We start from the raw sequence: 113,647 nt of genomic DNA, 5'->3' as shown, positions 1-113,647 counted from the left end.
CACATCCACTCGCGGAGCTTGTCCCGCTCGTGGGTGAGGTCACGGATGTCCGTCTCCGAGTACTCGAACTCCGGCGACCAGAAGAGAGCGTCGAAAGGACAGACCTCGATGCAGATACCGCAGTACATGCAGAGCGCGAAGTCGATGGCGAACCGGTCGAGGACGTTACGGCTGCGCTCGCGGCCACCGGGGGCGGCGGCCGGGACCGTCTCCTTGTGGGAGTCGATATAGATGCACCAGTCGGGGCACTCACGGGCGCAGAGCATGCAGACCGTGCAGTTCTCCTCGAACAGTCCGATCACCCCGCGGGTACGCGGCGGCAGTTCGGGCTGTGCTTCCGGATACTGCCGGGTGACGGTTTTCCTGGTCATCGTCCGCAGGGTGACGGCCAGGCCCTTGGCCAGGCCGGAGCCGGGAAACGAGGGGGCCACTAGTTGATCGCCACCTTCACGATGCCGGTGAGCGCGATCTGCGCGAGAGCGAGGGGGATGAGAACGGTCCAGGCGAGCTTCTGCAACTGGTCCTCACGCAGCCGCGGGTAGCTCACGCGCAACCAGATGACGATGAACGCGAGCACGGCCGTCTTGAGGAGCGTCCAGACCCAGCCGAGTCCGTCGGCGCCGAGCGGGCCGTGCCAGCCGCCGAGGAAGAGGACGGTGGTCAGTCCGCAGAGGACGACGATGCCCGCGTACTCGGCGAGCAGGAAGAGCGCGAAGCGCAGGCCCGTGTATTCGGTGTAGGCGCCGAAGATGATCTCGGAGTCGGCGACCGGCATGTCGAAGGGCGGGCGCTGGAGTTCCGCGAGACCCGCGACGAAGAAGACCAGGGCACCGACGATCTGCCAGGGCAGCCACCACCACTCGAAGGCGTTGAGGATGCCGGGCAGGGAGACGGTGCCGGCCGCCATCGCGACGGAGGCGGCGGCGAGCAGCATCGGCAGCTCGTACGCGAGCAGTTGTGCGGCGGTACGCAGCCCGCCGAGAAGGGAGAACTTGTTGGCGGAGGCCCAGCCCGCCATGAGCGAGCCGAGCACCCCGATGCCCATCACGGCGAGCACGAAGAAGATGCCCGCGTCGACGACCTGGCCGACCGCGCCCTCGCTCGGACCGATGGGGATGGCGACCAGCACCAGGAGGTACGGGAGAAGGGCGACGGCCGGGGCGAGTTGGAAGATACGGCGGTCGGCGTTGGCCGGGACCACATCCTCCTTCTGCGCGAACTTCACCCCGTCCGCGACGAGTTGGGCCCAGCCGTGGAAACCGCCCGCGTGCATGGGGCCGAGACGGCCCTGCATATGGGCCATCACCTTGTGCTCGGTCTGACCGACGACGAGGGGAACGACCAGGAACACGGCGAAGACGACGACCAGCCGGAGGGCGACGTCGAGTACGTCGTTCACGCGTCTCCTCCGGGGCGGCGGTCGCTCTCGGGGCTCTCGTTCTCGGGGCTCTCGTTCTCGGGGCTCTCGTTCTCGGGGCTCTCGTTCTGACGGCCTTCGCTCTGAGGACCGTCGCTCTGGGGACCCTTGTTCTCAGGGCGTTCGGTGGCGCTTCCGTTGTCCTCCGTCGCCGGAGGGGGTTTGCGCCAGGGCGCGTCCGGGGTCGGGCCCTCCGGCTGCTGGCTCGCCGAACCCTGTGTGACGCTGCGCGCGCGGCGGACCGGGCGGTCGCCCGTCGCGCCTCCGGCACCCGCGCCGCCCGCACCCGCAGCGCGGGTGCGGGCGGCGCGGGCCGGGGCCGGGGGCAACTGGCCCTTGAGCGGGCCCCACTCGTTCGGGTCGGGGACACCGGGCGGGAGCATCTGGCGCCGCTTGGGGCCGCCGTGCTCGGACTCCCCCGGCTCCTTCGCACCCGGCCAGGCCTTGACGACGCGGGCCGCCAGGACGAAGTCCTTGCGCAGCGGGTACCCCTCGAACTCCTCGGGCAGCAGGAGGGGAACGAGATGGGGGTGGCCGGAGAAGGAGACGCCGAACATCTCGTGCGTCTCCCGCTCGTGCCAGCCCGCGCCCGCGTAGACCCCGACGGCCGTGGGCAGGACGGCCGTGTCGTGCGGGACGGTCGTACGGACCAGCAGCCGGCGGACCGTACCGCCCTCCAGGGCAACGACATGGGCACAGACACGGAAGCCCGTGCCCGGCTCGTCGACCGCGCTCAGCCAGTCGAAGTAGGTGCAGCCCAGCTGGTCGCGGGCCGTTTCGAGGGCGGGGATCCAGGACTCGGCGGGGACATCGACCGTCAGCAGGTCGTACGTCCGCTCGGCCGTGGCCCCCTCGCCGAAGATCTCGGCGGCGGCGTCCGGCAGCCGGTCGTATGCGTTCACGAAGCGCCCTCCCCCGGCGTCGGGGCCGGCGGCGGTGGCGGGGTGACCAGTCCGCTGCGCAGTGCGGCGGCCGAGGGCCGGCCGGCCGAGGCGTAGCGCTCGCCGAGCGATTCGCGGGCGATCTTCTCCTGGAGCTTCAGAATGCCCTGGAGCAGCGCCTCGGGGCGGGGCGGGCAGCCCGGTACGTATACATCGACCGGGATGACCTGGTCGACGCCCTTCGTGACGGAGTAGGAGTCCCAGTACGGCCCGCCGCAGTTGGAGCAGGCGCCGAAGGAGATCACGTACTTGGGCTCGGGCATCTGCTCGTACAGCCGCTTCACGGCGGGCGCCATCTTGTCCGTGACGGTGCCGGAGACGACCATCAGGTCGGCCTGGCGCGGTCCCGGGGCGAACGGGATCACTCCGAGCCGGATGAAGTCGTGCCGGGCCATGGAGGCGGCGATGAACTCGATCGCGCAGCAGGCGAGCCCGAAGTTGAAGACCCAGAGGCTGTAGCGGCGGCCCCAGTTGAGGACCACCTTCATGGGCTGCGGGGCCAGCCGGGAGAGCACACCGAGCCGCTTTCCGCTTCCGGTCGCGTCTCCGGTCGCGTCTCCGCTTCCGGCGGGACCGACGGCGGACACGGTCGGCAGGAGTTCGGGTACGGGAGTGGGGGTCACGTCCATTCCAGGACGCCCTTCTTCCATGCGTAGAGCAGTCCTACGGCCAGGAAGCCGAGGAAGATGAACATCTCGACCAGCGTCGTGGCACCGTATCCGGGGGCGGCGAAGACGGTCGCCCAGGGGAACAGGAAGATCGAGTCGACGGCGAAGACCACATAGAGGAACGCGTAGACGTAGTAACGGACCTGGGTGTGTGCCCAGCCTTCGCCCACGGGGTCCACACCGCATTCATAGGTGAGCAGTTTCTCCGGCGTCGGCACCACCGGCCGCAGCAGTCGGCCCGCCCCGAAGGCGACGGCGACGAACAGCACGCCGACGACCGCGAGCAGTCCGACCACCGAATAGCTCTGGAAGTAGTCCGACGCGAGAACGGCCGGTTGCGACACGTCCGCCCCTCGCTCCCTGACCTCGTAGCAGCTTCTCCGACGATCTGTACGGACGGGAGTCTAGGCCCTGTTAAAGGTTCGGTAAGCAGCCGCGTCCCGCATAGTGGGGTTATCCCTACTTCCGGCTGGCCCAGCTACCCCATGGCGCGCGCGATTCGCTGCGTGCAGGCTTGGTCCTTATGACCGTGCGCAGCAGCCTCCCCGACGATGACCGTCCGCCACCCGCGCGCTTCGCGTTCGGCCGGCACACCTGGAAGGAGATCGCGCATCTCCTGGTGAACCTTCCGGCTTCCCTGGTCGGTTTTGTCTATGTGGTGATCACGGTCGCGATCGGCGCGGGCCTTTCGGTGACGGTGATCGGGCTGCCGTGGCTGGTCTGCGGGCTCGCGGGGGCGCGGCTGCTCGGCCGGGCGGAGCGGGCGCGGGCGCGCGCGCTGCTCGGGGTGCGGATCGACGAGCCGAGTCCGCTGTACGGTCCGGGCCGGCGTCCCGACGGGCTTCTCGGCCGGATATGGGCCGGGCTGAAGGATCCGGTGGCCTGGCGGACCGTGCTGTACGAGTTCATCCGGCTGCCCTGGGGCGTGCTGACGTTCGCCGTCACCCTGACCGGTCTCGTCGCGTTCTGGCCGGTCCTTCCTTATGTGGTGCGCGGGCTCACCAATGTCGACCGGGCGATGGTGCGGGCGCTGCTCTCGCCCTCCGACGAGCTGGAGCGGCGGATCGCGGAGCTGGAGTCGGACCGGGGGGTGGTGGTCGACACGGCCGCCGCCGATCTGCGGCGTATCGAGCGAGATCTGCACGACGGCGCGCAGGCCCGGCTGGTGGCCCTGGCCATGGGGCTCGGCCTTGCCAAGGAGAAGCTGCTGGAGGACCCGGAGACGGCGGCGAGCATGGTGGACGAGGCACACGGCGAGGTGAAGCTCGCGCTGCAGGAGCTGCGCGATCTGGCGCGCGGCATCCATCCGGCCGTCCTCACCGACCGGGGACTGGACGCGGCGCTCTCCGCCATCGCCTCGCGCTGCACGGTCCCGGTGAAGGTGACCGTCGATCTGGACGAGCGGCCCGCCGAGGCGATCGAGGGCATCGCGTATTTCACGGTCTCCGAACTGCTCCAGAACGTCAGCAAGCACAGCGCGGCACGGATGGCGTCGGTGGATGTGTGGCGGCGGGACGACAGGCTGCTGATCCAGGTGCAGGACGACGGGCGCGGTGGCGCGCGGCTGGACGGCGGTACGGGCATGTCCGGGCTGTCCGAGCGGCTCGGCGCGGTCGACGGCCTGTTCGTCCTGGAATCCCCGGCCGGCGGGCCGACGATCGTCACGGCGGAGCTGCCGTGGCGGCGGCGCGGAAAGGGCTGAGCGGGGCTTGGGGCGGGCGCAGCCACACCTCGGGGGTGGGGAAAACCCCAGGGTGAAGACTGAGACCGGCCTCATGGTGCGGGTGCTCCGGCCCCGGGAGCATGGAGGACATGGCAGCACACAGCCCGCTCTCCCTCAGCCCGCTCCCAGAACGGACCACACCCATGGCCTTGGATTACGGATCGCAGACGCGGCCCCACTTCCTTCCGCCGGCCCTGCGTGCCCCGTTCGAAGGACGCACCTGGCGCGAGTTCGGCTATCTGCTGCTCAGCCTGCCGATCAGCGCCGTGCTGTTCGGCTACGCGATGGCGACCATCGCGCTCGGGGCGGGGCTGCTGGTCACCTTCCTCGGGGTGCCCGTGCTGGCGGTGGGGCTGGCCGGCTGCCGCGGCTTCGGGATGATGGAGCGGGCGCGGGCGCGGGGGTTGCTGGGGCTCGATGTGCCGGATCCGGCGCCGGCCCGTGGTGCGAAGAGCGGGCTGATGTCCTGGGTCGGCGCGGTGCTGAAGAGCGGGGTGTCCTGGCGCCATCTGCTCTACGCGATCCTGCATTTCCCGTGGGCGCTGTTCGCGTTCGTGGTGTCCCTGACGTTCTGGAGCGTGGGCTGGGGGCTGTTCTCGTATCCGCTGTGGCACTGGGTGTTTCCCAGCCATCTCGACCAGTCGGGTATCGCGATCTACAGCGACGGCGCGGGGGACGGCTTCTTTCTGGACACCCCGTTCGAGATAGCCGCCACCTCCGTGGTGGGGCTGGTGCTGGTGCTCTTCTCGCCCTGGCTGATACGGGCCCTGGCGACCGTGGACCGGCTGCTGGTGGTCGGGCTGCTCGGCCCGTCCCGGCTGGCCACCCGGGTCTCGGAGCTGGAGTCGGACCGGGGGGTGGTGGTCGACACGGCCGCCGCCGATCTGCGCCGTATCGAGCGGGATCTGCACGACGGCGCGCAGGCCCGGCTGGTGGCCCTGGCCATGGATCTGGGGCTGGCGAAGGAGAAGCTGGCGGAGGACCCGGAGGCCGCGGCGCGCATGGTCGATGAGGCGCACGGCGAGGTGAAGACGGCGCTCCAGGAGCTGCGCGATCTGGCGCGCGGCATCCATCCGGCCGTCCTCACCGACCGGGGACTGGACGCGGCGCTCTCCGCCGTCGCCTCGCGCTGCACGGTCCCGGTGAAGGTGGAGGTGGATCTTCCGTACCGGCCGGCCGCCGCGATCGAGGGGATCGCCTACTTCACTGTCTCCGAGCTGCTCCAGAACATCAGCAAGCACTCCAGGGCGAGCCGGGCGGCGGTGGAGGTGTGGCAGACGCAGGACCGACTGATGCTTCAGGTCACGGATGACGGCAGGGGCGGGGCGGACGCGACGGCGGGCAGCGGTCTGGCCGGGCTGGCGGAGCGGCTGGACGCGGTGGACGGGATCCTGGTCATCGACTCCCCGGCCGGCGGTCCGACGACGGTGACGGCGGAGCTGCCCTGGCGGGGCTGACGCCCATGGAGCGACATCGTGCGGAGTGATGTCGTGCGAAGTGATGTCTCCCGGGTGCCCCCACCCGGGAGGCTCTCGCGAGGCAGGCTCTCGCGAGGCGGTGGTCCCATTTCCTTGCGGGTAGGCGCGGAGCGGTCCGAATACTGGGATGCTGGAGGGCACAGGGGACAGATCTCATCTATGGGGGCTACAGCATCGTGGAGGACAGAGTGCGGGTCGTCATCGCCGAGGACTCAGTACTGCTTCGGGAGGGCCTGACCCGGCTGCTGACCGACCGCGGACACGATGTCGTCGCCGGTGTCGGGGACGGGGAAGCGCTCATCAAGACCGTGGGCGATCTGGCGGCCCAGGGCGCGCTGCCGGATGTGGTGGTCGCGGACGTAAGGATGCCGCCGACCCACACCGACGAGGGGGTACGAGCCGCCGTACGGCTGCGCCGGGACCATCCGGAGGTCGGGGTGCTGGTGCTCTCCCAGTACGTCGAGGAGCAGTACGCCACGGAGCTGCTGGCCGGCAGCAGCCGGGGCGTGGGGTATCTGCTCAAGGACCGGGTGGCCGAGGTCAGGGAGTTCGTGGACGCCGTCGTACGGGTGGCCAGGGGCGGGACCGCGCTGGACCCCGAGGTCGTCGCCCAGCTGCTGGGCCGGAGCCGGAAGCAGGACGTGCTGGCGGGGCTGACGCCCCGCGAGCGTGAGGTCCTCGGGCTGATGGCCGAGGGGCGGACGAACTCGGCGGTCGCCAAGCAGCTGGTCGTGAGCGATGGCGCGGTCGAGAAACATGTCAGCAATATCTTTCTGAAGCTTGGGCTTTCCCCTAGTGACGGGGATCACCGCCGGGTGCTGGCCGTTCTGACCTATCTGAGGTCCTGAGCGGGGAACGTCCTGCCTGTCGCCCCGTCAGCCGCACATGCGAGGTCTCTGGCGGGACGAAAGCCCTGGGGCCTGTCTTCAAAGTCCCGCCTGCCCTTCGGGCGGACGGCGCCACTTTGAAGACAGGTCCTAGAACCAAAGGATGAGAGCGGAACGACCTTCACGAATCCCATCGAGGGTGGGCAAATAGTGACAGATTTCCACTAGAGAACGTCTCAAAGTGGCGTCCACCATTCGATCGGCCAAGGGGAAGGCGACCCTTACCGACGTAGGGTGGCTTCCGGGACTGCCGGGCGGCCGGCCGGTCCCGAGCCGCCGCCCGAGGGAGGTCCAGTTCAGTGACCAGCCAGGTCAGTAGCGCAGCCGAGCAGGTCGATGGGGCCGGCGACGCGAGCGAGAGCGATCGCGCCGTCGGTGACCAGCGTGCACCCGCGTCCGAACCCGGACAGGAGGGCGCAGGCGAGAAGGAGGTCCGTCGTCTGGACCGGGTCATCATCCGTTTCGCGGGTGACTCGGGTGACGGGATGCAGCTGACGGGTGACCGGTTCACCTCGGAGACGGCGTCGTTCGGGAACGACCTGTCGACGCTGCCGAACTTCCCGGCCGAGATCCGGGCTCCTGCCGGGACGCTGCCGGGCGTCTCCTCGTTCCAGCTGCACTTCGCGGACCACGACATCCTCACCCCGGGCGACGCACCCAATGTGCTCGTGGCGATGAACCCGGCCGCGCTGAAGGCGAATATCGGCGATGTGCCGCGCGGCGCGGAAGTCATCGTGAACACCGATGAGTTCACCAAGCGCCCGATGGCCAAGGTCGGTTATCTGACCTCACCGCTGGAGGACGGCTCGCTCGACGGCTACCAGGTGCACCCGGTGCCGCTGACGACGCTGACGATCGAGGCGCTCAAGGAGTTCGGCCTCTCCCGCAAGGAGGCCGAGCGCTCCAAGAACATGTTCGCGCTGGGCCTGCTGAGCTGGATGTACCACCGGCCGACAGAGGGCACCGAGAAGTTCCTGCGGGCCAAGTTCGCGAAGAAGCCGCAGATCGCGGAGGCGAATGTCGCCGCGTTCCGGGCGGGGTGGAACTTCGGCGAGACCACCGAGGACTTCGCGGTCTCCTACGAGGTGGCCCCGGCCGCCCAGGCGTTCCCGGCCGGCACGTACCGCAACATCTCCGGGAACCTGGCGCTGGCGTACGGCCTGATCGCCGCCGGCCACCAGGCGGAGCTGCCGCTCTACCTCGGCTCGTACCCGATCACCCCGGCCTCGGACATCCTCCACGAGCTGTCGAGGCACAAGAACTTCGGCGTGCGGACCTTCCAGGCCGAGGACGAGATCGCGGCCATCGGCGCGGCGCTGGGCGCTGCCTTCGGCGGGTCCCTGGCCGTCACCACCACCTCGGGCCCCGGCGTGGCGCTCAAGTCGGAGACCATCGGTCTGGCGGTCTCGCTGGAGCTGCCGCTGCTGGTCGTCGCCATCCAGCGCGGCGGTCCGTCCACCGGTCTGCCGACGAAGACCGAGCAGGCGGATCTGCTCCAGGCGATGTACGGGCGCAACGGCGAGGCCCCCGTCCCGGTGGTCGCGCCGCAGACCCCGGCGGACTGCTTCGACGCCGCCCTGGAGGCCGCGCGGATCGCGGTGACCTACCGCACCCCGGTCTTCCTGCTCTCCGACGGGTATCTCGCCAACGGCTCCGAGCCGTGGCGGATCCCGGAGACGGACGAACTGCCCGATCTGCGCGTACCGTTCGCCCAGGGCCCGAATCACACGCTGGCCGACGGCACCGAGGTGTTCTGGCCGTACAAGCGCGACCCGCAGACCCTGGCCCGCCCCTGGGCAGTGCCCGGCACGCCGGGCCTGGAACACCGCATCGGCGGCATCGAGAAGCAGGACGGCACGGGCAACATCTCCTACGACCCGGCCAACCACGACTTCATGGTGCGCACCCGCCAAGCCAAGATCGACGGAATCCAGGTCCCCGATCTGACCGTCGACGACCCGGACGGCGCCCGCACGCTGGTTCTGGGCTGGGGCTCCACCTACGGCCCGATCACCGCCGCGGTGCGCCGGCTGCGCAGGGCGGGCACGCCCATCGCCCAGGCGCATCTGCGTCATATCAACCCCTTCCCGCGCAACCTCGGGGAGGTCCTTGGCCGTTATGACAAGGTCGTCGTGCCGGAGATGAACCTCGGCCAGCTCGCCACGCTGCTGCGGGCGAAGTATCTCGTCGACGCCCACTCGTACAACCAGGTCAACGGCATGCCCTTCAAGGCCGAGCAGCTGGCCACGGCCCTCAAGGAGGCCATCGATGTCTGATGCGAACGAGTTGCTGACGCTGGTCCCCAAGGCCCAGGCCAAGCAGTCCATGAAGGACTTCAAGTCGGACCAGGAAGTCCGCTGGTGCCCCGGCTGCGGCGACTACGCGGTGCTGGCCGCGGTCCAGGGCTTCATGCCCGAACTGGGCCTCGCCAAGGAAAACATCGTCTTCGTCTCCGGCATCGGCTGCTCCTCGCGCTTCCCGTACTACATGAACACCTACGGGATGCACTCCATCCACGGCCGCGCCCCCGCCATCGCCACCGGGCTGGCGACCTCCCGCCGCGATCTGTCGGTCTGGGTGGTCACCGGTGACGGCGACGCCCTCTCCATCGGCGGCAATCACCTCATCCACGCACTGCGGCGGAACGTCAACCTCAAGATCCTGCTGTTCAACAACCGGATCTACGGGCTGACGAAAGGCCAGTACTCACCCACCTCCGAACTCGGGAAGATCACCAAGTCGACCCCGATGGGTTCGCTGGACGCGCCCTTCAACCCGGTGTCGCTCGCGATCGGCGCGGAGGCCTCCTTCGTGGCCCGTACGGTCGACTCCGACCGCAAACACCTCACCGAAGTACTGCGCCAGGCCGCCGACCACCCCGGCACCGCACTGGTGGAGATCTACCAGAACTGCAACATCTTCAACGACGGCGCCTTCGAGGTCCTCAAGGACAAGGAGAAGGCCGAGGAAGCCGTGATCCGGCTGGAGCACGGGCAGCCGATCCGCTTCGGCGTGGACGGCGGGAAGGGCGTAGTCCGCGACCCGGCCACCGGCGACCTGGAGGTGGTGGCCGTCACGCCGGAGAACGAGTCACGGATCCTCGTCCACGACGCGCACGCGACGAGCCCCACCACCGCGTTCGCCCTGTCCCGCCTCGCCGACCCGGACACCCTGCACCACACCCCCATCGGAGTACTGCGCAGCGTCGAGCGGCCCGTCTACGACACCCTGATGTCGGACCAGCTGGACGCGGCCGTCGAGCGGCAGGGCCGGGGCGATCTGGCCACGATGCTCGCCGGTGGCGACACCTGGACGGTCGTCGGGTAGCCGATCTTCGTGGGCCCGGATCTCTTATGAGGTCCGGGCCTCGTCGTATGCCCGACGGGCCTTGAACACCTCGTCCAGCCGCCGTTCCGTCCAGCGCGCCAGCCCCCAGACCTGCTCGGCGGCCTCCCGCCCCAGCTCGGTCAGCGTGTAGTCCACCCGCGGCGGGATCACGGGCTTGGCGTCACGATGGACGAAGCCGTCACGTTCCAGGGTCTGAAGCGTCTGGGCGAGCATCTTCTCGCTGACCCCGCCGACCTCGCGCCGCAGTTCGCTGAAGCGGTAGGAGCGCTCCAGCAGCGCGGCGAGCACCAGCACGCCCCAGCGGCTGGTGACGTGCTCAAGGACGAGCCGGGAGGGACACATGGACCGGTTGACGTCCGGCTCCTCCATCTTCTCCGGCTTCGTCGCCGTCTTCGTCTTCTCCGTCATATTGCTTACGGCCATGCCAGTACCTTACTTCAAGGTGGGTACTTTCGCTTGGTTAGTACTGCCCCTAGGGTGAGTGACAGAGAGTATTGATCCCGGCATATCCACCTGAACTGGAGCCTCCCCATGAACATCGTTGTCACCGGAGCCACCGGACACCTCGGCCGACTGGTCGTCGAGTCCCTGCTGGCCGACGGCGTCCCGGCCGACAGGATCGCCGTCGTCGTGCGGAACAGGGAGAAGGCCGCGGGTCTGGTGGCGCGCGGTGTCGAGCCGCGGATCGCCGACTACAGCCACCCCGAGACGCTGACGGACGCGTTCCGGGCCGGTGACCGTGTGCTGCTGATCTCCGGCAGCGAGGTCGGGCAGCGCGTGGCGCAGCACACCGCCGTCATCGACGCGGCGCGGGCGGCCGGAGTGGCCCAGCTCGCGTATACCGGCGTGCTGGGCGGGCCCGACGCCGACTTCCAGTTGGCCGCCGAGCACAAGGCGACCGAGCAGCTGATCCTCGATTCCGGGCTTCCTGCGCAACGGCTGGTACACCGAGAACTACACCGGGAACCTCGCGCCCGTACTGGAGCACGACGCCGTCGTCGCCGCCGCGGGCGAGGGCCTGATCGCCACCGCCGCCCGCGCGGACTACGCCGCCGCGGCGGCGGCCGTTCTGACCGGCGAGGGACATCTGAACAAGGCCTACGAGCTGAGCGGCGACACGGCGTGGTCGCTGGGCGAGTACGCGGCGGAGCTGTCGCGGCAGACCGGCAGGACCATCGCGTACAACAACGTGCCGGCCGAGACACTGCTCGGGATCCTCACCGGCGCGGGGGTGCCCGAGCCGATGGCCGCGATCCTGGTGGACGTGGACCACGCGATCGAGCGCGGGCTGCTGGCCGGTACGACGGGGGATCTGGCCCGGCTGGCCGGCCGCCCCACCACCCCGCTCGCCGACACGATCGCCGAGGCCCTCAAGGGCTGACCCATGCATGCGGCTGACCCGCGCACGCGGCTGCCCCACGCACACTGACGCGTCATGACCGTATGACGATACGGACATGACATCGCGGCCCGCGCGGCGCTACTTTGTGGGGGCGCCGTGCCGGGACGGCGCGTATGTGGCGGGGAGGGTCAGTGAAGGCGAACGGCGACCAGCGGGCGGGACTGCCGGTCCAGCGGGCGGGGCTGCTGTACGGGATCGGCGCCTACGGGATGTGGGGGCTGGTCCCGCTCTACTGGCCGCTGCTCGAACCGGCCGGGGCGATGGAGATCCTGGCCCACCGGATGGTCTGGTCACTCGTGTTCGTCGCCATCGGGCTGCTGGTGCTGCGCCGCTGGGGCTGGATACCGGAGCTGATACGGCAGCCCCGCAAGCTGGGGCTCATCGCCGTGGCCGCCATCACGATCTCCCTCAACTGGGGTTTCTACATCTGGGCGGTCAACACCGGCCGTGTCGTCGAAGCCTCTCTGGGCTACTTCATCAACCCGCTGGTGACGATCGCCATGGGTGTTCTGCTGCTCAAGGAACGGCTGCGGCCCGCCCAGTGGACGGCGGTCTTCATCGCCCTGGCCGCCGTGCTGGTCCTCGCCGTCGGGTACGGGCAGCCGCCCTGGATCTCGCTCGTACTGGCCTTCTCGTTCGCGACCTACGGCCTGGTCAAGAAGAAGATCAACATCGGCGGCCTGGAGTCGCTGGCAGCCGAGACCGCGGTCCTTTTCCTGCCCGCGCTCGGCTATCTGGTGTGGCTGGGCACGTCCGGGTCGGCCACCTTCGGCTCGGAGGGTACGGGTCAGATGGCCCTGCTCGCCGCGACGGGCGTGGTCACCGCGCTGCCGCTGGTCTGCTTCGGCGCTGCGGCGATACGGGTACCGCTGTCGACGCTGGGGCTACTCCAGTATCTGGCCCCGGTCTTCCAATTCATCCTGGGGATCACGTACTTCCACGAGGCGATGCCGCCGGAGCGGTGGGCGGGCTTCTCGCTGGTCTGGCTGGCCCTGGCGATCCTGACCTGGGACGCGCTGCGGAACGCTCGCCGTACGCGGTCGGAGGCGCTGCGCCTGACGGCGGAGGCAGCAGCGACAGCGACAGCGACGGCAACGGCGGCAACGGCGGCAACGATGGAGGCGGCCTCGGCACAGGCGGACGGGACATGTCCGGTCAGCGAACACCAGTGACCGGTTTCCGCTCTTGACGGCGAGTCAAGCTCTCCCCGAGCATTCAGCACGCACGGCGCACCAACAGCTTCAGCACCACGGTCAGCTTCTCGATCGGTTTCACGATCGGTCTCACGATCAGCTTTCGATCGGCACCAACAGCGCCACCAGCTCCAACGCCCCGCGTCACCGTCGTCGTGGGGCGTCTCGCACGTTCCGTCCTGTCCCCGTACGGAATCCGGAGCCCCCACATGAAACTCTCCGTTCCCGGAGCGCACCGCATACCCGGCCGGCCCGTCCGACCCGGCCGAATATCCACCCGCGGTGGCACGGCCGCGGTCACCGCACTCGCCGTCGCCGGGCTGCTCGCCGCCGCGGCGCCCGCCGTGTCAGCGGCGCCCGCCGCGCCTCCGGTCTCCACGAGACCGGCGCAGTCCGCGCCCGCCGCGCTCGCTGCCCCCGACATACCGCTCGCCAATGTCAAGACGCATCTCACCCAGTTCTCGTCCATCGCCGCCGCCAACGGCGGCAACCGCGCCCATGGCCGCGCCGGCTATCTGGCCTCCGTCAACTACGTCAAGGGCAAGCTGGACGCGGCCGGGTTCACCACCTCCGTACAGCAGTTCACCTCCGGCGGCGCCACCGGCTACAACCTGATTGCCGACTGGCCGGGCGGCGATCCGAACCAGGTCGTGATGTCCGGTTCGCATCTCGACTCGGTCACCTCGGGCGCCGGGATCAACGACAACGGATCGGGCTCCGCCGCCATCCTGGAGACCGCGCTCGCCGTCTCCCGGGCCCAGCTCCAGCCGGCGAAGCATCTGCGGTTCGCCTGGTGGGGCGCGGAGGAGCTGGGTCTGGTCGGTTCGCGGTACTACGTCAACAACCTGCCGACCGCCGAGCGGGCGAAGATCAGCGGCTATCTGAACTTCGACATGATCGGCAGTCCGAACGCCGGTTACTTCGTCTATGACGACGACCCGACCATCGAGCAGACCTTCAAGGACTACTACGCGGGTCTCGGCATCGCGACGGAGATCGAGACCGAGGGCGACGGCCGCTCGGACCACGCTCCGTTCAAGAACGTGGGCGTCCCGGTCGGCGGACTCTTCAGCGGCGCCGACTACATCAAGACCGCCGCGCAGGCACAGAAGTGGGGCGGCACCTCGGGGCAGTCCTTCGACCGCTGCTACCACTCCTCCTGCGACACCACGGCGAACATCAACGACACCGCGCTCGACCGCAACAGCGACGCCGTCGCCCACGCGGTGTGGACGCTGTCGGCGAACTCGTCCGTCCCGTCGGGCGAGGTCTTCGAGACCCTCGACGATGTCACCATCCCGGACAACGGCCCCACCATCACCTCGGCGGTGACCGTCTCCGGCCGTACGGGCAACGCCCCCGCCGCGCTCAAGGTGGGTGTGGACATCAAGCACACCTGGCGGGGTGACGTGGTCGTCGACCTGATCGGCCCGAGCGGGACGGTCTACCGGCTGAAGAACTCCAGCGGCAGCGACTCCGCGGACAACGTGATCGCCACCTACACGGTGAACACGTCCGGCGAGACCGCGAACGGCGTCTGGAGGCTCCGGGTCCAGGACGTGGCCGCCCAGGACACCGGCTATATCGACAGCTGGCGCCTCACCTTCTGAACAACCCCCTGACCCCTCACCCCTCACCCCTCGCACCCCTCTGACCGCGACTGCCCGCGTGCTGCAATCGATGCGCACGCGGGCAGCCGCATGTGCTCCCGAGCGGGGCGGGCGTCGCGACTCAGGCGTTGATGTCCTTCGCCGTGAAGCGCGCCCAGGCCGCCGAGCCGAACACCGCCGCGTACAGCGCCTGGAGCCCCAGGTTCCTGCCGATGTCGTCCCAGTAGAACGGCTCGCGCAGCAGATCGGCGAAGGACAGCCAGTAGTGCGAGAAGAGATACGGCTGCATCGCGTGCAGCTGCGGGATCGTGTCCAGGATCTGCACGGTGATCAGCAGCCCGACGGTCGCCGCCATCGCCGCGATCCCGCTGCTGGTCAGGGTGGAGATGAACAGACCCAGCGCCGCCAGCCCCACCAGCGAGGCGGCGACGACCACCGCGATCAGCAGGGCCCGCAGCAGCCCGTCGCCGAAGGAGATCCGGGTGCCCGAGATCGTGGTGACATCACCGAGCGGGAAGAGCAGCGCGCCGACGGCCAGCGCCGAGACCGCCACGACGAGCGTCGCGAGCAGACAGAAGGCCAGCGTGGACGCGTACTTGGCGAGCAGCAGTCTCGTACGCCCGGTCGGCGCGACCAGCAGATAGCGCAGCGTCCCGCCGCCGGCCTCGCCCGCGATCGCGTCGCCCGCGATGACCCCCACCGCCATCGGCAGGAACACGGGCAGCGTCGCGGCGAGCGCGGCGAAGACCAGGAACAGTCCGTTGTTGGTGATCTGCGTCAGGAACGCGGGTCCGTTCGCCCCGCCACCCGGGCCCACTCCCCCGCCGTCGCTCGTCTCGATCTTCACGGCGATCCCGATGAGGACGGGTACGGCGGCGAGCACACCCAGCAGCGCGAGGGTCCGCCAGCGCCGGAAGGTGGTGGTCACCTCGGAGCGCAGCAGCCCGAACGTCCACCACAGTCGGCGCTCCCTCTCCCGGGCCACGGGCTCCACCGGTCCCGCGCCCGCCGTCTCCAGCGCCCCCGCCTCGGAGCCCAACTCAGCCCCCGCCTCGGGACCCGCCTCGGCCCGCGCCTCAGCCCGCGACATCGAAGCCCTCCCCCGTCAGCGCGACAAAGGCGTCCTCCAGCGAGGCGCGCTCCTGGCCGAAGGCCCGTACGCGTACCCCGGCCCGTACGAGCGCCGCGTTGAGGTCGGCCGGGTCCACCGGCTCCGCCCCGCCCGTGGGCAGCTCCCCGCTCACCCCGTCCTCCGCCACGACCACATCGGTGACCCCCAGCTTCTTCAGCACGCGGGCGGCCTCGGCGGGATCGGGGGTGGTGACGGCCAGCCTGCCCAGGGTCCCGGCCGCCAGCTCGGCGACCGGACCCTGGGTGATCAGCCGTCCCTGGGCCATCACGGCGGCGTGCGTGCACACCTGCTCGATCTCGTCGAGGAGATGCGAGGAGAGGAAGACGGTCGTGCCGTCCGCCGCCAGCTCCCGTATCAGGGTTCTGATCTCCCGCATGCCCTGCGGGTCCAGACCGTTCGTGGGCTCGTCGAGCACCAGCAGCCGGCGCGGTCGCAGCAGCGCCGACGCGAGCCCGAGCCGCTGCTTCATCCCGAGGGAGTACGCCTTCGCCCGCTTGCCCGCCGCGGCGGTGAGCCCGACCCGGTCCAGGGCGTCGGTCACCCGGGCGCGGCGGGTACGGGGGTCGGCGGTCGGGTCGGCGAAGTCGTACCGTACGAGGTTCTCCCGGCCCGACAGGTACCCGTACAGCGCGGGCCCCTCGATCAGGGCGCCGACCTCGGGGAGTACGGCGCGGGCCGCGCGGGGCATGGGGCGGCCGAGGAGCGAGGCCGAGCCCGCGGTCGGCTCGATCAGCCCCATCAGCATCCGGATCGTGGTCGTCTTGCCCGATCCATTGGGTCCGAGGAAGCCGAAGACGCTGCCGGCGGGGACGGCGAGGTCGAGCCGGTCCACGGCGAGCTGCCCGCCGCGATACCGCTTGGTGAGCCCACGCGTCTCGATCACATCGCGCACGTCGGTCTCATCGAGCTCATCGAGCACGGCTGTCATCTCCCTCCCCCGTTCTCGTCTTCCCGTCGGCGGTCACATTCCCGTCAGCGGTGGGACATTCCCGTCGGCGGTCACACACCGGCAGTACGAGAACGGACCGGCCCCGGTCAGCGTTCCGCCCCGCCGTACGGAGCGTACGACGGGGCGGAACAGACCGGACCGGCCGGATCGTTACTTCGCCTCGTTGGCGGCCTTGACCAGCGCGTCCTGCGTCACCGCGCCGACGTACACCTTGCCGTCGTCCGTCATCAGGGCGTTGATCAGACGGGTCTTGAAGACCGTGCCCGAGCCGAACTTCCCGGTGACCTTGTCACCCAGCGCGTCCAGGAACTGCTGCGCCTGGGCCGGGACGTCGCCCGACTTCGCCGCGTCCGCGCCCGCCGCGCCCGCGATGCCCTCGCCGGCGCCGGTGTTCAGCTCGTAGACGGCGTTCCAGCCCTCGCCGATGACCTTCGGGCCGCCCTGCTCCTTCGGCCCCTTGGCGCTGTCCTCGTGCTTGGGCAGCTCCGGGGACCCGCTCTTGTCGCCCTCCCCCTGCGTCACCTTCGCGCCCTTGGGCGGCGTGAAGTCGAACGTGGAGGCGGCGGGCTTGGCGAAGTCGACCTCGGTGAAACCGACATCGACCACGGCCTTGCCACCGCTGCTCGGCGAGAGCGTGAACTTCAGCGGCGTACCGGTCTTCGCGTCGACCGCGACCTTGATCGAGCCGACCGTCGAACCGCTCTGCTTGGGCTTGATGAGCAGCTGGTACGCATCGCGCCCGGCGACCCTCGCCGTGCCGTCGACGCTCACGGATGTCGTGTCGCCCGCGGCCTTCAGCGCCTGCTCGGCGAACTCCTTGGGGGTCGCCGGGACGTCCTTCAGCCCTTCCTTGGGGGCGTCCTTCTCGCCGCCCTTGGCCGCGCCGCCCTCGGCCCCGTCCTTCGGGGCGCTCGCGTGGTACGCCTCGTTGGAGGCGCTGTCGTACGCCCAGACCTCGCCGCCGTTGTGGAGCAGGCTGTACTCGGCGGCGGTGTCACGGATCGACAGCCGCTGCTTGTCGGGACCGTCCACCGCGACACGCAGCGTGTGCGTGCCCGAGCTGAGCTCCATCAGCTTGGCGTTCGGGTCCGCGGACGAGCCGTCGGAGGCGCCCGATCCGCTCGGCCCGCCCTTGCCACCGGCGAGCGCGCCGCCCGCCATGTCGCCGAGGCCGGCCAGCGACGGGAGCCCCAGATCCGTGGTGATCTTCACGGAGCCCGAGAGCTGCTCGGTCTCCGACGCGGCGATCTTCTCGATGAGTTGCTGCGCGCTGATCTTCGGCAGATCGGGGTCGCCGGTCGCGGCGAGTGCCGGGACGAGCCCGATGGTCGCCGCAGCCACCCCCGCCACCGCGACGGGGAGCGCGTAGCGCGCCGCCTTGCGGCGGCCCGCGCCGGGCTCCCGGTCCTCCTCGGTGATCTGTGCGCTGTCGTTCGGTGCCATGTGTGCCCTACCTCCGTGGTCGGCGGCCTTCGGTTTCGTGCACTCGTCCACTCCGCGCCGCCAGTCTCACCCGAATTGGTGAGGAGTGGTGTTAACCATCTGACCAAACGGCCCCGCGATAAGCGTCAGACCCAGGGCGCAACTTCCCGTACTGCTCTGGGATGACCCACCGACGAGATACTTCCCGCATCCACTAGGGCCTGTCTTCAAAGTAGCGCCGTCCGCCCGAAGGGCGGGCCCGGCGGCGTCCGGTGCACTGCACTCGCTTCGCTCGCTCCGTCTCGGCACAGGGAACTGTCCTGCGGATGCCGAGCGCGATCGCAGGGCGGAGGGTCACCCCCGTACTGGACGTACTGGGGAGACCCCGACAACGCGGCGAACGTGCGTGCCGGACGCCGCCGGGCAGGCGGGACTTTGACGACAGGCCCCAGGGGAAGACAGGGTTCCGCCGACCGACCCGTCCCGCCGTCCCGCGCCGGCCCGTATCGGACGAACGCTCCGTCAGCCCGCTCGGTGGACCACGGCGTCGCACAGCTCGATCAGCGCGGACTTCGCGTATCCCTCGGGCAGCGGCGTGAGCGTCGCCCGCGCCTCCTGCGCGTACCGCACCGTGTCCCTGCGCGCCTGCTCCAGGGCCGGATGCGCGCGCAGCAGCCGCAGCGCCTCCGCGAGCCGCTCGTCGTCCGCCAGATCGCCGTCCAGCAGCTCGACCAGCGCGAGGTCGTCGGGGCTGCCGTGCGCCTCGGCCTGGGCGCGCAGCAGCAGCACCGGCAGCGTGGGGATGCCCTCGCGCAGATCCGTGCCGGGCACCTTGCCCGACTCGTGCGAGTCGCTGGCGATGTCGAGGACGTCGTCCGCGAGCTGGAAGGCGACGCCGAGCCGCTCCCCGTACTGGGTGAGGATGTCGACGACCGACTCGTCCGCGCCGGAGGTCATCGCGCCGAAGCGGCAGGAGACGGCGACCAGCGAAGCGGTCTTGCCGCCCACGACATCGAGGTAGTGCGCGACCGGGTCGCGTCCGTCGCGTGGTCCCGCGGTCTCCAGGATCTGGCCCGTCACCAGCCGCTCGAACGCCTCGGCTTGGACCCGTACCGCGTCGGGCCCGAGGTCGGCCAGGATGTGCGAGGCGCGCGCGAAGAGGAAGTCACCCGTGAGGACGGCGACCGAATTGCCCCAGCGGGCGTTGGCGCTGGCCACGCCCCGGCGGACCTCCGCCTCGTCCATCACGTCGTCGTGGTAGAGCGTCGCGAGATGGGTCAGCTCGACGACCACCGCCGCGGGGACGACACCGGGCGCGTACGGGTCACCGAATTGTGACGCGAGCATGACCAACAACGGCCTGAACCGTTTGCCGCCGGCCCGTACCAGATGCTGCGCCGCTTCCGTGATGAAGGGCACGTCACTCTTGGTGGCATCGAGCAGTCCCGCCTCGACAGCCGCCAACCCGGTCTGGACATCGGCCTCAAGAGCCTGGTCCCGCACGCTCAGCCCGAACGGCCCGACGACGGTCACGAGAGGTACTCCTGTCTGCTGACGATCACACGGATTGTCGATGTGTCGCTGTCACCACTCAAGTCAGCCTATCCGGTCGCCTTTCGATCACCGTGGGCGCCTTCCCGGACCCGCCGGTATGTTCGGGATCAGCCATACGACCAGGAGTAGCGCTTTTGTCACGAACAACGGCCGAACCGCGAGCGAACGCGGAGCAGCCACCGCGGTGATCACGCTTTCCCCGGCCCGCTCGTCACCGGCCGCTCGTCACCGGACGGCCCGGCGACCACGCCCCGATGGACCCCGCCCCCGAGTCCGCCCCCCGAGGTGACCGCGAGGCGACCGGTATGCCCCCCGCCGTCCACACCGACTTTCCGTGCGGGACGACCCATACGGACGTACGCATCCCCCTCGCCGAACATCACCCTCGTCCCGTACGCCTTCCGGGGCGAGCCGGTGGTCGCCCCCGCCGGGACACCGCATCCGGCTCGCGGTCTCGTCCGCCGGCGACCCGGGACGTGGCGCGGGGGCCGTGGCGGCTGGAGGTCGATCCGGGCCCGGAGCCGACGCGGGACGCGGCGGGCTGATCGCGCACAGACCGCCCGCCCGGTGATCGCGCGCGGACCGCCCGGCGGGCCGGAACCGGCGATCTGACGGTGGAACAGATCCGACGCGGGGGCTACCGCGGGTACGGTCCGCGAACTACTCGCCAAATGCCGCCCTTTTGGGTCAATCGGGACTTTTTACCACTGCCGCGGCTGGGCAACAGCGACGTAACGTGTCCTGCATCGATCCGGAAAGCGAGGCAGCACCAATGCCCGAGCAGAGCCCGCTCGAACCGGCCGAGGGAGACCCCTTCGGCCCGCACAACCTCCCGTACGGAGTCTTCTCCACCGCCGACGAGCCCGACCGCCGCCGGCTCGGGGTCCGTATCGGCGACCACGTGCTCGACGCGGGAGCGGCGGCGCAGGCCCTGGGCTCCCCGTACGCCGCACTGCTGGCCAGGTCGAGCCTCAACCCCCTGATGGCGGCAGGCCGTACGGCCTGGCGCGATGTCCGCCGGGCCCTCACCGCATGGGTCACGGTACCCGCGCACCGCGCGGACATAGAGCCCCTGCTCCATCCGCTCGGCTCGGTCACGCTGCATCTGCCGTACGAGATCGCGGACTATGTCGACTTCTACGCGAGCGAGCACCACGCCACCAACGTCAGCCGGATCTTCCGCCCCGACGGAGACGCGCTGCCCGCCAACTGGAAGCATCTCCCGATCGGTTACCACGGCAGGGCAGGCACGATCGTCGTATCCGGTACGGACGTGACGCGTCCGTCGGGCCAGCGCAAGGCGCCCTCCGACCCGGTGCCGGTCTTCGGCCCCTCCGTCAAGCTCGACATCGAGGCGGAGGTCGGCTTTGTCGTCGGGACCCCCTCGCGGCAGGGCGGTCCGGTGGATCAGGCGTCCTTCCGCGACCATGTCTTCGGGCTGTCGCTCCTCAACGACTGGTCGGCGCGTGACATCCAGGCGTGGGAGTACGTACCGCTCGGCCCGTTCCTCGGGAAGTCCTTCGCCACGTCCGTCTCGGCGTGGGTGACCCCGCTGGAGGCCCTGGACGCGGCCCGGGTGACACCCCCGGCCCGTACGGCCGAACTGCTCCCCTATCTGGACGACGCGGACGACGAGGAGCCGGGCGGCTTCGACCTGCGGATCTCCGTCTCGCTCAATGGACAGGTCATCTCGGAGCCGCCGTTCTCCACCATGTACTGGACGGCGGCCCAGCAGCTGACCCATATGACGGTCAACGGGGCCTCGCTCCGTACGGGCGACCTCTTCGCGTCCGGCACGGTCAGCGGCGCCGAGCGCGAGCAGCGCGGCTCCCTGCTCGAACTCACCTGGAACGGCACCGAGCCCCTCGAACTCCCCGGCGGCAAGCGGACGTTCCTGGAGGACGGCGACGAGGTCACCCTGACCGCCTGGGCCCCGGGCCCGGACGGCACCCGCGTCGGCCTCGGCGAGGTCACGGGCCGTATCGTGCCCGCCTGAACCGGACCGCCCGGCACCCGCGACGGGTGCCGGGCAGCCGGCTCGAATCCAACGGCACGCGCGGCTACCGCGCTACCGCACGAACCCGCCCGCCTGGCCCGCCAGGTCCAGGAAGTACTGCGGGGCCACGCCCAGGACCAGCGTGACCGCTACGCCCACCGCGATCGCCGTCGTCGTCAGCGCCGACGGCACCGCGACCGTCGGACCCTCCGGCTTCGGCTCGCTGAAGAACATCAGCACGATGACCCGGATGTAGAAGAACGCGGCGATCGCCGAGGCGATCACACCGACCACCACCAGCACACCCGCGCCGCCGTCCGCAGCCGCCTTGAAGACCGCGAACTTCCCGGAGAAGCCCGAGGTCAGCGGGATACCGGCGAAGGCGAGCAGGAAGACCGCGAAGACCGCGGCCACCAGGGGCGAACGCCGCCCGAGCCCGGCCCACTTGGACAGATGGGTCGCCTCGCCGCCCGCGTCGCGCACCAGCGTGACGACCGCGAACGCGCCGATCGTGACGAAGGAGTACGCCGCCAGATAGAAGAGGACGGACGAGATGCCGTCGCTCGTCCCCGCGATCACACCGGCCAGGATGAAGCCCGCGTGCGCGATCGAGGAGTACGCCAGGAGGCGCTTGATATCGGTCTGGGTGATGGCGACGATCGCGCCGCCCAGCATCGTGACGATGACGACGCCCCACATCACCGGCCGCCAGTCCCAGCGCAGCCCCGGCAGCACGACGTACAGCAGCCGCAGCAGCGCGCCGAAGGCGGCCACCTTGGTCGCCGCGGCCATGAAGCCGGTGACCGGTGTGGGCGCGCCCTGGTAGACATCCGGGGTCCACATGTGGAACGGCACCGCGCCGACCTTGAAGAGCAGCCCCATCAGCACCATCGCGCCGCCGATCAGCAGCAGCGCGTCATTGCCCATGGTGTCGGCGAGGGCCGGGCTGACGTTCTGGGCGGTGCCGCTGACGACCTCCTCGATCCGCGCGTACGAGACGGAGCCCGCGTAGCCGTAGAGCAGGGCGATCCCGAAGAGCAGGAACGCCGACGAGAAGGCGCCCAGCAGGAAGTACTTGACCGCCGCCTCCTGCGACATCAGCCGCTTGCGGCGGGCGAGGGCACAGAGGAGGTAGAGCGGGAGCGAGAAGACTTCCAGCGCGATGAAGAGCGTCAGCAGATCGTTGGCCGCCGGGAAGACCAGCATGCCCGCGACGGCGAACAGGGCCAGCGGGAACACCTCGGTGGTGGTGAACCCGGCCTTGACCGCCGCTTTCTCGTTGTCGCTGCCCGGTACGGCCGCGGCCTGCGCCACGAAGGAGTCGACGCGGTTGCCGTGGGCCTCCGGGTCGAGCTTGCGCTCGGCGAAGGTGAACACGGCGACGATCGAGGCCAGCAGGATCGTGCCCTGGAGGAAGAGCGCCGGGCCGTCGACGGCGATGGCGCCCATGGCCGCGATGTGCTTCTTGGTCGTGCCGTATCCACCGGCCGCGAGGCCGATCACCGCCGCGAAGGCGGCGGCCAGGGCGACCACGGAGAGGAACAGCTGGGTGTGGTACCTGCCCCGGCGCGGGACGAACGCCTCGGCCAGGATGCCGAGGACCGCCGCTCCCAGCACGATCAGTACGGGTGACAGCTGCGCGTACTCGATGTTCGGGGCCGGGATCTTGGTGATCCCGTCGGCCGCCGTCGTTGTCCACAGGCTGTGGACGACAGTCGCACTCATGGAGCGGCCTCCACCTCGGGCTTGGGATCGGTCTGCTGTACGTCGGAGAGCGTGTGCTCCACCGCGGGGTTGACGATCTCGGTCAGCGGCTTCGGATAGACACCCAGGAAGAGGAGCAGCGCGATCAGCGGAGTGATGACCACCAGCTCCCGGACGCGCAGATCCGGCATCGTCCTGATCTCGGCCTTCACCGGCCCGGTCATCGTGCGCTGATAGAGCACGAGGACATAGAGCGCGGCGAGCACGATGCCGATGGTGGCGATGATGCCGATCACCGGATACCGGCTGAACGTGCCGACCAGGACCAGGAATTCACTCACGAACGGGGAGAGCCCCGGCAGCGAGAGCGTCGCGAGCCCGCCGATCAGGAACGTCCCCGCGAGAACCGGCGCGACCTTCTGCACCCCGCCGTAGTCCGCGATGAGCCGCGAGCCGCGCCGGGTGATCAGGAAGCCGGCCACCAGCATTAGCGCGGCCGTCGAGATCCCGTGGTTGACCATGTAGAGCGTGGCGCCCGACTGGCCCTGGCTGGTCATCGCGAAGATGCCCATGATGATGAAGCCGAAGTGCGAGATCGACGCGTACGCGATCAGCCGCTTCATGTCCCGCTGGCCGACCGCGAGCAGCGCACCGTAGACGATGCTGATCAGCGCCAGCACCAGGATCACCGGGGTGGCCCACTTGGACGCCTCCGGGAAGAGCTGGAGGCAGAAGCGCAGCATCGCGAACGTGCCGACCTTGTCGACCACGGCGGTGATCAGTACGGCGACGGGCGCGGTGGCCTCGCCCATGGCGTTGGGCAGCCAGGTGTGCAGCGGCCACAGAGGCGCCTTCACCGCGAAGGCGAAGAAGAAGCCGAGGAAGAGCCACCGCTCGGTGTCGGTCGCGATGGACAGCGAGCCGTTGGCCCGCGCCTCGGCGATCTCGGAGAGCGAGAAGCTGCCCGCGACGACATAGAGCCCGATGACGGCGGCCAGCATGATCAGGCCGCCGACCAGGTTGTAGAGGAGGAACTTGACGGCCGCGTACGAGCGTTGGGTCGCCGCCGCCTCGTCCCCGCCCGCATGGGCGCGGTCGCCGAAGCCGCCGATGAGGAAGTACATCGGGATGAGCATGGCTTCGAAGAGGATGTAGAAGAGGAAGACGTCGGTGGCCTCGAAGGAGAGGATCACCATGGCCTCGACCATCAGGATCAGCGCGAAGAAGCCCTGGGTCGGCCGCCAGCGGCGGTTCGGGTTCACTTCTTCCAGCGGGTCGGCGTCATGCCAGCCGGCCAGGATCACGAACGGGATCAGCAGCGCGGTCAGCGCGAGGAGCGCCACCCCGATGCCGTCCACGCCCAGTTCGTAACGGACTCCGAAGTCCGAGATCCAGGCGTGCGATTCGGTGAGCTGATAGCGGTCACCGCCGGGCTCGAAGCGGACCACCACGAGGGCCGCCAGCACGAGCGTGGCGAGCGAGAAGATCAGCGCCAGCCACTTGGCGGCGGTGCGCCGGGCGGCCGGGACGGCCGCCGTGACGATCGCGCCGACCGCGGGCAGCGCGGCCGTCGCCGTCAGGAGCGGGAACGACATGTCCGTTACACCGCCCTCATCAGCAGGGTCGCGGCGATGAGCACTGCCGTACCTCCGAACATCGAGACCGCATAGGTGCGGGCGTAGCCGTTCTGCAGCTTGCGCAGCCGGCCGGAGAGCCCGCCGAACGACGCCGCGGTGCCGTTGACCACGCCGTCGACCAGGGTGTGGTCGACATAGACCAGGGAGCGGGTGAGGTGCTCGCCGCCGCGGACCAGGACCACATGGTTGAAGTCGTCCTGAAGGAGATCGCGGCGGGCGGCGCGGGTGAGCAGCGAGCCGCGCGGGGCGGCCACCGGCACGGGCTTGCGTCCGTACATGAACCAGGCGAGGGCCACCCCGAGAACCATGACGACCACGGTGGCGGTGGTGACGGTGGCCGCACTGACCGGCGGGTTACCGTGCGAGTGTCCGGTGACGGGCTCCAGCCAGTGCAGGAAGCGGTCACCGATGGAGAAGAACCCGCCGGCGAGGACCGAGCCGAAGGCCAGGATGATCATGGGGATGGTCATGGACTTCGGGGACTCGTGCGGATGCGGCTCGTGTCCCTTCTCGTCCGGCTGCCAGCGCTTCTCGCCGAAGAACGTCATCACCATCACGCGCGTCATGTAGAACGCGGTGATCGCGGCGCCCAGCAGCGTGACGGCGCCGAGGATCCAGCCCTCCGTACCTCCCTTGGCGAAGGCGGCCTCGATGATCTTGTCCTTGGAGAAGAAGCCGGACAGACCGGGGAAGCCGATGATCGCCAGATAGCCGAGCCCGAACGTGACGAACGTGATCGGCATGTACTTCCGCAGGCCGCCGTACTTCCGCATGTCGACCTCGTCGTTCATGCCGTGCATGACCGAGCCGGCGCCGAGGAAGAGCCCGGCCTTGAAGAAGCCGTGCGTCACCAGGTGCATGATCGCGAAGACATAGCCGATCGGTCCGAGGCCCGCCGCCAGGATCATGTAGCCGATCTGCGACATCGTCGAGCCCGCGAGGGCCTTCTTGATGTCGTCCTTGGCGCAACCGACGATCGCACCGAAGAGGAGCGTCACCGCGCCGACCACCACGACCGCCAGCTGTGCGTCCGGCGCCGCGTTGAAGATCGCGCCGGAGCGGGTGATCAGATACACGCCCGCCGTCACCATCGTCGCCGCGTGGATCAGGGCCGAGACCGGGGTCGGGCCCTCCATCGCGTCACCGAGCCAGGACTGCAGCGGCACCTGCGCCGACTTGCCGCACGCGGCCAGCAGCAGCATGAGGCCGATCGCCGTCAGCTTGCCCTCCGTCGCGTCACCCGTGGACGACAGGACGGGACCGAAGGCGAAGGTCCCGAAGGTGGTGAACATCAGCATGATCGCGATCGACAGACCCATGTCGCCGACGCGGTTGACCAGGAACGCCTTCTTGGCGGCCGTGGCCGCGCTGGGCTTGTGCTGCCAGAACCCGATGAGCAGGTACGAGGCGAGCCCGACACCCTCCCAGCCCATGTACAGCAGCAGGTAGTTGTCGGCGAGGACCAGCAGCAGCATCGCCGCCAGGAACAGGTTCAGATAGCCGAAGAAGCGGCGGCGCCGCTCATCGTGCTCCATGTACCCGATCGAGTAGATATGGATGAGCGTGCCCACGCCGGTGATCAGCAGGACGAAGGTCATCGACAGCTGGTCGAGCTGGAAGGCGACGTCCGCCTGGAACCCCTCGACGGGGATCCAGCTGAACAGATGCTGGTGCAGGGAGCGTCCTTCGCCGCTCTTGCCGAGCATGTCGCTGAAGAGCACGACACCGATCACGAAGGACGCGGCGGCCAGCAGTGTGCCGAGCCAGTGGCCCACGCGGTCGAGCCGACGCCCGCCGCACAGCAGGACCGCCGCTCCGAGCAGAGGCGCCGCGACGAGCAGCGCAATCAAGTTCTCCACGATTCAGCGACCCCTCAGAGCTTCATCAGGCTGGCGTCGTCGACCGAGGCCGAGTGGCGGGAACGGAACAGCGACACGATGATCGCGAGCCCGACCACGACCTCCGCGGCGGCGACGACCATCGTGAAGAAGGCGATGATCTGGCCGTCGAGATTGCCGTGCATCCGGGAGAAGGCGACGAACGCGAGGTTGCAGGCGTTCAGCATCAGCTCGACGCACATGAACACCACGATCGCGTTCCGCCGGATCAGCACCCCGGCGGCGCCGATGGTGAACAGCACCGAGGCGAGATAGAGGTAGTTGACCGGATTCATCGCTTGACCTCCTCATCCTCGCGGCCCAGCCGCTCCGACGACCGCTGCTCCAGCGCCTTGAGGTCCGCGATGGCCTCGTTCGACACATCGCGGATCTGCCCGCGGTCCTTGAGCGTCTTGTTGACCGTCAGCTCGGACGGGGTGCCGTCCGGCAGCAGCCCGGCGATGTCCACCGCGTTGTGCCGGGCGTAGACACCGGGGGCGGGCAGCGGCGGCAGTTGCGTGCCCTTGCGTACGCGCTCCTCGGCCAGCTCCCGCTGGGTCTTGGCCCGTTCGATGCGCTCGCGGTGCGTGAGTACCATGGCGCCGACCGACGCGGTGATCAGCAGCGCGCCGGTGATCTCGAAGGCGAAGACGTACCGCGTGAAGATCAGGGCGGCCAGTCCCTCGACATTGCCGCCGGCGTTGGCCTGGCCGAGCCCGGTGAAGGAGCTCAGCGAGGCGTTGCCGATCCCGGCGATGAGCAGGACGCCGAAGCCGAGCCCGCAGGCGGCGGCCCACCAACGCTGGCCCTTCAACGTCTCCTTGAGGGAGTCGGCGGCGGTGACACCGACCAGCATGACCACGAAGAGGAACAGCATCATGATCGCGCCGGTGTAGACGACGATCTGCACCACGCCCAGGAAATAAGCCCCGTTGGCGAGATAGAAGACCGCGAGGACGATCATCGTCGCGGCCAGACACAGCGCGCTGTGCACGGCCTTCTTCATCAGGATCGTGCAGAGCGCGCCGATGACGGCGACGGTGCCGAGGATCCAGAACTGGACGGCCTCGCCGGTCGAGGTCGTCGTGGCGGCGGAGGTGAAGGACGTGACGGAGCTGACGGACGAGAGGGAGGATGCGGCGAGCAGGCTCATGCACCGACCTCCTCGTCCGTCGGCTTCTCGCCCTTGCTCACCGCGACCTGCCGGACCGTACCCGGCGCGGCCTCGGTGACCAGCCCCCGGTAGTAGTCCTGTTCGTCGGTGCCCGGGAAGATCGAGTGCGGGGAGTCGACCATGCCTTCCTCAAGGCCCGCGAGAAGCTGCTCCTTCGTATAGATCAGGTTCTCGCGGGAGCTGTCGGCCAGCTCGAAGTCATTGGTCATCGTGAGCGCCCTGGTCGGGCACGCCTCGATGCACAGACCGCACAGGATGCAGCGCGCGTAGTTGATCTGGTAGACGCGGCCGTAGCGCTCCCCCGGGGAGTAGCGCTCCTCGTCCGTGTTGTCAGCGCCCTCCACGTAGATCGCGTCCGCCGGGCACGCCCAGGCGCACAACTCGCAGCCGATGCACTTCTCCAGCCCGTCCGGATGCCGGTTCAGCTGATGCCGGCCGTGGAAGCGCGGCGCCGTCACCTTCTGCTGTTCCGGGTACTGCTCGGTCAGCCGCTTCTTGAACATGGCCTTGAAGGTCACGCCGAAGCCGGCCACCGGATTCCGGGGGGGACGCGGGATGTCCCCCGGCGAAGAGTCAGACACTGTCAGCCTCCTTTCCGTCACTCTCGGTACCGTCACTCACAGTATTGCCCCCGCCACTGACAATCAGCTCGCGGTCACGTCGTGGCCGCCTGCGCGGTACGGGCGGCAACTCCTGTCCCGGCAGCGGCGGTACGGGGAATCCGCCCGCCATCGGGTCGAAGGCCGGGGGTTCCGGTTCGTTCGCCGCCGCGGCCTTCTCCTTCCTGTCGCGGAAGATGTCCGCGACGAAGGAGAGCAGCAGGATCGCGATGACCGCCCCGAGGACGTACAGCACGATCGACTGGAAGCCGTAGTTCTCGTTGCGCAGGGCCCGTACGGTCGCGACGACCATCAGCCAGACCACCGAGACCGGGATCAGGACCTTCCAGCCGAGCTTCATCAGCTGGTCGTAGCGCACGCGCGGCAGCGTGCCACGCAGCCAGATGAAGAAGAACAGCAGCAGCTGGATCTTGACGACGAACCAGAGCAGCGGCCACCAGCCGTGGTTCGCGCCCTCCCAGAAGGTGGAGATCGGCCACGGAGCGCGCCAGCCGCCGAGGAAGAGGGTGGTCGCGACGGCCGAGACGGTGACCATGTTGATGTACTCGGCGAGCATGAACATCGCGAACTTGATCGATGAGTACTCGGTGTTGAAGCCGCCGACGAGGTCGCCCTCGGACTCCGGCATGTCGAAGGGGGCGCGGTTGGTCTCGCCCACCATCGTGACGATGTAGATGATGAAGGAGACCGGCAGCAGGATGATGTACCAGCGGTCGGCCTGGGCCTCGACGATCGCCGAGGTCGACATCGACCCCGAGTACAGGAACACCGACGCGAACGCGGCGCCCATGGCGATCTCGTACGAGATCATCTGCGCGCACGAGCGCAACCCGCCGAGCAGCGGATACGTCGACCCCGAGGACCAGCCCGCGAGGACGATGCCGTAGATCCCGACGGAGGCGACCGCGAGGATGTAGAGCATCGCGATCGGCAGGTCGGTCAGCTGCATCGTGGTGCGGTGGCCGAAGATCGACACCTCGTTGCCGGCCGGGCCGAACGGGATCACGGCGATCGCCATGAACGCCGGCACCGCCGCGATGATCGGCGCGAGGACGTAGACCACCTTGTCCGCGCGCTTGACGATGATGTCTTCCTTGAACATCAGCTTGGCGCCGTCGGCGAGGGACTGGAGCATGCCCCAGGGGCCGTGCCGGTTGGGGCCGATGCGCAGCTGCATCCAGGCGACGACCTTGCGCTCCCACACGATGGCGAAGAGCACGGTCAGCAGCAGGAACGCGAAGCAGAACACGGCCTTGACGACCACGAGCCACCACGGGTCGCGGCCGAACATCGACAGGTCCTCGGCGGCGAGGACGGTCCCCGGGGCCGCCGCGAGCTGGGCGAGGGCGGTCATGCGCGCACCTCCGGTGCTTCCGTGGCCGCGTCCCTTGCCTCGGCCGGGCCGATACGGACGAGCGTGCCGGGGCGGGAGCCGGTGTCCGCGAGGACCCCACCGCCCGTCGAGTTGAGCGGCAGCCAGACCACCCGGTCCGGCATCTCCGTGACCTGGAGCGGGAGCGTGACCGTGCCCAACGGGCCGGTGACGGACAGCTCGTCGCCGTTCTTGACGCCCGTCTCGGCGGCCGTCGTGGCGGAGAGCCGGGCGACCGCCGCGTGCCGGGTGCCCGCCAGCGCGTCGTCGCCCTCCTGGAGACGGCCGAGGTCGAGCAGGAGCCGGTGGCCCGCGAGGACGGCCTCGCCGTCACCGGGCCTGGGCACCGGACGGGACGACTCCAGCGGCTCGGTGGCGCGCGGTCCCTCCCAGCGGCCGAGCCGGTCCAGCTCGGTGCGCACGGCCCTCAGGTCCGGCAGTCCGAAGTCGCCGAGCCCGTCGGCGTCCTCGGTGGCGGCGAGCGTGTCGGCCAGCATGTGCAGCACACGCGCGTCGGCCGGGGCCAGGCGCCGCGTCATCTGCTCCGGCTTCAGCGCGGCCTCGAACAGCCGCGCCCTGCCCTCCCAGTTGAGGAACGTGCCGGACTTCTCCGCGACGGCGGCCACCGGGAAGACCACATCCGCCCGCTCGGTGACCTCGCTCGGCCGCAGCTCCAGCGAGACGAGGAAGCCGACGGCGTCCAGCGCGGCCCGCGCGCCCGCCGGGTCGGGCAGATCCGCGACCTCGACACCCGCGACGACCAGGGCGGCCAGCTCGCCGGTGGCGGCGGCCTCGATGATCTGGCCGGTGTCGCGGCCGTAGTGGTGCGGCAGTTCGCGTACGCCCCAGACCGCCGCGGTCTCCTCACGGGCCCGTGGGTCGGTGGCGGGACGGCCGCCGGGCAGCAGTGACGGGAGCGCGCCCGCCTCCACGGCGCCGCGCTCGCCGGCCCGCCGGGGGATCCACACCAGCTTCGCGCCGGTCGCGGTGGCGGCCCGCGCGGCGGCGGTGAGCCCGCCGGGTACGGCCGCGAGCCGCTCGCCGACGACGATCACGGCGCCCGGCTCGCGCAGCGCCTGGGAGGCCCGTTCGCCGTCCCCTTCGAGTCCGGCGCTGACCGGGTTGGCCGCCAGCGCGTCCAGCCACTCGGTCTCGGTGCCGGGCGCGGCCGGCAGCAGCGTGCCGCCGGCCTTCTCCAGACCGCGGGTGGCGTACGTGGCGATCGAGAAGGTGCGCTGGCCGTGGTTGCGGTGCGCCTTGCGCAGCCGCAGGAAGACGCCGGGCGCCTCCTCCTCGGACTCGAAGCCCGCGAGCAGCACGGCCGGAGCCTTCTCCAGCGTGGTGTACGTGAGCCCCGTACCGTCCAGGTCGCGGCCGTGACCCGCGACATGGGCGGCCAGGAAGTCGGCTTCCTCCACGCTGTGCACGCGCGCGCGGAAGTCGATGTCGTTGGTGTCGAGGACGACCCGGGCGAACTTGGCGTAGGCGTAGGCGTCCTCAACCGTGAGCCGGCCGCCCGCGAGCACCCCGGCCCGGCCGCGCGCTGCGCTCAGACCGCGGGCCGCGGCCTCCAGCGCCTCGGGCCAGCTCGCCGGTTCGAGGACGCCGTCCTCGTTGCGTACGAGCGGGGTGGTGAGCCGGTCGGGCTTCTGCGCGTAGCGGAAGCCGAACCGCCCCTTGTCGCACAGCCATTCCTCGTTGACCTCGGGGTCGTTGGCGGCCAGCCGCCGCATGACCTTGCCGCGCCGGTGGTCGGTCCGGGTGGCGCAGCCGCCCGCGCAGTGCTCGCAGACGCTCGGCGAGGACACCAGGTCGAACGGGCGGGAGCGGAAGCGGTACGCGGCCGAGGTCAGCGCCCCGACCGGGCAGATCTGGATGGTGTTCCCGGAGAAGTACGACTCGAAGGGGTCGCCCTCGCCGGTACCGACCTGCTGGAGCGCGCCCCGCTCGAGCAGCTCGATCATCGGGTCGCCCGCGATCTGGTTGGAGAACCGCGTACAGCGCGCGCACAGCACACACCGCTCGCGGTCCAGCAGCACCTGCGTGGAGATCGGGACGGGCTTCTGGAACGTGCGCTTCTTGCCCTCGAAGCGGGTGTCGGGGTCGCCGACCTGCATGGCCTGGTTCTGGAGCGGGCACTCACCGCCCTTGTCGCAGACCGGGCAGTCCAGCGGGTGGTTGATGAGCAGCAGCTCCATCACCCCGCGCTGGGCCTTCTCGGCGACCGGCGAGGTCAGCTGCGACTTGACGACCATGCCGTCGGTGCAGGTGATGGTGCAGGAGGCCATCGGCTTGCGCTGGCCCTCCACCTCGACGATGCACTGGCGGCAGGCGCCGGCCGGGTCGAGGAGCGGATGGTCGCAGAAGCGCGGGATCTCGATGCCGAGGAGTTCGGCGGCGCGGATCACCAGGGTCCCCTTGGGGACGGAGATCTCGATGCCGTCGATGGTCAGCGAGACAAGATCCTCGGGCGGGACCGCCGCCTCGCCGCCGCCGGAGGGAGCGCTCGTCGTCACGGTCATGCGTTCACCTCCAGGTGCGGGTTCCGGTCTGCCCAGACGGTGGACTTCGCGGGGTCGAAGGGGCAGCCCTTGCCCGTGATGTGCTGCTCGTACTCCTCGCGGAAGTACTGGAGCGAGGAGAAGATCGGGGCCGCGGCGCCGTCGCCGAGCGCGCAGAAGGACTTGCCGTTGATGTTGTCGGCGATGTCGTTGAGCTTGTCGAGGTCGGACAGCTGTCCCTTGCCCTCTTCGATGTCGCGGAGCAGCTGCACCAGCCAGTACGTCCCCTCGCGGCACGGCGTGCACTTGCCGCAGGACTCATGGGCGTAGAACTCGGTCCAGCGGGTGACGGCCCGGACGACGCAGGTGGTCTCGTCGAAGCACTGGAGCGCCTTCGTGCCGAGCATGGAGCCGGCGGCCCCCACGCCCTCGTAGTCCAGCGGGACATCGAGGTGCTCGTCGGTGAACATCGGGGTCGAGGAGCCGCCCGGTGTCCAGAACTTGAGCCGGTGGCCCGCCCGCATGCCGCCGCTCATGTCGAGCAGCTGGCGCAGGGTGACGCCGAGCGGCGCCTCGTACTGGCCGGGGCCGGTGACATGGCCGCTGAGCGAGTAGAGCGTGAAGCCCGGGGACTTCTCGCTTCCCATCGACTTGAACCAGTCCTTGCCGCGGTTGAGGATCGCGGGAACGGACGCGATGGACTCGACGTTGTTCACCACAGTGGGGCAGGCGTAGAGGCCCGCCACCGCCGGGAAGGGAGGACGCAGCCGGGGCTGTCCGCGACGGCCCTCCAGGGAGTCGAGCAGCGCGGTCTCCTCGCCGCAGATGTACGCGCCCGCGCCCGCGTGCACGATGACATCGAGATCGAGCCCGCTGCCCAGGATGTTCTTGCCGAGGTACCCCGCCGCGTAGGCCTCGCGCACCGCTTCGTGCACCCTGCGCAGTACGGGGACGACCTCGCCGCGCAGATAGATGAACGCGTGCTGCGAGCGGATCGCGTAGCAGGCGATCACGATCCCCTCGATGAGGGAGTGCGGATTGGCGAAGAGGAGCGGGATGTCCTTGCAGGTGCCCGGTTCCGACTCGTCCGCGTTGACGACGAGGTAGTGCGGCTTGCCGTCGCCCTGCGGAATGAACTGCCACTTCATCCCGGTGGGGAAGCCCGCGCCGCCGCGGCCGCGCAGGCCCGAGTCCTTGACGTACGCGATGACCTCGTCGGGCGGCATGGCGAGGGCCTTCTTCAGCCCCTCGTACCCTTCGTGCCGCTCGTAGGTCTCCAGCGTCCAGGACTCCGGCTGGTCCCAGAAGGCGGACAGGACGGGTGCGAGGAGCTTCTCGGGGCTGGTCCCGTTCTCGTTGAGCGCGGCGGCCATCGTCATCACTTCCCCTCCTCGGCTGCGCCGGGCTGCGGATCGTCCTGCGGATGCGCGCCGTCCCGGGGCCGTACCACCCGCTGGGGTACCTCGCCCTTGGCCAGCCGCAGGCCGGTCAGCGACGCGGGCCCGGCGCCGCCGGTGGCCTCGACGGCGCCGGGGCGCTCGTCGGGGAAGCCGGCGAGGATGCGCGCGGTCTCCTTGTAGGTGCACAGCGGGGCGCCGCGGGTGGGCCGGACGGTCTGCCCTTCGCGCAGGTCGTCGACGAGCCGCCTGGCGCTGTCCGGCGTCTGGTTGTCGAAGAACTCCCAGTTCACCATCACGACGGGCGCGAAGTCGCAGGCCGCGTTGCACTCGATGTGTTCGAGGGTGACCTTGCCGTCCTCGGTCGTCTCGTTGTTGCCGACGCCGAGGTGCTCCTTCAGCGCGTCGAAGATGGCGTCGCCGCCCATCACCGCGCAGAGCGTGTTGGTGCAGACGCCGACCTGGTAGTCGCCGCCCTGCTTGCGGCGGTACATGGAGTAGAAGGTCGCGACGGCCGTGACCTCGGCGGTGGTCAGTTCGAGCAGTTCCGCGCAGAAGGCCATCCCCGTACGGGAGACGAACCCCTCCTCGGACTGCACGAGGTGCAGCAGTGGAAGCAGCGCGGACCGGGAGCCGGGGTAGCGGCCGATGATCTCCTTGGCGTCCGCTTCCAGCCTGGCACGTACATCGGCCGGGTAGTCGGGAGCGGGGAGCTGTGGCATCCCCAGGCTCACTTCCGCGTTGGGCGGTGTGGTGGTCACCGGTCGACGCCTCCCATCACGGGGTCGATGGACGCGACGGCGACGATGACGTCGGCGACCTGGCCGCCCTCGCACATCGCCGCCATGGCCTGGAGATTGGTGAAGGACGGGTCACGGAAGTGGACCCGGTACGGGCGGGTGCCGCCGTCGGAGACGGCATGTACGCCGAGTTCGCCCTTGGGCGACTCCACGGCGGCGTACACCTGGCCCGGTGGGACCCGGAAGCCCTCCGTCACCAGTTTGAAGTGATGGATCAGAGCCTCCATGGACGTGCCCATGATGTTCTTGATGTGGTCGAGCGAGTTGCCCAGACCGTCGGGGCCGAGCGCGAGCTGCGCGGGCCAGGCGATCTTCTTGTCGGCGACCATCACCGGGCCCGGCTCCAGCCGGTCCAGGCACTGTTCGACGATCCGCAGCGACTGGCGCATCTCCTCCAGACGGATGAGGAAACGGCCGTACGCGTCGCAGGTGTCGGCGGTCGGGACCTCGAAGTCGAAGGTCTCGTAACCGCAGTACGGGTCGCTCCTGCGCAGATCGTGCGGGAGCCCTGCGGCGCGCAGGATCGGCCCGGTGGCGCCCAGCGCCATGCAGCCGGTCAGATCGAGATAGCCGACGTCCTGCATACGGGCTTTGAAGATCGGGTTGCCGGTGGCGAGCTTGTCGTACTCCGGCAGGTTCTTCCGCAGCGTCTTCAGCAGTTCGCGCAGGTAGTCGATGGCGCCGGGGGGCAGGTCCTGGGCGAGTCCGCCGGGGCGGATGAACGCGTGGTTCATGCGCAGGCCGGTGATCAGCTCGTAGGCATCGAGAATCAGTTCACGATCACGGAACCCGTAGATCATGATCGTGGTCGCGCCCAGCTCCATACCGCCGGTGGCGATACAGACGAGATGCGAGGAGAGCCGGTTCAGCTCCATCAGCAGGACGCGGATGAGCGTGGCCCGGTCCGGGATGTCGTCCTCGATGCCGAGCAGCTTCTCCACGCCCAGGCAGTACGCCGTCTCGTTGAAGAACGACGTCAGGTAATCCATGCGCGTGACGAAGGTGGTGCCCTGCGTCCAGTTGCGGAATTCGAGGTTCTTCTCGATGCCGGTGTGCAGATAGCCGATGCCGCAGCGGGCCTCGGTGACGGTCTCGCCCTCGATCTCCAGGATCAGCCGCAGTACCCCGTGGGTGGAGGGGTGCTGGGGACCCATGTTGACGACGATCCGCTCGTCGTTGGCCTTGGCCGCGGTCTGGACGACCTCGTCCCAGTCGCCGCCGGTGACCGTATATACGGTGCCCTCGGTGGTCGCGCGGGGCGTGGCGTGGGGGGCCTGGGGTGCGTGGGGTGCAGACATCAGGAGTACGACCTCCGCTGGTCCGGAGCCGGGATCTGGGCGCCCTTGTATTCGATGGCGATACCGCCGAGCGGATAGTCCTTGCGCTGCGGGAAGCCCTGCCAGTCGTCCGGCATCATGATCCGGGTCAGGGCGGGGTGGCCGTCGAAGATCAGCCCGAAGAAGTCGTACGTCTCGCGCTCGTGCCAGTCGTTGGTCGGATAGAGCTCGACCAGGGACGGCACATGCGGGTCGGCGTCCGGCGCGGAGACCTCAAGACGGATCAGCCGGCCGTGGGTGAGCGAGCGCAGGTGGTAGACGGCGTGCAGCTCGCGGCCCTTGTCGCTGGGGAAGTGCACGCCCGACACCCCGGTGCAGAGCTCGAAGCGCAGCGCCGGGTCGTCGCGCAGGGTGCGCGCCACCCGGACGAGATGCTCGCGGGCGATGTGGAAGGTGAGTTCGCCGCGGTCGACGACCGTCTTCTCGATGGCGTTCTCCGGGACGAGCCCCTGCTCCTCCAGCGCGCCTTCGAGTTCGTCGGCGATCTCGTCGAAGGACCCGCCGGGACCGCCGTACGGCCGGGCGGAGGCGCCCGGCAGCATCACGGTCCTGACGAGCCCGCCGTATCCGGAGGTGTCGCCGCCGTTGTTGGCGCCGAACATGCCCTTCTGTACGCGGATGGGCTCGCCGGTGTCCTCGCGTGCGGACGGAACGTTGTTTCCGGAGGGCCGCTCTCCGGATCCCTGGTCGCCGGTCACTGCAGCAACCCCTTCATCTCGATCGTTGGGAGCGCCTTGAGGGCCGCCTCCTCCGCCTCGCGGGCCGCTTCCTCCGCGTTGACCCCGAGCTTGGAGCTCTGGATCTTCTGGTGGAGCTTGAGAATGGCGTCCATCAGCATCTCGGGGCGTGGTGGGCAGCCGGGCAAATAGATGTCGACAGGGACAATGTGATCCACACCCTGGACAATCGCGTAGTTATTGAACATTCCGCCCGATGATGCACAAACCCCCATGGAAATCACCCACTTGGGGTTGGGCATCTGGTCATAGACCTGCCGCAGAACCGGCGCCATCTTCTGGCTCACCCGCCCGGCCACGATCATCAGATCGGCCTGGCGCGGCGAACCGCGGAAGACCTCCATGCCGAACCGCGCCAGGTCGTACCGCCCGGCACCGGTCGTCATCATCTCGATGGCGCAGCAGGCGAGGCCGAAGGTCGCGGGGAAGACGGATGACTTCCGCACCCAGCCCGAGGCCTGTTCGACGGTGGTCAGCAGAAAGCCGCTCGGCAGCTTCTCTTCGAGTCCCATTGGTGGCCCCTCAGCCCCTTTAGTCCCATTCCAGACCGCCGCGCCGCCACACATACGCGTAGGCGACGAAGACGGTGAGCACGAAGAGCAGCATCTCCACGAGCCCGAAAATCCCCAGGGAGTCGAAGGTGACAGCCCAGGGGTAAAGGAAGACGACCTCGATATCGAAGATGATGAAGAGCATCGCCGTCAGGTAGTACTTGATGGGAAAACGGCCGCCTCCGGCCGGCGTCGGCGTGGGCTCGATGCCACACTCGTACGCTTCAATTTTGGCCCGGTTGTAGCGCTTTGGGCCGATAAGCGTGGCCATGACCACGGAGAAGATCGCAAACCCAGCCCCGAGGGCGCCGAGCACGAGGATGGGTGCGTAGGAATTCACGCCCCTCAGCTCCTTCCAGTCGTCCTTGACCGATGGATCGCACCGGGCGGTTCGCCTCGCCGCCCCGGCCACGATCCCCGAAGATCGCGTACATGTGAGGCAGTTCACAAGCCCGACTGCCCCGCATCTTATGCCCGGTGGTCTGTGATCTGCGACACGGGGTACAGCAACAGCTTTGTGATCTCCACCACCCGACGAAGGATCATGAAGTCGGATGAGCGGTGATCTTCATACGTGAAGCGGCCGGGTGGTCACCAGATGTGACAACCGAGCCCGTTTCCCCTGGTCGGGGCCGCGTTGCCCTATCAAGCGATGCACCGTACAAGCAAATTTGCAATAAAACAGTATACCGTGATAAGGGCCCGACGGTCACTCGCGCGAGGGGGAAGTTCGGACCGACGTGGACACGTGCACGCATTCACGAGCAACCGGGACAGCTCCGCGAGCGTCTTCAGCGAGGCGTGCGAGCGTGTCGGAGGACCCCGAGATCACCCGGCGCGGACTCCGTGATCGTTCCGACCGCCGAGCGGTGACCACTCTGTGACCTCCACCACCTCACTCAACCGTCAGGACAAGAAGGCTTGGCCACGAGTGTGAAGGGGTGGTAAGTGGCAGGCAATTCGGACGTTTATCTGAAAGGCCGTGATCACAGCCATGATCACGCATGCCCGGTTTGCCCGTTACGGCGTCAATAAGACCCGAAGCTAAGCGGATTCAAATATTCCGAACGTAACTGTGGCGCAACACACCTTGCTTGACGGGAACCAGGTCTCACCTGATAGCCGTAGGTCTCATGTCCCACACCGCTCACATACCCAGCCACCGGAAGCCCCGCCGCAGCGCGTCGAAAGTCGTCCTCCGTAGCGGAGTTGCCGGTGGCGTCCTCAGCACCATCGCGGTCGCAGGTGCCGCCGGACCGGCGAACGCCGAGCCGGTGACCACCCAGACCATAGAAATGCCCACGCTCACCTCCGGGCTCGTCAGCGACTTCACGCGGTCCGCCGAGGCCACGCAGCGCGTCGCGAACTTCCTTGACCTGCGCGCCCAGCAGGACACCGCGGCGACCACCGCCGCGCAGACCGCCAAGAAGTTCAGGGCCGAGGCCGATCGCAAGGCCGAGGCGAAGAAGAAGGCCGAAGCGGCCAAGAAGGCCGAAGCGGCCGCCCGCGCCAAGGCCGCCGCCGCCGAGCGCGCGTCCCGCGCCGCGGAGCGCACGACGCTGTCGTCCTCCTCGTCCTCGAACTCCGACTCGGGCTCCTCCTCAGGCTCGACCACCTCCACGGTTTCGAAGACGACCTCGCAAGCGACCGGCTCCGCCGCCACCGTCCTCGCGTTCGCCCAGGCACAGCTCGGCGACGCGTACATCATGGGCGCGACAGGCCCGAACGCCTGGGACTGCTCCGGCCTCGTCCAGGCCGCGTACCGCCAGGCCGGCGTCGACCTCCCGCGCGTCTCGCAGGACCAGTCGACGGCCGGCACCCAGGTCTCCCTGAGCAACCTCCAGCCGGGCGACATCCTTTACTGGGGTGGCGCGGGCAGCGCGTACCACACGGCGATCTACGCTGGCGACGGCGAGTTCATCGGGGCGCAGAACCCCGGCTCCGGTGTGGTGAAGAGGACCCTGGACTGGGACCCGCCGAGCGGCGCGGTTCGCGTCCTCTGACATATCGGCACGAATACGCATACGACACATACCCGCACCCCGGCTCGGGGGATGCGGGTACGTGTCGTGCGTGACGGACTGTCTCCGCGCGCCCGGCCCGTGCCCCGACCGTGGCACGCCCGCGCCTCGCCCGCGCCTCGTCCTAGGGGACGACGGTCACCGGGCATGGGCGGCGTCGTACGGTACGTACCGCTTTGGACCCGAAGAACCGGTGACCGAACGACCGGCTGGCTCCGATGATGACGGCGTCCGCGCGCTGTTCGGCGGCGACTTCGCTGAGGGTGAGTACCGGGTCGCCCGTGAGGCACATGAAGTGGGCTGTGACGTGGTACTCGTCGGCCAGGGCCTTGACCGCGTGTCCGAGTTCGGCGCCCAGTTCGATGCCGCCCTGGTAGGAGAGCATCGGGGTGCCGTCGAATGCGACCGCCGTGGTGACGACGAAGACGGCGATGACGGTGCTGTGTTGCCGGCGGGCCAGTCCGAACGCGTAGTACATCGCGCGCCACGAGGTGTCCGAGCCGTCGATGCCGACGACGAGCACCGACGGTCCGTCACAGCCGAGTTCGAAGCCCCTGGTTTCCACGACCGGGCCGGCTCAGGGGTGCCGACGGTCGGGTGCGGCGCGGGTGCCCGGAATGCCGTCGCCGAGGGTGCGGTCTTCGATCAGCGCCGCCTCGGCGAGGACGGCCTCTTCGGGCAATCCTGGCATTTCACCGACCGCCTGTTCGGCGTCGGTCCGCTCGTGTGACGTCCCCACATGGGCTTCGTCCCTGTCGGCGTCGCTCAACGCGCCATGCACCGTGCTCAGCACCACGGCGCCCGCGAGGACCGCCACCGCCCCCAGGATGAAGGGGACGTGCGTGTTGTAGTGCTCGACCAGTTTGCCCGCTGCGAACGGGGCGAGTCCGCCGCCGATGAACCGTACGAATCCGTAGGTGGCTGCCGCGACGGGCCGCGGTACCGGAGCGATGCTCATGACCGCGGTGGTGACCAGGGTGTTGTTGACGCCGATGAAGATGCCGGACGCGATGGTCGCGCCGATGACGGCTGCCGGGTGCCCCGGAAACACGCCGATCACCAGGGAGTCGACGGCCATCAGCACCATGGACGCGTACAGGGTTCGGGCGGTGCCGAAGCGGGACTTGAGCATGGGGGCGCCGAAGACCGCGAAGATCGCGACCAATATGCCCCAGGCGCAGAAGACACCCCCGAGCTTCAGCGGGGACAGGTGCATCAGGAACGGCGCGTAGCCGAGGACGGTGAAGAAGGCCCAGTTGTAGAGCAGACCGGTGACGCTGGTGGTGGTCAGGCTGCGGTGCCGCAGCGCCTTGATCGGTTCGCTGAGGGAGGAGCGCTGTTCCGGTCGCGGGGTCGGGGGGACCAGGATCGCGGTGGCCACCAGGGCGATGAGCATCAGGACGGCGACGCCGAAGAACGGTCCGCGCCAGCTGATGTTCCCCAGCAGTCCGCCCAGCAGCGGGCCGCAGGCGATACCGACGCCGAGCGCCGCCTCGTAGAGCACGATCGCGCCGCTGAACCCGCCGCTCGCCGAACCGACGATCACCGCCAGCGAGGTCGCGATGAACAGGGCGTTGCCCAGGCCCCAACCGGCCCGGAAGCCGACGATCTCCCCGATGCTCCCGCTGGTGCCCGCGATCGCGGCGAACACCACGATCAGCACCAGGCCGACGACCAACGTCCGTTTGGCGCCAAGACGGCTGGACACCCAGCCGGTGACCAGCATCGCCAGCGCGGTGACCACGAGATAGCTGGTGAACAGCAACGACACCTGGCTCGGGCTGGCCTGCAGCTGGTCGGCCAGCGACGGCAGGATCGGGTCGACCAGACCAATGCCCATGAACGAGATCACGCAGGCGAACGCCACCGCCCAGACGGCCTTCGGCTGGCGGAAGGGGCTCTGGACGCCCGGTGCCTCCGCCGCCGCGGGGCCGGCGTGTGCAGGGGCGCCGTGGGAGCTGCTCATGCGGTTCCTTCTTCGGCGTTGCCGCGGCAGCACTGCGGAGAGTCGCTGTGGGTCATAGGTCTTCCTCTCGGCTGGGGCGTCCGCGCCGACGGTTCCGCTGTCACCTAACTGTATTGAGAATCTATATAGACTGTCAATGTAGTGCCGGGGGTTGGCTATGCTTCTGCGTATGAGTCGATCCATCTCCGGGAGCGAGACGGGGAGCGCCGACGGCTCGACCCGCTCGGCCGACGCCGTGCAGGGGCTGCTCTCATCGCTGCTGCGACACGCGCCTCGGGACATGAGCCTGACCTCGCTGGCAGCCCTGTCCACCCTGAACCGCACGGGTCCCCGCCGTATCACCGACCTGGCCATGGTCGAAGGAATCACCCAGCCGTCCGCGACCACCCTCGTCACCACCCTGGAGCGGGCCGGTTTCGTCGAGCGCCGCAGCGACCCGGACGACAGGCGCGTCGTGCTGGTCGCCATCACCGCATCGGGTTCGGACTACCTCCGCGCCCGGCGGCGGGTCAGCACCGAGGTGTTCGCGCGGCTCGTCGACGAGCTGACGGCGGACGAGCGGTCGGCACTGGCCGCCGCCATCCCGGCCCTGCGGCGCCTGCGCGAGCTCGACGAGGAACAGCGCGACCCCGGCCCCAACCGGACCGGCGTCTAGGGGCAGCGAAACCCCGGCCCACGGCCCGCGCCGAGGAAGTCACTCGTCGGCACGCGCGGCCGGCCGCGTGACACCGGCCGTACGGCCCGGCGCCCGCGCGTCCGCGAGCGCGCGACGGTGGTGGGCGACCACGGTGGAGCTGCCGATCAACAAGCCACGTGGGGTGTATGCGGGCGTGCCGATGCCGCGTTCCAGGCCGGGCAGATAGTTCCAGCGCACGGCCGGGTGAACCGAGTGGGCATAGTGGAACAAATCTCCATACGGGAGCCAGGTGCCACGAGCCAGCAGAGCCAGGACACGATTGCGCGGATACAGACGCAGACAGCGGGCGGCCTCGACAACGGCGGGGCCGCCCGTAGCCCGCTCGGCGTCGAACCAGCGGTGTTCAACCAACAGGGACATCCAGGCCAGTTGGGGGTAGAACAGGAATCGCGGGACGAGGAAGCCGAACACGGCGGCGGGCCAGCCGAGGAGAACCCCCAGAGCGAGGGGGACGGCCGTGAAGAGGCACAGCCGCAACCAACAGGCGCGGCGCGGATCCAGATTGGCGGCCAGGCCGCGGCAGGTGTGAGCCAGTCCGCCAAGGGTCAAGGGGAAGACCACGGCCAAGGCGAATCGACCAGAGCCGACCTCGGGGCACAGACCCGCCCGGTGAAGCTCGGCGAGGTTGGGGTCGACCCCGGCGACCGTAGCGTTGGGGTGATGCTGCCGGACGTGTTTCTCGCGCCGTACCGGCACGGGTACGAAGCCGAGCGGAGCGTGCACCATCGCCTCGGTCAACGCGGTGCCCAGGGCACCGTCACGGGTGAGCACTCCGTGCACCGTGAAGTGGCTGACCTCCTGCAAATGCCGGAACTTCACCGCCGTGACCAGAGCGACGACGCCCCATCCGACAGGGCCCGTGCGCGCGGCCAGTTGCCACCAGCCGACAAGTTCCAGCCAATGCCCGACGAGCAGGAGCACCGGCGTGAGGTTATTGGCCCTGCTGCGCTGCAAGGCCATGACGGCCCGCACTGATCCTGAGAACTGACGCCCCCGCGCCGGGCTGAACCACCATCGGTCGAACTGCCGCAAGGCGAATCCGGCCGCGATGATCCCTAAAGGTGTGAGCATGCCCCATCCTCATGGCCCCGCACCCGCCCCATGATCACCAGGGGCGACAGTCCGACGCGATCCCCGCGCAATGAGCGCTGGTGCGGGGGCCAGGACTTCTCCAACACGCCCTAGATCATGGTCAGGTTGACTCCGGCTGCGTGCAACGCCTTGAGATTATCGTCGAACAGCGCTGTGAAGGCGTTGATCTCCGGAAGATACGTCTCGCCGGTGAACTCCAGCGGAGTGCCACCCAAGAGATCGGCGGGGTCGAGCTCGGTGCGGTAGACCACGGTGGCGTTGCCTTCCAGGACAGGCTGCCACCGGCCTCCGCTCTCCTGCAACCAGGTTCGCGCAGGACCGCCGGGGTTACGGACACGCAGCCGGACGTCGGGATCGACCAGGCCCAGCTTGGAGGACACCGCCCGCGACGCCGCCACACCGGAGCCGCAGGAAGGGGTCAGCCCGGCACCGCGCTCGAACGTGTGGACGAAGACTTCTGAGTCGTCCAAGGGCAGGACGAAGGAGACGTTCGCACCGATCGGAAACGAACCAGGGGCGTCGGCAACCCTGCGTCCGGTCTCCACCAGCTCCGCTTCGTCGTAGGCGCCGACGATACTGACCAGGTGCGAGTTGGGCACCGCCAGAGCTGACACGGTGCGGGTGGCGTGGAACGCCGGGAGGACCTGGCCCACGAATGGCCACTGAACGCCGGCCACGACGGGATCGGCAGGGGTGAAGTCGACGGGAGGCATCTCAACCGAGACCTGACGCACCCCCTGCGCGGTGTCGTCAGCCCTGCGGACGGTGAAACTGTACGGTCCGGTGTGCACGACAGCGGATTCGGCGTCGTACCGGTCGAGCAGCAGCCGGCCGGCGCAGCGCATCCCGTTACCGCACAGCAGAGCGGGCGAACCGTCCGGATTGAAGAACCACGCCTTGCCGGACCCGTCACCGCTGTCAGCGAGGAAGTACACACCGTCACTGCCCAGGCCCGTCCGTCGGTCACACAGCTGTTGCACCGCACGGGGGACGTCGGCGGAGGCGAAGTGATCATCTGGGGAGCCGTCGATCACGAAGATGTCGTTGCGTGACCCGTGGGTCTTGGCGATCGAGAGATGTGGCATGGCTGACGAGGACCGCTTTCCGACTCGCACCGGCCCCGCAGACCGGCTGGTGGAGGCCATTCTACTGACGTCGCGCCCACCTGCCCGGGACCGCCGTTCTCACAGCTCGTTCACGGCCGTCCGCACCCGGTCGGCATCCCAGGTCCCGGCATCGATCATCGGACGGACCACGGCTTCGTAGGACTGAAGCGTGAACGGGGCCGACAGCACGCCATGTCCCCAGATCGACTCGAAGCGGCCGGTCCAGCGGTCGACCTGTTTGAAGTACACCGAGGAGCGGCCACGCGTGTAATCGGCGTCGCCCTGGTCCTCCTCCACGAGCACCGCCGCTCCGGAGACCACGACGAAGTCGATGGCTTGATCCGCACGGAACCGGTCACGCACCGCGATGCCGCACTGCACGCCGAGCGACCGGTGGTGATTGATCAGCGGAAGCAGCGCCTTCGCGAAATCCTCACGGGCCAGGTCGGTGGCCCAGGCGATGAAGAGCCGCTGAATCGTGCCACCCGCCTCGATGAGCCGGCGATTCACGGCGAGGTACTCCCGCCGCTGGGTGAGCAGGTTCGGATTCGTGGTCAGGTCGGCCGCGAGAACCCGCTTGGGCTCGGACCCGCCCTCGATGAGGACCCTGTACAACAACACGGAAAGCCGGGGCACCTCCGACGCGTACACCTGAAGATGCCCGTCTGCCATCTCCCCGAAATCCGCGATGAGTTCGCGCTCCAGCTGAGAGCGCACAAGGTCGAAGTACTGGCTGTCGGCCATCTCACGACTGTTGGCTCTCCGCAGCGTGACGTATGCACTGCGCAACCACATGTGGTTGGCCACCAGGAGAAGTACCAGCACGGTCTCCACTGCGAAGAGGATGTCCTTCGCCCTCGCGGTGTCGTTGACCCAAGCCGCCACCGGCACCGCGACTCCTATGACCCCGATCATCGCATTCAGCAACGGTGAGGAAAGCCCCTCAACCACGCGAGTGGCCAAGTCCCGGCGCGCGGATAAAGCAGGCATGAGCGGGTCCCCCCAGTCCGGCGGCCACGGTCCGCCACCGCATGATCCCGGACCGTAGACGTCTCAGGCAACCACGCCTCCATCCAGATCCTCCCCCACAACGCTCTCGGCTCCAGGCCCCGCGGCCGCGGGGCGCGCCGCCGTCTGCCGTGTCAGGCCGCGGGGGCCGGGAGCGTGATTCCGGTGAGGCGCTCGGACTCGGCCCAGAGACGGGCGTTGGCGGCGGGGTCGAGGGCACGGCGGGTCGTGCCGGCGGTGGTGGTGGGGCCGACCAGGCCGAACCGCTTGCCCGGACCGTAGTAGCCGCCCGCCACGGCACCGGGATCGGCCGCCGCGTACAGCAGTGGTTCCGTGCCCTGTTGGACGTCCTGCGAGGGCAGGACGTCGAGGAACGAGAGCAGGGAGAGCCGGCGCGACGGCTTGCCGGTGCCGAGACTGGCCCCCGCCGTCTGGAGGTTCGTGCGGGTGTAGCCGGGGTGCGCGCCGGTGCTCAGCAGGTGCCAGCCCCGCTCGGCGGCGAGGGCCGCGAGGTGCCGGGTCATCATGAGGTTGGCGAGCTTGGACTGCGCGTAGGAGAGGGTGGGGCTGTAGCGACGGCGCTCCCACTGGAGGTCCTCGAAATGGATACGGCCGTAGTTGGCCGTACCGCTGCTCATCGTCGCCACCCGCGGCGCGGTGGCGGAGAGCAGCAGCGGAAGCAGCCGGACGGTCAGCGCGAAGGGGCCGAGGTAGTTGCTGCCCATCTGGAGCTCGAAGCCGTCGGCCGTGGTCAGCCGGGTGGGCGGGGACATCACGCCGGCGTTGTTGACCAGCAGATCAAGTGGGGTGCCATCGGCGACGAGCCCGTCGGCGAACTCCTGGACGGAGGCCAGATCGGCCAGATCGATCCGGCGCACCTCCAGTCGGGCGTCCGGGTGCTGGGCCAGGATCTCGGCGCGGGCCTGCTCGCCCTTGGCGACCGTACGGACGGCCATCACGACGCGTGCCCCCGCCCCGGCGAGCCGACGGGCCGCTTCCTTGCCGGTCCCGCTGTTGGCGCCGGTGACGACGGCGAGCTTCCCGCTCTGGTCGGGGACGGTGTACATGGCGACTCCTTTTGTAGTAGACCGCCGGTCTGTTGTTGTCGAAGCTAGCAGACCACCGGTCTACTAACAACAGACCGGGGGTCTGTAGTCTGGGGCCATGACAACGCCCTTCCAGCGCGCCCGCAGCGAGGAGCAGCGCGCCGTACGTCGGCAAGCGATCCTGGACACCGCGGCGGCGATGCTGGCCGAGATGCCCGTGGCGCAGGTGAGCCTCAACGAGCTGAGCCGACGGGTCGGGCTGGCGAAGTCGAACGTGCTGCGCTACTTCGAGTCCCGCGAGGCCGTCCTGCTCGAACTGCTGGACACCGCGATGCGGGAGTGGCTGGACCTGCTGGACGTCGCCCTCGCCAGGGCGGTCGACGGGACCGCCGGACCGTACGAACGCGGCGACCAGCTCGCCGGCGCGCTCGCGGACACACTCGCGGACCGCCCGGTGCTCTGCGATCTGGTCGGCGCACAGGCCGCGGTACTGGAACGGAACGTCTCCCCGCAGATCGCCGCGGAGTACAAGCGCGCCACCATGGCCAACGCCACCGCCATGGCCCGGCTGATCCACACCTACGTACCCGAGCTGGACGAACACGACGCGATGCGGTGCGCCGCCGCCGCCTTCTTGTCGGCCGGCGCGATCTGGACCCACGCGCAGCCCTCGGCCGCGATGCTGGCCGCGTACGAGGCCGATCCCACGCTGGCGGCCATGCGGCTGGACTTCACCGCGACGCTCCGGGAGTTGCTGGAGCTGCTGGTCACGGGACTGCTGACCCGCGCCCAGCGCTGAGGCGCGCGGCGGCTGATACGCCGAGGGGCCACGCCGAGGGGCCCGGTACGGTCACCGCCCACGGTCAGCGACGACTTCCACGACGCCTTCCTCGCCGTCGCGAGCGCGGTCCGCGCGCCGGTCGGCCTGTTGTCCGTCGCGATGTCTGCCGCGACGTTCCGCGGTGGGGAACTGACGAGTTGAACACAGCCCGCGCCGAGAGCGGACCAAGGCCGGCCGAATTTATCGTCCCCACCCCCTCACGCACTCACTTTGAGTGGCATGTCGGTCACAAAAACCGCACCTCATGTGAACGAAGGGGCCCTCGTATGCGGGACTTCATGCCTCCCCCACCACGATGTCAGACCTTCGAGAGGCTGTTCACCACCAAAGCAGTCCGCCGCGTTCAAGGGCCGACGGAAACCCACGAGTACAAGAAGGAGCAAGGATCCTCCGACGGCGGGCACACCTACGACACGACCAAAATCTGACCGGTCTTCCGCTGCTTCACAGGCCTGGCCTTGCTCGGGGCGGGGCCGGATTCCGGAGGGATTGTGCTCAAGCTGCGCCTTACCCCGTACACGGACACCACGTGGCGGTGGTCGGACGGTCGGTACGTCACTCACGACCACCGGAGCGAGATCACCCCGTACCGGCATCCAATGGTCGAGCACTTGGCGATGACCGACGGGCAGCGCACCCTGCTGGTCGTACGTGAACGCGCCGCCGACCGCCCCCGCTGCGAGCCCACCGTGCGGCGGGCTTCCGCGCGTGAGTACGACCACGCCCGCGAACTGGCTGAGCAATGGCCTGCGGACTATGTCGTGGCGGAGACAACCCCGGACGAGCCAGTGCGGGTCACCGCGGGCACCTGCCGAACGACTCCCCTCTATCTCGCCCACGATGCCGACGCTCTGAACGGCTCGTGGGACATGGCGGACCTCCGGTCGCACGTAGGCAGCATCAACGTGCGGGAGGCGACTCGGTTGCTGCTGTACCGGCCCCGTTACGGCAGTGACACGCTGTTCACCGGAGTCCACAGGCTCACCGAGCGGGCATGCGCCCACTTCGGGGGCCATCTCTTCCTGCGGTACCCATCCCCGGCTCTGCATACCGGGCCCCGAGAACTCGCTCCGGACGCCGACGTGCTCAGGGCCTTCGTACAGGCGCTGGACGACGCGTTGGACGTTCGCCCTCTGGACCCGGATCGGACGCTGTTCCACCTCACCGGCCTCCACTGCACTACCCCTTCACTCGTATGACAGAAGGGATCGCCGCCTCCCGTGCGCAAACCGTGGTCACGGGGCTTGGCGGTGACGAGATGGTGGCGCTGTCCCAGGAGGAGTACCCCCACCGCGCGTCCGGGTCGATGCAGGACGCCGAATCCCTGCCGTGGATCGGCCAACGCGTTGGTGAAGTCGCGGACGGCGGATACGACGGGACGGACCGCGGGAAACGAGATGATCGGCTTCCTGCCGGGCGGGGAGCGCTGTCGGATCGGCGGACGCGGCGCCGTTGGTCGGTGGAGCTTGAGCCGTACCTGATCGCGGCGTTTCCAGTGACCCAGGCGCTGTACGGAACGATCATCGGCCGGCGGCCGAGCACCGCTCGTGGGGACCGGTTGCCTGTAGGTGTCCTGGTGGGGTTCCGGGGCATCCCAGCGGTGGACCTTGTCCCCGGCGTGTGGAACCGTCGTCCGGGATGGGCTGTCGCGTCCGACAGACCTGTCCCGCCCGGACGCACCCCGGCCCCCCGCGGTGAACCCGCGGGGGGCCGGTAAGAAGACGGCGTCACTTGTCGCCGAAGATCACGACCGTGTTGAAGCTCTCCTTGATCCAGGTGTCGATGTCGACGTCATGGGACCGGCGCTCACCACCCCATCCGTCGTGCCCCGTGCCCGCGGCTGCGGCGGCACCCGCGCCGCCCAGGACGGCCAGAGCGGCGAGAGCGGCGGCGGCGACTGCTGTACGAATACGCATGAGTTTTCTCCTTGTGAAGAAACGTTCGGACGCTTCACAAGTTCACGGTGGACGGCCGCCGAAAACCGAGCGGGAAGGGAGACCACTCCGATGCGGAGAAAAAACAGCACCCCGGGCCGAGGGACGCCAAAGGTTCGGCTCCGGTCCCGCGGTCGGGCCGGCGAGACTCCGAGGCGCGGTTTCGATTGACGGACCGGTATCGCTCTGACGAGGTGGCGCCCGAGCTGCGCGCCCCCGTACGTGGCGGGGTGCGCGGCAGGGCTCCGTCGTTCTCGCGTCGGCCGGGAATGATCACGTGAGTCCGAGGGTCGCCGGCGGCCGGAGCATGCCCCTCCCGCGAGGGCACGGGCCCTCGGCGATGTTGTCCCGCCCCGCCAGGTGGAGCGCGCCGACGGCCAGGTTCCGCGGGGAGGCCATCGTCCGCGGCGCGCTGAAGGTCCCATACCCGTGAGGCATCCTCGTGGGCTGGAGGCGCGTGGACCCACCCCGACTACCTCTCGGCCCTGACCTGACGTCGACCACCGGCCGCGCGCCCCACCACGTGGACCTGCGGCGCACGGACCGTCACACGCACCGGGTCGGGGCAGCAGTAGCAGGTGTACGTGAACCCCTCCTCCGCGTCGAGCGGTACCGGCGGAAACGCACTCTCCGGGCTCGGCATCACCGCGTACAGCACCCACACCACCAACACGACCGTGCTCAAGGCGATCGACACAACACCCCACAGGGCGGGGTCCGTTACTGGTTCCATCGACCGACCACCTCGCCCCTGGCCTCGGACAACGTGAACCAGACCGCCTTCAGCCTGGGCGAGCGGCCACCGTAGATCGTGAATCCCCACGCACGGGCCAGGCTGTCCACGAGCATCAACCCCCGCCCGCCTTCCTGTTCGCGCCCCATGCACACGGCACCCGGCTCGGTCGGCACGGGAAAGGCCCAGGGCTTGTCGTCGGCCACGGAGACCGTCGCCTGTTCGTGGTTGACCGTCACATGCACGCGGATCAGCGACGTATGGGTATGACGGTGAGCGTTGGTGACCACCTCGGTCACACAGAGGCGCGCGTCATCGACGAGGTCGCGGTGCCGGTTCACCCCCAGCAGCGACGTGACGAAGTCACGCGCGACCTTGGCCGCGCTCGCGGTGTTAGGCAGGGCGAGCCGGTAGGTCTCGCCGCCTTGAGGTGGTGGGGGTAAGGGAGTTGCGGTGGCGGTCACGGTGGTCATGTCGGTCTCCCAACGCGGTGCGGTCTGAACTGGCGCGTGGCCCGCCATGCGTGGCGATGGCCGCGGGGGCGCGCCTCAAAGCGCGCCGAAGCGGCTGCACTTCGGTCTTACTGACGTGCGACGCGGTGCTGTGAGTACATTAGCGCCACGGCTAATACTTTGGACGCAGTCGCGTAAAATCATGAACGAGTGGACCCCTGTTAGGTCACGGGCCACACTGAGACCCGACAAGAGGAGAGACTGATGCCGTCGAGGAAGGCGCCCACTGGACGCCAGTGCCGGCTGGGTACGGAGCTGCGTAAGATTCGGGAGCGCACAGGCCTGTCACTCACCCTGGCCGCACCCAAGCTGGGCACGGATCGCACCACCATCAGCAACATCGAATCGGGACGATTTGGCGTGAGCCCTGAGCGGGTGCGCACGTGGGCCGGCCACTACGAGTGCCCCGACGCCGCCTACATCGAAGCGCTCGCCAAAATGGCTGCGGAGCGCATAAACGGATGGTGGGAGGACTACCGGGGCCACCTCTCCAGCGGCGCCCTCGACCTGGCCGAACTTGAGCACCACGCCGTCGGCATCCGGTCAGTGGAGATCATGCATATGCCGGGCTTGCTCCAGACCGAGGACTACGCACGTGCCGTATTCACGGAGACCGTGCCGCGGCCAAGCGCCACATACCTACGGCGGTTGCTTTCGCACCGACTGAAGCGGCGCGATGTGCTCGACCGCGCAGAAGCACCCGCTTGTACGTTCCTGATCCACGAGGCCGCACTACGGATGACGTATGGCAGCTCCAAGATCGCTGACCGACAGCTCGACCACCTACTCAAGGAGTCGGAACGCGACAACGTCACCGTCCAAGTAATTCCGTTCTCGGCGGGCGGGTTCCCGTATGCCAGCAGTTCGGCACACTATGTGTACGGGCCCGTTCCGCAGCTCGATACCGTGCAGACGGATACAGCGACGGGAGCGGGATTCCTGGATGCCGAGACGAGCCTTGAGAACTGGCGAGTCGCACTGGATCGGACCGAAGAGAAATCCCTCGATCCGGAGAGTTCGCGAGACTTCATCCGCAAGATCGCTCAACAAGTATGAAGGCGTGAAAAAAATGGAAATTCAGTGGCGTAAGTCATCGAAGTCTTCGAATGCCGATGGCAACAACTGTCTCGAACTCGCCCAACGCGACGGCGAGATCCTCGTGCGCGAGAGCGACAACCCCGACGTCGTCATCCACACCACCCCGGCCAAGCTGCGCGCCTTCCTCGACGGCGCAAAGGAAGGCGAGTTCGACGACCTCGCCTGAGCAACCGCCACACCCCGGCAACGGGCGGCCCCACCGGCGCAGGTGGAGGCCGCCCGTTTCTTTCGCGAAACGCCACGGCAGACATACAGGTATGGATATTCAGTGGCGTAAGTCCTCAAAGTCTTCGGACGCCGAGGGCAGCAACTGCCTCGAACTCGCTCAACACGACGGTCAGATCCTTATGCGTGAGAGCGACAACCCCGACGTGGTCATCCGCATGACCCGCACCCAACTGCGCGCCCTTCTCGACGGCGCCAAGCAAGGCAAGTTCGACAACCTCGCCCGAGCCCCCAACGAGGCCGCCCGCGTCGGCGCATACAACCCGTCGACATATGTCACCTCACTCGTTAGACGTCAAACACTTGATACGTGCCCGCAGCAAACGCTAACGTCTCCCCGTGCCGCCGCCATGGGCAGAACCCTCGGCCCTGCCGTGCCCGTCGCGTCGCACAACTCCCCCCACTTCTGCGCCAGTTGGGGGGCTTCAGAAAGGTTGCCCCCTGCCCGCCGCTCGTCACGCCGGCCAAAGGCAGGGGGGCAACCCCCGCCCACCATCTGCCCATCCCGCCCGCCAGGAGGCCCCACCATGCCCAACTCCGGCACAGAGCAAGCGTTCTGGTGCGAGCGGGTCACCTACAGCCCGCTCTCCATCGACGGCATCGCCGACGCATCGCACCACGTAGCCCCCACTCCCGCCGAGGCGATCCGCAGCATCCGCAGGGCTGTTCGCGACCTCGCTGCCACCCTTCCGCCCGTCGAGCGCAAGCGCGCCCTGAGTTGGGTGGACGGCGGCGGATGCATCGGCGCGGTCGGGGCGCTGCACCGGGGCGAGCCGTGCGGATTCTCGCTCAGCCACCGTGGCCTCTGGACGGAGTGGACCGTACGGCCCGTCCCGCTCCCCCTCAGGACCCGGCATGCCGACGGCCCTGTGTGGTGGACCGGCGGTCAACACACAGGGCCGTACGCACGGCTCGCACCGCCTGATCACGCCATGCCGGAACATGGCCCACCGGGCCGTGGAATCCCACGACTGGGTGGTGAGCGGTAGCCGGTGCCGCGCGCGGCTGCGGCTGCGGCTGTCAGTCTCGCTCCTCCGGCGGCTCGTACCACTTTTCATTCGGTATGTACTTGCCCAAACTACCGTCCGGGTTGATCTCCCAGGCGCCCTTGATGTACCTCGAATCGATACCGCCGGGGAAGGAGATCTCCTCTTCGCTTGCCCAGCGACTGTTGTCCCCGAAGGTCTTGTTGACGTCGATTCCACCCGGCGGATCGATGTCGTAGCGGTACTTGGTGTTCTCGTAGAGCAGATCCGGTTGCTCGTTCTTCGTTGTCGAGACGTACGCCGAGGGCGTGTTCTGCGTGACGTAGTCGTACAGATCCCCGTTGTCCGGATTCCTCGGCTCAAAGCCGTTCAGGAAGATGTCCTCCGGGGGACGGTCGTCGAAGCGGTACAGAGGATCGTCATCATCACGCCACTTGATGTCCTTCGGGTCGACACCCGTGATCTTGATGTCAAGGTCGGGGTCGGCCATCACCTCTGGATGAGGGTTGGGGTTTGTCTTGGGGAGCGGGCAGTCCTCCGGCCCCGGCTCGGGCTCCGGCTTCGGCTCGGGCTCCGGCTCCGGCTCGGGGTCATCCTTGATCGGCGGGGGCGGCGGGTCCGTGAGGCCGATCGCGATGGTGAACCGGTTCTTCACGTCATCGAACGTGTCGACACCAGCGATGGCGGACCCGGAGACCGTGGACATCAGGTTCAGAGTGGAGAATCCGGAGCCGGCCGCGAGCACGCTGCCACTGAAGGCAACAGGCGTACGAGTACCAGCCGAGGCGAGCGTGTAGCGCCCGTCGCCGGCTGCGCCGGTGGTCACCGGGCCGAAGAAGGCCACCTTGGTGCCGTCCGGGCACTTGTCGTCGTTGCCGTCGTCATCCGGCTCGTCCGGCTTATCTACCTCAGTGCAGTGCTGGGTGATACCCGCAGGACCCATGACCGGATTGCAAATGGTCTCAGTGTCGTCGTCCTTGTCGTCCTTATCCGGCTCGTCCGGCTCATCCGGTTCGTCGCAGTGCGTGATGAGACCCGCAGGGCCATACGTCGACGTGCAGTTCTCACCGCCGCCCGAACCGCCGTTCGTTCCACCGCCGCTGGAACCACCACTGCTGGAACCACCACCGCTCGAACCACCACCACTGGAACCACCACCGCTCGAACCACCACCACTGGAACCACCACCGCTCGAACCACCACCACTGCTGGAACCGCCGCTACTCGAACCACCACCGTTAGAGCCACCACCGCTGCTGGAACCACCACCACTGGAACCGCCGCCGCTGGAACCGCCACTGCTCGAACCACCACCGTTGGAGCCACCACCGCTGCTCGAACCACCACCGCTCGAACCACCACCGCTGCTCGAACCACCACCGCTGCTCGAACCACCACCGTCCGAACCGCCATCAGAGCCGCCACCGTCCGAACCACCGCCGTCAGACCCACCGCCGTCTGAACCGCCACCGTCGGACCCACCGTCGGAACCGCCGCCGTCCGAACCACCATCAGAGCCGCCACCGTCCGAACCACCGCCGTCAGACCCACCGCCGTCCGAACCGCCACCGTCCGAACCGCCACCGTCGGACCCACCGTCGGAACCGCCACCGTCCGAACCGCCGCTGTCGGACCCACCGTCCGAACCGCCACCGTCCGAACCACCATCAGAGCCGCCACCATCAGAGCCGCCACCGTCCGAACCACCACCGTTCGAACCACCGCCGTCTGAACCGCCACCGTTCGAACCACCACCGTCAGAGCCGCCGTCCGAACCACCACCGGAGTCACCGCCCCCGTTGTTCCCACCACCGGAGTCACCGCCCCCGCCCGACTCTCCCCCGCCCGACTCGCCGCCGCCCCCGGCGACCGTGTCGCTCTCGCAGTCGCCGCCGAGGATGGTGCAGACCGCTGTCTGGAGACCGCCGGCGAGCTGGGTTCCCACGCCACTGAGCACAAGCGTGCCGATGATCAGGGCGACCAGACCGACCATGCCCACGTACTCGACCGTCGACTGACCGCGGTTCCGGCGCCACCCGATCACATGCGGAATCGACGGGACCGCGACCCGACGCAACCGCTCGCGCGTCCAACGCGGCCTCACAGCCCGCTGCTCCGCAGGCCGTTCGAACCAGGCACGACTGGCACCCGCACTGAGCAGCCCCACCAGCGCACCCGGCAGCAACAGCTGGCTGAGCCCCCGCTCCGACCCCCCGTACAGATTGACGATGCTGCCGACCAGCAGCCACGCCTGGAGAGCGATCAACGCGAACCAGACGACTTTCCCACCAGTCCACAAACGCCGCGCGAGAATCACGGCGGCGATCCCCGGCGCCACCGCGTACAACGCCAGCAGAGTCAGCGTCGGCGTGATATGTCTACCCAGCTCCAGCAACGAGTCCACCACGCTGACGCCGCCCAGCAGCGTGAGAGCGAACATCAGATGGAGCAGAACCCGCGTCGCGACGAGTGATCTCGGCAACTCCCAACGTTGCGCGGGTATGCGGGCCTGCAAAGCCAGGCCCTGTGAGTCCGACACAGGGAAACCCTTCCAGCAAACTGCTAATAACTCCGGCCGAGGCGTCCAGCCGTGGCGCGTATCTCCGTACATTACGTACGTACAAGACCCATTCCGAAGGGCCCACGGACCCACCTCGGGCCCACGCCGGGCCCACGCCGCGTCTCAGCGGCCGGCTCTCCCCTTCCAAGAGTGCCGAGGCCGGGCGCGAGTTCCCTCAGCTGCGGGATTTCACTCGTAAAGATGTCGTCGCTGTCGCCGATACGCCAGCGCGATCCGTACGAACCCCGGTTGGGTAAGGAGGAGTTGTCACACTTGAACCACCGCGCAGGAGGCCTTCCCCCCATGACCACCAAAGGCATCGACGTCTCGTCACATCAGAGTTCCAGCTACAGCACGGCCGGCCTCGACTTCGTCTTCGTCAAGGCCACCGAAGGCACGTCGTACATCAATCCCAAGATGAACGCGCAGGCTGCGCGCGCCCGGGGCGCCGGTCTGGTGGTCGGGTTCTATCACTTCCTGCGGCCCGGTGACATGAAGGCGCAGGCGCGGTACTTCGTCGAGGAGTGCGCCAGCGTCGAGTACGACCCGCTGTTCGCCGACTGGGAGGACGACGGGGTTTCCTGCGCCGAGAAGGACGCGTTCCTCGCCGAGGTGAGGCGGTTGCGCGGGTCCAATCACCGGGTGGGGCTGTACTGCGGGCAGTACTACTGGCTGCACCGCGACACCACCAGCAACGCGGGTGACGCGCTGTGGATCGCCGACTATGTGACCGCCGGAAAGCCCCGGATCAAGGCCGCGTGGAAGTTCCACCAGTACACGGACACCCCGGTCGACACGAACGTGGGGAAGTTCACCGATCGGGCCGCCCTGAAGAAGTGGACCCGGGGCTGACACGGATTCCAGGGCCGAGGCGGACCCCGCGCCTTGCGCCCTGCGCCCCGCGCCTTGCACCCTGAGCCTTACGCCCTGCGCCTTACGCCTTGGGGGCCACCTTCGACAGCCCATTGATAATGCGGTCCATCGCGTCGCCGCCCGTCGGGTCCGTCAGGTTCGCCAGCATCTTCAGGGTGAACTTCATCAGCAGCGGATGCGTCAGCCCGCGCTGCGTCGCGATCTTCATGATCTTCGGGTTGCCGATGAGCTTCACGAAGGCGCGGCCGAGCGTGTAGTAGCCGCCGTAGGTCTCCTTGAGGACCTTCGGGTAGTGGAGCAGTGCCATCTCGCGCTGTGCGGGGGTCGCGCGGGCATGGGCCTGGACGATGACGTCGGCGGCGATCTGGCCGGACTCCATGGCGTACGCGATGCCCTCGCCGTTGAACGGGTTGACCATGCCGCCCGCGTCACCGACCAGCAGCAGGCCCTTGGTGTAGTGCGGCTGGCGGTTGAAGGCCATGGGCAGCGCGGCGCCGCGGATCGGCATCGTCATGTTGTCCGGGGTGTAGCCCCAGTCCTCCGGCATCGAGGCGCACCACGCCTTGAGTACCTCGCGCCAGTCCAACTCCTTGTAGGCGGAGGAGGAGTTGAGGATGCCGAGGCCGACATTGGATGTGCCGTCGCCCATGCCGAAGATCCAGCCGTAGCCGGGCAGCAGCCGGTCCTCGCCGGGGCCGCGCCGGTCCCACAGTTCGAGCCACGACTCCAGGTAGTCGTCCTCGTGGCGGGGGGAGGTGAAGTACGTACGGACCGCGACGCCCATCGGCCGGTCCTCGCGGCGGTGCAGGCCCATGCCCAGGGACAGCCTCGTCGAGTTGCCGTCGGCGGCGACGACGAGCGGCGCGTGGAAGGTGACCGGGGTCTTCTCCTCGCCCAGCTTGGCGTGTACGCCGGTGATGCGGCCGGTGCGGTCGTCGGTGATCGGGGCACCGACGTTGCACCGCTCGTGCAGCCGCGCGCCGGCCTTCTGCGCCTGCCGGGCGAGCTGCTCGTCGAAGTCGTCGCGCTTGCGGACCAGGCCGTAGTCCGGGTACGCGGCCAGATCCGGCCAGTCCAGCTGGAGCCGTACGCCGCCGCCGATGATCCGGAGCCCCTTGTTGCGCAGCCAGCCGGCCTCTTCGGAGATGTCGATGCCCATCGAGACGAGCTGCTTCGTGGCGCGCGGTGTGAGCCCGTCGCCGCAGACCTTCTCGCGCGGGAACGCGGTCTTCTCCAGCAACAGGACGTCCAGGCCAGCCTTGGCGAGGTAGTACGCGGTGGTGGAACCGGCCGGGCCTGCGCCCACGACGATCACATCCGCGCTGTTTTCGGAGAGGGGCTCGGTCACAGCGGGTTCTCCCGAAGACTCGATTTTGGGTACCTGGCGGCACGGGGTATGTGCAGTCTATGGGGGTGCATCGTTACCTCCACTGAAGGGTTGCCCTCGTGAACAACATGACCCAACCGCTCCCTGTGGTGCAGCTCACCGTGCCCACGGAAGAGGACGCCCTCCACTGGCACCGGGTCTTCAACGACCCCGAGGTGATGGAGTTCCACGGCGGCGTCTCGGCGGAGATGTCGGTGTACGAGGAGTTGACCGCCCGGCAGCGCAGGCACGACGCCGAGCGCGGCTACTGCTTCTGGACGATGACGGACGACGGGGGCGAGGTGATCGGCTTCACCGGCGCCCAGCCCTGGCCGCACGAGACGTTCGGTCCGGTCGGCGAGATCGAGATCGGCTGGCGGCTGGGGCGGGCCCACTGGGGGCGCGGTTACGCGACGGCCGCCGCGCGCGCCACGTTGGAGCGGGTGCGCGCGGCGGGGGTCGGCCGGGTCGTGGCGATGGTCAACTCCCGCAACGAACGCTCGGTCGCGGTGACGCGGCGGCTCGGGATGGAGCTGGCCGAGACGTACCCGCTCTCGTCGGGGGACACCGCGTACTGCTTTCGGATGGAGTTGTGAGTCGGTAAGAGGACCTCTGAAGACGCTTCGCCGGTTTCGTGACACTCCGTGGCGGAAATCGGCTGCCGTCTTCTTGTCGGGACGGGCCGTGTTCGGCTTGCCTTCCCAGGTCCTGTCCGGACAGGACCTGGGCCCTGTCCGGCCGCCGGCGTCGCGGGTCGTCCTACACGAGATCGAAGGGGGCCGGGACGCGGCCCTCCCAGATCTGGCGGGAGGCCTGTTCGGGGTAGGGCAAGGTCTTCGATGTGGCGTCCAGGACGCGAGTGAGCTGCCGGTCGGGGCGGTAAGCGGCCCATCCGGGGTCGCCGGTGGTGGCGAAACGGACCCATGCCTGCTGGAGTTCCCGCGACACCGCGACGGCCTCAGGAGCGGGCTGGTCACCGAACAGTTCTCTGCCGGTGGGGCTGTCCAGCGTGCCGAACACCAGGGGGACGTCGAGGCTGTGGCAGGCGCCCAGGGCCCCGCCGAAGGCCAGTGAGGACAGTCGCAGCTCGAACAGGAAGGAGGTGCCGCCTGCCGCGGCGTTCGCCTGAGCCAACTGCATGGAAGGTATCCGGAAGAGGGCATCGGAGTACACCGATTCAAACAGCTCCTCCGCGGTGGCCCGCGGGTAAGCGGCTCGGTAGGCATCCGGGCCGTCCGGGGCCGGGGCCAACAGGTCCAGAGCGGTACGGGCATCCTCGTCGGTGTACTTGCCCAGCCGGCCGCTCATGACGCTGAACAGTCTGAATTCGTCGCGTGTGTGGCCGACGAGGAGTTCGATTCCGTCCGCGTGGCCACTTGTCAGTGCGGGCCAGGGCGTTTCGGTGAGGACTTGGCCGTCGATGACGGGGCACACGGCGATGCCGATACCCGAGAGCCGTCCCCAGCTCTCGCGGTAGCGGGGGAGGTCGGCGCTGAGGGTGGTGAGTCCTTCGGCCAGGCGTCGGGGGTCGACATCGGCGAGAGCCGCGGCGGTGGGCACCGTGCCGAGCTGATCCGCGAGCGCGCCGGCGACCTGTTGCGCCAGTGCGCGGGTGGCGTGGAGCCCCGGCACCGAGTGGGTGATGGCGCGTCGGAACAGGCCGCGCACCGGCTTCATCGTCAGTAAGGCGGCGACGGACCCCGCCCCGGCGGACTGTCCGGCCACGGTGACGCGGTCGGGGTCTCCTCCAAAGGAGGCGATGTTCCGCCGTACCCAGTGCAACGCCGCGATCTGGTCAAGGAGTCCGCGATTGGCCGGGGCGCCTTCGAGCAGGGCGAAACCCTCGACGCCCACCCGGTAGTTGATGCTCACCACGACGAGCCCCGCCCCGGTCAGCACGGCCGGGTCGTACATCGGGTCACTGGAGGCCCCCGCGAAGTAGGCGCCGCCATGGATCCACACCAGCACCGGCAGCCCCGCCGCACCCGGATCCGGGGAGCAGACGTTGAGCGTCAACCAGTCCGTGTCCTCCGTCGAACTGGCGGGCGTCGGCCCGGACTGCGGTGACACGGGTCCGAACTCCACCGCCTGCCTTGTCCCTTCCCAGGGCCGAGGCGCGACGGGCGCCGCGAAGCGGAGCGTTCCCACGGGCGGTTGGGCGTAGGGGATGCCGCGGAACACCGCGTGCCCCCGTCGCCAGCGGCCCTCCACCACACCGTCCGTCGTACGCACCCTTGGCTGTACCGGCATGCCGCTTCCTTCCTCCGTGGGCTTCCAGGGTTACAGGTCAGATGTATGAGGAGCACGGCCGACGACGAGCGTGTGCGTCCCGGTGCGGCATGAGCCTTCAAAGACCTTCCAAGGCTCTGCAGCTCCGAGGTCCTTGCAGCTCCGAGGCTCTGAGGCTCAGTGGCGTACGCCCCGGTGCAGCGCCACGATCCCGCCCGTCAGATTCCGCCACGCCACCTTGGACCAGCCCGCCCCCTTCAGCCGCGCCGCGAGGGCGGGCTGGTCCGGCCAGGCCCTGATCGACTCGGCGAGATAGACGTACGCGTCGGGGTTGGAGGACACGGCGCGCGCGGTCGGCGGCAGCGCGCGCATCAGGTACTCCTCGTAGACCGTACGGAACGGCGCCCACGTCGGGTGCGAGAACTCACAGATCACGACCCGCCCGCCGGGCTTCGTGACCCGGTACAGCTCGCGCAGCGCGAGGTCCGTGTCCTGGACGTTGCGCAGGCCGAAGGAGATCGTCACCGCGTCGAAGACCTCGTCGGCGAACGGCAGTTTCGTCGCGTCCCCGGCCGTGAACGGCATCCACGGGTGCCGCTTCTTGCCGTGCCGCAGCATGCCCTGGGAGAAGTCGCAGGGCACGACGTACGCGCCGGTCGCGGCGAGCGACATCGAGGAGGTGGCGGTGCCCGCGGCCAGGTCGAGGACCTTCTCCGCCGGGCGGGCCTTCACGGCCTTGGCGACCTCCTTGCGCCACAGCCTGGCCTGGCCGAGCGAGAGCACATCGTTCGTGAGGTCGTACTTCTCCGCCACGTCGTCGAACATCGAGATGACTTCGTGCGGCTGCTTGTCCAGGGAGGCTCGGGTCACGCGCTCCATTGTGGCAGGGCCGGTACCCGTCGGACCGGGCCGCTCCCCCGTACGTCTCGGCTCCCGGGCGTCGGGGCGCTATGCGCGGCGGTGCACCAGTCGGCCCGCGCACACCGTGGCGAGGCAGCGCCCGTCCGCGTCGAACACGGCGAGATCGGCGCGGCCCGTCTCGGCGATCTCCGTACTCCGGGCCGTGGGCAGGACGAGGACCCCGACCCGCGCGGCGGCGGCGCGCAGCCCCGGGGCCGTCGCGAACTCGCCGAGGACCACCACCGCGCCCAGCTTCAGCACGGCGTGGATCCGCTCGCGCGGGGTCGGGGCGTCGGGCAGCGGCCCCTCATGGACGCGGGCGGGGCCGAGCACCCCGGCCCACTTCCGCACCCGCGCGTCCGGGAACCGCTCCCGCAGCTCCTCGAAGGTACCGACCGCGCCGATCCGGTCCCCCGCCACCACGACGGCTCCGCCGACGATCGGCTCGGCGGCGTCCCAGGTGCGGCGCACCTCGTCGGCCACGTGCAGGGTCTGCACCGCGCGGACTCCAGATCGATCGGCTCAGTTGGTGGCGACGGCTGAGTTGATGGCGATGGCTCAGTTGCTGGCGATGAGCTTCAGCTCGGGGTGGGCCGTACCGCCCTCGATCGCCGTCGACGAGATGTGCGACTGGACCCGGTCGTCGACGGGGTCGTTCGCCGGGTCGTCGTGCACGACGAGGTGCTCGTACGTCGTGGCGCGCTGCGCCGGGACGCGGCCCGCCTTGCGGATCAGGTCGATGATCTCCAGCCGGTTGGACCGGTGCCTGGCACCGGCCGAGGACACCACGTTCTCCTCCAGCATGATCGAGCCGAGGTCGTCGGCGCCGTAGTGCAGCGACAGTTGGCCGACCTCCTTGCCCGTGGTCAGCCAGGAGCCCTGGATGTGCGCGACGTTGTCGAGGAAGATCCGCGCGATCGCGATCATGCGCAGGTACTCGAAGAGCGTGGCCTGCGTCTGGCCCTTCAGATGGTTGTTCTCGGGCTGGTAGGTGTACGGGATGAAGGCGCGGAAGCCGCCCGTCCGGTCCTGTACGTCACGGATCATCCGGAGATGCTCGATGCGCTCGGCGTTGGTCTCGCCCGTACCCATGAGCATCGTGGACGTCGACTCGACCCCGAGCCCGTGCGCGGTCTCCATGATCTCCAGCCAGCGTTCGCCGGACTCTTTGAGCGGCGCGATCGCCTTGCGCGGGCGGGCTGGCAGCAGTTCGGCGCCCGCGCCCGCGAAGGAGTCGAGACCGGCGGCGTGGATGCGCTGGATCGCCTCCTCGACGGAGACGGCGGAGATCCGGGCCATGTGCTCGACCTCGGAGGCACCGAGGGAGTGGATGACCAGCTGCGGGAAGTCCTTCTTGATCGCGGCGAAGTGCTTCTCGTAGTACTCGACGCCGTAGTCCGGGTGGTGGCCGCCCTGGAACATGATCTGCGTACCGCCCAGCTCCACGGTCTCCGCGCAGCGGCGCAGGATGTCGTCGAGGTCGCGGCTCCAGCCCTTGGCGGTGTCCTTGGGCGCGGCGTAGAAGGCGCAGAACTTGCACGCCGTCACACAGACGTTGGTGTAGTTGATGTTCCGCTCGATGATGTACGTCGCGATGTGCTCGGTACCCGCGTACCGGCGACGGCGTACGGCGTCGGCCGCGGCGCCGAGCGCGTGCAGCGGCGCGGAGCGGTAGAGGTCGAGCGCTTCCTCGGGGGTGACGCGGCCGCCGGCGGCGGCGCGGTCCAGGACGTCAGTGAGGCTGCCAGTGACTTTTACGGACGTGAGATCGGCCTTCTCGGTCACCGGTGCGGGTCCTTCCCAAGGGGGCTGTGACGACCGATCCAGCCTACGCCAGGGGTGGTGGCGAGCCACGAGCGCCATGGGGGCCGGGGCGGCCGACCGTGCGTGGAAGCGGGCGGCTCACCTCTGTTTCGTCAGGATGCCGGTGGGGCTGCCCGCCCGCGCGTCCTGGGAGAGGTAGCGGAGCCCCTCCCTTTCGAGGCCGAGCCGCAGGCCGGTCGTGCTCTCGGTGCACATGTCCTTGCTGCGTGGGCCGCGCCGGGCGTCGACCACGAGGGTCTTGCCCTCGACCCCGCTGAGGGTGAGCAGGTCCTCGCAGATGAAGTTGCCGAGTATGTCGGTCTGTTCGGCCTTTCCGACCCGCTCGCCGGTGGAGCCCGTTTGTATGGTCACCTTCATCGTGCCGGCGGGCAGTCCGGCGGCGGTGACCTCGCCGTCCCAGACACCGACGAGTTCGGCGGGTACGGAGCCGTCGCCCGAGTCGTCACCGGAGCCGTCGCCGGCCGGGGGCCTCGAGGCGGAGACGCTTGACGACGGGCCGGTTTTGTCCGGGGACGCCGCGTCGTCGGTGCCACCGCCCGGGACGAGATCGAAGAGGAACGCGCTGCCCACCATGACGGCGGCCAGCGCACCCGCGACGGCCAGCGCCACCGTGCAGCTGACCCTGCGCGCACGGCGTCCGGTACCGGTGCCGGTGCCGGTGCTGGTACCGGAGTCGGGGCCCGTGCCGGAGCCGGGGCCCGTTCCCGTTGCCGTACTGGTGTCGGCGGAGACCGATACGGAGAGCCGTGGCCCGGGAACCGAGGCGTCCTTGGGTGAGTCGCTCGGCGGGGTCGGCGACGGGGCCGCCGCTACGTCCATCGGCGGTCCGAAAACCCCCATCGACGGGTTGCTGAAGGGAACGGGACCTGTCTGTACGGGCGGAGCCGCCGCCTCCAGGTGCAGCAGCCGGACCACTGCCAGGCTGACCTCCTCGACCAGCGGAGCCGGCAGCCAGCCCGCGGCCACCAGCCCCTCCGCGCCACCGGCCCCGTCGGCGGCCCTGTCGGCGGCGCTGTCGGCGGCCCCGTCACCGGCGAGGCGCCGCACGATCTCGGCGGGCACAGGCCGTACGGACGGGTCCTTGGCGAGGCAGTCCGCGACCAGTTCCCGCACTTCGCCGCGCAGGGAGCCCAGTTCGGGCTCCTCGTGCACCACCTTGTAGAGGAGCGCGGCCGAGGAGTCGCCGGGGAAGGGGCTCGTGCCCGTCATCGCGTACGCCAGTACCGCGCCCAGCGAGAAGACGTCCGCCGCGCCCGTGACCGCCTTGCCCAGGATCTGTTCCGGCGACATGTAGCCGGGCGACCCGACCGAGACGCCGGTCGAGGTGAGCGAGGCGGTGCCGTCCGTGGCACGCGCGATACCGAAGTCGATCAGCCGAGGCCCGTCGGGGGCGAGCAGTACGTTCGACGGCTTGACGTCCCGGTGCACCAGACCGAGGCCGTGCACGGCCGTCAGCGCCTCCGCGAGACCGGCGCCCAGCGCGCGTACGGAGTGTTCGGGCAGCGGCCCGTACGTCCCGACCGCCCGGGTCAGCGAAGGGCCCGCCACATAGGCCGTGGCCACCCACGGAACGGCCGCCTCCGGATCGGCGTCCAGCACCGGCGCCGACCAGCGGAGCCCGTCGGCCACCGTACCCACGCGCCGCGCGGCGTCCACCTCACGGCGGAAGCGGGCCCGGAACTCCTCGTCCATCGCGAAGTGCGGATGGACGACCTTGACCGCGACCGTACGGCCGCCCTGCGAGCGGGCGACGTAGACCCGGCCCATTCCGCCCGACCCCAGCCGCCCGAGCAGCCGGTACGGACCGATGATCGCCGGATCGCCGGCCTCCAACGGCTGCATTCCCCGTCCCCCTTGTGAGTCCTGTCCTACGTCCCCTACGTCCCGACGGACCTCTACGCAGCAGAGTAGGGGGTGAGGGTGGGGGTACGGCGGCGATCAGGCACTGAGCAGCTCGACACGCACATCTGCCGGGAATCCGGTGGTCGGGCCTGTCCGGCGCGCGAACTCCCGCACACCCGCGAGCTGGTCGGGACCGAAGCGGAAGTCGAGCGTCGTGAAGTACCGCTCCAGCAGCTCCGCGTCGAAGGTCTCCCAGCGGGCCGCCTGCTTGGCGACCTTCGCGACCTCCTCCAGGGAGAGATCCCGGGACGCGAGGAACGCCTCGTGGACCTTGCCCACGACCTTCGGCTCGCGCGCCAGATAGTCCTTGCGCGCCGCCCACACCGCGAAGACGAACGGCAGGCCGGTCCAGTCCTTCCACATCTGCCCGAGATCATGGACCTGGAGGCCGAGCCGGGGCGCTTCGTACAGCGAAGCGCGCAGCGCGGCGTCACCGATCAGGACGGCCGCCTCGGCCTCCTGCATCATCAGACCGAGATCCGGCGGACACGTGTAGTAGTCGGGTGTCACCTTGTACTGCTCGCTCAGCAGCAGTTGGGCCAGGCGTACCGATGTACGGGACGTGGAGCCGAGGGCCACCCGGGCGCCGTCCAGCTGGTCCAGCGGTGCCTGCGAGACGATGACGCAGGACATGACAGGTCCGTCGCAGCCGACCGCGAGATCGGTGAAGGCGACAAGATCGTCGGAATTACGGAGGAATTCGACGAGGGTGACGGGGGCGATATCCAGCTCGCCGCGCACCAGCTGTTCACTGAGCTTCTCGGGAGTGTCCTTCGTCAGCTCCAGATCGAGAAGGGCGCCGGTCCGGGCGAGGCCCCAATAGAGGGGCAGGCAGTTCAGGAACTGAATATGGCCGACACGCGGCCGACTGCGACGGTCGTCGTCGCCTCCGGCCGCCACGGGGGCCCCGGGAGCCTCGGCCGGAGGTGCTGCCGCCCCGGATGCCCCTGACGCCCGTGATGCTTCTGCCGCTGTGTTTTCCGCTGGACTGTCCACAGCGCGAGGCTAGACCCGCGCCGGTCGCGGGACGGCTCCGGGGCTCGGTTACGGCGTGGCTCGTCAGCACGTCAGAGCCCTATACAAACGTCCGGGTGAAGTGATCTTTCCCTCTACCGCTGGACATGTGCCGCGTGCTAGGCTCGCCAGCAAGTTGCAGTTTGGTTTCCCTTGCAGTACAGAGCCTGCGGAGCATGTGACCCGCAGGCTTTTGTAGTTTTCAGACTTCTTTGCAGGTTCTGGAGCAGGGCAACCCTTTGGCCCAAGGAGGGCTTATGGCTACCGGAACCGTCAAGTGGTTCAACGCTGAAAAGGGCTTCGGCTTCATCGCCCAGGACGGCGGCGGCCCGGATGTCTTCGTCCACTACTCCGCGATCAACGCGACCGGCTTCCGCTCCCTCGAGGAGAACCAGGTCGTGAACTTCGACGTCACTCAGGGTCCGAAGGGCCCGCAGGCGGAGAACGTCACCCCGGCCTAGTTGCCCGGGTCGGCGATCGCGCACGACTTACGCAGTAACCAAGGAGCCCTGCTTTCCCTACTCGGGTGAGGAAAGCGGGGCTCCTGCCTTTCCCCCTCCGCTTCGCCGGCCGTCTCCGCTTCGCCGGCCCTCTCCGGTGCGCTTCCGAGTCGATATCGAACTCATGTTCCCAGCGTGGGTGGCGCCGGACCGTACCGGAACGTATACGACCGGTCAGCCGTGGAGAAGCCGCGCCCTCTCCGTCCAGCGCTCCCCCGCCATGAGGTTCCCGAGGCCCGCCCAGGCGAAGTTCATCAGCGTCGCCGCGGCCTCCCTCGCCGAGACGCCCGGGGTCTCGTTCGCCCACGCCGCGAGCGACTCCGCGGCGCCCACCAGCGCCTGCGCCAGCCCCGCCACATCCCGGTCGGCCAGATCGGGCGCGCTGTGCGCCTCGCGGGACGTCGCGCGGATCAGTCCCGTCACATACGCGACCAGCGCGTCCCGCGTCTTCGTGACCTCGGCGGCGAACGGCTCGCCGTGCGTACGCGCCTGACGGTGCAGCACCGCCCAGCCGTCCGGGTTCTCCGCGGTGTGCGCGAAGAACGCCACGAGTCCGGTCCACAGCTGCCGGTCGGCCGGCGCCCCCGGCTCCACGCCCGCCGTCACCGCCGCGACCAGCGCCTCCGACTCACGCCGGATACAGGCGGTGAAGAGCTCTTCCTTGGAGTTGAGGTAGAGATACACCAGCGGTTTCGAGACGCCCACCCGCTCGGCGATCTCGTCCATCGAGGCGGCGCGGTAACCGCGCTGTCCGAAGGTGCGCACGGCGGCGTCCATCATCTGCCGTTCGCGCTCCGCGCGCGGCATCCGCTTGCTCCTGCCGGTGCTCGCGGCACTCACCGCACCCACGTCGGACGTCCTCCCCGCTCCGCCAGCGTCCCCGCCGGTCCACAAACCCCGTAAGCCTACGGTTCGTTGGAAGCGTGGACAGCGGGACCCGTCTTCCGGCCGACTTCCGGCCCCCTTCGGCGGGGATCACCGCTCCCGCCTGGCCGGGACGCCCAGGGCGCCGAGGCGCGGGCTACCGGATCGCGCTGCCCGTGAGCCGCTCGCTCAGCTCCCACAGCCGCCCGGCCGCCGCGGAATCGATCGCGTACGGCATCACACCCGCCAGCCGGGTCGAGTCCTCGATGCCCCAGTCGTGCACCTCGTCGTCGGGGACGGGCCGGGCCACCTCGACGTTCTCGCAGTAGACACCGCCCATTCCGTCGAGCCGGGGGCTCGTCGCGCACCAGACGCTCGTCGCCGCCCCCTGCTCCGCGGTCTTCCAGCCGCTCGCCGCGTCGAAGACAAGAGCGCCGCTCTCGTCGATCGCACCGACCGTCCGCATCTCCTCTTCCGAGAGGTACTTGCCGAGACCGGTGCCCGCGATGTTGCCCGGGTGGAGGGAGAAGGCGCGTACGCCGTCGGCCCTGCCGCGCTCGTCCGCCGCGAGCGCGAAGAGGATGTTGGCCGTCTTCGACTGGCCGTAGGCCGCCCACGGGTCGTACGCGCGGCGCTCGAAGTTCGGGTCGTCGAACACGACCGGTGAGAAGCGATGGCCCCAGGACGACACGGAGACGACCCGCGCCCCGTCCGCCCGGAGAAGCGCCGGCCAGAGCCGTACCGCGAGCTGGAAGTGGCCCAGGTGGTTCGTCGCGAACTGCGACTCGTACCCCCGAGCGTCGCGTGACAGCGGGCTCGCCATGATTCCGGCGCTATTCACCAGCGTGTGCAGCGGCCGGCCGGAGGCGAGGAACCGCTCGGCGAAGGCGTCGACCGACGCCGGGTCGGTCAGGTCCATCGCCTCGATCCCGACCCCGTCGAGACCCTTCAGCGCGGTCGCGGCCCGGTCGTGGTCGCGCGCCGGGACGATCACCTCGGCGCCCGCGGAGCGCAGGGTACGTACGGTCTCCAGGCCGATCCCGGAGTAGCCCCCGGTGACGATGGCGACCTTGCCGGACAGATCGATGCCCTCGATGACATCGGCGGTGGTGGAAGCGGCACCGAAACCGGAGCCGATGGGCTGTTGCGGGGTGGTCATGGCGGATATCTCCTCGTTTGAAGTCTCCTCGCCAGCGTAGGCAGGCACCCCCGGACGATGAATGCTTGCCAGTCCGCATTACTTGCGCGAAAGTACGGACATGACTGCTGATCCCCTCTCCGACGCGCTCGCGCTCACCGACGCGCGGTGCGCCATCTCGCGCGGATTCGCGGCCGGGGGCACGTGGGCTCTGCGCTTCCCGGCGCCGCGCCGGCTCAAGCTCACCGCCGTCGTCAAGGGCAGCTACTGGCTGATCTTCGACGGAGCGGAAGAGGGCGTGCTGCTGGGGGCCGGGGATGTGGCCGTGTTCGACGGCAGGCGCCCGTTCGTCCTCACCAGCGATCCGGGCCTGGAGCCGGAGGACGCGACGAGGCTGTTCCAGGATTCCCCCGAGCCCATCCTCCGCGTCGGCGGGCACGCGGCGGACGCCTGGAGCGCGGACGTCGTCTCCGTCGGCGGGCACATCGATCTGAACCGGACCGGCGAGGAACTGCTGGTCCAGGCACTGCCTTCGCTGATCCATGTCCGCGCCGGCGCCGACGAGGCTCCTGTACTGCGCTGGCTGCTCGACCAGCTGCTCCGGGAAATGGCGGCCGACCGGGCAGGCACCGGCTTCGCGACGGGCCAGCTCACCCAGCTCATGTTCGTCCAGGTGCTGCGCGCCTATCTCGCGGACTCCGAGTCAATCCCGGTCGGCTGGCTGCGGGCGCTCGCCGATGAACGCATCGCCCCGGCGCTGCGCTTGATGCACGGCGATCCCGGCCGGGCCTGGCAGCTGAGGGAGCTCGCCGGGGCGGCGGCCATGTCCCGTACCACCTTCGCGTCACGCTTCCGGGCCGTGGCCGGGGTCCCGCCGCTGACCTATCTGCACAACTGGCGCATGCGTCTCGCCGAGCGCGCCCTGCGCGAGGAGGACACCCCCATCTCGTCGCTCGCCCTCTCGCTCGGCTACGCCTCCGACAGCGCCTTCAGCAACGCCTTCAAGCGCACGATGGGTACCGCCCCGAAGCGTTACCGGGACACGGCGCGGGCGGCGGCCGCCGCGTAGGCCCTGTCCGGTCGGCCAGGGCCTGGTTCCGCTCCCGCGCAGCACGTCGCCCCCGGCCTCGGCGGAGGCCAGGGGCGATTACGAAGTGCGCTTCGCGCGTGCGCCGGTGCGCGGCGTACTGGTGGTGGTGCGCGGCGTACGTCCGGCGTAGGTCCTACGCGGCGACCGGGACGTTCGCCTCGCGCGTCTCCTTCGCGCTCTCGTAGTCGTCCACCGGCGACGCCGAGGCCGAGTTGTACGCGTCGCGGTCCAGAATGTTCTCGCGAGCAGCCACAATCAACGGTGATACAACTTGGCCGGCGACGTTCGTGGCCGTACGCATCATGTCCAGGATCGGGTCGATCGCCATCAGCAGACCCACACCCTCCAGCGGGAGCCCCAGCGTGGAGAGGGTCAGCGTCAGCATGACCGTCGCGCCGGTGAGGCCCGCGGTGGCCGCCGAGCCGACGACCGAGACGAAGGCGATCAGCAGATAGTCCTGGATGCCCAGCTGGACGTCGAAGATCTGCGCGATGAAGATCGCGGCGAGCGCCGGGTAGATCGCGGCGCAGCCGTCCATCTTGGTCGTCGCGCCGAACGGTACGGCGAAGGAGGTGTACTCCTTCGGGACGCCGAGCCGTTCGGTGACCTTCTGGGTGACCGGCATCGTGCCGACGGAGGAGCGGGAGACGAAGGCGAGCTGGATCGCGGGCCAGGCGCCCTTGTAGAACTGGAGCGGGTTGACCTTGGCGACGGTGGCGAGCAGCAGCGGGTAGACGCCGAAGAGGACCAGCGCGCAGCCGATGTAGACGTCGGCGGTGAAGGTCGCGTACTTGCCGATGAGGTCCCAGCCGTAGTCGGCGATGGCGAAGCCGATGAGGCCGACCGTACCGATCGGGGCGAGCCGGATGACCCACCACAGGGCCTTCTGGAGCAGTTCGAGGACGGCTTCGCTGAGGGTGAGGATCGGCTGGGCCTTCGGGCCGAGCTTGAGGGCCGCGATTCCGGCGACGGCGGCCATGAAGACGATCTGAAGGACGTTCAGCTCGGTGAACGGCGTGATCACGTCGGTCGGGACGATGCCGGTCAGGAAGTCGATCCAGGACCCGGAGCCCTCGGGTGCCTTGCCGTCCTTCGGGGTGAGGCCGGTGCCCGAGCCGGGGTTGGTGATCAGGCCGATGGCCAGGCCGATGGCGACCGCGATCAGCGAGGTGATCATGAACCAGAGCAGGGTGCGGGAGGCCAGCCTGGCCGCGTTGTTGACCTTGCGCAGGTTGGTGATCGACACCAGTATCGCGAAGAAGACCAGCGGCGCCACGGCCAGCTTCAGCAGCTGGACGAAGATGCTGCCGATCTTGTCGAGGGTGGTGTAGAGCCAGCTGATGTCCTGGCTGCGGGCGAGCCAGCCGAGCAGCACACCGAGGACCAGACCGGCGACGATCTGTGCCCAGAACGGGATCTTGGGAAGAGGGGAGCCGGATCTGGGATCAGCCGGCTTCTCGGACGTGGTGGACGCGGAGTTCGCGGACACGAACACACTCCAGACATGACATATCGGGGCCATACGGGACAGGGGTGCGGCGCTCGTGCTTCGAAGGGCTCGGGAGGACTCGGGAGAACTCAGAAGGGGCGCCGCTGCATGATGCCGGGTCAGACCGCGCGGCAACAGACCGCGGACATACAGCGGCAGAGATCGACATGCAGGCGTGCCACGAGCGGGATGCCCCGGTGGCGGCGGTGACGCACTGCTGTCTTCATGTCGAACACGCTAACACTTGAACTTTGGGAAGCTCAAAGTACTTCTTTGGGGTACGAAGCGCCGGAAAGAGCGCGGGAGAAGGCCGGAGAAGCCGGAAAGACCGCCGGAAACACGACACCCCAGCCCTGGAGAGACGGCTCCGGAGCTGGGGTGTGAGAAAGCTTACGTGGCGCTTATACGGCGCCCGCGGCTATGAATTCGCGACGAGCTGTTCGCGATGAGCTACTGGGGGACGCCGTCCTCCTGGGCGCGGTTCGCCTCCAGCCGCGCCTTCGCGCCGTCGACCTTGCCCACGAGCTGCGCGGACATCTCGTCACGCTGCTTGCGCAGCAGAACGAAGCTGAGCGGCGCCGAGATCACGGTCGCGAGCAGCAGCACCCAGATGAAGTTGGAGTCGCCGAGTCCCTTGGGCAGCACACCGAACTGGACCAGGCCGGCGACGACCACGAAGCACCCGACGAAGATGCCCAGACGCATCGCGGTGTACCGGATCGTGGCGCTTTTCTTCGAAACGGTCACAGCGGGCCCTCTCTTCTCTTCCTGGCGTACTGGCGTACTGGCGTCGCGGTATGTCCGGGTCCCACCAGTCAAGCACGGGCCGTTCAGTACCGGTTCAGCGGGAGCAGCATCGTGATGTCGTCACGGTCATCACCCGGGACGACCCTGATCGCGTCCGGCACCCGCCCGACCTCCTTGTAGCCGCAGGAGGCGTAGAACCTGTCGACGCCCGTGCCCCCGCGGCAGGTGAGCCGGATCGCCTCGATGGACTCGATCCCGCGGGCGGCGTCCGCGGCGGCGGCCATCAGGTCACGGCCGTACCCCTTGCCCTGGTGCCGGGGGTGGACCATCACCGTGTAGAGCCAGAGCCAGTGCCGCATCAGCCGGTGGGTGTTGAGCGTGAGGAACGCCGTCGCGGCGACGGCGCCCTCCTCGTCGTACCCGACCAGCAGCCGGACCCGGCCCTCGGCCATGGCCACGAGGTGCTTGACCAACTCGGGCCGAATGTCGTCCGCCGTGACCGGCGGTACGAATCCGACGGCACCGCCCGCGTTGGAGACGTCCGCCCAGAGAGCGAGAAGTCCGTTGCGCAGGGCGGGGTCCACCGCCGGATCCAGCTCGAATATGAGCGCCATCGCGTACGCCCTCTCAGACCCGCATGGGCTGCGGGGACTCGCGGCGGTCGGCGTCGGGGCCCGGGTACTCGCGGATGATCTCGTACCGGGTGTTCCGCTCGACGGGCCGGAAGCCCGCGTCGCGGATGAGGTCGAGCAGATCCTCGCGGCCGAGCTTGTTGGGCGTGCCGTAGTTGTCCGCGTCATGCGTGATCTTGTACTCGACGACCGAGCCGTCCATGTCGTCCGCGCCGTGCTGGAGGGCGAGTTGGGCGGTCTGCACACCGTGCATCACCCAGAAGACCTTGACGTGCGGGACGTTGTCGAACAGCAGGCGGGAGACCGCGAAGGTCTTCAGCGCCTCCGCGCCCGTGGCCATGGTCGTACGGGCCTGGAGGCGGTTGCGGATCTTCCCGTCCTTCATGTCCACGAAGTCGTGCTGGTAGCGCAGCGGGATGAAGACCTGGAAACCGCCGGTCTCGTCCTGGAGCTCACGCAGCCGCAGCACATGGTCGACGCGGTGCCGGGGCTCCTCGATGTGCCCGTACAGCATCGTCGCCGGGGTCTTGAGCCCCTTCTCGTGCGCGAGCCGGTGGATGCGCGACCAGTCCTCCCAGTGGGTGTTGTGGTCGACGATGTGCTGCCGGACCTCCCAGTCGAAGATCTCGGCGCCGCCGCCGGTCAGCGACTCCAGACCGGCCTCGATCAGTTCGTCGAGGATCTCGGATGCCGACAGGCCGGAGATCGTCTCGAAGTGGTGGATCTCGGTGGCGGTGAACGCCTTGAGGGAGACCTGCGGGAGGGCTTCCTTCAGCGCGCTGAGCGAGCGCGGGTAGTAGCGCCACGGCAGCGTCGGGTGGAGGCCGTTGACGATGTGCAGCTCGGTGAGGTTCTCGCCCTCCATCGCCTTGGCGAGGCGGACGGCCTCCTCGATGCGCATCGTGTACGCGTCCTTCTCGCCCGGCTTGCGCTGGAACGAGCAGTAGGCGCACGAGGCGGTGCACACGTTCGTCATGTTGAGGTGACGGTTGACGTTGAAGTGGACGACGTCACCGTTCTTGCGGGTGCGCACCTCGTGGGCGAGACCCCCGAGCCAGGCCAGATCGTCCGACTCGTACAGCGCGATGCCGTCCTCGCGGGTCAGCCGCTCGCCGGCCCGGATCTTCGCCTCCAGCTCGCGCTTGAGACCCACATCCTGAACAGATGCAGTCATCAGGCCGCCTCCCACTATGTCTGCCAGATCGTGCCAGTCGAGACTACGCCCCTCACGGTACGAGAACGACGCGGCCCATGCTGACGCGTTGTTCGAGCAGGTCATGCGCGCGGGCGGCCTCGTCGAGCGGCACGCGCTCATGGATCACCGGCCGTACGGTGCCGTCCTCGACCAGCCGGACCAGCAGCCGTACGCCCTCCTCCGCGAGCGCGGGGCTGTGGCTCAGCATGGTGGGCATGCTGAAGCCCGTCACATGCCGCATGCCCATCAGATCCATGGGCGGGATGGCCGGCTGCTCGCTGTCGCCGCCGGACGCGCCGTAGAAGACGAGCCGTCCGTACGGCGCGAGCAGCCGGACGTCATCGAGGAGCCGGGGGCCGCCGACGCCGTCGAGGATGACGTCCACGCCCTCCGGTCCGGCGGCGTCACGGACCCGCGCGGGCCAGTCGGGGTCGGTGTAGTCGACGGCCGCGTCCGCGCCGAGCGAGCGTACGAAGTCCAGCTTGCGCGGTGAACCCGCGGTGGCGATGACCCGTTCCGCGCCGAGGGCACGGGCCGCCTGTACGGCGATATGGCCGATCGCGCCCGCGCCCGCGTGCACGAGCACCGTCTCGCCCGCGGCCGGCCGCGCGGTCTGGAGCAGATGCACCGCGATCCGGCCGGTGGAGCCGAGCAGTGTGGCCTCCGCGAAGCCGAGGCCGTCCGGCAGCGGCAGCACACGCGCGGCGGGGGCGGCCACGAACTCCGCGTAGGCGTCGCGGGCCTTCCATACGACGACCCGCTGTCCCGGCTCGATCCCGGTCACCCGGTCGCCGGTCTCGACCACGACGCCCGCGACATCCGTGGACGGGCAGTACGGGAGCGGCGGGGCGCCGAGCGGGAAGGTGCCGAGGCGACGCTGTACGTCGGCGTGGTCGACGCCGATGGCCTCCGCGCGGACGAGCACGTCCTCGGGGCCGTGGGCGGGCGGCTCGGCCTTCTCGGTCCGCAGCACCCGGGACGGGCCGTACTCGTGGTGACGGACGATGCGCACAGTCGCCTCTTCCCCCTCTTCCCCTCTTCTGCCGCTGCTCTGTCCCCGGTAACCTGCCCCGCTCCCCCGTCCCCCTACTCCCGTACGCCGACGCCGGTTCCCGTACAGCGTCGGATGCCGCCCCGGGCAACCCCGGGACGGCATCGGACGGTTGGCGCTGTCGGACCTGCCCGGGTCGGCCCGGCCCGGCTCGGGTCGGACCTCCTCGGGTCAGACCTCCTCGGGCAGTTCCCCCACCCGGTTCTCCCACTTGGTGGAGAGCACGATGGTGGTACGGGTCCGGGAGACGCCCTTCGTACCGCTCAGCCGCCCGATCGTCTTCTCCAGGCCGTCCACATCGCTCGCCCGGACCTTCAGCATGTACGAGTCGTCGCCCGCGATGAACCAGCAGTCCTCGATCTCCCCGAGATCGCGCATCCGGCGGGCCACGTCCTCGTGGTCGGCGGCGTCGGAGAGCGAGATCCCGATCAGCGCGGTGACGCCGAGGCCGAGCGAGGCCGAGTCGACCGTGGCGCGGTAGCCGGTGATGACGCCCGCGGCTTCGAGACGGTTGATGCGGTCGGTGACGCTGGGCCCGGAGAGTCCGACGAGCCTGCCGAGCTCCGCGTACGAGGCTCTGCCGTTCTCCCTGAGGGCCTGGATGAGCTGCCTATCCACGGCGTCCATATACCTGAAGCCTTCCATTATTCGGTAATCTCGCAAGTATACATATACAATCCAAGGGAAGAAGGGCTGAAGTCCTGCGAATCTTTGAGTCTGGGAGCTAGTCAGGGAGCTGTCGCCCGGCCTGGTCACCGCGAGCGCCGCCGAGCTCCCCCTCCCAACGGCGGTACAGCAGGTGCGGCACCCCTGCCGCGTCCAGGACCCGCCCGGCGACGAAGTCCACCAGGTCCTGGATATGGGTCGCCCCCGCGTAGAACGCCGGAGAGGCGGGCAGCACCACGGCGCCCGCCTCGTCCAGGGTCACCAGATGTCTCAGGGTCTGCCCGTTGAGCGGCGTCTCCCGTACGGCGACCACCAGCGTCCGCCGCTCCTTCAGAGTCACGCTCGCCGCGCGCTGGAGCAGATCCTTCGAGAGACCGAGCGCCACCCCGGCCACACTCGCCGTGGACGCGGGCACGATCAGCATCCCCTTCACGGGGTACGAACCCGAGGAAGGGCCGGCCGCCAGATCTCCGGCCGGCCAGTGCCGTACGTCGTCCGCGCCCGGGTCCCGGCTCAGCTTCACGTCGAAGGTGTCCGGCTTGCCGTCCGCGCCGCGCGCCAGCCAGGTGCGCAGATCGTCCCGCCAGTGCGCGTCCCTGAAGGCGATGCCCGTCTCGTCGAGCAGTGTCAGCCGCGACGCCCGGCTGACCACGAGATCGACGCTCTCCCCCGCGTCCAGCAGCCCCCGCAGCACGGCCGCGGCGTACGGCGTCCCTGACGCTCCCGAGACGCCGACGACCCAGGGCCGCCGGGGCTGTCGCGGGCTGTGCTGGTCTTCGTACGATCCGGGCTTCACGGATCCGAGCCTATCCGGCGGGCCGGGGCAGGAACCGATGACCGTACCCCGGACGTTCACCGGTACAGAACCGCGGGAACACGGACCGTGGGAAGACGGACAGGAAGACATCCGGACAGACGACCGCTGACCAGAGGGGGCCCTGATGCCGTATCCGACCTCCGGCCGGCCCGCGGGCGCGACCGCACGGAGCCGGACCTCACGGATGAAGCCGGCCGCGGCCGTCATGATCGGCTGGGTAGCGCTGCTCTGGGTGATCGAAGCGGTGAACGGCGCGTCGGGCGCGCTCAGTACGTACGGACTGAGCCCTCGCGACGTCGGCGAGCTGCGCGATGTCATCCCGATGGCCTTCCTGCACCACGGCTACGACCATCTCGTGTCCAACTCCGTGCCGCTGCTGATCCTCGGCTTCCTCGCCGCGCTGACCGGCCTGCGGCGGTTCGCCGCCGTCGTGTTGACGATCATGGTCGTCGGCGGCCTGGGCGTCTGGCTCACCGCCGCCGACCACACGGTCACGGCGGGCGCCTCCGGGGTGGTCTTCGGGCTGCTCGGCTATCTGCTGGTGCGCGGCTTCGTCGACCGGAACGCGGTGGACATCGTGACCGGGCTGCTGGTCCTCGCGTTCTACGGCTCGGCCCTGTGGGGCATCCTGCCGACCAACTCGGCCGTCAGCTGGCAGGGCCATCTCTTCGGACTGATCGGCGGGGTGCTCGCCGCGTTCATGTTCCGCAGGCAGCCCCCGCTGAACGAGCGAATAACGGCCCGGGGCTGAGACCGGCTCGGGGTTGAGACCGGGGGGCCGACCGGCTCGACGCCGAGAACGGCTCGGGGCCGAGACCGGGCGCCGGACAGGCCCTACAGCGTCAGGCCCCGCACCAGGAGGTCCAGCAGCGCGGCCACGAAGAGGATTATCCCGATGAAGCCGTTCACGCTGAAGAACGCGCGGTTCAGCCGCGACAGATCGCCCGGCTTCACGATCGTGTGCTCGTACAGGAACGCCCCGGCGACGACGGTCAGCCCGGTCCAGAAGAACGCTCCGGCGTGCGTGGCCAGCGCGTACCAGACCAGCAGCACCACGGTCACGGCATGGCAGGCGCGCGCCCCGTACAGCGCCGCCGGGATACCGAAGCGCGCCGGTACGGACAGCACGCCGTGCGCGCGGTCCGCCTGGACGTCCTGGCAGGCGAAGATCAGGTCGAAGCCGCCGATCCAGATACCGACCGCCAGCCCGAGGACCACCGCGTCCCACGACCAGCTACCGGTGACCGCGAGCCAGGCACCGACCGGGCCTATGGCCTGGGCGATGCCGAGAATGGCGTGCGGGAAGTTGGTGAACCTCTTCCCGTACGGATAGACCACCATCGGGATCACGGCGATGGGCGCGAGGGCGAGACAGAGCGGGTTGAGCGCCGCCGCGGCCCCGAGGAAGATGACGACGGCCACGAGCGCGCCCGTCCACGCGGAGCGCACCGACACCGCGCCCGTCACCAGTTCGCGTCCCGCCGTACGCGGGTTGCGCGCGTCGATCTCGCGGTCGATGATCCGGTTGCAGGCCATCGCGAACGTACGGAGTCCGACCATCGCGATGGTGACCAGCAGCAGCCGGCCCCAGTGGACGTTCCCGTCCAGCTGGAACATCGCGGTCAGCGCGGCGATATACGCGAACGGCAGCGCGAAGACCGAGTGCTCGATCATCACCAGCCGCAGAAACGCCCTGGTCCTGCCCGGCTGCGGTACCGCCGCCGCCGCTGCGCTCGTCACAGCCCGTACTCCCTCCACCGGCGGTCGACTTTCGCCGCCGTCTCCGGGTCGGACTCGACCATCTCCGGCCAGCCGCCGTCCCGGGTGTACCCCTCCTCGGGGAGCTTCCTCGTCGCGTCGATCCCCGCCTTGCCGCCCCAGAACTGCTGGTAGGAGGAGTGGTCGAGATGGTCGACCGGGCCCTCGACGACGGTGAGGTCGCGCGCGTAGTCGGTGTTGCCCAGCGCCCGCCAGGACACCTCGTGCAGATCGTGCACATCGCAGTCCGCGTCGACGACCACGATCAGTTTGGTCAGCGACATCATGTGCGCGCCCCAGATCGCGTGCATCACCTTCTGCGCGTGCTTGGGGTACTTCTTGTCGATCGAGACGATCGCGCAGTTGTGGAAGCCGCCCGACTCGGGCAGGTGGTAGTCCACGATGTCCGGCACGATGATCTTCAGCAGCGGCAGGAAGAACCGTTCCGTCGCACGCCCCAACGGCCCGTCCTCCGTCGGCGGCCGGCCGACCACGATCGACTGGAGCAGCGGTCGCTTCCGCATCGTCACACAGTCGATGGTGAGCGCGGGGAACGGCTCCCGCGGGGTGTAGAAGCCGGTGTGGTCGCCGAAGGGGCCCTCGGGCAGCATCGTGCCCGGTTCGAGCCAACCCTCGATGACCACCTCGGCGTTGGCGGGCACCTGGAGCGGCACGGTCTTGCAGTCGACCATCTCGATACGCCGCCCCTGGACGAAGCCCGCGAAGAGGTACTCGTCGATGTCACCGGGCAGCGGGGCGGTCGAGGCGTACGTCACGGCGGGCGGACAGCCGAACGCGATCGCGACGGGCAGCCGTTCACCGCGCTTGGCGGCCACCTGGTAGTGGTTGCGGCTGTCCTTGTGGATCTGCCAGTGCATCCCGATGGTGCGCCGGTCATGGCGCTGGAGCCGGTAGAGCCCGAGGTTGCGGACGCCGGTCTCGGGGTGCTTGGTGTGGGTGAGACCGAGGTTGAAGAAGGAGCCGCCGTCCTCGGGCCAGGTGAACAGCGCGGGCAGTTGGTCCAGATCGACGTCGTCGCCGGTGAGGACCTGCTCCTGGACGGGCGCGTCCTTGATCTTCTTCGGCGGTACGTGCGCCACGGAGCTGAGCTTCCCGAACGCCTCGCGCACCCCGATGAAGCCCTGCGGCAGTTCGGGCTTGAGCAGTCCGCCGATCTTGTCGCTGATATCGCTGTACGACTTCAGCCCCAGCGCTTTCAGCAACCGGCGGTCCGTGCCGTACACGTTCATGGCGAGGGGCATCGCCGAGCCGCGGACGTTCTCGAAGAGGAGCGCGGGCCCGCCCGCCTTGTTCACCCGGTCGACGATCTCCCCGACCTCCAGGTACGGATCGACTTCGGCCTTGATGCGCTTGAGGTCGCCCTCGCGCTCCAGCGCCCGGAGCAGCGAGCGGAGATCGTCGTAAGCCATGCGCTCCAGTGTGTCATCCTCCCCGGCGCGGTCTGCCGGGGGCTTACCGGCCGGCAATGCCTACGGACAAGGCCTACGGACAGGGCCTACGGGGCGCGAGCTGACACTTGACCGTCCGGGACCGGGTCTGACCGGTTACTCGCTACCCTGGTCCTGTCAGGGGACCGCTGAGCACGTCCCGTTCTCCACCAAAAACTCGATCTCCACTAAAAAGGGGACCTCCATGCTTCGGGTGCTGATGATTCTGGTGCCGTTGGCTCTCAGCATCTATGCCTTCATCGACTGCATCACCACCGATGAGAAGGAGATCCGGTACCTCCCCAAGCCCATCTGGGCGATTCTGGTGCTGCTCTTCCCGCTGGTCGGCTCCATCTCGTGGCTGATCGTGGGCCGGGTGCGGACAACGGCGGTGCGCCGCGGGGGCTGGGTCGCGCCCGACGACAACCCGGAGTTCCTCAACTCCCTCAAGGACGACAAGGGCGACGAGGGCGACAGGGGGAGCGACAAGGGGACTTCCGGTGGCAGGCCGGGCGACGAGGACTCCGCTCATCTCGCGCAGTGGGAAGCGGACCTGAGGCGCCGCGAGGAGGAGATCGAGCGGCGCGAGAAGGGCGGCGGCGGCGCGGACGACACCCCGCCGAAGCCCTGACAGCCGCCACTTCGGACGGACATACGCACATACAGGGGCGCCCCACGCGGAGTCAATACCGCGGAGGGCGCCTCTTGATGTATCCGGTGTACGGGGGATGCATTCGGTGTGCGGAAGTTGTATCCAATGCCCAGGAAATGCGCCGGTGCCGGGAGTTAGACGCCGCCCCACCTATGCGCGCGGCCTCGGCCTCTTACACGCCCGCGTACGAGTGCTTGCCCGTGACGAAGATGTTCACGCCGTAGTAGTTGAAGAGCCAGCAGCCGAAGGCGACCAGCGCCAGATAGGCGGCCTTGCGGCCCTTCCAGCCGGCGGTGGCGCGGGCGTGCAGATAAGCGGCGTACGCGACCCAGGTGATGAAGGACCAGACCTCCTTCGGGTCCCACCCCCAGTAGCGGCCCCAGGCGTCGCCGGCCCAGATCGCGCCCGCGATGATCGTGAACGTCCAGAGCGGGAAGACCGCCGCGTTGACGCGGTACGCGAACTTGTCGAGCGTCGCCGAGGCCGGCAGCCGCTCCATCACCGAGGTGGCGAAGGAGCCGGGCTTGAGGCCGGCGGCGAGCTTCGACTCGTACCGCTCGCGGAAGAGATAGAGCAGCGTGGCCACCGCGCCGACATAGAAGACCGCGCCGCAGAAGATCGCCGTGGAGACATGGATCCAGAGCCAGTACGAGTGCAGCGCCGGAACCAACTGGTCGCTGGCGGTGTACAGGACGGTGACCGCGAGCCCGAGATCGAGGATGACCGTGGTGACGAGCGGCAGTCCGATCCAGCGGATGTCCTTCTTCAGCGCCAGCAGCGTGAGATAGACAGCGACGGCCACGGTGGTGAAGGTGATGTTGAACTCGTACATGTTGCCCCACGGCGCCCGCTGCACGGACAGCGCGCGGGTGACCACCCCGGCCACCTCGATGCCCCAGGCGAGGACCGTGAGGGAGACGGCGATCCGGCCGTACAGATCGCCCTGCGCGTCACCGCCGGCCGCGCCGGGGCCGTCGGGCAGGTCGCGGGTGCCGCTCGACGAGCGGGTGATGACCTCGGGCCGTTCCAGGACGGCCGTGGAACCGCCTTCCCGCGCGGACCGTACCTTCACCGGTGCCACCGCGGACTTCCCGTTGCCGCCGGTCAGCGCGGCGGCGGTCCTGGCTACCTTGCTGCGGCTGCCGAACAGCCACTCGGCCATGTACGCGAAGAAGGCCAGCAGGTAGACGGCCATGGCCGAATAGATCAGCACATTGCTGGTCTGTGCCAGGCTCTCATTGGTTGCTGTGGCGGCGAGATTCACTTCTCAGCCCCTTCAACAGTCTTTTCTGCGGGATCAGGCGCGCTGGGCGCCTCTGAATGGAGGGTGCCGGCCAGTTCGGCCAGTTCCTCGGGGAGCTTGGCGGACTCGCTGCGGCCGAGTCCCGCCATCTCGACGACGGTGACGCCGTCGGCGCCCCGTACCGCCCGGACCCAGACCCGGCGCCGCTGGATGAAGAGCGAGCCGGCCAGCCCCGCGATGGCGGCGATGGCACCGGCGAGGGCCCAGGCGTCACCGGGCTGGTGGGTGATCTGGAAGCTCGCCCACTCCTTGACCTCCTTCTCGAAGGTGATGGAGCCGGCGCCGTCGGGCAGGGTGAGTGAGTCGCCCGGCAGCAGGGTCTTCTTCAGGACATTGCCCTTGGCGTCCTTGAAGGCCGTCATCTTGTCGGTGTTCAGCTGGTACACGTTCTGCGGCAGCCCGGAGTCGACACCCAGACTGCCGTGGTACGCGCCGATGTTGAGCACCGGGAAGTCGAGCGCGGGGAACCGGGAGAACATCTGCCCGGAGCCCTTCCCGCCGTACGTCGGCACGAAGAACGCGGCGAAGCCCAGCTGGTCCTTCTTGCCGTTCTTGTCGCGGTAGCCGTCCATGATCTTGATGGCGCCCGTGGACGAGACGTTGTTGTCGATCGGCAGGAGCGGGACCGCGCCCCGGAAGACCTCCTTGCCGCGGCCGTCCTTGACGGAGACGACGGGGGCGTATCCATGGGCGTTCAGATAGACCTTCGTACCGTCGAGATCGAGGGGCTTGTTGACCTCGATGACCGCCTTCTTCTCCGGGCCGCCCGCCTCGGTCGTGTACCGGACGTCGGCCTTGTAGGTCCGGGGGGTGCCCAGTTGCGGCCCGCTACGCGCGTACGTTCCCGTGAAGTCGTCCAGGGTGAAGCTGAACGGCGCCAGCTCGTCCGTGTTGAAGAGGGAGCCGGACTTGAAGTCGTCGTACTGGGTGAGGGTGTTGGAGAAGCCGTCGCCCTCGACGATCAGCTTGCCGCCCTCGGACTTGAAGAGCTGACCGCTCGCGAAGGCCACCAGCATCACGATCAGCGCGATGTGGAAGGCGAGATTGCCGGCCTCGCGGAGATAGCCCTTCTCGGCGGCGACCGCGTCACCGACGGTATGGGCCCGGTAGCGGCGCTTCTTGAGGGCCGCGAGCGCGGCCTCGCGGGCGACCTCGGGCTCGGCGGTGGTGCGCCACGTCGCGTACGCGGGCATCCGGTCGAGGCGTTTGGGCGCGCCCGGCGGCCGGCTGCGCAACTGGCCGACGAACTGCCAGGTGCGCGGGACGATACAGCCGATGAGCGAGATGAACAGCAGGATGTAGATCGCGGAGAACCACACCGAGCTGTAGACGTGGAAGAGCTGGAGGCTGTCGTAGATCGGCGCGAGCGTCTCGTGCCGCTCCTTGAAGTCCTGCACCTTCAGCTCGTCGACGCCGGCCTGCGGGATCAGCGAGCCGGGGATGGAGCCGAGGGAGAGCAGGAAGAGGAGGATCAGCGCGACGCGCATGGAGGTGAGCTGGCGCCAGAACCAGCGGAGCCAGCCGACGATCCCGAGAGTGGGCCCGCCGATGGTGGTGTCCTCGCGCTCCTCACGGGGAGCGGTGGAGAGGGTGGACCCGGCGTCGCCGAGTTCCCGCGCGTCGCGCGCGTCGCGGGTTTCTCGGGCTTCCCGGGCTTCCCGGGCTTCCCGGGCTTCGGAGGTGGCGCTCGCCGCTTCCGTCACGGCCCGCTCGGCGGTGTCGTTCCCGGCCGTGGTGCCGGTGCCGGTTCCGTTCCCCGTTCCGGTTCCGGTGTCGTTCATGGACGCCTTGCTCATGGAACTAGATCCCCACCGTGAAGCCGTTGGACCAGGTCTGCATGTCCTGAACGATGCTGTCCCACGCGCCCGTCAGCAGCGCCAGACCGGTCAGGATCATCATCGCGCCGCCGACGCGCATCACCCATACGTAATGGCGCTTGATCCAGCCGAACGCTCCGAGCGCCTTGCGGAACGCCACCGCCGCGAGCACGAACGGCACTCCGAGACCGAGGCAGTACGCGACGGTCAGTATGGCCCCCCGGCCGGCGCTCGCCTGGTCGAACGCGAGGGCGTTCACCGAGGAGATGGTCGGCCCGAGGCAGGGTGTCCAGCCGATCCCGAAGAGGGCACCCAGCAGAGGAGCGCCCGCGAGGCCGGTCACCGGACGCTTGTGGAAGCGGAATTCGCGCTGGGTGAGCCAGGGCATCATCCCCATGAAGAACACGCCCATGACGATCATCAGGACGCCGAGCACCTTGGAGAGGACTTCGCGGTGGTCCTGGAGCGTCCCGCCGAAGTAGCCGAAGAGCGCCCCGCCCGAGACGAAGACCGCGGTGAAGCCGACGACGAAGAGCGTGGCGCCGACGACCATCCGGCCACGTCTGGCGTCCGCCAGATCGGTGCCGCTGACGCCGGTGACATACGAGAGATAGCCAGGTACGAGCGGCAGCACGCACGGCGAGAAGAAGGAGATGAGCCCGCCCAGCAGGGCGATCGGCAGCGCGAGCAGCAGCGCTCCGCTGTAGACCGTCTCATTCATGCCGGGGGTCGCGGCGAGAACCTGCACGGGATCACTTCTCCGCGATCAGCGGGTCGATCATCTTGCGCAGCTTCTCGGCGTCGAGCGCCATCAGCGCGCGGGCCGCGATCTTCCCGTCCCGGTCGAGCACGATCGTGGAGGGGATGGACTGCGGGTTGAGACTTCCCTTGGGAAACCCGTTGACGATGAGCTTGCCCGCCGGGTCGTACAGACTCGGGTAGGGGACGCCGTAGTCCTTCTCGAACGCGAGCGCCGGGCCCTTGTTGACGTCCCGGGTGTTGATCCCGACGAACGCCACGCCCTTCGACTCGGTCTCCTTGGCGACCTTCGCGAAGTGCGGGGCCTCGGCGCGGCAGGGCGGACACCACGAGCCCCACACGTTCATCACAACGATCTTGCCCTTGAGATCGGCCACATCGAGCTGCTTGCCCTCCAGGGTTTCGCCGGAGAGCTGGTTGGCGGGTTTGCGGTCGGCCACCGCGACGGTGGAGATGCCGCCCGTGTTCGTGACGAAGTTGGTGTCACCTCCGCCGCCGGACTTGCCGCCGCCCGCGCAGGCCGAGAGCGTCAGGGCCGCCACGCCGACGACAACCGGCGGGAGGGCGCGGAATCGTCGCTCGGAGCGGCGTCGGGGAGCGCGGCCTGAGTTCATGTGAAAAGTTTCGCATGGGCGATTCAGGGATCTTGCGCACCCCCCTGGCTGCCCGTAAAGCCCGTTGTAAAGAGCCGCGCACGGGCAACAGCCAGGGGGCCTGCACGGATCGCCTTCTCCGGTGACCTTCTCGGATGACCTTCTCAGGCCTTGAAGAAGGTGTTCCAGCCGCCGGCCGGGGCCTGGCCGACCTCCAGTGTGCGGAGCTTGTCGAGTACGGCGGGGTCCTGGACGTCGAGCCAGTCGGTTAACTGCCGGAAGGAGACGAGCCGTACGTCCTTCTTGCCCGCCATCCCCTTCAGCGCCTCCTCGACGGCGTCCATATATATTCCGCCGTTCCACTGCTCGAAGTGGTTGCCGATGAAGAACGGCGCGCGATTCGATTCGTACGCCCGCTGGAAACCGCCGAGATACGCGTTGGTCGCCTGCTCGCGCCAGTCCGCGTAACGCGAGGTCATGCCGTTCGTCGAATTCTTCGACTGATTCGCCAGCATGTTGTAGTCCATGGAGAGGACCTCGAAGCTGTGCCCGGGGAAAGGGACTTGCTGGAGCGGGAAATCCCAGATGTCCAGCTTCTTGTCCGGCCACCGCTGGGTACCGCCGGGCGAACTCGCGTCGTAACGCCAGCCCAGTTTCTTCGCCGTCGGCAGCAGATTCTCCTGGCCGAGCAGACAGGGCGTACGGCCGCCGGTCAGTTCCTTGCGGTAGTCGAAGGGCAGCGGGTCGAGATCGGTCCAGCCGCTGTTCGTACGCCACTCGGTGACGAAGGACACAGCCTGGTCGATCTCGCTGCGCCACTGCTGCGGGGTCCAGTCGCCCACGGTGCCGGAGCCGGCACAGAAGTGCCCGTTGAAGTGCGTACCGATCTCATGACCGTCCAGCCACGCCTGGCGGACGTTCTTGAGGGTTTCCTTGATGTGGCCGTCGGTGAGATAGCCGATGTCGGAGGCGCCGACGGGGTTGTTCGGCGGGCGGTAGAGCGTCTTCTTCGACTCGGGCAGCAGATAGAGGCCGGAGAGGAAGAAGGTCATCGCCGCGTCGTGGTTCTTGGCGAGTTCCAGGAAGCGCGGGAAGAGACCGTTGCCGACCTCGCCGGCTCCGTCCCAGGAGAAGATCACGAACTGCGGCGGGGTCTGGCCGGGCTCCAGGGGGACCGGGGCGGCCGGCTGGTTCGGCTGCTTTCCCGTGTCGGAGGTGGAACCGTCCCCTATGAGCCGGACCTCTTTACCGAGGGGTTGGGCACTGCCCTTCGTGCCTCCGCTCTCACCGCCCTTGCCCACATCCGTGTGCCGGACCGTGCTGCTCCCGCCGGTGGAGCAGCCCGCGATCCCGATCGCTGCGGCCGCTCCCATACCCGCTCCGAGCAGACTCCTTCGGCTGATGCCGCGCATACAGTTCCCATCCGCGCTCGTCTGTGCGTATGCCGCTCATAAAAGTCTTACAAGCGGCAACACAAGAGATGAGGGAGCGAACAAGGAGGTTCCCGTACCGGTCATATCTTTACTGATCTTTACTGATGTAACGAAAGATATGACAGAAGCGATCAACGTATTGCGAGCGTTCGGATCCGTTCAGGCACCAAAGGCCCGTTCAGGCACCAAAAGCCCGTTCAGGCGCCAAAAGCCCGTTCAGGCGCCGAAGGCTTTGGCGCCGCCCTTGACCGGCCGGGCGCCGGAGAGCAGATGGGCCGGGACGAGATCACGGGCGGGCTCGGAGTAACCGACGGAGACGATCTTGTCGCCCTGATAGGTGAAGCTGGTCAGGGACGCGAGCGTGCACTGCCGGCGACGCGGGTCGTGCCAGAGCCGACGCCGCTCGACGAAGCTCCGCACGATCCAGATCGGCAGCTGATGGCTGACGCAGACCGCCTCGTGCCCGCGGGCCGCGTCGCGCGCGGCGTTCAGGGCGCCCATCATCCGTACGACCTGGTCGATGTACGGCTCGCCCCAGGACGGCCGGAACGGGTTGGTGAGATACCTCCAGTTCGCGGGCTTGCGCAGCGCGCCGTCACCCACCCCGAAGGTCTTGCCCTCGAAGACGTTCGCGGCCTCGATCAGCCGGTCGTCGGTGTCGACGGTCAGCCCGTGGCTCTTGGCAACAGGGGCCGCCGTCTCCTGCGCACGCTCCAGCGGGGAGGCGACGACGTGAGTGATGTCACGGTCCGCGAGGTATTCGGCGACCCGGTCGGCCATCTGCCTGCCCAGTTCGGAGAGGTGATAGCCGGGGCGTCTGCCGTAGAGGACACCGTCCGGGTTGTGCACTTCGCCATGGCGCACGAGATGGACGACGGTGTTCTCTTCGCTCGTGCTCATGCGGCGTTCTCCGGGTCGGTGGGCTCGGGGGTGGTGGGCTCGGGGGTGGTGGGCTCAGGGGCGATCGCTTCGGCGGCGGCGCGTGCGGCGGCCGGCAGCGCGGCGGCGATCCGCTCGATCGCGCGCTCGTCGTGGGCGGTGGAGACGAACCAGGACTCGAAGGAGGACGGCGGCAGATAGACACCGTCGGCCAGCAGCGAGTGGAAGAAGGGGGTGAAGCGGAACGACTCCTGCTTCTTGGCGCCCTCGTAGTCGTGGACCTCGTCGGCCGTGAAGAAGACGGAGAACATGTTGCTCGCCGTCTGTACCCGGTGGGCGACGCCCTCCTTGTCGAGCGCCTCTGTCACCAGCCCCTGGATCTGCCGCGAGACGGCGTCGATCCTCGCGTACGCCGCGTCGTCGAGCAGCCGCAGCTGCGCGAGGCCCGCGGCGGTGGCGACCGGGTTCCCGGAGAGCGTGCCCGCCTGGTAGACGGGGCCCACCGGGGCGAGCCGCCCCATGACATCGGCGCGCCCGCCGAACGCGGCGGCCGGGAACCCGCCGCCCATGACCTTGCCGAAGGTCATCAGATCGGGCGCGACACCGTCGACGCCGTACCAGCCGGCCCTCGACGTACGGAACCCGGTCATCACCTCGTCCGAGATGTACAGCGCGCCATCGGCGGCGCAGATCTCCTTGAGCCCCGCGTTGAACCCGTCCCGGGGCGGTACGACGCCCATGTTGCCGGGCGACGCCTCGGTGATCACACAGGCGATCTCGCCGGGGTGCGCGGCGAACGCCCGGCGCACGGCGTCGAGATCGTTGTACGGCAGGACGATGGTGTCCCCGGCCTGCGCGCCGGTCACCCCGGGGGTGTCGGGCAGCCCGAGGGTCGCGACCCCGGAGCCCGCCGCGGCGAGCAGCGCGTCGACATGCCCGTGGTAGCAGCCGGCGAACTTCACGACCTTGGCCCGCCCGGTGAAACCGCGGGCGAGCCGGATGGCGGACATGGTCGCCTCGGTCCCCGACGACACGAGCCGTACCTGCTCGACGGGGGCGACCCGGCCCACGATCTCCTCGGCGAGCGCCACCTCGCCCTCACCGGGCGTACCGAAGGACGTACCGCGGGCGACGGCGGCCTGGACCGCTTCGATGACCTCCGGGTGGGAATGTCCGAGAATCATCGGCCCCCAAGAACATACGAGGTCGACATATTCGCGGCCGTCCGCATCGATGAGGTATGGACCATTACCGGACACCATGAACCGGGGCGTACCGCCCACCGCGCGGAAGGCACGGACGGGAGAGTTCACGCCACCGGGCGTCACGAGGGCCGCGCGGTCGAAAAGCGTCTGCGAAACTGGGGCGTCATAGGGGAAGCTCACGGAATCCATGGTGTCAGAGGCTCGGACGTTCTTGCGGACAGGTGTTTCACCGGACGTTCGTGGGGGAGGTCACTGTCACGATGATCGGGTTGCGCGGCCATGGCTGCGAGTGGTCGGGTGGAGATATGCATCGCGGTGGCGGACTGGGCGAGGGAACCGACGACCTCGGTCCCGAGCCTGCCCGGCGTGGAAAGCATCGACGGCGCGAACGTGAGGCGCGGGAGCAACCTCCAGCAACGCCGGAAAGCAGGAGTGGTGGCCGGGTGGGGGTGACCTACAAATACTTCGGCGCGCCCGACGGCGCCACGGCTGCGCGTGTGCCCATTTCCATGCGCCCGGAGGAGCTGGGCGGCGATGAGCTCGGCATGGGCGGCATGTTCACGAAGATCAAGCCCGAGACGATAGCGGCGATGGTCCTCACGGGCATTCAGGGCATGCCCCTGTACAAAGTGCCGCCGCTTGAACTGGTCGTGCTGCATCCCGATTACGCGGTGGTCAAACTCCCGATGACGGTGGTGGACCCGCTGCGCGGCATAGGCGAGGAATCCGTGGGCGCGGCGGCCTTCATCTGGTCGACGGTTCCGGACAGGGGCGGCCCGAGGGACGCGTACAACGTCTACCAACTGCTGCACGAATGGCAGGACTTCAGCCACCGGCTGCACGAGGCGGGGCACCAGCCGTACTGCCTGGTGTGGCCCTGAGCTGTTCGGTGCGGCCCTGAACCGACCCCAGGATGGGAGTCCCCGCGGTGTAGGTGATCGCGGTGTAGGTGATCAGCGCCGGGCCGGTATCACCGGCGCGAGCAGTTCCAGCGCCTCCTCCCAGCGGAATCGGTCCGCGCCTCCTTCCGCCTTCGGGCGGTGGGGCCGGTACGACCCCATCAGGACACCCATCTCCCGCAGCTGCTCCAGGCTCCGGGAGTACGCCGGGTGAGAGGCCATGGCCGCGTTCACGTAAGGGAGGGCCGCCGTCGGGATACCCAGTCCGTACGCCTCGCACAGAATCCCCAGGGCGAGGGTGTCGGCGATCCCGGCGGCCCATTTGTTGATCGTGTTGAAGGTGGCCGGCGCGACCGCGATGGCGTCCGGGGGCGGTAGCGGGCGGGGGTCGCCGGGGCTGCGCCAGGCGGAGCGGATCGGATGGCCGGTCTGTGCCTCCACCGCTTCGGCATCGATGAAGCCGAGGCCCTGCGGGGTGGCGATGACGCCCACGTCCCAGCGCAGTTCCCGCGCGGCGGTGATCAGCCTGCCGACGTCGCCCGCGATGCCGGCCGCGCACACGACGACGTACAGGAACGGCTTTTCCGTGGTCATGTTCTCGACCCTAACGGCCGGGCGGGCGTTGACGGTTATGCGATGGCCCGCGCGGGCCTCGGCGGGTTTCGGGACCGCGTCGGCACAGAAGACGGAGCACGGCCCCGCAGAGTTCATCCAACCGTGCGCCGGGCGCCACTTTCCGCAGGTAGGAGGGGGTGCGCCGGTCCGAAACTGGGCCCCTCAACTGGGCCCGGGGACCCTGCGTTTGGGCCCGGCCCAATCCTTATTCTGCTCTCGCTCGGGGGATCGCGGACGGTGTGGGGCCAGGAGAGCTGATGAGGGTCACGAGGGGCAACGACAGGCTGCGCAGATGGCATAGGCAAAGCCGGGGGCTGGTCGACAGAGAGCACCTCGACCGGGGTCAGAGCGGCGCCGAGTACGCCGCGATGGTCGGCGTTGTCTCGTTGGTCGTGGCGGCGATCGTCGGTCTGAGCGTGCCCGCCGACGAGGCCACCGGACTGAAGAGCGCCGTCTGCCGAATACTTCACCCGCTCAGCGGGGCCGAGGCATGCTCCTCCGGCGACTACGCGGGCGGCGGGAACGGCGACGGAGGCGACGGCGGAGGCGGGGACGGCGGGGATCCGTTCGTCCCCAACGGCGACCCGTTCGAGCCCGCGAGGTGTCTGCTGTCCCAGGACCAGACCAAGACCACCGTCGTCATCCAGATCCTCTTCATCAAGATCAGCAGCTCGGAGACGGTCAAGCTCCAGCAGTGGTCCGACGGCACCGTCACCCTGGAGCGGGTGACCGACACAGGGGGCGGCGTCACGGCGAGCATCTCCGCGGGCATCCCGGGTCTGAAGGACTGGGGCGGCAGCGCCAAGCTGAGCGGCACCTACCTGGCGGGCAGCGGCAGCGGCGGACAGTGGCTCTTCAGCGGGAACAAGACCGGCGATCCCCAGGCGGATCTGGCGGCCAACCTGGAGGACGCCCAGCAGTTCACCGACTACCTCAGGGCACAGAGCGAGTGCAACAACAGGTCCGGCCGCTCCGAACTGCAGATGATCTGCAGCTATCACGCGGGCAAGAAGAAGCCTGATCTCGAACCGGAGTTGGCGCCGGACGTCGACATCACCAAGACCTCCGTCGAGGCATCCGGCAACGCGAACTTCGGCGGAAAGTTCAAGAGCGGCGGCAAGGGCGGCACGGGCAACGGCCCCAAGGATCTCGGCAAAATATCCGGCGAGGTGCTCAACGGCACGATGACCGAGGACGTCGTGGTCATGCGTTCCCACAGCGGACCGAACGCCGGGAAGATCACCTTCGTCTACACCTTCACCGTCAAGGGTTCGGCCGGCGCCGCGGGGATCGCCACGGGCGAGAGGATGCAACAGGTCGCGGTCACCTACGACGCGGCGGCCTACGACCAGGAAGAGGCGGACGGCGCCACACACCACCCGGAGAAGCTGGTCATCACCACCAGTCAGGAAGCCGGCGAGGGCGTCGGCGGCAAGTTCGAGGCAGGCGCCAACGTCCCCGGTACCCCCATACCCGTGACGATCGATGTCGGTGGCGGCGGCGGAACCACCGAGTCGCAGATCCACACCGAGTCGGCCGAACTCGTCCTCGACAACGACGCCGACAGCACCACCGTCGAGGACTGGCTGCGCGGAAGGGGCGACGACCCCGCCAGCAACCCGCTCCCCTCCCCCTCGGACGCGGCCGAGGTACCCGACTCCGACGCGAGCCCCCTCGAACGGCTGATGCACGACAAGGGAAAGCTCAGCAGGCTCGACTACAAGGCCAACACCGACTGGTGGAACGCCTCGCTCGGCATCGGCTTCGGCATCTCCGCCGGACAGGTCAGCTTCGGCTTCAAGATCTTCGGGATCGACATCACCCACGAGGAGAAGACGCAGACGATCACCGGCGACCCCCAATACGCCACCGGCCCCAAGAACGGCGGCGCCCGGCCCTGGGTCGAATGGAAGAACTGCACCCAGACCAAACCCATCCCCACCTGATCAGGTGCGGCGGCCGCCTGTCTCTGTCCTGAACGCCGGGGCGGGGGCCGGGACGGGGACGGGGGCCTCGGTGCTGCCGGCCTTCGATGTGCCCTGGACGGCCGGGGTGCCGGCGGCCGTGGTCGCGGCGGTCTGCGTTCCCGCGGTGCTGACGGCGCGGCCGATGTCCGGCATCCATCACCAGTTCGCGAGACGCGCCGCGTAAGCCGCGCACCAGGCTGCACAAGCACCGGGCGACGTAAGCCGCGCACCGGGCAGCCGTCGCCTCGGCGATGCCGTCCGGCCCTTCCCCCGCCACCGCGCGGGTCGCCGGGGCGGCCTTCGGGCCGCCCTGAGATCGAGCCCCGGCGCCGTCGGCGTTTCCGCATCCCGGACGCCGGCCGGCGAGGAGGCCCACACAGCGGCGCGGACAGCCGACCCCCGACCTACTCCTCCCCCTCCAGCTCCCCCTCGGTCTCCAGGAACACCGCCCGCAGCGCCTCCAGCACCGCCGGGTCCGGCTTCGCCCACATCCCGCGCGACTCCGCCTCCAGCAGCCGTTCCGCGATACCGTGCAGGGCCCAGGGGTTGGCCTCCTGGAGGAACGCGCGGTTCTCGGGGTCCAGGACGTAGGTCTCCGTGAGCTTGTCGTACATCCAGTCCGCGACCACGCCCGTCGTCGCGTCGTACCCGAAGAGGTAGTCGACCGTCGCCGCCAGCTCGAAGGCGCCCTTGTAGCCGTGGCGGCGCATCGCCTCGATCCAGCGGGGGTTGACCACGCGGGCGCGGAAGACGCGTGACGTCTCCTCGACCAGCGTGCGCGTACGGACCGTCTCGGGGCGGGTCGAGTCGCCGATGTACGCCTCCGGGGCCGTGCCCTTGAGCGCGCGGACCGTGGCGACCATGCCGCCGTGGTACTGGAAGTAGTCGTCCGAGTCCGCGATGTCGTGCTCGCGGGTGTCGGTGTTCTTGGCGGCCACGGCGATGCGCTTGTACGCGGTCTCCATCTCGTCGCGCGCCGGGCGGCCGTCGAGTTCCCGGCCGTACGCGTAGCCGCCCCACACCGTGTAGACCTCGGCGAGGTCCGCGTCGGTGCGCCAGTCGCGGCTGTCGATGAGCTGGAGGATGCCCGCGCCGTACGTACCGGGCCGGGAGCCGAAGATACGGGTCGTGGCGCGGCGTTCGTCGCCGTGCTCGGCCAGGTCCGCCTGGGCGTGGGCGCGGATGAAGTTGGCGTCGGCGGGCTCGTCCAGCGAGGCCGCGAGCCGTACCGCGTCGTCCAGCAGCCCGATCGCGTGCGGGAACGCGTCACGGAAGAAACCGCTGATGCGCAGGGTGACATCGACGCGCGGGCGGCCGAGTTCGGGGAGAGGGATCGCCTCCAGGCCCGTCACCCGGCGCGACGCGTCGTCCCACACCGGGCGGACGCCCAGCAGCGCGAGCGCCTCCGCGATGTCGTCGCCCGAGGTGCGCATCGCGCTCGTACCCCAGAGGGACAGCCCGACGGAGGTCGGCCAGTCGCCGTTGTCGGTGCGGTAGCGAGTGAGGAGGGACTCGGCGAGGGCCTGGCCGGTCTCCCAGGCGAGCCTGCTCGGTACGGCCTTGGGGTCGACGGAGTAGAAGTTGCGGCCGGTCGGCAGGACGTTGACGAGGCCGCGCAGCGGGGACCCGGAAGGGCCCGCCGGTACGAACCCGCCGCTCAGCGCGTGCACCACGTGCTCGATCTCGTCGACGGTGCCCGCGAGCCGCGGTACGACCTCGCGCGCCGCGAAGTCGAGGATCGCCGCGACCCCCTCGGGGAGGCCGTCCGCCACGCCCCGGACCGCCGCCGGGTCCCAGCCGGCGTCCTCCATCGCCTGGACGAGCGCGCGGGCCCGCTCCTCCGCCTCGTCCGCGGTCGTACGGGTCGCGGCCGACTCGTCGAGCCCGAGTGCCTCGCGCAGTCCGGGCAGGGAGGCCGTACCGCCCCAGATCTGCCGGGCGCGCAGGATCGCCAGGACCAGATTGACGCGCGCCCCGCTGGCCGGCGCGCCGCCGAGCACATGCAGACCGTCGCGGATCTGCGCGTCCTTGACCTCGCAGAGCCAGCCGTCGACATGGAGCAGGAAGTCGTCGAACCCGTCGTCGTCCGGCCGGTCTTCGAGCCCCAGGTCGTGGTCGAGCTTCGCCGCCTGGATCAGGGTCCAGATCTGGGCGCGGATCGCGGGCAGCTTCGCCGGGTCCATGGACGAGATCGCCGCGTACTCGTCGAGCAGTTGCTCAAGGCGCGCGATGTCGCCGTACGACTCGGCGCGCGCCATCGGCGGTACGAGATGGTCCACCAGCGTGGCGTGTACGCGCCGCTTGGCCTGCGTGCCCTCGCCCGGGTCATTGACCAGGAACGGATAGATCAGCGGCAGATCGCCGAGCGCGGCGTCAGGGGCGCAGGCCGCCGACATTCCCGCGTTCTTGCCGGGCAGCCACTCCAGATTGCCGTGCTTGCCGAGGTGGATCATCGTGTCGGCGCCGAAGCCGCCGTCCTCGCGGGCGGCCTGGATCCAGCGGTAGGCCGCCAGGTAGTGGTGCGAGGGCGGCAGATCGGGGTCGTGGTAGATCGCGATGGGGTTCTCGCCGAAGCCGCGCGGCGGCTGGATGAGGATCAGCAGATTGCCGCGCCGCAGGGCGGCGAGCACGATGTCGCCGTCCGGGTCCCCGCCGGAGGCGGCCCGGCTGCGGTCCAGGAACATCTCGCCGGGCGGCGGTCCCCAGTGCCGCTCCACCGACTCGCGCAGATCGGCGGGGAGTTGGCCGTACCACCGCCGGTAGTCGGCGGCCGGGATACGGACCGGGTTACGGGCGAGCTGCTCCTCGGTCAGCCACTCCTGGTCATGGCCGCCGGCCTCGATGAGGGCGTGGATCAGCTCGTCGCCGTCGCCGGAGGCCAGACCGGGGACGGGCTCGGAACCGAAGTCGTAGCCCTCCTCGCCCAGCCGGCGCAGCAGGGACACCGCGCTCGCGGGGGTGTCGAGACCGACCGCGTTGCCGATACGGGAGTGCTTGGTGGGGTACGCGGAGAGCACCAGCGCGACACGCTTCTCGGCGTTCGCGACATACCGCAGCCTGGCGTGACGTACGGCGATCCCGGCCACCCGGGCGGCCCGCTCGGGGTCGGCGACGTAGACCGGCAGCCCGTCCGGGTCCAGCTCCTTGAAGGAGAACGGGACGGTGATGAGGCGGCCGTCGAACTCCGGTACCGCGACCTGCGAGGCGGCGTCCAGCGGCGACAGCCCCTCGGCGCTCCCGGCCCAGGCTGCGCGGCTGCCGGTGAGGCAGAGGGCCTGGAGGATCGGTACGTCGAGCGCGGCGAGCGCCCCCGCGTCCCATGCCTCGTCGTCCCCGCCCGCCGACGCCTCGGCCGGCTTGGTACCGCCCGCCGCGAGCACGGTCGTGACGATGGCGTCGGCCTCGCGCAGGGCCACCAGCAGCTCGGGCTCGGGCGCGCGCAGCGAGGAGACGTAGAGGGGGAGGGCGCGGGCGTCGGCTGCCTCGACGGCCTCGCACAGCGTGTCCACGAAGGCGGTGTTCCCGCTCAGGTGGTGCGCGCGGTAGTAGAGCACGGCGACCGTCGGCCGGTCCGCGCCCAGCGCGGTGGCCCGTACCGGGCGGGGCACCCGGCCCCAGGTGGGCGCGGCGGCGGGCGGCTCGAAGCCGTGGCCGGTCAGCAGGACCGTGTCGGAGAGGAACCGCGCGAGCTGGTCCAGGTTGGCCGGACCGCCGTGCGCGAGATAGGCGTGCGCCTCGGCCGCGATACCGATGGGGACGGTCGACGCCTCCATCAGCTGGGCGTCGGGGGCCTGTTCACCGGTGAGGACCACGACGGGGCGGTCGCCCGCGAGGAGCAGATCGATCCCGTCCTGCCAGGCACGCAGCCCGCCGAGGAGCCGTACGACCACGAGATCGGCGCCGTCGAGCAGCGCGGGCAGTTCGTCGAGCGCGAGCCGGGCGGGGTTGGCGAAGCGGTACGGGACGGGCCCGCCCGCCGCGTTCGCCGCGCGGGCGCTGAGCAGATCGGTGTCGGACGTCGACAGGAGCAGAAGCATGCGGCGTCTGGCCTTCCTCGGGGTCCGCGCCCCGGGCGAGGTGTGGAGGACGGCGGGAGTTCCTGGCTCGCCCGGCTGCTGCCGGACTCACAGTGGCGGGACCGCGCCGGGTTCGCACCGGGCTTCCTCCCCATGACGCCGTCGCTGGCGTTGACGGGCCTGGGCAGACCCGTCGTCTGCATAGTAAGTGCTGAGGTCACGGGCGGGGGAGGGCGCCCGGAACACGGGCCGGTACGGAGCGGGAGCGGCCGGGCGACGGCCGGAAGACGGCCGGGCGGCGGGCCGGACGGCGGGAAGGGAGCGGGCCCGGGTACGTGGGTATGCTCGCCGCCATGCCGCCCACCTCGCCAACACCCGTGAACCGGGACGAAGCTCCCCCGCGGGCTGCCGTACGGTCCGACCCGCGGGTCGCCGTACGGGAGCGTGGCGACGCCTGCCCCGGCGCGCTGCGGCTGCATGCCGCGGACGACGGCCGGCTGGCCCGACTGCGGCTGCCCGCCGGGATGCTGACACCTCGTCAGGCGGAGGCGCTGGCGGACGCGGCGGAGCGACTGGGCGACGGACATCTGGACCTCACCTCCCGGGGCAATGTGCAGCTGCGGGGGCTGGGCGGGAGCTGCGGCACCGAACTGGCCGGACTGCTGCACGAGGCCGGACTGCTGCCCTCGGAGACCCACGAGCGGGTACGGAACATCGTCGCGTCGCCGCTCGCCGGACTCGACGAACTGTCGTCCGCCGACGTCCAGTTGTGGGCGCGCGAGCTGGACGGACTGCTGTGCGCGAGCGCGCGGGCGGCGGCGCTCTCCGGGCGGTTCCTCTTCGCGCTGGACGACGGACGCGGCGATGTGGCGGCCCTCGGCGCCGATGTGACGTTGCTCGCACGCGGGGACGCGTCGGTCGTCGTACATACCGGACCAAACCGGCCGGGCCTGCGCGTGGCCCCCGAGGACGCCCCGCGCGCGGCCCTGTTGGCGGCGGAGACGTTCCTCACGGTCGCGGAGGCGAGCGGCTCGGCAGCATGGCGGGTAGGGGAGCTGCCCGCCGAGCACGGCCGGGGGCTGGAGGCGGCGGTACGGGCGGGGCTGACGGACGCCGGGATCGCGACGGAGTACGGGGCGGAGGCGCCGAAGCCGGGACCGGGAGGGGGATCCCGACCGGGAGCGGAAGCAGGATCTCCACGGGGAGCGGAAGGGGAGCCTCCCGTTCCGGGTCTCGTGCGGTCGCCCGACGGGACCGTCGCGCTCTCCGTCCACGCCCGCCTCGGCCGGCTGAGCGTGGCGCAGTGGCGGCTGCTCGCGACGGCGGCGAACGGACCGCTGCGCGTGACCCCGTGGCGCGGCGTGATCGTGCCGGGAGTGGCCCCGGCCGCGGCCGGCGGCGTCCTGGACCGGCTCCGCACGGCCGGGCTGATCACCGACCCCGGCTCCCCCTGGTACGGAGTCGGCGCCTGCACCGGCCGGCCCGGCTGCGCGAAGGCGCTGGCGGACGTACGGTCCGACGCGGCGGCGGCCGTGTCCCGCGGCTCGGGCGGACTGCCCGTGTACTGGTCGGGGTGCGCGCGCCGCTGCGGCCATCCGCGGGGCCACTGGGTGGATGTGGTCGCTACGGACGAAGGCCGCTACGACATCTCCGTACAAGGAGATGTCCGGAACACCCCGGGACCAGGACCGGGACTGGAACCGGGACCGGGACTGGAACCGGAGCCGGGACAAGGACTGGACCCCGGACCGGAACTCGCCGACGCGGTTGCGGCGGCACGCACGACCCCCTTGACGAGATGAGCGAGAAGACCACGGTGTCCACAGTGCCCACAGGGTTCGAGTACGAGAAGGACGGCGCCGCGATATACCGCCAGTCCTTCGCCACGATCCGCGCCGAGGCGGACCTCACCGGGCTGCCGGCCGAGGTCTCCCAGGTCGCGGTGCGGATGATCCACGCCTGCGGCATGGTCGACCTGGTCCGCGACCTCGCCTTCAGCCCCGGTGTGGTGATCCGCGCCCGCGAGGCGCTGCGCGCGGGCGCGCCCGTGCTGTGCGATGTGGCGATGGTCGCCAGCGGGGTCACCCGCAGGCGGCTGCCCGCGGACAACGAGGTCGTCTGCACCCTCTCCGATCCGTCGGTACCCGCTCTGGCGGCCGAGTTGGGGACGACCCGCAGCGCCGCCGCGCTGGAGCTGTGGCGGGACCGGATGGCGGGCGCGGTGGTGGCCGTGGGCAACGCGCCGACCGCCCTCTTCCGGCTGCTGGAGATGATCGAGGAGGGCGCCCCGCGCCCGGCGGCGGTCATCGGGGTGCCGGTCGGTTTCATCGGCGCGGCCGAGTCCAAGGACGCGCTCGCCGGACACCACTCCGGCCTGGAACACCTGGTCGTACGGGGACGGCGCGGCGGCAGCGCCCTCGCCGCCGCGGCCGTCAACGCGATCGCGAGCGAGGAAGAATGAGCGCCCGGAGCACCACCGGCGAGCAGGGCGCGGGCGTACAGCCCCCGGCCGGTGAACGTGGCGTGGGCCGGCTGTACGGAGTCGGTCTGGGGCCGGGCGACCCGTCCCTCATGACCGTACGCGCCGTACGGGTCATCGCCGAGGCCGACGTGATCGCGTATCACAGCGCCCGCCACGGCCGGTCCATAGCCCGGTCCATAGCCGCCGAGCATCTGCGTCCCGATCACATCGAGGAGCCGCTGGTCTACCCGGTCACCACCGGGACCACCGACCACCCCGGCGGCTATCAGGGCGCGATGGACGAGTTCTACGCCGAGTCGGCCGCCCGGCTGGCCGCTCATCTGGAGGCCGGCCGGACGGTCGCGGTGCTCGCGGAGGGCGATCCGCTCTTCTACGGCTCGTACATGCATATGCACAAGCGGCTGGCCGACCGCTATCCGACCGAGGTCGTCCCCGGTGTGACGTCCGTGAGCGCGGCGGCGGCACGGCTCGGCACCCCGCTGGTCGAGGGCGAGGAGGTGCTGACGATCCTGCCGGGCACGCTGCCCGAGGAGGAGCTGACGGCCCGGCTGGCCTCGGCGGACTCGGCGGTGGTGATGAAGCTCGGCCGTACGTTCCCGACCGTACGGCGGGCGGTCGAGCGGGCGGGCCGACTGGCCGACGCGCGGTACGTCGAGCGCGCCACGATGAGCGGCGAACGCACCGGGACGCTGGCCGACACGGACCCGGAATCGGTCCCGTACTTCTCGGTGGCGGTGCTGCCGAGCCGCGTCGCCGCGCGTTCCGTACCCGGGGACCCCGACGAACCGGTCGGCGAGGTCGGCGAATCGACAGGCGGGACGACGGGCGAGACGACCGGTGACGTGGTGGTCGTGGGGACGGGCCCGGCCGGGCCGCTGTGGCTCACGCCCGAGTCGCGCGGCGCACTCGCCGCCGCCCAGGATCTCGTCGGCTACACCACCTATCTGGACCGAGTTCCGGTCCGCCCCGGCCAGCGACGCCACGGCTCCGACAACAAGGTGGAGTCGGAGCGCGCGGAGTTCGCCCTCGACCTCGCCCGGCGTGGCCGGCGCGTGGCCGTGGTCTCCGGCGGCGATCCGGGGGTGTTCGCGATGGCCACGGCCGTCCTGGAGGCCGCGTCCGCCGATCCGTACCTGGGCGTGCCCGTACGCGTACTCCCGGGCGTGACCGCCGCCAACGCCGCCGCGGCCCGGGTCGGCGCGCCGCTCGGGCACGACTACGCCGTGCTCTCGCTCTCCGACCGGCTCAAGCCGTGGGAGGTCATCGCCGAGCGGCTGCACGCGGCTGCGGGCGCGGACCTGGTGCTCGCCCTCTACAACCCCGGTTCCGCCAGCCGGACCTGGCAGGTCGGCAAGGCCCGCGAACTCCTCCTGGAACACCGCGCCCCGGACACCCCCGTCGTCCTCGGCCGCGATGTGGGCGGGCCGGAGGAGAGCGTACGGATCGTGCGGCTGGCCGATCTCGATCCGGCGCAGGTCGACATGCGGACGATCCTGCTGGTCGGCTCCTCGCGGACGGTGACCGCGCGGCGGGGCGAGGGTGGGGACGAGACGGTGGTCTGGACGCCGCGCCGCTACCCGGAGAGCCCGGAGAGCCCCGGGAGCCCGGGAGGCTCTGGAGCCACAGGAAGCCCAGGGAGCGCGGGAAGCCCAGGGAGCCCGGGGAGCCCAGGGAGCCCGGGGAGCCCGGGGAGCTGAGCCAGCCACTCCACCGCGCCCTCGACCGTAGCCACCGAGGAAACCCCCTCCGGGACCGCCGGCCGGCGGACGACCACGACCGGTATCCCCGCCTCGCGGGCGGCCGTGAGCTTGGGCGCGGTGGCGGCGCCGCCGCTGTCCTTCGTCACCACGACATCGACGCGATGGCGACGGAGAATCTCCCGCTCGCCGTCAAGGGTGAACGGCCCCCGGTCCAGCAGTACTTCCGTACGGGCCGGGCACGGAGGTTCCGGGGCGTCCACGGACCGTACGAGGAACCACACCTCGTCGAGGTGCGCGAAGGCGGCGAGCCCCATCCGCCCGGTGGTGAGGAAGACCCGCGCGCACCGCAGCGCGGCCAGCTTCGCGGCGGCCTCCGCCAGGGAGCCGACCGCGTGCCAGTCGTCACCGGCGACCGGCACCCAGGAGGGGCGGCGCAGGGAGAGGAGGGGAACATGGGTGAGCGCGGCGGCACGTGCCGCGTTGTGGCTGATGATGCGGGCGAAGGGATGGGTGGCGTCGATGAGCGCGTCCACGCGGTGCTCGCGCAGCCAGCGCGCCAGCCCGTCCACGCCCCCGAACCCGCCGATCCGTACGTCCCCAGGCGGCGGCACGGGGCGGGCGACACGGCCGGCGAGGGAACTGGTGACACGGAGGCGGCCATGGCCGTGCAGACGCTCGGCGAGCCGACGCGACTCCGTCGTACCGCCGAGGATCAGCACATGGGCCGATACCGGGGCCGGGGCTGGGGCGGCCTGGGTCAGGGCCGATACCGGGGCCAGGGCCTGGGCCGGGGTCGGTTCACTCATCGTCGGCGGGTCTTTCCATGACTGAAGGGGGGAAGGGCGGGCGCGCCGCCCAACTCAAGCACACCGGTCTCCGGCCCGGCTGGACAACCGGCGCGTGCGCGACGGCGGCGACGACCGCCGCGTACACGGCGCTGCTGACCGGCGAGTTCCCCGACCCGGTGACGATCACGCTGCCCAAGGGCCAGACGCCGTCCTTCGCCCTCGCCACCGAGCAGCTGATCACGGGGGACCTGACCACCGGGGACCGCGCCATGGCGGGCGTGGTCAAGGACGCGGGCGACGACCCCGACGTCACCCACGCCGCCCTGATCCGTACGACCGTACGGCTGCTGCCGCCGGGCGCGGGGGTCGTCTTCCGCGCGGGCCCGGGTGTGGGTACGGTCACCCGCCCCGGACTCCCCCTGGACGTGGGCGAACCGGCGATCAACCCGGTCCCGCGTCAGCTGATGCGCTCCCATGTGGCGGAGGTGGCGGCCCGCCACGGGGGTACGGGCGATGTGGAGATCACCGTATCCGTGGACAACGGCGCGGAGATCGCCCGCTCCACCTGGAACCCGAGGCTGGGCATCCTGGGCGGTCTCTCCATACTCGGCACGACGGGCATCGTCGTCCCCTACTCCTGCTCCGCCTGGATCGACTCGATCCGGCGCGGCGTGGACGTGGCCCGTGCGGCGGGCCGTACGCATGTGGCGGGCTGTACGGGATCGACGTCCGAGAGGACGGTCCTCGCGGCCTACGACCTCCCCGAGGACGCGCTCCTGGACATGGGTGACTTCGCGGGCGCCGTACTCAAATACATCCGCCGCCACCCCGTCGACCGCCTCACCCTCTGCGGCGGCTTCGCCAAACTCTCCAAACTGGCGGCGGGCCACCTGGACCTCCACTCGGCCCGCTCCCAGGTGGACAAGACCTTCCTCTCCCGACTGGCCCTGGCGGCGGGCGCGGACGCGCCGCTGGCGGAGCGGGTGGCAGCGGCCAACACGGGCCTGGAGGCGCTCCGGCTGTGCCAGTCCCGGGGCGTGCCGCTCGGCGACGAGGTCGCGAGGCGGGCACGGGACGAGGCACTGGGGGTGCTGCGCGGAGCGCCGGTGGAGGTGGACGTGATCTGCATCGACAGGGCGGGCACGGTGGTGGGCCGCAGCGATCCCGCGTGACCGCGCGGGAACCGCGCGCCGCCCGGTCCCGCCCTCAGTCCCCGCACACCGCCCCCGGCGGCACCTCCGCCGGTACCGCGTCGCGCTCCGCTCGCGTGAGGGTGCGCTGTCCGATCACCGCGCAGAGTCTGCCGGCCCACTCCTCGGGGTCCAGGCGTACGGCGGTGGTCTGGGCGTCGTTGGTGTACAGGACCGTCGGGCCCTGGGCAGCGGCGGGAAACGTCCCCAGGACACTGTCGGACTGCGTCCCGAAGTTGAAGGCGGCTTCGTAGGTACGGCTTCCGGCTCTGTAGACCCGTACTCTCCCGGCGTCCGCCACCAGGAGGCGCCCCTCCGCGTCCATGAACTCGAAGACGAAATCACCTCCCTCGCCGACGCCCGGCATCGGACCGAGCTCGCGACGGAGCGGATCGAGCCGCCACAACTCCCAGACCCCACCACGGCGGAGGACCGCCAGGTAGTTTCCCTCGGCGTCGAACCGGACGCCGGTCGCGTCGTTCCCGACGTCGATCCGGAGTTCCGTCACCTCGCGCCCTTCGCCGAGGTCGACGACGTGGATGTACCTGTCCCCGAGGACAGCCACATGCCCCTCCCTGGGATAGGGCCCGAGGAAGGGGTCGTCCGTCACCGTGTCGGCCAGATCCGTTGTGCTCAGATCGATACGGCCGGCCGGCCGACCGGTCCTGGCGTCCCAGCGCTCGATCACGTCGCGGGTCGCGACCAGGAGATACCTCTCGTCGGCGAACCGGAAGACCGTCCGGGTGAAAACCCCGGTGGGGACGGTGGCGATCCGTCGCAGGGACGGCACCTCGCGGATATGGATTTCGCCGTTCACGGCGGGATCCGCCACCAACGAGCCGTCGCCACTGATCCGGATGCCCGGCTCCCCTCCCATGACCGGGTCCGGCCGCTTCACCGAGGCGACCTCCTTGAATCCCTGGCCCACGGCGTAGGTCCGCAGCTCCGCCCCGTCGGGCGTTTTGCCGACGACGGTGGAACCGTCCGGTGTGAGTGCCTCGAAGGAACGGTCGTCCCGGGGCAGGAACTCCTCGGCATCGGCGGACAGGGCGGTCATGGCGGCGCCGGCCGAGTCATAACTCAGCAGGTATGTCCGGCCGCCGTCCTCCAGGAGACGGGGGAACGCCTCGCGGTTGCCGAAACCGCCGCCCGCCTGCGGCTCCGTCTGCGTCCCGGTCACGGCGACCAGCTTCCGCTGCTCCGTGTCGAACAACCGCATGAGTGTGCGGACGATGTCCCCGACGCCCACACGTAGACCGGTGCGGTCGACGACGATCTTCGTTCCGCACTGCTTGGTGTCCGTGAACCGGCCGCGCTCCTCGCCGTCCGCGATCCGAACCACCCGGTACAGCCCCCGGTCCGCCCCGTCCGAGACACGGCAGCAGGCCAACGCGGTTCCGTCGCCGGAGACTTCCGCCCCGTGCACACCCGTGGCGACGGTGCGCGGCGCGCGCGACTCCTGGTAGGCCAGCACCGTGTACGCGTTGTCCGCCAGGGCGTCGGCGTCGCGGACCGCGGACGCCAGCAGGGTGTCCCGGCCGGGGCCGAACCAGACCTTCACGAAGGAGTCCTGGCCCGCAGGAGGAGAGATCGTGCGTACGACCGTGCCCTTGTCCAGGTCCCAGACGGCGAGATGCCCGCCGACGACCGCCGCCACCCGGCTGCCGTCGGAGGAGATCGCCGCACCCCGGGGGGACACGAAGCCGGAGGGATCCGTCGTCTCCACGGCCATCGTCCGGGCCGGCCCCATCAACCGGGCCGTTTCCGGGCGGACTTCGTGCCACACCAGCGCGCCGTCCCTCCCGACGTACCCCATGCCGCTCCCGTCCGACGCGACCACCGGATACCGCGCTTCCGCCTCCGCCGGAAGGTGCGCACTGCGTATTTCCCCGTCGTCGCCGCGTACGAACAGAGTGGCCCGTCCGAGCACGGTGGTGGTCAGCACGACGCGTCCGTCCCCACTGGCGGCGACGCGCTCCACCTTCCCCAGAGTCCCCGACATCAGCCAGCGGGCCCGCCCGTAGGTGAGATAGCTCTGCAGCAGGGCGTCACGCGCGGACTCCGTGGGCGACCGGCGGTACGCGGAGATCGCGAGCAGCGCGGACAGCGCCGGGTCGGTGGCGCGCAGGTCCGTCGAGGTCGCCGCCATGGAGCGGGAATCCGCCGCGGCGGCCCGTTCCTCGGTGACTCCGGTCTGGAAGACGAAGAGCGAGCCCAGCACCGCCGCCAGCGCCAGTACGGTGCCGATGCCGGTGAACAGCCCGCGCCTGCGCAGGGTTCTCGTTCGCTCCCGATCGCGGCCCCGGCGCAGGAAGTCGGCGTCGGCCTCGCTCAGATCCTCGCCACGCTCGCGCTCCCAGCGGCGCGCCGTGTCCAGGGCCGAGGCGGCGGGCAGCAGATCCGGCGCGCGGCCGGCGGCTTCCCAGCGTTCCCGGTCGTGCCGGATCCCCTCCCGCCAGGCGAGGAAGTCCCGGTCGCGCTCGACCCACGCGCCGAGCCGGTCCCAGGCCCGGATCAGCGCCTCGTGGGCCAGCTCGACGGTCTCCCGCTTCTCGTCGTCGAGGCCGATGACCACCAGCCGTTCCCGGGCCAGCGCCTGGGCGAGTGTCCATTCCGGCTCGCCCAGTTCGGCGCGGGGCACGACGCGACGCGTGGCCGCCGGGCCGCCGAGCGGCAGCCGGACCAGACGGGTGAACAGCCGCCGCGCGGTGGCCTCGTCGGCCCCCTCCGCCTGATCCGGCCCGTCGGCCTCCCGTACCGCGCGCCGCCATACGGTCTCGGCCCGCTCGGCCAGCGCGCCGCTGACGCCGCCGAGTTCCTCGTACGCCCGGTGGGTGAGCAGACCGCCCCGCCGCCGCTCCCACAGCTGGTCGAGGGTGAATTCCAGCAGCGGCAGCACTCCGTGCGCGTCGCCGCAGTCGGCGAGGATGCGCTGCTCCAGGCCGTCCGCGTACGCGACGGACGCGATCGCCTCCACGGGCAGGACCACCGCCTGCCGCACCTGTTCGGCGGACATCGCGGGCAGGAGGAGCGACTTGCCCCGCAGGACGCGTTCCAGGCCGGGGCGCGCGCTGACGGCTTCCAGGAAGTCGGCGCGGAGGGTCGAGAGCACGCGCAGCCCCGGCGGCGGGTGTTCGGGGAACAGCGCGGCGACGGCCTCGGCGGCGGACCGGGCGGCGGGGCCGTGGTCGAGGATCTCCTCAAGCTGGTCCACGACCACGACGAGACCGCGTACGCCGCGAGCACGACGCGTACCCGTACGCGCGCGCGTACCGCCGCCCGCACGCGCACTCGCACCGCCGCCCGCACCCGGACTCGTAGCGCCGCCCGCACCCATCAGCTGCGCCAGGATCTCCCCCCAGCCGTGCACGGAGAGCTCCGCCTCCACCACCCGGCTCTCCTCGCGCCGCGCGCTGCCGCTCAGCTCCGGCCGGGTGAGCCGCGTCAGCTCCATGGCGAGACCGCCGAGCAGACCGGACGGACCGCCCGGCCGTATGACGACGACGGCGTGTCCGGCCTTCCTCAGCCGGGGCACCACACCCGCCCGTACCAGCGACGACTTCCCGCAGCCGGACGGCCCGAAGACGGTGACCACCGGATGCTCGGTGACCAGCGCGGCGACCTCGTCGCTCTCCTCGTCCCTGCCGTGGAAGACCGCGCTGTCGGACTCCTGGAACGCCGACAGACCCCGGAACGGCGAGGGCGGCAGCACCGCCTCCCGTAACGACGGTACGGCGAGCAGCAGTTCGCCGGTCGGGATGAGAAAGGCGGACGGCTGCTGGGGGTCGGCGGCCACCACCATGCCGACCACGGCGCCCAGCCGCTCGTCCCACACCGGTGCGCCGCTGAAGCCCCGGCTGATCGCGTGGTTGCTGCTCGCCGCCCACTCGACCTGGAGCCAGCCGGTCCCCTGCCGGGCCCGCAGCACCCCCGCGTGCCACACCCCGTCGTCATGGCGGGCCGGGAAGCCGAAGGTCCGCACGGGGTGTCCCCATACGTCATCCGCCTCGGCCATGCGCAGGGGGACGGAGCCGGGGACGGTGGACCGCAGGCGCAGTACGGCGATGTCCCGGGCCCCGGACGGGCCGTCCTCGGGCCAGTACTCCACCTCCGCCGGAACGACCACCGGACCGGCCGCCGTGCCGTCCACCGGACCCGCCGCCGTGCCGTCCACCGGACCGAGCGGCAGGTCCACCTCGACGGTCGCCCCGGCGGCCGGGCGCTCGTCGTCGTCGAGTCCGAGGGCGGAGGCCACGACATGGGCGCAGGTGACGGCCAGTTCCCCGGTCACGAGAAAGCCGACGCCGACGGCCGTGCCGTCGGGATACCGGACCCTGAGCACCGCGGCGGCGAGCGGATCGGGCGTACTCGGCATCTCGACCACGTACACCCAACTCCCCTGTACGACTTGGCAGTTTATTGAGGTTTTATTGAATTTTCGATTGCCCTCTCAGTATGGCGTGCGGATGGATCTCCCGTGGAGCCCTCGGGCGAACACACCAGCCGTGCGCGCGGACGGGGTGCGCGCAGGGCGTGTCGTCAACAGGCGTGCGGGCGCTCCCTGTCGGGCGAGTACAGGTGGCTGTCGCGGAACTGCTCCGCGCCCAGCGTCCGGCCGACCATGATGACCGCCGTCCGCACCACACCCGCCGCCTTCACCTGGCCGGCGATGTCGTCCAGTGTGCCGCGCAGCACCAGTTCGTCCGGGCGGCTGGCCATCGCCACCACCGCGGCCGGGCAGTCCGCCCCATAATGCGGCAGCAGTTCGGCCACCACCCGGTCCACATACCGCGCGGCCAGGTGCAGTACGAGCAGCGCCCCGCTCCGGCCGAGGGTCGCCAGGTCCTCGCCCTCCGGCATCGGGGTGGCGCGTTGGGCGATCCGCGTGAGGATCACCGTCTGGCCCACCGTCGGGACCGTCAGCTCACGCTTCAGCGCGGCGGCCGCCGCCGCGAACGCCGGTACGCCCGGCACCACTTCGTACGGCACGCCCGCCGCGTCCAGTCGGCGCATCTGCTCCGCGACGGCGCTGAAGACCGACGGGTCGCCGGAGTGCAGCCGGGCGACGTCCTGGCCCTCCTCGTGCGCCCGGACCAGCTCCGCGGTGATCCCGTCCAGATCCATCTGCGCGGTGTCGACCAGGCGCGCGCCCGGCGGGCACTCGGCCAGCAGCTCGCGCGGTACGAGGCTGCCCGCGTACAGACACACCCGGCAGGCGGCCAGCCTCCGGGCGCCGCGCACCGTTATCAGATCGGCGGCGCCGGGACCTGCGCCGATGAAGTACACCGTCATCGTTCTTCTCCTGCTGAGGGGACTGCTGCCGCTGAGGGGACCTGCGGAGGGTGGTCCTTCGTGACCGCCCACTGAGTGACCGGCATGGCCTGCCGCCAGGCGGTGAACCCGCCCACCGGAACGGCGTGCGCGACCGCCAGCCGTACGAGTTCCCCGCCGAGGCGGCGGTACCACTCGGCCAGCAGCGCCTCGGACTCCAGCGTCACGGTGTTCGCGACCAGCCTGCCGCCCGCGGGCAGCGCGTCCCAGCAGCTCTCCAGCAGCCCCGGTACGGTCAGCCCGCCGCCGATGAACACCGCGTCGGGCACCGGCAGTCCGGCCAGCGCGCCGGGCGCCCCGCCGGTGACGACGCGCAGCCCGGGGACGCCGAGCGCCCGCGCGTTGCGGCCGATACGTTCCGCCCGCACCGGATCGCGCTCGACCGAGACGGCGCGGCAGGACCGGTGCGTACGCATCCACTCGACGGCGATCGAACCCGACCCGCCGCCGATGTCCCAGAGCAGTTCGCCGGGTGCGGGCGCGAGCGCGGCCAGTGTCGCGGCGCGCACATGACGCTTGGTGAGCTGGCCGTCGTGTTCGTACGCGGTGTCCGGCAGGCCGGGCACCGCGCCGAGGCGCGGCGCGTCGGGCGCGCGGCGGCACTCGACCGCCACGACATTGAGCGGATCACCGGCGGGCTCGGCCCACTCCTGGGCGACGCCCTCGATATGACGCTCCCGCCCCGGCGCCCTGTCCCGCCCTGGCCCCCTGTCCGGGTCCGGCCCGTGCCCCTCGTCCGCGCCGAGCTGTTCGAGGCCGAGCTGTTCAAGTACGTGCATCCGGCTCGGGCCGTATCCGCGCTCGGTGAGCAGCGCCGCCACCTCGGCGGGCGTCGCCGCGCCCGCGCTGAGCACCAGGACCCGGCGGCCGTCGTGCAGGGCCGCGGTCAGCAGCTCGGTGGGGCGGCCGACGAGCGTGACCACCTCCGTGTCCTCCACCGGCCACCCGAGCCGGGCGCACGCGTACGACACGGACGACGGATGCGGCAGCACGCGCGGCGCTCCGGCCCGCGGCGTCTCGGTGCCGAGGGTCCCGGACAGGACCTCGGACAGGGTCCGCCCGATCCCGTGGAACATCGGGTCCCCGCTGGCCAGTACGGCGACCCGGCGCCCGGCGTGGGCGGCGAGCAGTCCGGGAACGGCGGGCCGCAGCGGCGACGGCCACGGCACCCGCTCGCCCGCGCACTCCTCGGGGAGCAGGGCCAGTTGCCGGGGGCCGCCGATGAGTACGTCCGCCTCGCGCAGCGCGGCCCGCGCGCCGCCGGGCAGCCCCGCCCAGCCGTCGGCGCCGATCCCGACGACGGTCACCGGCGCCGCCGCCGGCACCCGGGGCGCGGGCGGCCCGGCAGGCCCGGTGGATCCGGCGGGCCCGGCGGGCCCGGCGGGCCCGGCAGGCCCGGCGGGTGCGGATGGCTGGGCGGGACTCACTGCCGTACACCTCTGAACTGGGGGAAGACCGAGTCCGCACTCTACTGGCCGCCCTCCGGAAGAGATGCGGGTGACCCATACGTATGGAACCTTGAGGTGACGGCAATGGCCGCCGGCCGCCCACCGGCCGGCGGCCTGTCTCCTCACCGAGGGAGCGCCCCATGACGGCCAAGAGGGCACTTGCTACCGGTTGGACGGTCTTCGCTGCGGTTCTCATGATCTTCGGCGGCGTGATGACGATCCTGGCGGGTATCTCCGCCATCGCCAGGGACGACATCTTCCTGGCGACGAGGAACTACGTGTTCTCGTTCAGTCTCTTCGGCTGGGGATGGGTGCATCTCGTCCTCGGCGCCATCATCTTCATCTCGGGCTGCGCGCTGTTGCGAGGCGCGGTCTGGGCGCGTGTGGTCGGTGTGATCCTCGCCGGTCTGGGCGCGATCTCGAACTTCCTCTGGATCCCGCGCTATCCGCTCTGGGCCCTCGCGCTCCTCGCCATCGACCTCTTCATCATCTGGGCGCTGTGCGCGGGCGACCGGCGCCGCTCCGAGAGATAAGCCGCTCCGAGAGATTAAGAGGCCAGGTCACGGGCGCGGCGGGGCGATGCCCGCCAGCAGCGCCCGTACGGTCTCCCGCGCGAAATCCGCCTCGCTCTCCGGACGCAGCGTGCCCTCCGGGGGGTCCGGGGCGAAGAACAGGTCCAGAAAGGCCCGGTGGAAGCAGGCGCCGACGAGAAGCAGCGCCGCCGCGTCCGGGTCGACGTCCGGGGAGACCCGGCCCAGCTTCTGTTCCGCCGCGAGATACCCGGCCACGGACCGGCTCACCTCGTGCGGCCCCGAGCCGTCGAGTCCGAGCCGCTTGCGGTGGGCCACGAGGAGGTCGGGGCTGGCGAAGAGGGACGCCGCCATCGGGAACGTACCCCGGTAGAAGAGCACCCCGACCCTGGCCACCTCCTCCAGATGACCGGCCACCTCCCCCTCGCCCACGCGTCCGGGCAGCCGCGCCAGCGCGTCCGTGAAGCTCGGCGCGCGCTCGTGCAGGACGCTGACGAAGATCTCCTCCTTGTCGCGGAAGTGCTTGTAGAGCGCCGCTTCCGAGCAGCCCGCCGCCCTCGCGATCTCCTTGGTCGTCGTGCGCGTCAGCCCCACGGTGCTCATCAGCCGCGCGGCGGCGTCGAGGATGCGCGAGCGCGTCAGGGCGCCGCCGGTCAGCGGCGGCGCGGCCGCTTCTCGGTTCGTACCCGTCGTACTCGTCGTACCCGTCGTACTCGTCGTGCCCGTCGTACCCGTCGTACCCGTCATGCCGCCAGCCTACTTTGACAAGTGGGTGAACGCTCACCCACTATGGCTGGTAAGCGTTCACTCACCCCTGGAGGGGTTATGAAAATCGCTGTGCTGGGAGCCACGGGCGGCGTCGGACGGCAGATCGTCCGCCACGCCCTCGCGGACGGACACAAGGTCTCGGCCGCGGTACGGGACCCGGCCAAGCTGAAGACGGAACACGAGAGCCTGACGGTCGTACGCGCCGACGCCCTCGACGCGGCCTCCCTGACCGAGGTCGTCGACGGGGCCGACGCGGTGCTGTCCGGGATGGGCCAGGCCGGCCGGCACGACCCGCTCAAGCCCGCCTCCACCTCGGCGCGGGCGGCGACCGAGACGATGGCCGCGACCGGCGTACGGCGGATCGTCGTGGTGAGCGCGGCGCCGCTGAACCGCTCGGGGGCCGGTCAGCCGTGGCTGGCGCGCCGGGTGCTGCTGCCCGGGATGTGGCTGGCGCTCAAGGAGCTGTACACCGATCTCGAACTGATGGAAACGATCCTGCGCGAGAGCGGGCTCGACTGGACGTCGGTACGGCCGCCCCGGCTGACGGACGCCGACGGCAGCGGCACCTACCGGCACGCCGTGGAGGCGGGCCCGGCCGCCAACGCGATCGCCCGCGCGGATGTGGCCCGCGCCATGCTCGACTTCGTCACGGACCGGAAGACGTTCGGACACGCGGTCGGCGTCAGCGACTGACGAACGGGCGGCCACCGCGACGGCTACGACCGGGACGGCTACGACCGGGACGGCTACGACCGGGACCGGCCCGGCCCGCGTGTGACGCGCGGGCCGGGCCGGTCCCGGTTCGGCCGATGGTGCGGGCGCCGCGTCAGCCGGCGGTACGCACCGGCGTGGCAGCGCTGTCGGCCGCCACCGCGGCGGCCTGCCTCGGCCGGAGCGCCCGCTCCGCCAGCGCCCCGAAGATCAGCCCGAAGGCCGTCCAGAGCAGCGCCTGTACGCCGATCGACGCCAGCCGGAATTCCCAGAGCAGGGCAGCCGGGAAGGTGGCCGGGATGGCATCGGTGTTGGCGGGCAGGAGGAGAAAGGCCACCACCACGGCGACGATGTAACCGCCACCGGCGGCGACCGCCGCGTTCCAGTTGCCCAGACGCGGCGCGAGCCGTCTCCCCGCGATGACCGCGATGACCGCCAGCAACACGCTCAGCAGGATCATCAGGAAGAACAGCGTGGTGCGCTTACCGATGGTGTCCGGGTTGCCGACCGCGGGCGGGTTCGCCGGATACTTCAGGAACGGCACCAGATAGACGGTGACGAAGGCGGCTCCGGCGAGCAGGGCCGCGGTCGCCCTCGGACCGAACCGGCCGATTCTGCCGAGACAGCCGGCGAAGACCAGCGAGGCGATCCCGCCCAGGGCCACCCCGTACACCAGGACGCCGGTGGCCAGCCCGAAGGTCGACTGCACCGGTCGGCTGACCAGCTCTTCCTCCTCTTCTTCTCGGCTCTGCTGGTTCTCCTGCCCGCCGTGCTGATGCGCGGGCGCGGAGTGGGCCTCCTCCTGCGCGATGGAGTCCCGTACCGAAGGCTCACCCGCCACGTAGGCCAGCACGAACGCGCAGAGTCCGGCGAGCACGCCCGCGATCATGCCGCGGACCAGGAGGGTTCTGACGGTGGAGGCATGCATGCGCGTGATCTCCGTCGGCCGTCAGTGGCAGGGGAAGCCGAGGAGATGACGGCCGTCGTGAACCCACTCGTGCACCTCCGCACCGGAGAACACCGACGTCGCGCCCTGCTCCGCGCCGACGAAGTAGAGCAACACCAGCATCAGGGTGCCCACGAATACGGCCCACGGCAGCACCGCGCGAAGCGGGAGCGGGGTGACGGCGGTACCGGTGGCACCGGTGGCACCGGTGGACGGAACGGCCGGGGGCGCTATGGACTGCGCCATGGCACAACCTCCTTGGGGAACTCGCGTCCCATTCAGTGGAGCTCGAACGACGGCATCCGGGTCTGACTCACCGGGGCCCCCGCTGCGCTGTACGCAGCCGGCGCCCGGCTTACAGTGGCGCGACCGTGCCGGATTCCCACCGGACTTCCGTTCCGCCGTCGTGATTTCGACGTGAAGGTACCGCGATACGGCACACCGGCCAAGGGGACCTCTTTCCGGAGCCCGGCCGGACCGAGCCAGAACCGAGCAGCGAGGACCCTATGACCACCCGGCTCATGCTCATCTCACCGGCGATGAACCCGGCCCTGCGCGAGGCCCGCTTCCCTCACACCGCTGAGCCGACCGCGGCCGACGGCGGACCGGACGGCAGCGGACCGGGCAGCAGCGAACCGGGGGCCGGCGGATCGGGCGGCGACGGAGCGGGCGGCGACGAGCTGGACGCCCTCGGGCTGCGACAGGCCGAGGCCGTACGGGAGACCTTCCCCGCCACCGCCACCCCGTATGTCTCCCCCTCCCCCCGCTGCCGGCGCACCGCCGAGGCCCTCGGGCTGGACGCGGAGTCGCTGCCCGCCCTCGCACCCTGCGCGATGGGCCGCTGGCAGGGCAGGACCCTCGACGAATTGGCCGCCGCGGAACCGGACGCGCTGGCCTCCTGGCTGTCGGACCCGGCGGCCGCCCCGCACGGCGGCGAATCCCTGCTGGCGCTGCTCGCCCGCGCCGCCCACTGGCTCGACACGCTGCGCGAGGGCGCGCCGGGCGGGGACGCGCCGGGCGGGGACGCGCGAGGCGACGGCGCACCGGGCGACGGCGGTACGGCCGGTGGCCGCGTCATAGCCGTCGCCGAGCCGGACATCGTCCGCGCCTGCGTGGTCCACGCCCTGGGCGCAACACCCGCGGCCTTCTGGCGGATTGACGTACGCCCCCTCACCGTCACCGAACTCAGCGGGCGGGCCGGACGCTGGAATCTGCTCAGCGGCCGCCCGCTCCACGGCGCCATTCTCCAGGGCGTGTCTTCAAAGTAGCGCCGTCCGCCCGAGGGGCGGGCCCGGCGGGACTTTGACGACACGCCCCAGGCCCTGTCCGGCCGGTCTCCGCGGGCCCACGCCCATTCGCCTTGTGAAGACAGGCAGTGTAGATGTAGGTACATGGCCCGACATATGGGTCGATCCTGGGCTCGGGCCATCTTTGCCCGCTCCGGCCGGCGCCCACGGAGTCGGCGGCGTGAGCACCGCCCCTCGGGCGGATGGCGACGATGGTTCCAGCGCCGGGCCCCGCGGTCGCCGCAGGGGTGGCGTCGGCCGTCATGGCTGAACGCCCGCACGCTCGCCGGACAGGTCTTCATCCTGCAACTGGTGATCGTGCTCCTGCTCATCGGGTCCTCGCTGGTCTCACTCCTCCTGGTGTCCCGGCGCGACACCGAACAAGAGGCGCGCAACCGCTGCCTCTCCGTCGCCACCGCGTTCGCGAACTCGCCGGGAATCGCGCCCGCCCTGCGGGCACCCGACCCCAGCGCGATCCTCCAGCCACGGGCCGAAGCGGTCCGCAAGGCCTCCCACGTCGACTTCGTCGTCGTACTGACCATGAAGGGCATCCGGCTCACCCACCCCGACCCCCACCGCATCGGGGAGCGCTTCATCGGCACCATCGGGCCGTCGCTGAAGGGCCGCACCATCACCGAGGTCGTCCCGGGGACCCTCGGTCCCTCCGTACGCGCGGTGACCCCCGTCAAGGACATGAACGGAAAGGTGGTCGGCCTCGTGTCGGCCGGGATCACCATCGACAAGGTGAACAGCCTCGCCGACCGCGAGGTCCCGATCGTCCTGGTCGCCGCCGCCGCCTCGCTCGCCCTCGCCACCGGCGGCACAGCGCTGGTGAGCGGCCGGCTGCGCCGGCAGACCCATGGGCTGGAGCCCGTGGAGATGGCGCGTATGTACGAGCACCACGACGCGGTCCTGCATGTCGTACGCGAAGGGGTGCTCATCCTCGACGGCGACGGTCGGCTGGTGCTCGCCAACGACGAGGCGCACCGTCTCCTCGATCTGCCCCCGCGGCCGGAGGGCCGCCCTGTCACCGATCTCGGCCTGGATCCGCAGCTGGCGGAACTGCTCGCCTCGGGACGTGCCGCCAGCGACGAGGTGATGACGACCGGAGAGCGGCTGATCGCGGTGAACAACCGCTCCACGGACCGTGACGGAGGCCCGCCGGGCACCGTGGCGACACTCCGCGACTCCACCGAGCTGCGCGCGCTCACGGGCCGGGCGGAAGTGGCGCAGAAGCGCCTCAAGCTCCTGTACGACGCGGGCGTGGAGATCGGCACCACCCTCGATGTGACCCGGACCGCCGAGGAGCTGGCGCGGGTGGCGGTCCCGCGGTTCGCCGACTTCGCCACCGTGGATCTGGCGGAAGCCGTACTGCGGGGTGAGGACCCGGCGGTGGTCACCGCCGTCTCCGAACTGCGCCGCACGGCCGTGGTCGGCATCCACGACCACCACCCGTTCTACCCGCTGGGCGCGCGGTTCACGTTCCGCGCCACCACGCCGCAGGCATTCAGCCTGAAGAGCGGGCGCGGAACCGTCGAGCCCGATCTCGTACTGGCCGGCGGCTGGCAGTCCCA

98 protein-coding genes, 4 pseudogenes and 2 riboswitches (2 of these 104 only partly in view) are annotated in these 113,647 nt (G+C 69.8%); of the genes and pseudogenes, 33 read left to right on the top strand and 69 right to left on the bottom strand.

Annotated elements, in window-relative coordinates; all coding sequences use genetic code 11:
- The 5 genes in view from ACIRQP_RS07310 to ACIRQP_RS07290 are tightly spaced (each overlapping or abutting the next) and all read right to left on the bottom strand, a layout consistent with a single transcriptional unit that may run on beyond the window.
- Positions 1-431, bottom strand: partial view of a NuoI/complex I 23 kDa subunit family protein gene (locus ACIRQP_RS07310; protein ID WP_403884794.1) — the 5' portion only. Its footprint begins 130 nt before the window's first position; only the first 431 of its 561 coding nucleotides appear in the window; it begins with the start codon at positions 429-431; its stop codon lies off the left edge, out of view.
- Positions 431-1,399 (bottom strand): NADH-quinone oxidoreductase subunit H, encoded by a 969-nt coding sequence (locus ACIRQP_RS07305; protein ID WP_403884791.1) that lies wholly within the window; start codon positions 1,397-1,399, stop codon positions 431-433. The genes ACIRQP_RS07310 and ACIRQP_RS07305 overlap by 1 nt, the downstream gene beginning before the upstream one ends.
- Positions 1,396-2,319 (bottom strand): NADH-quinone oxidoreductase subunit C, encoded by a 924-nt coding sequence (locus ACIRQP_RS07300; protein WP_403884788.1) that lies wholly within the window; start codon positions 2,317-2,319, stop codon positions 1,396-1,398. Before ACIRQP_RS07300 ends, ACIRQP_RS07305 begins: the two co-directional genes overlap by 4 nt.
- Positions 2,316-2,987: an NADH-quinone oxidoreductase subunit B gene (locus ACIRQP_RS07295; RefSeq protein ID WP_403884785.1), complete on the bottom strand. Its 672-nt coding sequence runs from the start codon at positions 2,985-2,987 to the stop codon at positions 2,316-2,318. The genes ACIRQP_RS07300 and ACIRQP_RS07295 overlap by 4 nt, the downstream gene beginning before the upstream one ends.
- Positions 2,978-3,370 carry an NADH-quinone oxidoreductase subunit A gene (locus tag ACIRQP_RS07290; protein ID WP_403884782.1) on the bottom strand — a complete coding sequence of 131 codons (393 nt, stop codon included), beginning with the start codon at positions 3,368-3,370 and terminating at the stop codon, positions 2,978-2,980. Before ACIRQP_RS07290 ends, ACIRQP_RS07295 begins: the two co-directional genes overlap by 10 nt.
- Before the next feature lie 179 nt (positions 3,371-3,549).
- Here ACIRQP_RS07290 and ACIRQP_RS07285 point away from each other — a divergent pair, with 179 nt between their 5' ends.
- From ACIRQP_RS07285 to ACIRQP_RS07265, 5 genes are all read left to right on the top strand, one after another.
- The gene (locus tag ACIRQP_RS07285) at positions 3,550-4,728 is read left to right on the top strand and encodes a sensor histidine kinase (RefSeq protein WP_403884779.1); all 1,179 of its coding nucleotides are present in this window, start codon (positions 3,550-3,552) and stop codon (positions 4,726-4,728) included.
- 164 nt (positions 4,729-4,892) lie between these two features.
- Positions 4,893-6,206: a sensor histidine kinase gene (locus ACIRQP_RS07280; protein WP_403885376.1), complete on the top strand. Its 1,314-nt coding sequence runs from the start codon at positions 4,893-4,895 to the stop codon at positions 6,204-6,206.
- A gap of 209 nt (positions 6,207-6,415) precedes the next feature.
- The gene (locus ACIRQP_RS07275) at positions 6,416-7,075 is read left to right on the top strand and encodes a response regulator (protein ID WP_403885373.1); all 660 of its coding nucleotides are present in this window, start codon (positions 6,416-6,418) and stop codon (positions 7,073-7,075) included.
- A gap of 338 nt (positions 7,076-7,413) precedes the next feature.
- Positions 7,414-9,390 carry a 2-oxoacid:acceptor oxidoreductase subunit alpha gene (locus ACIRQP_RS07270; RefSeq protein ID WP_403884776.1) on the top strand — a complete coding sequence of 659 codons (1,977 nt, stop codon included), beginning with the start codon at positions 7,414-7,416 and terminating at the stop codon, positions 9,388-9,390.
- Positions 9,383-10,441: a 2-oxoacid:ferredoxin oxidoreductase subunit beta gene (locus ACIRQP_RS07265; RefSeq protein ID WP_403884773.1), complete on the top strand. Its 1,059-nt coding sequence runs from the start codon at positions 9,383-9,385 to the stop codon at positions 10,439-10,441. Before ACIRQP_RS07270 ends, ACIRQP_RS07265 begins: the two co-directional genes overlap by 8 nt.
- Before the next feature lie 24 nt (positions 10,442-10,465).
- Here the strand turns inward: ACIRQP_RS07265 and ACIRQP_RS07260 are convergent, their stop codons facing one another.
- Complete coding sequence (locus ACIRQP_RS07260) at positions 10,466-10,870, bottom strand: winged helix-turn-helix transcriptional regulator (protein ID WP_403885371.1); 405 nt, start codon at positions 10,868-10,870, stop codon at positions 10,466-10,468.
- A gap of 123 nt (positions 10,871-10,993) precedes the next feature.
- On the opposite strand from ACIRQP_RS07260, the pseudogene ACIRQP_RS07255 reads away from it, so the two are divergent.
- The 3 genes and pseudogenes from ACIRQP_RS07255 to ACIRQP_RS07245 all read left to right on the top strand — a co-directional run bounded on the left by ACIRQP_RS07255 (position 10,994) and on the right by ACIRQP_RS07245 (position 14,667).
- Positions 10,994-11,843 (top strand): annotated as a pseudogene (locus tag ACIRQP_RS07255) (SDR family oxidoreductase).
- A 134-nt stretch (positions 11,844-11,977) separates the two neighbouring features.
- Positions 11,978-13,036: an EamA family transporter RarD gene (rarD, locus tag ACIRQP_RS07250; protein ID WP_403884770.1), complete on the top strand. Its 1,059-nt coding sequence runs from the start codon at positions 11,978-11,980 to the stop codon at positions 13,034-13,036.
- Between the two features lie 230 nt (positions 13,037-13,266).
- Positions 13,267-14,667 (top strand): M28 family metallopeptidase, encoded by a 1,401-nt coding sequence (locus ACIRQP_RS07245; protein ID WP_403884767.1) that lies wholly within the window; start codon positions 13,267-13,269, stop codon positions 14,665-14,667.
- Positions 14,668-14,788: 121 nt separating this feature from the next.
- Here the strand turns inward: ACIRQP_RS07245 and ACIRQP_RS07240 are convergent, their stop codons facing one another.
- The 4 genes from ACIRQP_RS07240 to ACIRQP_RS07225 all read right to left on the bottom strand — a co-directional run bounded on the left by ACIRQP_RS07240 (position 14,789) and on the right by ACIRQP_RS07225 (position 19,703).
- Positions 14,789-15,757 carry an ABC transporter permease gene (locus ACIRQP_RS07240; RefSeq protein WP_403884764.1) on the bottom strand — a complete coding sequence of 323 codons (969 nt, stop codon included), beginning with the start codon at positions 15,755-15,757 and terminating at the stop codon, positions 14,789-14,791.
- Positions 15,744-16,727 (bottom strand): ATP-binding cassette domain-containing protein, encoded by a 984-nt coding sequence (locus tag ACIRQP_RS07235; protein WP_403884761.1) that lies wholly within the window; start codon positions 16,725-16,727, stop codon positions 15,744-15,746. The genes ACIRQP_RS07240 and ACIRQP_RS07235 overlap by 14 nt, the downstream gene beginning before the upstream one ends.
- 171 nt (positions 16,728-16,898) lie before the next feature.
- Positions 16,899-18,191, bottom strand: a complete 1,293-nt coding sequence (locus ACIRQP_RS07230) for an outer membrane lipoprotein carrier protein LolA (protein ID WP_403884758.1) — start codon at positions 18,189-18,191, stop codon at positions 16,899-16,901.
- 501 nt (positions 18,192-18,692) lie between these two features.
- Positions 18,693-19,703 (bottom strand): polyprenyl synthetase family protein, encoded by a 1,011-nt coding sequence (locus tag ACIRQP_RS07225; protein ID WP_403884755.1) that lies wholly within the window; start codon positions 19,701-19,703, stop codon positions 18,693-18,695.
- Positions 19,704-20,496: 793 nt separating this feature from the next.
- On the opposite strand from ACIRQP_RS07225, the gene fahA reads away from it, so the two are divergent.
- A complete protein-coding gene (gene fahA, locus ACIRQP_RS07220; RefSeq protein WP_403884752.1) occupies positions 20,497-21,720 on the top strand; it encodes a fumarylacetoacetase in 1,224 nt (407 codons plus the stop codon).
- A 72-nt stretch (positions 21,721-21,792) separates the two neighbouring features.
- Here the strand turns inward: fahA and nuoN are convergent, their stop codons facing one another.
- Genes nuoN through ACIRQP_RS07150 form a run of 14 tightly spaced genes read right to left on the bottom strand, consistent with a single transcriptional unit; the run spans position 21,793 to position 37,767 of the window.
- Positions 21,793-23,445 (bottom strand): NADH-quinone oxidoreductase subunit NuoN, encoded by a 1,653-nt coding sequence (gene nuoN, locus ACIRQP_RS07215; protein WP_403884749.1) that lies wholly within the window; start codon positions 23,443-23,445, stop codon positions 21,793-21,795.
- A complete protein-coding gene (locus ACIRQP_RS07210; protein ID WP_403884746.1) occupies positions 23,442-25,019 on the bottom strand; it encodes an NADH-quinone oxidoreductase subunit M in 1,578 nt (525 codons plus the stop codon). The genes nuoN and ACIRQP_RS07210 overlap by 4 nt, the downstream gene beginning before the upstream one ends.
- Positions 25,020-25,024: 5 nt before the next feature.
- Entirely contained in the window at positions 25,025-26,920 is a 1,896-nt protein-coding gene (nuoL, locus tag ACIRQP_RS07205) for an NADH-quinone oxidoreductase subunit L (RefSeq protein WP_403884743.1), read from the bottom strand.
- Between the two features lie 14 nt (positions 26,921-26,934).
- Positions 26,935-27,234, bottom strand: a complete 300-nt coding sequence (gene nuoK / locus ACIRQP_RS07200) for an NADH-quinone oxidoreductase subunit NuoK (RefSeq protein ID WP_403884740.1) — start codon at positions 27,232-27,234, stop codon at positions 26,935-26,937.
- Positions 27,231-28,091: an NADH-quinone oxidoreductase subunit J gene (locus ACIRQP_RS07195; RefSeq protein ID WP_403884737.1), complete on the bottom strand. Its 861-nt coding sequence runs from the start codon at positions 28,089-28,091 to the stop codon at positions 27,231-27,233. Before ACIRQP_RS07195 ends, nuoK begins: the two co-directional genes overlap by 4 nt.
- Positions 28,088-28,693 carry an NADH-quinone oxidoreductase subunit NuoI gene (gene nuoI / locus ACIRQP_RS07190; protein ID WP_403884734.1) on the bottom strand — a complete coding sequence of 202 codons (606 nt, stop codon included), beginning with the start codon at positions 28,691-28,693 and terminating at the stop codon, positions 28,088-28,090. The genes ACIRQP_RS07195 and nuoI overlap by 4 nt, the downstream gene beginning before the upstream one ends.
- Positions 28,686-30,086 carry an NADH-quinone oxidoreductase subunit NuoH gene (gene nuoH / locus ACIRQP_RS07185; protein ID WP_403884731.1) on the bottom strand — a complete coding sequence of 467 codons (1,401 nt, stop codon included), beginning with the start codon at positions 30,084-30,086 and terminating at the stop codon, positions 28,686-28,688. The genes nuoI and nuoH overlap by 8 nt, the downstream gene beginning before the upstream one ends.
- A complete protein-coding gene (locus ACIRQP_RS07180; RefSeq protein ID WP_403884728.1) occupies positions 30,083-32,626 on the bottom strand; it encodes an NADH-quinone oxidoreductase subunit G in 2,544 nt (847 codons plus the stop codon). Before ACIRQP_RS07180 ends, nuoH begins: the two co-directional genes overlap by 4 nt.
- A complete protein-coding gene (gene nuoF / locus ACIRQP_RS07175; protein WP_403884725.1) occupies positions 32,623-33,984 on the bottom strand; it encodes an NADH-quinone oxidoreductase subunit NuoF in 1,362 nt (453 codons plus the stop codon). The genes ACIRQP_RS07180 and nuoF overlap by 4 nt, the downstream gene beginning before the upstream one ends.
- The gene (gene nuoE, locus ACIRQP_RS07170) at positions 33,984-34,724 is read right to left on the bottom strand and encodes an NADH-quinone oxidoreductase subunit NuoE (protein WP_403885368.1); all 741 of its coding nucleotides are present in this window, start codon (positions 34,722-34,724) and stop codon (positions 33,984-33,986) included. The genes nuoF and nuoE overlap by 1 nt, the downstream gene beginning before the upstream one ends.
- Before the next feature lie 35 nt (positions 34,725-34,759).
- A complete protein-coding gene (locus ACIRQP_RS07165; protein ID WP_403884722.1) occupies positions 34,760-36,100 on the bottom strand; it encodes an NADH-quinone oxidoreductase subunit D in 1,341 nt (446 codons plus the stop codon).
- Entirely contained in the window at positions 36,100-36,837 is a 738-nt protein-coding gene (locus ACIRQP_RS07160) for an NADH-quinone oxidoreductase subunit C (protein WP_403884719.1), read from the bottom strand. The genes ACIRQP_RS07165 and ACIRQP_RS07160 overlap by 1 nt, the downstream gene beginning before the upstream one ends.
- Positions 36,834-37,388 (bottom strand): NADH-quinone oxidoreductase subunit B family protein, encoded by a 555-nt coding sequence (locus ACIRQP_RS07155; RefSeq protein ID WP_030351362.1) that lies wholly within the window; start codon positions 37,386-37,388, stop codon positions 36,834-36,836. Before ACIRQP_RS07155 ends, ACIRQP_RS07160 begins: the two co-directional genes overlap by 4 nt.
- A gap of 19 nt (positions 37,389-37,407) precedes the next feature.
- Positions 37,408-37,767, bottom strand: coding sequence for an NADH-quinone oxidoreductase subunit A (locus tag ACIRQP_RS07150; protein WP_030351361.1), 360 nt, complete (start codon positions 37,765-37,767; stop codon positions 37,408-37,410).
- Positions 37,768-38,560: 793 nt separating this feature from the next.
- Here ACIRQP_RS07150 and ACIRQP_RS07145 point away from each other — a divergent pair.
- A complete protein-coding gene (locus ACIRQP_RS07145) occupies positions 38,561-39,430 on the top strand; it encodes a C40 family peptidase (RefSeq protein ID WP_403884714.1) in 870 nt (289 codons plus the stop codon).
- Between the two features lie 142 nt (positions 39,431-39,572).
- Here ACIRQP_RS07145 and ACIRQP_RS07140 read toward each other — a convergent pair whose 3' ends face one another.
- Together ACIRQP_RS07140 and ACIRQP_RS07135 are read right to left on the bottom strand one after the other, a co-directional pair.
- Entirely contained in the window at positions 39,573-40,013 is a 441-nt protein-coding gene (locus ACIRQP_RS07140) for a universal stress protein (protein WP_403884711.1), read from the bottom strand.
- 12 nt (positions 40,014-40,025) lie between these two features.
- Positions 40,026-41,414 (bottom strand): MFS transporter, encoded by a 1,389-nt coding sequence (locus ACIRQP_RS07135; RefSeq protein ID WP_403884708.1) that lies wholly within the window; start codon positions 41,412-41,414, stop codon positions 40,026-40,028.
- A gap of 169 nt (positions 41,415-41,583) precedes the next feature.
- Between ACIRQP_RS07135 and ACIRQP_RS07130 the strand changes: the two genes are divergently transcribed.
- A complete protein-coding gene (locus ACIRQP_RS07130; RefSeq protein ID WP_403884705.1) occupies positions 41,584-42,069 on the top strand; it encodes a MarR family winged helix-turn-helix transcriptional regulator in 486 nt (161 codons plus the stop codon).
- Between the two features lie 39 nt (positions 42,070-42,108).
- Here the strand turns inward: ACIRQP_RS07130 and ACIRQP_RS07125 are convergent, their stop codons facing one another.
- From ACIRQP_RS07125 to ACIRQP_RS07110, 4 genes are all read right to left on the bottom strand, one after another.
- Positions 42,109-43,182 carry a fatty acid desaturase gene (locus ACIRQP_RS07125; protein ID WP_403884702.1) on the bottom strand — a complete coding sequence of 358 codons (1,074 nt, stop codon included), beginning with the start codon at positions 43,180-43,182 and terminating at the stop codon, positions 42,109-42,111.
- A gap of 110 nt (positions 43,183-43,292) precedes the next feature.
- A complete protein-coding gene (gene dapF / locus ACIRQP_RS07120; RefSeq protein ID WP_403884699.1) occupies positions 43,293-44,288 on the bottom strand; it encodes a diaminopimelate epimerase in 996 nt (331 codons plus the stop codon).
- A 99-nt stretch (positions 44,289-44,387) separates the two neighbouring features.
- Positions 44,388-45,200, bottom strand: coding sequence for a hypothetical protein (locus tag ACIRQP_RS07115; RefSeq protein WP_403884696.1), 813 nt, complete (start codon positions 45,198-45,200; stop codon positions 44,388-44,390).
- Between the two features lie 251 nt (positions 45,201-45,451).
- Complete coding sequence (locus ACIRQP_RS07110) at positions 45,452-46,384, bottom strand: SDR family oxidoreductase (RefSeq protein ID WP_403884693.1); 933 nt, start codon at positions 46,382-46,384, stop codon at positions 45,452-45,454.
- Positions 46,385-46,481: 97 nt separating this feature from the next.
- Between ACIRQP_RS07110 and ACIRQP_RS07105 the strand changes: the two genes are divergently transcribed.
- Positions 46,482-47,162 carry a TetR/AcrR family transcriptional regulator gene (locus tag ACIRQP_RS07105; protein ID WP_403884690.1) on the top strand — a complete coding sequence of 227 codons (681 nt, stop codon included), beginning with the start codon at positions 46,482-46,484 and terminating at the stop codon, positions 47,160-47,162.
- A 533-nt stretch (positions 47,163-47,695) separates the two neighbouring features.
- Entirely contained in the window at positions 47,696-48,403 is a 708-nt protein-coding gene (locus ACIRQP_RS07100) for a hypothetical protein (RefSeq protein WP_403884687.1), read from the top strand.
- Positions 48,404-48,931: 528 nt separating this feature from the next.
- Here ACIRQP_RS07100 and ACIRQP_RS07095 read toward each other — a convergent pair.
- From ACIRQP_RS07095 to ACIRQP_RS07085, 3 genes are all read right to left on the bottom strand, one after another.
- Positions 48,932-49,120: a hypothetical protein gene (locus ACIRQP_RS07095; RefSeq protein WP_403884684.1), complete on the bottom strand. Its 189-nt coding sequence runs from the start codon at positions 49,118-49,120 to the stop codon at positions 48,932-48,934.
- A gap of 490 nt (positions 49,121-49,610) precedes the next feature.
- Positions 49,611-49,871: a hypothetical protein gene (locus ACIRQP_RS07090; protein ID WP_403884681.1), complete on the bottom strand. Its 261-nt coding sequence runs from the start codon at positions 49,869-49,871 to the stop codon at positions 49,611-49,613.
- A complete protein-coding gene (locus ACIRQP_RS07085; RefSeq protein WP_403884678.1) occupies positions 49,859-50,344 on the bottom strand; it encodes an ATP-binding protein in 486 nt (161 codons plus the stop codon). The genes ACIRQP_RS07090 and ACIRQP_RS07085 overlap by 13 nt, the downstream gene beginning before the upstream one ends.
- Before the next feature lie 243 nt (positions 50,345-50,587).
- On the opposite strand from ACIRQP_RS07085, the gene ACIRQP_RS07080 reads away from it, so the two are divergent.
- The 4 genes and pseudogenes from ACIRQP_RS07080 (at position 50,588) to ACIRQP_RS07065 (ending at position 52,695) form a co-directional block, all read left to right on the top strand.
- Positions 50,588-51,439, top strand: coding sequence for a Scr1 family TA system antitoxin-like transcriptional regulator (locus ACIRQP_RS07080; RefSeq protein WP_403884675.1), 852 nt, complete (start codon positions 50,588-50,590; stop codon positions 51,437-51,439).
- A 13-nt stretch (positions 51,440-51,452) separates the two neighbouring features.
- Complete coding sequence (locus ACIRQP_RS07075; protein ID WP_403885365.1) at positions 51,453-51,647, top strand: DUF397 domain-containing protein; 195 nt, start codon at positions 51,453-51,455, stop codon at positions 51,645-51,647.
- 91 nt (positions 51,648-51,738) lie between these two features.
- A pseudogene (locus ACIRQP_RS07070) lies at positions 51,739-51,930 on the top strand (DUF397 domain-containing protein); the annotation flags it as partial.
- Between the two features lie 303 nt (positions 51,931-52,233).
- Positions 52,234-52,695, top strand: a complete 462-nt coding sequence (locus tag ACIRQP_RS07065) for a hypothetical protein (protein ID WP_403885406.1) — start codon at positions 52,234-52,236, stop codon at positions 52,693-52,695.
- Between the two features lie 31 nt (positions 52,696-52,726).
- Here the strand turns inward: ACIRQP_RS07065 and ACIRQP_RS07060 are convergent, their stop codons facing one another.
- Positions 52,727-55,132 carry a hypothetical protein gene (locus ACIRQP_RS07060; protein ID WP_403884672.1) on the bottom strand — a complete coding sequence of 802 codons (2,406 nt, stop codon included), beginning with the start codon at positions 55,130-55,132 and terminating at the stop codon, positions 52,727-52,729.
- Between the two features lie 423 nt (positions 55,133-55,555).
- Between ACIRQP_RS07060 and ACIRQP_RS07055 the strand changes: the two genes are divergently transcribed.
- On the top strand, positions 55,556-56,104 hold the full coding sequence (locus ACIRQP_RS07055; RefSeq protein WP_403884669.1) for a glycoside hydrolase family 25 protein: 549 nt from the start codon (positions 55,556-55,558) through the stop codon (positions 56,102-56,104).
- Positions 56,105-56,186: 82 nt separating this feature from the next.
- Here the strand turns inward: ACIRQP_RS07055 and ACIRQP_RS07050 are convergent, their stop codons facing one another.
- Positions 56,187-57,473: a geranylgeranyl reductase family protein gene (locus tag ACIRQP_RS07050; RefSeq protein ID WP_403884666.1), complete on the bottom strand. Its 1,287-nt coding sequence runs from the start codon at positions 57,471-57,473 to the stop codon at positions 56,187-56,189.
- Between the two features lie 107 nt (positions 57,474-57,580).
- Here ACIRQP_RS07050 and ACIRQP_RS07045 point away from each other — a divergent pair, with 107 nt between their 5' ends.
- The gene (locus ACIRQP_RS07045) at positions 57,581-58,087 is read left to right on the top strand and encodes a GNAT family N-acetyltransferase (RefSeq protein WP_403884663.1); all 507 of its coding nucleotides are present in this window, start codon (positions 57,581-57,583) and stop codon (positions 58,085-58,087) included.
- Between the two features lie 163 nt (positions 58,088-58,250).
- On the opposite strand, the gene ACIRQP_RS07040 is transcribed toward ACIRQP_RS07045, so the two are convergent.
- From ACIRQP_RS07040 to ACIRQP_RS07015, 6 genes are all read right to left on the bottom strand, one after another.
- Positions 58,251-59,741, bottom strand: a complete 1,491-nt coding sequence (locus tag ACIRQP_RS07040) for a carboxylesterase/lipase family protein (RefSeq protein ID WP_403884660.1) — start codon at positions 59,739-59,741, stop codon at positions 58,251-58,253.
- A 156-nt stretch (positions 59,742-59,897) separates the two neighbouring features.
- Positions 59,898-60,590 carry a demethylmenaquinone methyltransferase gene (locus ACIRQP_RS07035; protein WP_403884657.1) on the bottom strand — a complete coding sequence of 231 codons (693 nt, stop codon included), beginning with the start codon at positions 60,588-60,590 and terminating at the stop codon, positions 59,898-59,900.
- A gap of 78 nt (positions 60,591-60,668) precedes the next feature.
- Complete coding sequence (locus ACIRQP_RS07030; protein WP_403884654.1) at positions 60,669-61,118, bottom strand: imidazolonepropionase-like domain-containing protein; 450 nt, start codon at positions 61,116-61,118, stop codon at positions 60,669-60,671.
- Positions 61,119-61,178: 60 nt separating this feature from the next.
- The gene (gene mqnC, locus ACIRQP_RS07025; RefSeq protein ID WP_403884651.1) at positions 61,179-62,405 is read right to left on the bottom strand and encodes a cyclic dehypoxanthinyl futalosine synthase; all 1,227 of its coding nucleotides are present in this window, start codon (positions 62,403-62,405) and stop codon (positions 61,179-61,181) included.
- Between the two features lie 117 nt (positions 62,406-62,522).
- Positions 62,523-64,286 (bottom strand): serine/threonine-protein kinase, encoded by a 1,764-nt coding sequence (locus tag ACIRQP_RS07020; RefSeq protein WP_403884648.1) that lies wholly within the window; start codon positions 64,284-64,286, stop codon positions 62,523-62,525.
- Positions 64,287-64,382: 96 nt separating this feature from the next.
- Positions 64,383-65,246: a menaquinone biosynthetic enzyme MqnA/MqnD family protein gene (locus ACIRQP_RS07015; protein ID WP_403884645.1), complete on the bottom strand. Its 864-nt coding sequence runs from the start codon at positions 65,244-65,246 to the stop codon at positions 64,383-64,385.
- 371 nt (positions 65,247-65,617) lie between these two features.
- On the opposite strand from ACIRQP_RS07015, the gene ACIRQP_RS07010 reads away from it, so the two are divergent.
- Positions 65,618-65,821: a cold-shock protein gene (locus tag ACIRQP_RS07010; protein WP_017948713.1), complete on the top strand. Its 204-nt coding sequence runs from the start codon at positions 65,618-65,620 to the stop codon at positions 65,819-65,821.
- A gap of 213 nt (positions 65,822-66,034) precedes the next feature.
- On the opposite strand, the gene ACIRQP_RS07005 is transcribed toward ACIRQP_RS07010, so the two are convergent.
- Both ACIRQP_RS07005 and ACIRQP_RS07000 read right to left on the bottom strand, forming a co-directional pair.
- Positions 66,035-66,667 carry a TetR/AcrR family transcriptional regulator gene (locus tag ACIRQP_RS07005; RefSeq protein WP_403885362.1) on the bottom strand — a complete coding sequence of 211 codons (633 nt, stop codon included), beginning with the start codon at positions 66,665-66,667 and terminating at the stop codon, positions 66,035-66,037.
- Between the two features lie 214 nt (positions 66,668-66,881).
- On the bottom strand, positions 66,882-67,883 hold the full coding sequence (locus ACIRQP_RS07000; RefSeq protein ID WP_403884642.1) for an oxidoreductase: 1,002 nt from the start codon (positions 67,881-67,883) through the stop codon (positions 66,882-66,884).
- Positions 67,884-67,983: 100 nt separating this feature from the next.
- Between ACIRQP_RS07000 and ACIRQP_RS06995 the strand changes: the two genes are divergently transcribed.
- The gene (locus ACIRQP_RS06995; RefSeq protein ID WP_403884639.1) at positions 67,984-68,931 is read left to right on the top strand and encodes an AraC family transcriptional regulator; all 948 of its coding nucleotides are present in this window, start codon (positions 67,984-67,986) and stop codon (positions 68,929-68,931) included.
- Positions 68,932-69,085: 154 nt separating this feature from the next.
- On the opposite strand, the gene ACIRQP_RS06990 is transcribed toward ACIRQP_RS06995, so the two are convergent.
- The 7 genes from ACIRQP_RS06990 to ACIRQP_RS06960 form a co-directional block, all read right to left on the bottom strand.
- A complete protein-coding gene (locus tag ACIRQP_RS06990) occupies positions 69,086-70,441 on the bottom strand; it encodes a dicarboxylate/amino acid:cation symporter (RefSeq protein WP_403884636.1) in 1,356 nt (451 codons plus the stop codon).
- 450 nt (positions 70,442-70,891) lie between these two features.
- Positions 70,892-71,146, bottom strand: a complete 255-nt coding sequence (locus ACIRQP_RS06985; RefSeq protein WP_403885359.1) for a DUF4229 domain-containing protein — start codon at positions 71,144-71,146, stop codon at positions 70,892-70,894.
- Between the two features lie 125 nt (positions 71,147-71,271).
- Positions 71,272-71,802 carry a GNAT family N-acetyltransferase gene (locus ACIRQP_RS06980; protein WP_403884633.1) on the bottom strand — a complete coding sequence of 177 codons (531 nt, stop codon included), beginning with the start codon at positions 71,800-71,802 and terminating at the stop codon, positions 71,272-71,274.
- A 13-nt stretch (positions 71,803-71,815) separates the two neighbouring features.
- Positions 71,816-72,994: an aminofutalosine synthase MqnE gene (gene mqnE, locus ACIRQP_RS06975; protein ID WP_403884630.1), complete on the bottom strand. Its 1,179-nt coding sequence runs from the start codon at positions 72,992-72,994 to the stop codon at positions 71,816-71,818.
- Positions 72,995-73,046: 52 nt separating this feature from the next.
- Positions 73,047-74,027: a zinc-binding alcohol dehydrogenase family protein gene (locus ACIRQP_RS06970; RefSeq protein ID WP_403884627.1), complete on the bottom strand. Its 981-nt coding sequence runs from the start codon at positions 74,025-74,027 to the stop codon at positions 73,047-73,049.
- A 210-nt stretch (positions 74,028-74,237) separates the two neighbouring features.
- Positions 74,238-74,693 carry an Lrp/AsnC family transcriptional regulator gene (locus ACIRQP_RS06965; RefSeq protein WP_382525701.1) on the bottom strand — a complete coding sequence of 152 codons (456 nt, stop codon included), beginning with the start codon at positions 74,691-74,693 and terminating at the stop codon, positions 74,238-74,240.
- A 97-nt stretch (positions 74,694-74,790) separates the two neighbouring features.
- The gene (locus ACIRQP_RS06960; protein ID WP_403884624.1) at positions 74,791-75,528 is read right to left on the bottom strand and encodes a UbiX family flavin prenyltransferase; all 738 of its coding nucleotides are present in this window, start codon (positions 75,526-75,528) and stop codon (positions 74,791-74,793) included.
- Positions 75,529-75,733: 205 nt separating this feature from the next.
- On the opposite strand from ACIRQP_RS06960, the gene ACIRQP_RS06955 reads away from it, so the two are divergent.
- Positions 75,734-76,300, top strand: a complete 567-nt coding sequence (locus tag ACIRQP_RS06955) for a rhomboid family intramembrane serine protease (RefSeq protein WP_403885356.1) — start codon at positions 75,734-75,736, stop codon at positions 76,298-76,300.
- A gap of 83 nt (positions 76,301-76,383) precedes the next feature.
- Here ACIRQP_RS06955 and mqnP read toward each other — a convergent pair whose 3' ends face one another.
- Together mqnP and ACIRQP_RS06945 are read right to left on the bottom strand one after the other, a co-directional pair.
- Entirely contained in the window at positions 76,384-77,289 is a 906-nt protein-coding gene (gene mqnP, locus ACIRQP_RS06950; RefSeq protein WP_403884621.1) for a menaquinone biosynthesis prenyltransferase MqnP, read from the bottom strand.
- Positions 77,286-78,737, bottom strand: a complete 1,452-nt coding sequence (locus ACIRQP_RS06945) for a menaquinone biosynthesis decarboxylase (protein WP_403884618.1) — start codon at positions 78,735-78,737, stop codon at positions 77,286-77,288. The genes mqnP and ACIRQP_RS06945 overlap by 4 nt, the downstream gene beginning before the upstream one ends.
- A 223-nt stretch (positions 78,738-78,960) precedes the next feature.
- Between ACIRQP_RS06945 and ACIRQP_RS06940 the strand changes: the two genes are divergently transcribed.
- Positions 78,961-79,386: a PLD nuclease N-terminal domain-containing protein gene (locus ACIRQP_RS06940; RefSeq protein WP_403884615.1), complete on the top strand. Its 426-nt coding sequence runs from the start codon at positions 78,961-78,963 to the stop codon at positions 79,384-79,386.
- Between the two features lie 193 nt (positions 79,387-79,579).
- Here ACIRQP_RS06940 and ccsB read toward each other — a convergent pair whose 3' ends face one another.
- From ccsB to hemL, 7 genes and pseudogenes are all read right to left on the bottom strand, one after another.
- A complete protein-coding gene (ccsB, locus tag ACIRQP_RS06935) occupies positions 79,580-80,671 on the bottom strand; it encodes a c-type cytochrome biogenesis protein CcsB (protein ID WP_403884612.1) in 1,092 nt (363 codons plus the stop codon).
- On the bottom strand, positions 80,668-82,506 hold the full coding sequence (locus tag ACIRQP_RS06930) for a cytochrome c biogenesis protein ResB (protein WP_403884609.1): 1,839 nt from the start codon (positions 82,504-82,506) through the stop codon (positions 80,668-80,670). Before ACIRQP_RS06930 ends, ccsB begins: the two co-directional genes overlap by 4 nt.
- A 4-nt stretch (positions 82,507-82,510) precedes the next feature.
- Positions 82,511-83,248, bottom strand: coding sequence for a cytochrome c biogenesis CcdA family protein (locus ACIRQP_RS06925; protein WP_403885353.1), 738 nt, complete (start codon positions 83,246-83,248; stop codon positions 82,511-82,513).
- Between the two features lie 31 nt (positions 83,249-83,279).
- Positions 83,280-83,900, bottom strand: coding sequence for a TlpA family protein disulfide reductase (locus tag ACIRQP_RS06920; RefSeq protein ID WP_403884606.1), 621 nt, complete (start codon positions 83,898-83,900; stop codon positions 83,280-83,282).
- Positions 83,901-84,043: 143 nt separating this feature from the next.
- On the bottom strand, positions 84,044-85,291 hold the full coding sequence (locus ACIRQP_RS06915) for a hypothetical protein (RefSeq protein ID WP_403884603.1): 1,248 nt from the start codon (positions 85,289-85,291) through the stop codon (positions 84,044-84,046).
- A 237-nt stretch (positions 85,292-85,528) separates the two neighbouring features.
- Positions 85,529-86,212 carry a histidine phosphatase family protein gene (locus ACIRQP_RS06910; RefSeq protein WP_403884600.1) on the bottom strand — a complete coding sequence of 228 codons (684 nt, stop codon included), beginning with the start codon at positions 86,210-86,212 and terminating at the stop codon, positions 85,529-85,531.
- Between the two features lie 59 nt (positions 86,213-86,271).
- Positions 86,272-87,585, bottom strand: a pseudogene (hemL, locus tag ACIRQP_RS06905) (glutamate-1-semialdehyde 2,1-aminomutase); the annotation flags it as partial.
- Between the two features lie 116 nt (positions 87,586-87,701).
- Between hemL and ACIRQP_RS06900 the strand changes: the two are divergent.
- Positions 87,702-88,277: a hypothetical protein gene (locus ACIRQP_RS06900; RefSeq protein ID WP_403885350.1), complete on the top strand. Its 576-nt coding sequence runs from the start codon at positions 87,702-87,704 to the stop codon at positions 88,275-88,277.
- A 72-nt stretch (positions 88,278-88,349) separates the two neighbouring features.
- On the opposite strand, the gene ACIRQP_RS06895 is transcribed toward ACIRQP_RS06900, so the two are convergent.
- Positions 88,350-88,889, bottom strand: coding sequence for a flavoprotein (locus ACIRQP_RS06895; protein ID WP_403884596.1), 540 nt, complete (start codon positions 88,887-88,889; stop codon positions 88,350-88,352).
- 278 nt (positions 88,890-89,167) lie between these two features.
- On the opposite strand from ACIRQP_RS06895, the gene ACIRQP_RS06890 reads away from it, so the two are divergent.
- Positions 89,168-90,856, top strand: a complete 1,689-nt coding sequence (locus ACIRQP_RS06890; protein WP_403884593.1) for a hypothetical protein — start codon at positions 89,168-89,170, stop codon at positions 90,854-90,856.
- Here ACIRQP_RS06890 and ACIRQP_RS06885 read toward each other — a convergent pair whose 3' ends face one another.
- Together ACIRQP_RS06885 and cobN are read right to left on the bottom strand one after the other, a co-directional pair.
- Complete coding sequence (locus ACIRQP_RS06885; RefSeq protein ID WP_403884590.1) at positions 90,857-91,030, bottom strand: hypothetical protein; 174 nt, start codon at positions 91,028-91,030, stop codon at positions 90,857-90,859.
- A gap of 251 nt (positions 91,031-91,281) precedes the next feature.
- On the bottom strand, positions 91,282-94,914 hold the full coding sequence (gene cobN, locus ACIRQP_RS06880; protein ID WP_403884586.1) for a cobaltochelatase subunit CobN: 3,633 nt from the start codon (positions 94,912-94,914) through the stop codon (positions 91,282-91,284).
- A gap of 56 nt (positions 94,915-94,970) precedes the next feature.
- Positions 94,971-95,043: riboswitch (cobalamin riboswitch) on the bottom strand.
- Between the two features lie 203 nt (positions 95,044-95,246).
- On the opposite strand from cobN, the gene cobG reads away from it, so the two are divergent.
- From cobG to ACIRQP_RS06865, 3 genes are all read left to right on the top strand, one after another.
- Positions 95,247-96,695, top strand: coding sequence for a precorrin-3B synthase (gene cobG / locus ACIRQP_RS06875; protein WP_403884583.1), 1,449 nt, complete (start codon positions 95,247-95,249; stop codon positions 96,693-96,695).
- Positions 96,692-97,354 carry a precorrin-8X methylmutase gene (locus ACIRQP_RS06870; protein WP_403884580.1) on the top strand — a complete coding sequence of 221 codons (663 nt, stop codon included), beginning with the start codon at positions 96,692-96,694 and terminating at the stop codon, positions 97,352-97,354. The genes cobG and ACIRQP_RS06870 overlap by 4 nt, the downstream gene beginning before the upstream one ends.
- A 110-nt stretch (positions 97,355-97,464) precedes the next feature.
- Positions 97,465-99,072, top strand: coding sequence for a precorrin-2 C(20)-methyltransferase (locus tag ACIRQP_RS06865; protein WP_403885347.1), 1,608 nt, complete (start codon positions 97,465-97,467; stop codon positions 99,070-99,072).
- Here the strand turns inward: ACIRQP_RS06865 and ACIRQP_RS06860 are convergent.
- A pseudogene (locus ACIRQP_RS06860) lies at positions 99,066-99,881 on the bottom strand (cobalt-precorrin-6A reductase); the annotation flags it as partial. The gene ACIRQP_RS06865 and the pseudogene ACIRQP_RS06860 sit on opposite strands and share 7 nt — an antisense overlap.
- A 17-nt stretch (positions 99,882-99,898) precedes the next feature.
- On the opposite strand from ACIRQP_RS06860, the gene ACIRQP_RS06855 reads away from it, so the two are divergent.
- On the top strand, positions 99,899-101,035 hold the full coding sequence (locus ACIRQP_RS06855; protein ID WP_403884577.1) for a cobalt-precorrin-5B (C(1))-methyltransferase: 1,137 nt from the start codon (positions 99,899-99,901) through the stop codon (positions 101,033-101,035).
- A gap of 34 nt (positions 101,036-101,069) precedes the next feature.
- Here ACIRQP_RS06855 and ACIRQP_RS06850 read toward each other — a convergent pair whose 3' ends face one another.
- From ACIRQP_RS06850 to cbiE, 3 genes are all read right to left on the bottom strand, one after another.
- A complete protein-coding gene (locus ACIRQP_RS06850; RefSeq protein ID WP_403884574.1) occupies positions 101,070-105,443 on the bottom strand; it encodes a trypsin-like peptidase domain-containing protein in 4,374 nt (1,457 codons plus the stop codon).
- Between the two features lie 149 nt (positions 105,444-105,592).
- Positions 105,593-106,345 carry a precorrin-4 C(11)-methyltransferase gene (gene cobM, locus ACIRQP_RS06845; RefSeq protein ID WP_403884571.1) on the bottom strand — a complete coding sequence of 251 codons (753 nt, stop codon included), beginning with the start codon at positions 106,343-106,345 and terminating at the stop codon, positions 105,593-105,595.
- On the bottom strand, positions 106,342-107,709 hold the full coding sequence (cbiE, locus tag ACIRQP_RS06840; RefSeq protein WP_403885344.1) for a precorrin-6y C5,15-methyltransferase (decarboxylating) subunit CbiE: 1,368 nt from the start codon (positions 107,707-107,709) through the stop codon (positions 106,342-106,344). Before cbiE ends, cobM begins: the two co-directional genes overlap by 4 nt.
- Positions 107,710-107,972: 263 nt before the next feature.
- On the opposite strand from cbiE, the gene ACIRQP_RS06835 reads away from it, so the two are divergent.
- Positions 107,973-108,365, top strand: coding sequence for a hypothetical protein (locus ACIRQP_RS06835; protein ID WP_403884568.1), 393 nt, complete (start codon positions 107,973-107,975; stop codon positions 108,363-108,365).
- A 27-nt stretch (positions 108,366-108,392) separates the two neighbouring features.
- On the opposite strand, the gene ACIRQP_RS06830 is transcribed toward ACIRQP_RS06835, so the two are convergent.
- Entirely contained in the window at positions 108,393-109,109 is a 717-nt protein-coding gene (locus ACIRQP_RS06830) for a TetR/AcrR family transcriptional regulator (RefSeq protein ID WP_403884565.1), read from the bottom strand.
- A gap of 78 nt (positions 109,110-109,187) precedes the next feature.
- Between ACIRQP_RS06830 and ACIRQP_RS06825 the strand changes: the two genes are divergently transcribed.
- Complete coding sequence (locus tag ACIRQP_RS06825) at positions 109,188-109,823, top strand: NAD(P)-dependent oxidoreductase (RefSeq protein WP_403884562.1); 636 nt, start codon at positions 109,188-109,190, stop codon at positions 109,821-109,823.
- 133 nt (positions 109,824-109,956) lie between these two features.
- On the opposite strand, the gene ACIRQP_RS06820 is transcribed toward ACIRQP_RS06825, so the two are convergent.
- Complete coding sequence (locus ACIRQP_RS06820; protein ID WP_403884559.1) at positions 109,957-110,769, bottom strand: CbtA family protein; 813 nt, start codon at positions 110,767-110,769, stop codon at positions 109,957-109,959.
- A 21-nt stretch (positions 110,770-110,790) separates the two neighbouring features.
- Positions 110,791-111,033: a CbtB domain-containing protein gene (locus tag ACIRQP_RS06815; protein ID WP_403884557.1), complete on the bottom strand. Its 243-nt coding sequence runs from the start codon at positions 111,031-111,033 to the stop codon at positions 110,791-110,793.
- Between the two features lie 60 nt (positions 111,034-111,093).
- A riboswitch (cobalamin riboswitch) is annotated at positions 111,094-111,182 on the bottom strand.
- Positions 111,183-111,293: 111 nt separating this feature from the next.
- On the opposite strand from ACIRQP_RS06815, the gene ACIRQP_RS06810 reads away from it, so the two are divergent.
- Positions 111,294-112,055: a histidine phosphatase family protein gene (locus ACIRQP_RS06810; protein WP_403884554.1), complete on the top strand. Its 762-nt coding sequence runs from the start codon at positions 111,294-111,296 to the stop codon at positions 112,053-112,055.
- 123 nt (positions 112,056-112,178) lie between these two features.
- A protein-coding gene (locus ACIRQP_RS06805; RefSeq protein ID WP_403884551.1) for a SpoIIE family protein phosphatase crosses the window boundary here: on the top strand, positions 112,179-113,647 show its 5' portion. It continues 1,336 nt past the right edge of the window; the window shows 1,469 of its 2,805 coding nt (coding positions 1-1,469); its start codon is at positions 112,179-112,181; its stop codon lies off the right edge, out of view.

Source organism: Streptomyces sp. NPDC102274 (assembly GCF_044766385.1).
Lineage (GTDB): Bacteria > Actinomycetota > Actinomycetes > Streptomycetales > Streptomycetaceae > Streptomyces.
Note: the sequence above shows the minus strand (reverse complement) of the source record. Positions and strands in the feature narration are given on the sequence as shown.

Excerpts from the sequence above, each read along its gene's own strand:
- ACIRQP_RS07075 (WP_403885365.1), top strand. The coding sequence starts at position 51,453 with ATGGAAATTCAGTGGCGTAAGTCATCGAAGTCTTCGAATGCCGATGGC.
- ACIRQP_RS06965 (WP_382525701.1), bottom strand. The coding sequence starts at position 74,693 with ATGGACGCCGTGGATAGGCAGCTCATCCAGGCCCTCAGGGAGAACGGC.
- ACIRQP_RS07195 (WP_403884737.1), bottom strand. The coding sequence starts at position 28,091 with ATGAGCCTGCTCGCCGCATCCTCCCTCTCGTCCGTCAGCTCCGTCACG.
- nuoE (WP_403885368.1), bottom strand. The coding sequence starts at position 34,724 with ATGCCACAGCTCCCCGCTCCCGACTACCCGGCCGATGTACGTGCCAGG.
- nuoN (WP_403884749.1), bottom strand. The coding sequence starts at position 23,445 with ATGAGTGCGACTGTCGTCCACAGCCTGTGGACAACGACGGCGGCCGAC.
- ACIRQP_RS06900 (WP_403885350.1), top strand. The coding sequence starts at position 87,702 with ATGCATCGCGGTGGCGGACTGGGCGAGGGAACCGACGACCTCGGTCCC.
- ACIRQP_RS06910 (WP_403884600.1), bottom strand. The coding sequence starts at position 86,212 with ATGAGCACGAGCGAAGAGAACACCGTCGTCCATCTCGTGCGCCATGGC.
- ACIRQP_RS07210 (WP_403884746.1), bottom strand. The coding sequence starts at position 25,019 with ATGTCGTTCCCGCTCCTGACGGCGACGGCCGCGCTGCCCGCGGTCGGC.
- ACIRQP_RS07005 (WP_403885362.1), bottom strand. The coding sequence starts at position 66,667 with ATGCCGCGCGCGGAGCGCGAACGGCAGATGATGGACGCCGCCGTGCGC.
- ACIRQP_RS07110 (WP_403884693.1), bottom strand. The coding sequence starts at position 46,384 with ATGTACACCGTCCCCGACCAGAGCGGGAAGCTCGCCGTCGTCACCGGC.
- ACIRQP_RS06825 (WP_403884562.1), top strand. The coding sequence starts at position 109,188 with ATGAAAATCGCTGTGCTGGGAGCCACGGGCGGCGTCGGACGGCAGATC.
- ACIRQP_RS07240 (WP_403884764.1), bottom strand. The coding sequence starts at position 15,757 with ATGTCGCGGGCTGAGGCGCGGGCCGAGGCGGGTCCCGAGGCGGGGGCT.
- ACIRQP_RS06945 (WP_403884618.1), bottom strand. The coding sequence starts at position 78,737 with ATGGCTTACGACGATCTCCGCTCGCTGCTCCGGGCGCTGGAGCGCGAG.
- ACIRQP_RS06985 (WP_403885359.1), bottom strand. The coding sequence starts at position 71,146 with ATGCGTCTGGGCATCTTCGTCGGGTGCTTCGTGGTCGTCGCCGGCCTG.
- ACIRQP_RS06920 (WP_403884606.1), bottom strand. The coding sequence starts at position 83,900 with ATGAACTCAGGCCGCGCTCCCCGACGCCGCTCCGAGCGACGATTCCGC.
- ACIRQP_RS06925 (WP_403885353.1), bottom strand. The coding sequence starts at position 83,248 with ATGAATGAGACGGTCTACAGCGGAGCGCTGCTGCTCGCGCTGCCGATC.
- ACIRQP_RS07145 (WP_403884714.1), top strand. The coding sequence starts at position 38,561 with ATGTCCCACACCGCTCACATACCCAGCCACCGGAAGCCCCGCCGCAGC.
- ACIRQP_RS06820 (WP_403884559.1), bottom strand. The coding sequence starts at position 110,769 with ATGCATGCCTCCACCGTCAGAACCCTCCTGGTCCGCGGCATGATCGCG.
- ACIRQP_RS07230 (WP_403884758.1), bottom strand. The coding sequence starts at position 18,191 with ATGGCACCGAACGACAGCGCACAGATCACCGAGGAGGACCGGGAGCCC.
- ACIRQP_RS06980 (WP_403884633.1), bottom strand. The coding sequence starts at position 71,802 with ATGGCGCTCATATTCGAGCTGGATCCGGCGGTGGACCCCGCCCTGCGC.
- ACIRQP_RS06930 (WP_403884609.1), bottom strand. The coding sequence starts at position 82,506 with ATGAGCAAGGCGTCCATGAACGACACCGGAACCGGAACGGGGAACGGA.
- ACIRQP_RS06995 (WP_403884639.1), top strand. The coding sequence starts at position 67,984 with ATGACTGCTGATCCCCTCTCCGACGCGCTCGCGCTCACCGACGCGCGG.
- ACIRQP_RS07180 (WP_403884728.1), bottom strand. The coding sequence starts at position 32,626 with ATGACCGTGACGACGAGCGCTCCCTCCGGCGGCGGCGAGGCGGCGGTC.
- ACIRQP_RS06830 (WP_403884565.1), bottom strand. The coding sequence starts at position 109,109 with ATGACGGGTACGACGGGTACGACGGGCACGACGAGTACGACGGGTACG.
- ACIRQP_RS07000 (WP_403884642.1), bottom strand. The coding sequence starts at position 67,883 with ATGACCACCCCGCAACAGCCCATCGGCTCCGGTTTCGGTGCCGCTTCC.
- ACIRQP_RS07065 (WP_403885406.1), top strand. The coding sequence starts at position 52,234 with ATGCCCAACTCCGGCACAGAGCAAGCGTTCTGGTGCGAGCGGGTCACC.
- nuoF (WP_403884725.1), bottom strand. The coding sequence starts at position 33,984 with ATGACGATGGCCGCCGCGCTCAACGAGAACGGGACCAGCCCCGAGAAG.
- ACIRQP_RS07130 (WP_403884705.1), top strand. The coding sequence starts at position 41,584 with ATGAGTCGATCCATCTCCGGGAGCGAGACGGGGAGCGCCGACGGCTCG.
- cobN (WP_403884586.1), bottom strand. The coding sequence starts at position 94,914 with ATGCTTCTGCTCCTGTCGACGTCCGACACCGATCTGCTCAGCGCCCGC.
- ACIRQP_RS06890 (WP_403884593.1), top strand. The coding sequence starts at position 89,168 with ATGAGGGTCACGAGGGGCAACGACAGGCTGCGCAGATGGCATAGGCAA.
- ACIRQP_RS07260 (WP_403885371.1), bottom strand. The coding sequence starts at position 10,870 with ATGACGGAGAAGACGAAGACGGCGACGAAGCCGGAGAAGATGGAGGAG.
- ACIRQP_RS06940 (WP_403884615.1), top strand. The coding sequence starts at position 78,961 with ATGCTTCGGGTGCTGATGATTCTGGTGCCGTTGGCTCTCAGCATCTAT.
- ACIRQP_RS06870 (WP_403884580.1), top strand. The coding sequence starts at position 96,692 with ATGAGCGAGAAGACCACGGTGTCCACAGTGCCCACAGGGTTCGAGTAC.
- ACIRQP_RS07085 (WP_403884678.1), bottom strand. The coding sequence starts at position 50,344 with ATGACCACCGTGACCGCCACCGCAACTCCCTTACCCCCACCACCTCAA.
- ACIRQP_RS07235 (WP_403884761.1), bottom strand. The coding sequence starts at position 16,727 with ATGACAGCCGTGCTCGATGAGCTCGATGAGACCGACGTGCGCGATGTG.
- nuoH (WP_403884731.1), bottom strand. The coding sequence starts at position 30,086 with ATGACCGCCCTCGCCCAGCTCGCGGCGGCCCCGGGGACCGTCCTCGCC.
- ACIRQP_RS07060 (WP_403884672.1), bottom strand. The coding sequence starts at position 55,132 with ATGTTCGCTCTCACGCTGCTGGGCGGCGTCAGCGTGGTGGACTCGTTG.
- ACIRQP_RS07265 (WP_403884773.1), top strand. The coding sequence starts at position 9,383 with ATGTCTGATGCGAACGAGTTGCTGACGCTGGTCCCCAAGGCCCAGGCC.
- ACIRQP_RS07295 (WP_403884785.1), bottom strand. The coding sequence starts at position 2,987 with ATGGACGTGACCCCCACTCCCGTACCCGAACTCCTGCCGACCGTGTCC.
- ACIRQP_RS07280 (WP_403885376.1), top strand. The coding sequence starts at position 4,893 with ATGGCCTTGGATTACGGATCGCAGACGCGGCCCCACTTCCTTCCGCCG.
- ACIRQP_RS07090 (WP_403884681.1), bottom strand. The coding sequence starts at position 49,871 with ATGGAACCAGTAACGGACCCCGCCCTGTGGGGTGTTGTGTCGATCGCC.
- ACIRQP_RS06885 (WP_403884590.1), bottom strand. The coding sequence starts at position 91,030 with ATGCCGGACATCGGCCGCGCCGTCAGCACCGCGGGAACGCAGACCGCC.
- ACIRQP_RS07125 (WP_403884702.1), bottom strand. The coding sequence starts at position 43,182 with ATGCTCACACCTTTAGGGATCATCGCGGCCGGATTCGCCTTGCGGCAG.
- ACIRQP_RS07080 (WP_403884675.1), top strand. The coding sequence starts at position 50,588 with ATGCCGTCGAGGAAGGCGCCCACTGGACGCCAGTGCCGGCTGGGTACG.
- ACIRQP_RS07285 (WP_403884779.1), top strand. The coding sequence starts at position 3,550 with ATGACCGTGCGCAGCAGCCTCCCCGACGATGACCGTCCGCCACCCGCG.
- ACIRQP_RS07165 (WP_403884722.1), bottom strand. The coding sequence starts at position 36,100 with ATGTCTGCACCCCACGCACCCCAGGCCCCCCACGCCACGCCCCGCGCG.
- cobM (WP_403884571.1), bottom strand. The coding sequence starts at position 106,345 with ATGACGGTGTACTTCATCGGCGCAGGTCCCGGCGCCGCCGATCTGATA.
- ACIRQP_RS07040 (WP_403884660.1), bottom strand. The coding sequence starts at position 59,741 with ATGCCGGTACAGCCAAGGGTGCGTACGACGGACGGTGTGGTGGAGGGC.
- ACIRQP_RS07105 (WP_403884690.1), top strand. The coding sequence starts at position 46,482 with ATGACAACGCCCTTCCAGCGCGCCCGCAGCGAGGAGCAGCGCGCCGTA.
- ACIRQP_RS07020 (WP_403884648.1), bottom strand. The coding sequence starts at position 64,286 with ATGCAGCCGTTGGAGGCCGGCGATCCGGCGATCATCGGTCCGTACCGG.
- ACIRQP_RS06865 (WP_403885347.1), top strand. The coding sequence starts at position 97,465 with ATGACCGTACGCGCCGTACGGGTCATCGCCGAGGCCGACGTGATCGCG.
- ACIRQP_RS07010 (WP_017948713.1), top strand. The coding sequence starts at position 65,618 with ATGGCTACCGGAACCGTCAAGTGGTTCAACGCTGAAAAGGGCTTCGGC.
- ACIRQP_RS07055 (WP_403884669.1), top strand. The coding sequence starts at position 55,556 with ATGACCACCAAAGGCATCGACGTCTCGTCACATCAGAGTTCCAGCTAC.
- ACIRQP_RS07155 (WP_030351362.1), bottom strand. The coding sequence starts at position 37,388 with ATGGGACTCGAAGAGAAGCTGCCGAGCGGCTTTCTGCTGACCACCGTC.
- ACIRQP_RS06810 (WP_403884554.1), top strand. The coding sequence starts at position 111,294 with ATGACCACCCGGCTCATGCTCATCTCACCGGCGATGAACCCGGCCCTG.
- ACIRQP_RS06955 (WP_403885356.1), top strand. The coding sequence starts at position 75,734 with ATGAAGCCGGCCGCGGCCGTCATGATCGGCTGGGTAGCGCTGCTCTGG.
- ACIRQP_RS06915 (WP_403884603.1), bottom strand. The coding sequence starts at position 85,291 with ATGCGCGGCATCAGCCGAAGGAGTCTGCTCGGAGCGGGTATGGGAGCG.
- mqnE (WP_403884630.1), bottom strand. The coding sequence starts at position 72,994 with ATGACTGCATCTGTTCAGGATGTGGGTCTCAAGCGCGAGCTGGAGGCG.
- nuoK (WP_403884740.1), bottom strand. The coding sequence starts at position 27,234 with ATGAATCCGGTCAACTACCTCTATCTCGCCTCGGTGCTGTTCACCATC.
- rarD (WP_403884770.1), top strand. The coding sequence starts at position 11,978 with ATGTGGCGGGGAGGGTCAGTGAAGGCGAACGGCGACCAGCGGGCGGGA.
- cobG (WP_403884583.1), top strand. The coding sequence starts at position 95,247 with ATGCCGCCCACCTCGCCAACACCCGTGAACCGGGACGAAGCTCCCCCG.
- ACIRQP_RS06835 (WP_403884568.1), top strand. The coding sequence starts at position 107,973 with ATGACGGCCAAGAGGGCACTTGCTACCGGTTGGACGGTCTTCGCTGCG.
- ACIRQP_RS06855 (WP_403884577.1), top strand. The coding sequence starts at position 99,899 with ATGACTGAAGGGGGGAAGGGCGGGCGCGCCGCCCAACTCAAGCACACC.
- fahA (WP_403884752.1), top strand. The coding sequence starts at position 20,497 with ATGCCCGAGCAGAGCCCGCTCGAACCGGCCGAGGGAGACCCCTTCGGC.
- ACIRQP_RS07135 (WP_403884708.1), bottom strand. The coding sequence starts at position 41,414 with ATGAGCAGCTCCCACGGCGCCCCTGCACACGCCGGCCCCGCGGCGGCG.
- dapF (WP_403884699.1), bottom strand. The coding sequence starts at position 44,288 with ATGCCACATCTCTCGATCGCCAAGACCCACGGGTCACGCAACGACATC.
- ACIRQP_RS06895 (WP_403884596.1), bottom strand. The coding sequence starts at position 88,889 with ATGACCACGGAAAAGCCGTTCCTGTACGTCGTCGTGTGCGCGGCCGGC.
- ACIRQP_RS07045 (WP_403884663.1), top strand. The coding sequence starts at position 57,581 with ATGACCCAACCGCTCCCTGTGGTGCAGCTCACCGTGCCCACGGAAGAG.
- ACIRQP_RS07095 (WP_403884684.1), bottom strand. The coding sequence starts at position 49,120 with ATGCGTATTCGTACAGCAGTCGCCGCCGCCGCTCTCGCCGCTCTGGCC.
- ACIRQP_RS07245 (WP_403884767.1), top strand. The coding sequence starts at position 13,267 with ATGAAACTCTCCGTTCCCGGAGCGCACCGCATACCCGGCCGGCCCGTC.
- ACIRQP_RS06815 (WP_403884557.1), bottom strand. The coding sequence starts at position 111,033 with ATGGCGCAGTCCATAGCGCCCCCGGCCGTTCCGTCCACCGGTGCCACC.